We start from the raw sequence: 112280 nt of genomic DNA on the forward strand, positions 1-112280 counted from the left end.
GCCGGCGCGTGGCCTGTGTGTCCTCGCCGAGCCGCACGAGCCGCAGCAACAGCAGCCGCGCGGCCGTCCGCGCCGCCGGGTCGAGGCCGGACCAGGCGCGCTCGGCGGTCGCCGCCACCGCGCCCTGGATGCCGCCCGCAGCGCGGTAGCCGGCCAGCGTCAGCCGGACGCCCTTGCGCCGCTGCCAGGTCGCGAGCAGGGCGTGCGACAGCAGCGGCAGCGCGCCGGCGTCGTGCGCCCCGCGCGGGCCGTCGGCGCTCACCTCGCGCACGATCAGCTCGGCAAGGCCCGGCTCCAGCTCCAGGCCGACGGCCTTGGCGGGGCCGGTCACCGCCTCGCGCAGCTCCGCCGTGGTCAGCGGGCCGAGCACCATGTGCCGGTGCTGGAGCGCGTCGGACAGCTCGGGGTGGCCCAGGCACTGCTCGTAGAAGTCGGCGCGGATGCCCAGCACCACCAGCACCGGGGCGAGGGCGCCCGGCCCGGCCGGCGAGCACGCGGCGTGCAGCGCCTGGACGAACGTACGCCTGCCGCCCTCGTCGGCGCAGAGGGTGAAGGCCTCCTCGAACTGGTCCACGATCAGGACCGGCCGGGCGGCGCCGACGCCGTCCCGCTGCGCCCACGCGGTGACGGCGTCCCGCACGGCCCGCGCGAACTCCGGGTCGTCAGGCTCGGCGAGGACGGGCGCGAGCTCGGGTATACGGGCGGTCAGTTCCGCCAGTGGATCGGCGCCCGGCACGAACTGCAGCACCTCGGGCGGCGGGCCGTCCCGGTCGCTCAGGGCGCCCTCGCGCAGCGCGGTCACCAGACCGGCGTTCAGCAGCGAGGACTTTCCGGCTCCGGAGGCGCCCACGAGCATCACCAGGCCGCCGGTCTTCTCCGTCGCGCGCAACTGCGCGACCAGGGCGTCCGTGCTCCGCTCCCGGCCGAAGAACCAGCGGGCGTCCTCCTGCCGGTAGGAGGCCAGACCTCGGTACGGGCACAGTCCGGCCGCGGCCGGGCTCTCGGCTGGCGGGATCTCCTCCGCGACCTTGGGGTCGCCGACCGGGTCGGCCACGGCGCGCTCCCACAGCCGCTGCCAGTGCGCCATGTCGTACAGGCCCGTGGACACCGCGACGGGCCGCGCGCGCCGGGCCTGGGGGATGAGGATGTGCAGCACCGCGGCGAGCGCGGTGAACTGCGCGGGCACGTTCTTCGCCCGCCGCCAGTCGCTGATCCGCTGCGCGGACACCCGTACGGGCCGCCCCCGCTCGTCCACCCGCTGCAGCTGTACGACCGCTTCGGCCACGCGCGTGAGGGGAGGGTTGCCGGCCTCCCTGTACAGCAACGCGAGGCGCTCCGCGAAGGCCGTGCGTGCCCCTGAGTCGGAACTCAAGGCCTCCACCCCTTACTTCCCCCGCGTTGGAACATCCGGACCGGAAAACTCACTTTATACGGCTGACCTGCGGATTAAGGGGCCGGAAGGTGACCGGAATCTCCTCCGGCGGGGCCGGAACTGGCAGGATCCCGACCCAGTAGCGAACCCATCACGCTTCGTCCATGCAGGCCATCGGCTCAGCGCTCGGGGAGACAGCTCATGACGCCGAACGTTCTCGGTCAGCTTCGGTACGAGGCGCGGGACGGCGGCGACGGTCTCATCGCCTGAGCCGGCAAGGTCCGTGGGGAAGGATCCCATCGGGATCACTTCCACGCCGAACCACGGATCCGGCCCTCCTCCCTCCACGCCCGCCGCGGCACGGAGGGAGGCTGCCGCAGCGTTCGGCACCGGTCCCCACGAGGGGAGGGACCGGAGCCGAACGACGCGGCCTCCGCTTCCCGCCCTACACCCACCCCGCCTCGCGAGCGGCGGCGACCGCGTGCGCCTCCGCCTCGTCCGCGGCGGCGTTCAGCCTCGCGTCCCTGCCCGCCGCCGTGCCCGCGGCGGCGGCCGCCGCGGCCCGGGACGCGGCGAGGGCGGCGCGCAGCGCCTCCGGGGAGCCCGCGCCGTCGTCCCGCGCCCCGGCCAGCTGGGCGGCCAGGGCGGCCGTGGCGGCGGCGTTGCGGGCGCAGCGGGCGTCCGCGGCGGGGTCGGGGCTGCCGGTGCCGAGGGCGTCGACGGAGCGGGCGGACAGCCGCAGCGCGTTCGCCGCCCGGCCGACGGGACCGGTCGGCACGAGCTCGGCGGCGGACTCGTCGACCCCGGCATACCGGCAGGCGGCGACGGCACGTTCGTACGCACTACGCGCGCGTGTGCCGTGCATGTCCCGCAACGCGCGTGCCGAGGCGACCGCGCCCGCCTCTTCGACTCCGCTCATCCCCACCGCCTCCTCCGCGTCCCGGCCGGGGGCAGGGTGGCACGGCGGGCTCGAAGAGAACAGGGCTTGGCCGCGAGGCAGGGGATGCGGCCTGGTTATCTGACGGGTCGTCAGTTATCGTCCCCTTGCCGTGCCGGTTCCGAAGGGGTGATTCCTGTGGAGACGCGTCCCGAGAGTCCGCAGCCGCAAGGAGATCCGCGCTGGGTCGCGATGGTCTACCAGCCGTCCTCGGCCTCCTGGCGGGTGTGCGCCCAGTCGCCCCACCGCTCCCCGGTGCAGTACGCGCTCGGTGAGATGGCGCACACGGTACGCGCGCGTGGCGGCGATCCGGTGATCAGCCTGTGGGGCCCGAAGGACGGCGGATGGCACCGGTACGACACCGCGGCCGCGCCGCCCGTGCCCACCCCCAAGGCCGCCGCCGACGCCCCCGAGGCGCCCAGCACGCACACGCGGCGCATGGACGGCCGCCGCCGCCAGGTACTCCTGGCCGGCCTGACCAAGGCGGGCCTCTACGACCTCGCACCGGACGACCTCACGGCCGTGGAGGCGCTCGTCGACAGCCTGGACGAGACGACGGTCCGCAGGGTCGCCCACTGGCTGGCCTCGGCGAGCGGCGCGGATCAGGCCGGGTAGCGCCAGCCGAGCGCCGCCAGCGCCCGGGCGCGCTCCTCCACCACCGCCATGCGCGCCTCGCGCTCGGCCGTGGCCGTGTGCGCCGCCTGGCCGGTCACCTGGCCCTCCCACTTCCGGTAGAGCAGCCCCGTCTCGCGCGAGAACCAGCCCCGGCTCACGGCGTCGAGCGCCAGCAGCAGCCCGGTGTCCTCGGAGGCCGGCAGCGCCATCCAGCCGCCGAGCGCCAGCAGCAGATCCCGTCGTACGAAAAGGGTCGCGGGGTGCACCGGGGCGAGGAAACCGTTCGCCTTCCAGGCGTCGAGGACGGTCCCGCGCTCGATCGGGCCCTCGTCGGGATCGCCCGGGAAACCGGCGGTGGAGCCGTCCGGCAGGAGGTCAAGCACGCGCGAGGTGGCCCACCCGATGGCCGGATCGGCCTCGAGAACCGCCAGGTCACGCGCCAGCGCCCCCTCCGTCAGCTGATCGTCGGCGTCCAGCACCTTCACGTACGCGCCCCGCGTGTGCGCGAGCGCGATCGTGCGGGCGACACCGGGGCCGCCGGCCCGGCCCTGCCGGAAGGTCACCCGCGCGTCGTCGGGGACGTACGGACGTACGCGGTCCGTCGTCCCGTCCTCCTGGATCACCCACTGCCACTCCCACCCGGCGGGCAGCTCCTGCGCGCACAAGGACTTGTACGCGTCCCCCAGGAACCCGGCCGACGGGGCGTGCACGGCGGTGACGATGATGATGCGCCCGGTCATGGCGCCAGGCTACGACCGTGCCCGAACGCGGAAACCCCCGGCCCGTCGGGGCCGGGGGTCCTGCGCGCAGACGATCGGGTACGCAAGTTCGCCGTTACGTCGGTTGCGTCGGGGTGCGGTGCGGAGGGGCTCAGCGCTGCAGGGGGACGGCCGGTTCGGTCAGGTCGGTGTCGGTGGCCGTGTTCGCGGCGGTGTTCGTCGCCGTGTCCGTGGTGGCTTCCGAGTCGCCGGCGGGGCGGTTGCGGCAGCTGGGGGACTTGCCGTGGGCCTCGGCGCGGATGCGCTGCTTCATCGTGGGGGGCAGATCGCGGACGCAGGACCAGTACCAGGATCCGGTCGGTGTGGGCATCGTCAGGTGTCGTGCGATGCCGCTCGTGCTGTTGCTGCTCGCCTCGGTCTGCGTTACGGCCGCGGCGGCGGTCGTCGTGACGAGTCCGAGCGCCGTGCACAGCGCGAGGAAGGCGGTGACGATGGCGGTCCACAGCTTCATGACCTGGTTCTGGGCCATGGCCCCTCACTTTCGGGTTGGGCGATTTGCGTACTTTCCTCATGATGTGTATGGGGGCGGCGAAGTGTGGGACCGACGCCCATGGCGCGTCGATCTTCAGATGAACACCACCCGGATGGGTGCAAGATGCCGAGAAAGCCGCCAAAGGGATAATTTGGAGTAACTGCTTCCGCTTCGACTGCGTTGTCCGGGGCGGGAGTTGGGGCTCCACACAGGTCACCGATCGATATCGGTCGGTGTGTATAGTCGGGCGCCAGAGGTCCCCTACGTCAAGGAAAGACGAGGTCGCGCGGTGAAGAAGCTTCTCCTGGTCGCACTGGCCGCCATCGGCGGGCTCCTCGTGTACCGCCAGATCCAGGCGGATCGCGCCGAGCAGGATCTGTGGACGGAGGCGACCGACTCCGTGCCCACGGGTTCGTGAGTACCGACATCCGATTCTGAAGAGACCCCGGCCGTCCGCACGGTCGGGGTTTTGCGTTTCTCCGGCCGCTCGCGGTTGCGCGACAGCTGCCGAGGCGGTAGCGGACCCGTGCGTTTCGGACGCCCGCCTGCGATGCGCGGATGAGCCGGGGCCCCACGGGGCAGGATGGGCCACGGTCCGGGCGACGACGAGGGGTGGCGCGTGATGGGGCGGCGTACGGCGTGGGGGCGCGGGGCGGCCGTCGTGGCGCTGCTGTGCGCGTCGGCGGGGCCGGCGTCCTGGCCGGCCGCGGCGGCACCGGAGGCCGGCCCGGCGGGCTCCTCGTACGCCTTCGCCGAGGACGCCGTCTCCGTCGACGGAGCGACCGGCACCGCCGACGCCCAGCCGCTCGACGCCGGCAAGGACTACCGCAGCTCCCTCCCCAGGGCCGCGAAGCTGTACTACCGCCTGGACCTGGACGACACCTCCAACGCCTATGTCTCCGTCACCGCCGTCCCCCGCGCGGGCGGCGGCAAGCTCTCCGTGAGCGACGGCATCAGGGTGTCCGTGCAGAACGCCGACAGCCACCCCTGCTCCTACGAGAGCGCCAACTTCGGCTCCTCCGGCAGCCCGCGCCCCCTCACGGCCTGGGGCGCCCGTACGACCTCCCCGCCGACGCCCCTGTGCACGGGCAGCGGCCCGTACTACGTGCTCGTCGAGCGCGTCGGTACGGCGGACTCCGCGGTCGGCACCTGGGATCTGGAGCTCACCACCGCGACCGAGCCGGCGTTGACGCGGACCGGCGCGACGAGTGCTCCCAGCGCCTGGGACTCCGCCTCGCCGGAGCCGCTCGCGGGCGAGGCGCGGAGCCGTTCCGGGGGCGCGGGGTTCTCCAAGGCGGCAGCCATCGACCAGGGCGTCTGGCGCACCGGCATCTCGCCCGGCCAGACGCTGTACTACAGGGTCCCCGTGGACTGGGGCCGCCGGCTCTCGGCCACCGCGGACCTGGGCGGGTCCGGGGGTGGGGGTGCCGGTTACGCCGTCGACGCCCTGAACATGACCCTCTACAACCCCGTCCGCGCCGAGGTCGCCGACGCCGACACGGGTTACGACGGCACCCAGGTGTCGGCCTCCCTGGCCCCGCTGCCCGCCGTCGCCTACGCCAACCGCTACGCCCGCAACAACACCAAGGTCAACGGCATGCGGTTCGCCGGCTCGTACTACCTGGCCGTGCACCTTTCCGCCGGGGTGGCGGACGACTTCGGCGACGGGCCGTTCGACCTGACGCTGCGCGTGCGGGTGTCGGGCACGGCACAGGACGGCCCCGGGTACGCGGGTCAGCCCGTCCCGGGGGACCTCTTCACCATCACGGCGGCGGATCGGCAGGCGGCCGCGCAGGGCGAGACCGGGAGCGACGACACCACGATGGAGGCCCTCGCGCTGGGCGGCCTTGGCACGGGCACGGTGGTGCTGGTCGGGCTGGGGGTCTGGACGGTGGTGGGGCGGCGGGGGGCCGGGGCCGTGTGAGGCCGAGCCGCGCAGGGGGTGGGTCGGGCTTCAGATGCGGGTCAGAGCCCAGAAGCCCACGGCGTAGCAGGCCAGGGCCAGCAGCAGGAGGGGGACCGCGACCTTGGCCGGTGGGCCGCCGGGGCGGCGGCGGGCTCGGTGGGCCGTGCGGTGGTCGCGGGGTGCGAGGTCCGGCGCGAATTCCTGGGCGTGAGGTGGAACCCGCGGGTCCTGGGCGGTGTACGAAGCAGTAGAGGCGTCGTCGCGATGGTCGCGATGGTGCTGCGGTGATTGGGTCCAGGGCCGGGGGGAGGACAGGACGTGCGTGGGGTCGTGGGGGGAGGCGTAGGCGGGCTGGGGATGTGGATGTGCCTGCGCGTGGTGTTGTGGCTGCGGTGGTTGGGGAGCGGTGGTTCGAGGGGAGGAGGGGGTGGCTTCCGGCGGTGGCAGGTGGAAGCTGCCGGTGTCCGACATGCTCGGCGGCTGCGAGGAGGGCGTGGGCTGTGGCCGGGGGGAGGTGGCTTGGCGGGGATCGGTCGGCGGTACGGGGTTCACGGACGATCCGGTGTCTGTTCGCGCCCCGGAGACCCCCGAGGCCCCGGTGCCCGCGGCCGCTCCTGCGGCTGCCGCCGCACTCGAATCGTTGCCCGCGCCGGAACTTGTCCCCGCGCCCACTTCCGCGCCGCTGCCGGTGCCCGAATCCGCGCCCGACGCTGTCCCGAAACCCGGTCCGGAACCCGACCCTGTCCCTGTCCCCGTCCCCGGCCCGGAGCCCGGCCCCGAACCCGACCCAGTCTCTGTCCCCGTGCCCGTCCCGGAACCCACTCCACCCCGCACCTCCACCCCCGGCGCCCGCTTCAGCGGTCCCGTTACGGCGAAGCCCGGTGGCAGTGGGCCGAGTTGGTCGAAGATCTCGATCAGTTCGTCGTCGGCGCTCGGCTCCGGCAGGAGCTCCGCCGCCGCGGCGAGCGCCTTGCGCGCCCCCGTGGCCGTGCGGAACCGCGCCACCGGGTCCGGCTGGAGCAGCGTCGCCACGACCTGCCACAGCGGCTCGGGTATCCCCGTGGGCGCACTCGGCGTCCCGTGCGCCGCGAAGTACTGGATCAGCGCCTTGGCATCGGGCTTGGCGCCCTCCAGCAGATACAGCGCGACCAGACCGACGGCGAACAGGTCCGCCGGGAAGTCCGGCTCCGCGCCCATCATCTGCTCCGGCGCGAGATAACCGGGCGTCCCCACCACGAGGTTGGTCTCGGTCAGCCGTGGTTCGCCCAGCCGCATGGCGATCCCGAAGTCCGACAGCCGCAGCCGCGGCCGGCCCGTACCGGTGGCCTCCAGCAGCAGGTTGGCCGGCTTGATGTCCCGGTGGACGACGCCCTCCCCGTGCACCGCGGCCAGCCCCGACAGCAGCTGGTCGAGCAGCGTGCAGACGAAAGCCGGTGGCAGGGGGCCGTAGTCGCCGACCAGATGGACCAGAGAGCCGCCGGCGACCAGGTCCATCGTGAACAGGACCTGGTCGTCGTCGGCCGCCCAGCTGGCGGGCGCGAGCACATGGGGGTGGTCGATCCGCAGCGCCTGCTCACGGACGAACCGCAGCAGTGAGTGGGCGTCCCGCTGCTGGAGCACCTTGGCGGCCACGTACCGGCGGCGCCGGTGGTCCCAGGCGCGCCAGACCGCGCCGACCCCGCCGCGTCCGATCGGGTCGACCAGTTCGTACCGGCCGGCGAAGACCTCACCCATGGCAGTGCGTCGCTCCTCCCCCTTCGGCTACCCCCCTTGCTTCCCCCGCGATGAGCGATACGACTCCCCTCGTTCCCCCGCACACGGACCGGGGCCCGGCCGCCGAACCCCCTTCGGCGAACCGGGCCGCGGCTTCAGTTCTGGTGGGACTGGTAGTGCGCCACCGCGTCGGAGGTGCGGCCGGCGCCGTACACCCGGAGGAACTCTGCCAGTTCCGGATGGGTCGGGGCGAGGGTGTCCGCGGCGTCGATGATGTCGCCCGCGGCGGCCACCGAACGCAGCAGCGACTGGATCTCGCGGACGACCCGCTTGACCGTCGGCGCGCCCGAACTGCTCGTCGTGGTCGTGGTGTTGCTGAGCACGGATCCCCCCTGGGACTTCTTGATCTCCTCCATCCGGTCGGTGGCCTCGGCCGCGCTGACGCTGCCGTCCGCGACCTGCCCCGCCAGGTCCTGCAGCAGCTGCACCCGTTGGACCACCGCCGGGTTGCCGATCTTCGCCCGCTGACCGCTCATCAGCTGCGACAGCATCGGAGCGGACAGGCCCAGTACCCCCGCGAGACGAGCCTGGTTGAGGCCAAGATCGTCGATGAGCTTACGGAAGAGCGCCCCCAGCGGCTCCCCGTACCAGTTCCGCTGCAGTTCCCGCGCTCTTGCGGTCGCTTCCTGCTGTGCGGCGTCCATTGCGTCTCCCCATCGCTTCCCCAAGTACTGTGGTTCGCGACAGCGAACCACGCCGAGCATCTTACGGAGAGTGGTCGCCTGCGGGGACCCCCAATCTTTTTGCGAGATCCCGGGGGTGACCCGGTACTCTGGTCTGCGACGCCCGCCGGGGTCTGTTTGATCCGTGCGGACGCTTCATGCGAGGGGCCTTAGCTCAGTTGGTAGAGCGCTGTCTTTGCATGGCAGATGTCAGGGGTTCGACTCCCCTAGGCTCCACAACGGAACCCCTCCGACCTGAGAGAACACGGTCGGAGGGGTCTTTTTTGTGACGTGCGTCACGAGAGCGGGCGCCGGATCGTTGCACTTGTTTGCGCAAAGTCGGGGGAGCGGTCCTCTCGCTCAGGGTTGCCGTGCAGGTCGCGCGGGGCGAATACGGTCATCGTCCGTTGCAAACGTCATCATGTGGAGATCGTGTAAACATCACCGATGTTCCACGTGAAACATCGCTGTGGGGCGGGAGACCCTCAAGTCTCCCGCCCCACAGCGCAGTTCGGGACCGCCCGGACTCAGGTCAACGACGCTCTTCGCCCTCGCCCTTGGCGGCCTCCTCGGCCTCCTTGGCCTGGACCTCCGGGTCGAGCACCGACTGACCACTGCCGTCCACCGACGACAGCCGGTTCGGCTCCGGAACCTCCGTCGCGGCAGGCGGCTCGACGAGCCAGTCCGGGTTCGCCTGCTTGTCCCACCACTTCCAGGCGGCGAAGGCGCCGCCCGCGAGCGCGCCGAGCACCAGCAGCACCTTGGCCGCCCGGCCCGCCCGCGCCCGCCGCTCGTGCTTACGGGTCAGCTTCTGGATCTCCTTCGGCGAGACCTGGCCGCGCAGCGCCGCAAGTGCGGCGACGCCACGCGCGGCGGCCTCGTCCTTCATGGGGCCGGCCGCGGCCACCGCCTGCTCGATCCTCGGCCGGGAGTAGTCGGCTGCCTGCCGGGCCGCCTTACGCGTGCGGACGGCGGCCTCGTGGGCGGCCTGGTCGACCTTGGGCGGCACATGGGTACGGGCCTGCTCCAGCCGCGGTACGACATAAGCGTCGTACTGGACGCGGGCCTGACCGGCGGCCTGCGACACCTTCGGCGCGAGCCGTACGCGTGCCTCGTGTGCGTAGTGCGCGGTCCTGTCCTTGGCCGTCTCGGCGTAGGGCGCCACCACGTCCGCGGCGTGCAGCACGCTGTCCTTCGCCGAACCGGTCGCGGCGCGCACGCTGTCGATGCGGGTCACGGGTTCCTCCTCCTCGGTGGCGTACGGTATTTCGACTTTCCACCCTTTTACGGATCATGCCTGCCAACAGATCCCCAGGCATGTGAGGGCGGGCATCCGGGTCATGAGGATGAATACGGGGCAACGAGAGCTTGTCGTCGACAATGCCACGGATCGCCGCCCGGCGCTCCGGTACCCGGGGGTACAAGGCCGGATTTCCGCGAACCGTGCGAGGATCGGGGGGTCACAGGAAGACAACGGAAGGCAGATCGTGGCTGAGCAGCTTTACGCCACCCTGAAGACCAACAATGGCGACATCGAAGTCCGGCTTCTGCCGAACCACGCGCCCAAGACGGTCCGGAACTTTGTCGAGCTCGCCAACGGCGAGCGTGAGTGGATCAACCCGGCCACGGGCCAGAAGTCCACGGACAGGCTCTACGACGGCACGGTCTTCCACCGGGTGATCAGCGGCTTCATGATTCAGGGCGGCGACCCGCTGGGCAACGGCACCGGCGGCCCCGGCTACCAGTTCGAGGACGAGTTCCACCCGGACCTCTCCTTCAACAAGCCCTACCTGCTGGCCATGGCCAACGCCGGTCCGGGCACCAACGGCTCGCAGTTCTTCCTCACCGTCGCCCCGACGACGTGGCTGAACCGCAAGCACACCATCTTCGGCGAGGTCACCGACGCGGCCAGCCAGAAGGTCATCGACGCCATCGCCACCACCCAGACCAACCCGCGCACCGACCGCCCGGTGAACGACGTGGTCATCGAGTCGGTCGTCGTCGAGACCCGCGAGAGCTGAGCACAGCGGAGACCCGGCCCGCAGGGACCGAGTGCCCGCACAGCAGGAACCAAACGCCCCGCTCATCCGTAAAGATGGGCGGGGCGGTGCTTTTCGGCGCGGCACCCGTACGACGACCAAGGGGATGTCATGGACCACGCGGCAGGCAGCTCGCAGGACGCCCAGAGCCTGCCCGGCTGCTACCGCCACCCGGACCGCGAGACCGGCATCCGCTGCACCCGCTGCGAGCGCCCGATCTGCCCCGAGTGCATGGTCAACGCCTCCGTCGGCTTCCAGTGCCCCGAATGCGCCCGCGGCGACTCCGGCACGGGCCACACCCCGGCCGCCTCCCGCCCCCGCACCGTGGCAGGCGGCACAGTCACGACCGACCCCCGCCTGGTCACCAAGATCCTCATCGGCATCAACATCGCCGTCTTCATCGCGGTCCATGTGCGGCCGTCGCTCCTGAACGACCTGGTCCTTCTCGGCGAGTGGCCCCCGGCCCCCTACAAGGCCACCGAGGGAGTCGCCGCAGGCGAGTGGTACCGCATGGTGACCTCGATGTTCACCCACCAGGAGATCTGGCACATCGGCTTCAACATGCTGAGTCTGTGGTGGCTGGGCGGACCCCTCGAAGCGGCGCTCGGCCGTGCCCGCTACCTCGCGGTCTACTTCACCTCGGGGCTGGCGGGCAGCGCCCTGGTCTACCTGCTGGCCTCACCGACCACGAGCACGCTCGGTGCCTCCGGAGCCATCTTCGGCCTCTTCGGCGCCACGGCCGTCCTCATGCGGCGGCTCAACTACGACCTGCGGCCGATCATCGCCCTGCTCGTGATCAACCTGATCTTCACCTTCAGCTGGAGCGGCATCTCCTGGCAGGCCCACATCGGCGGCCTCGTCGCCGGCGTTGTCACCGGCTACGGAATGGTCCACGCCCCCCGCGAGCGCCGCGCCCTCGTCCAGTACGGCACCTGCGCTCTCGTCCTGGTCGTCGTCGTGGTGCTGAGCCTGGTCAGGACGGCTCAGCTCACCTGACGTACCCGGTTGTCCACAGCGGGTGGCGAATCTTGTGCATGGTGTGCGGGAACAGCTGTGCCCCCTGTCACCGACCAGCGTTTCTGCAGGTCAGGCAGGGGGCGAACAGGCTTGCGAAGATGGGTGTGACAGTCGTACCGGCGTCAACCGGCTAGGGGTTATCCACAGATCGTCGTCTTTTCCCCAGGGGTTCTGTGGATTTTTCTCCGGGCTGTGGATAACTCAGCGGATAGCCGTGGGCAGAGCTGAGTTCACCCGCCCGTAGCCGTTCCTTCGACCGCTACTTCCACTGCGTGGAGACACCGAATCCGGCGGCGATGAAGCCGAAACCGACCACGATGTTCCAGTTGTCCAGTGCGTCGATGGGCAGCGAACCGTCGGTCACGTAGAAGACGACGATCCAGGCCAGCCCGATGAGGAACATGGCCAGCATCACGGGTGCGACCCAGGCGCGGCTGTTCAGCTTGATGCTGGTCGCCTGCTTCGCCGGCGGCGGCGTGTAGTCGGCCTTCTTGCGGATACGTGACTTCGGCACGAGGGTCTCTCCTGTCGATGCGCTGCGTGGCCGCGCAGGGAACTGTGGCTGGCTCCGGGGCAGCGTACAAGGGGACTCTTAGCGCTCCCCCGGGCGTCCGTTAGCGTAGTGCTTCCGCGGTGCCGAAGGAGATAAGGGTACGTTGAGCAATTCTGCCGACTCCCCCCAGGCCGGATCCAGTCCTGCCGGGGGACGCCGTTTCCGGCCCGTGCGGATCCTCACGGTGGCCGTCTTCGCCCTCGCGGGGCTCATTTTCTTCACCAGTTTCAATACGGCCAAGGGCACCAATATCCGCACGGACACGTCCTTGCTGAAGCTTTCCGACCTCATCCAGGAGCGCAGCCACAAGAACAAGGAGCTGGACGACTCCAGCGCCTCGCTGCGCCGGGACATCGAGTCGCTGGCCGAGCGGGACGACGGCTCCACCAAGGCACAGGACGAGAAACTCACCGCACTGGAGAAGAAGGCCGGCACCCAGCAGGTGAAGGGCACGGCGATCACCGTCACCCTCAACGACGCCCCGCCGAACGCCACCGCCAAGCTCCCCGGCTACCCCGAGCCGCAGCCCGACTACCTGGTCATCCACCAGCAGGACCTGCAGGCCGTGGTCAACGCCCTGTGGCAGGGCGGCGCCAGGGGCATCAAGGTCATGGACCAGCGGCTGATCTCCACCAGCGCCGTGCGCTGCGTGGGCAACACGCTGATCCTCCAGGGCCGGGTCTACTCACCGCCGTACAAGATCACGGCCGTCGGGGACCCCGACAAGCTGAACCGGGCGCTGTCGGACTCGAAGGCCATCCAGAACTACATGGTCTACGTGAATGTCTACGGGCTGGGCTGGAAAGTCACCCAGGACGGGACGGTGACTCTGCCCGGCTACTCGGGCACAGTGGATCTGCACTACGCCCAGCCCGTGCAATGAACGTGGATCGACCTGAGCCGTCCGGGAGCCGCCGGTGCGCGTCGTCGTCAGGACCGTCAGCGAGCTGTGCATCACGGTCGGCGCTCTGATCTGCCTCTTCGTCGTGTACGTGCTCTTCTGGACCGGGGTGCGGGCGGACGGGGCGATGAACCACCAGATCGACGTACTGCACGACCAGTGGTCGAAGCAGACCGCGCAGCCCAAGTCGACGGCCGGGAGTACGGCCGCGAGCAGTGCCGCCCCGAAGTCGTCGGCGCCGTACGCGCAGGGCAAGCCGTTCGCGATCATGTACATCCCCCGGCTTGGTTTCACGTGGAACAAGCCCGTCCTTGAGAACACCGCCGTGAACACCCTGAAGAAGGGGCTCGGGCACTACGCGAACACCGCGCGGCTCGGGCAGGTCGGCAACTTCGCGGTCGCGGGGCACCGGCGGACGTACGGCGATCCCTTCGTGGACTTCCCGAAGCTGCGGCCCGGGGACGCGGTCGTGCTGACCGACGGGACGACGTGGTTCACGTATCGGATCGACAAAGGCCCCTACAAAACCGTGCCCACGGACATTGAGGTGATCGACCCTGTGCCACGTAAGTCGGGGTATACACGGCCGGGCCGGTATCTCACGCTGACCACGTGCGATCCGGAGTGGGGGCACAGCCACAGGTTGATCGTGTGGGCTCACCTGGACTCCACACAGCCTGTGGACGAAGGCAAACCGGCGGCGCTGCGCCGTTAGTCTGGTGCGGGTACGGCGTGAGTCTGGTGCCGTGGTGGAACGGAAGGGACGGCATGTACGGCTGGATCTGGCGGCATCTGCCGGGGAACGCGTGGATCAAGGCGCTGCTCTCGCTCGCGCTTGTCCTGATCGTGGTCTACGTCCTCTTCCAGTACGTCTTCCCGTGGGCCGAACCGCTGCTGCCCTTCAACGATGTGACGGTGGACAACCAGTGAGCGCGCGCATTCTCGTCGTGGACAACTACGACAGCTTCGTCTTCAACCTGGTCCAGTACCTGTACCAGCTGGGCGCCGAGTGCGAGGTGCTGCGCAACGACGAGGTGTCCACCTCCCATGCGCAGGACGGCTTCGACGGCGTACTGCTGTCGCCGGGCCCGGGCACGCCCGAGGAGGCCGGCGTCTGCATCGAGATGGTCCGCCACTGCGCGGCGACCGGCGTCCCCGTCTTCGGCGTCTGCCTCGGCATGCAGTCGATGCAGGTGGCGTACGGCGGTGTGGTGGACCGTGCGCCGGAGCTGCTGCACGGCAAGACCTCGCTGGTCGAGCACGAGGGCAAGGGCGTGTTCGCCGGCCTGCCCTCGCCCTTCACCGCGACCCGCTACCACTCGCTGGCCGCCGAGCCGGAGACGGTCCCGGCCGAGCTGGAGGTGACGGCGCGCACGCACGACGGCATCATCATGGGCCTGCGCCACCGTGAACTCCCGGTCGAGGGCGTGCAGTTCCACCCCGAGTCGGTGCTGACCGAGCACGGCCACCGGATGCTGGCCAACTGGCTGGTGGAGTGCGGCTACGAGGGCGCGGTGGCGAGGTCGGCGGGGCTCGCCCCGGTGGTGGGCAGGGCCACGGCGTGACCGCACTGCGCCCCGAGCGCGAGTCCGACGCCTCGTACGGGCAGGAGTCGTACGGGGCGTACGAGGCGTCGTCCGGTGCGTACGACCAGGACTGGGCGGTCGGGCAGCAGGCGTATCAGCAGCCGCAGCATCAGGTTCAGCCGCAACATCAGGCCCAGCCACAGCCGCAGCATCAGGAGCCGCCGCAGTATCTGCCGCCCATCGACGAGGAGACGGTGGCGCTGCGGATACCGGATCCGCCGCCCGGCGAGTCCATACGGCCCTCTGGCGCCTCAGCAGTCACATCCGCCACGGGAACCCCCACGGGTGGTCGAGCGGCCCGCAGAAAGGCCGCCAAGGCCCGTCATGGGCGTCATGGAGCCGCGCGGCAGGAGACGGAGGACGCCCCGGCGACCTCCGGCGCGCCGCTCTCCCGCGTCGAGGCGCGCCGGCAGGCCCGTGCGCGCAAGCCCAGCGCGGGCGTTCTGGTGAGCCGGGCCATCGGTGAGGTGTTCATCACCACCGGCGTGCTGATGCTGCTGTTCGTCTCCTACCAGCTGTGGTGGACGAACGTCCGGGCGCACGCGCAGGCGGACAAAGAAGCCAACAGCCTCCAGCAGGACTGGGCGAGCGGGAAGCGCGCACCGGGCGAGTTCGAGCCCGGGCAGGGTTTCGCGATCCTCCACATCCCCAAGCTGGACGTGGTCGTGCCGATCGCCGAGGGCGTCAGCAACAAGAAGGTGCTCGACAAGGGCATGGTCGGCCACTACAGCGAGGGCAAGCTCAAGACGGCGATGCCGTCCGCGAAGACCGGCAACTTCGCGCTCGCGGGACACCGCAACACGCACGGCGAGCCGTTCCGGTACATCAACCGGCTCAAGCCGGGCGACGAGGTCGTCGTGGAGACGCAGGACGACTACTACGTCTACAAGATGACGTCGATGCTGCCGGTGACCTCGCCCAGCAACACGAGCGTGATCGACCCGATCCCGAAGGGTTCCGGTTTCACCACGGCCGGCCGGTACATCACCCTCACCACCTGCACGCCCGAGTACACGAGCAAGTACCGGCTGATCGTCTGGGGCAAGATGGTCGAGGAACGGCCGCGCAGCAAGGGCAAGCCGGATGCGCTCGTCAACTAAGGGCAGATGAAGAACGTGGCAGCCACCGCCGACGACACGCAGCACGAAGAGCACACCGGGGAAGACGGGGAACCCGTGCCGTCCGATGCCCGGCGCCGCCCCGGCCGGATCGCGATGGCGGTCAGTTTCTTCGGCGAGCTCCTCATCACGGCGGGTCTGGTCCTCGGCCTGTTCGTCGTCTACTCCCTGTGGTGGACGAACGTCGTCGCGGACCGCAAGGCGGACAAGCAGGCCGACAAGGTCCGTGACGGCTGGGCCCAGCAGGACACCGGCCCCGGCGCGCTCGACACCAAGAACGGCATCGGCTTCCTGCACGTCCCCGCCATGAAGAACGGCGAGGTGCTGGTGGAGAAGGGCACGTCGACCAAGGTCCTCAACGACGGCGTGGCCGGCTACTACACCGACCCCGCCAAGGCGACGCTCCCGATGACCGGCAAGAAGGGCAACTTCACCCTCGCCGCCCACCGGGACGGCCACGGCGCGAAGTTCCACAACATCGACAAGCTCAAGAAGGGCGACCCGATCGTCTTCGAGACGAAGGACAAGTGGTACGTCTACAAGGTCTACGCCGTCCTGGACGAGACCTCGAAGTACAACGTCAAGGTCCTCGCCCAGATCCCGAAGGAGTCGGGGAAGACGAAGGCGGGCCACTACATCACCCTGACGACGTGCACGCCGGTGTACACCAGCCGCTACCGGTACGTGGTCTGGGGCGAGCTGGTCAGGGTCGACAAGGTGGACAGCAAGCGCACACCGCCGAAGGAACTGCGCTGACAGAGCCGTGAAGCAGAGCGATGGGCCCCTGCCGGGAGGTTTCCCGGCAGGGGCCCATTCGTTTCATACGTCGTCGGCGGCTAACCGGTCGTGCCGCCGAAGAAGTTGGTGCCGCCGTTGTTGTTGCCGTTGCCGTTCTGGATGGTCGTCAGGTTGACCGTGCTGCCCTGGTTGACCGTGCTGCCCTGGCTCGGGTCCGAGGCGAGGACGATGGCGTTGTCGTCCTGGGAGCCGGTGATGTTGCCGACCTGCAGACCCGCCTGCTGAAGCGCCTGCTTGGCGTTCTTGAGGGTCTGGCCCTGGATGTTCGGGACCTGGACCGTGGTGTCCTGCTTCTTGCCCACGTTGAGCTGGACCGACGAGTTCTTCTTGACCGAGGTGCCGATCGTCGGCGTGGTCGAGATGACCTTGCCGTCCTGGTTGTCGTCGGTGGTGGGCGTGTCCACGCACGTGCCGTTCAGACCGACATCCTTGAGCGCGGACTTGGCGTCGTCGCAGCTCTGGCCGCTGACGTCGGGTACCGCGACGGTCTCCGGAGCCTTGGCGACGGTCAGGGTGATCGTGGAACCCTTCTCGACTTCCTTGCCGAGCTTCGGGTTCTGGTCCAGGACCGTGTTCGCGTCCTCGGTGGTGGACTCTTCCGTCTTCGTCTTGACGACGAACTTGTAGTCGTCGCCCTCCAGGATCTGCGTCGCCTCGTCGAGGGTCTTGCCGGTGACGTTCGGCACGGCGACCTTCGGAGCGCCGGTCGAGACGACGAGGTTGACCGACTCGCCCTTCTTGAGCGTGCCCGACTTCGGGTCCTGGGAGCAGACGTTGCCCTTGCTCTGGTCCTCGCAGGGCTGCTTCTTGACCGTGCCGACCTTGAGGTCGATGTTCTTCAGCTGGTTCGTGGCGTCGCTCTGGGACTGGCCGACGAGGTTCGGCACCTGCACCGTGTCGTTGCCCGCGTTGTTCCCGCTGAACGCCCACTTGCCGATCAGGATCGCGCCCACCAGCACCAGGACACCGGCCACGATCAGCAGGATCGTCGAGGTGTTCGACTTCTTCTGGCGCCGCCGGTCGGGGCGGTCGTCGTAGCCGTAGCCGCCGTCGTCCGGGTTCATCGGCGGGAGCATCGACGTGGCGCCGGCGTCCGTGGAGCGCAGGGCCGTCGTCGGCTGGTCGTCGGGGTAGCCGCCGTAACCGACCGAACCCATCGCCGCCGTGGCCGCGACGGGCTGGCCGTCGAGGCAGGCCTCGATGTCCATGCGCATCTCGTCGGCGGACTGGTAGCGGTAGTTGGGGTCCTTGGTGAGGGCCTTCAGGACGATTGCGTCCATCTCGGGCGTGATCTCACCGTCGAAGACGCTCGGCGGCTGCGGCTCCTCCCGGACGTGCTGGTAGGCGACCGCGACCGGGGAGTCGCCGACGAACGGGGGCCGTACCGTCAGCAGCTCGTAGAGCAGGCAGCCCGTCGAGTACAGGTCGGAGCGGGCGTCGACCTGCTCGCCCTTGGCCTGCTCCGGCGAGAGGTACTGGGCCGTGCCGATGACCGCCGCCGTCTGCGTCATGGTCATGCCGGAGTCGCCCATGGCGCGGGCGATGCCGAAGTCCATCACCTTGACCTGGCCGTTGCGCGTCAGCATGACGTTCGCGGGCTTGATGTCGCGGTGGACGATGCCGCTGCGGTGGGCGTACTCCAGGCCCTGGAGGATGCCGATGGTCATCTCCATCGCGCGCTCGGGCAGGAGCTTGCGGCCGGAGTGGAGCAGCTCACGGAGCGTGGAGCCGTCGACGTACTCCATGACGATGTACGGGATCGAGACCCCGTCGATGTAGTCCTCGCCCGTGTCGTAGACCGCGACGATCGCGGGATGGTTGAGCGAGGCGGCCGACTGGGCCTCCCGGCGGAACCGGGCCTGGAAGGACGGGTCGCGCGCGAGGTCGGCGCGCAGCGTCTTCACCGCCACGGTGCGACCGAGCCGCGTGTCCATGGCGAGGTAGACCTCCGCCATGCCACCACGGCCGAGCACCTGGCCCAGCTCGTACCGGCCGCCGAGGCGACGCGGCTCTTCCATAGCTTCCTACCAGCCCTCTCAGTCGGTCCCGACCGGCACGGGTGTGCGGTCGGCGGCTGCCGTCCGGGCCTACCGTACCCGGCTAGCTTTGTGTGACCTGGCCAAGTGCGTCACCCGATACAGGACCGGTATCGCAACGTGCACCGATGTGAAGGCGACGTGAGCGGGGTCACTTCTTGGAGTTGATGACCGCCTCCATCACGCTCTTCGCGATCGGGGCGGCGAGACCGCCACCGGAGATGTCGTCACGGTTGGCGTTGTCGTCCTCGATCACCGTGGCGACGGCGACCGGCGAGCTGCCGTCGGGGAGCTTGGCGTAGGAGATGAACCAGGCGTACGGGTTCTCGCTGTTCTCCACGCCGTGCTGGGCGGTACCGGTCTTGCCGCCCACCGTGACGCCGCTGATCTGGGCCTTCGTACCCGTGCCCTCCTTGACGACCGTCTCCATCATCGACTGCAGGATCTGCGCGTTCTTCGCGGAGAGGGGCTGGCTCAGCTCCTCGGGCTCGGTCTGCGAGATGGTGTCGAGGTTCGACGACTGGAGCTTGTCGACCATGTACGGCTTCATCAGCTTGCCGTTGTTGGCGACCGCGGAGGCGACCATGGCCATCTGCAGCGGGGTCGCGGCGGTGTTGAACTGGCCGATCGAGGACAGCGCGGTCTGCGAGGAGTTCATGTTGTCCGAGAAGACCGAGGCGCTGGAGCGGACCGGCGTGAACTGCTCGGAGTCGAAGCCGAACTTCTTCGCCTCGGCGAGCATCTTGTCGTTGCCGAGGTCGGAGCCGATCTTGCCGAAGACGGTGTTGCAGGAGTACCGCAGCGCGATCCGCAGCGTCGCGTTCTTGCAGGGGATGTTGCCCTCGTTCTTCAGCTCGGTCGTGGTGCCCTTCATGATGTAGGGCAGCGGCGAGTCCGTGGCCTCGTCGGCGGAGGTGTACAGCCCGTTCTCCAGCGCGGCCGCGGCGGTGACCACCTTGAAGGTGGAGCCCGGCGGGTAGGTCTCGCGCAGCGCCCGGTTGAGCATCGGGTCGGAGGGGTTGTTCTTCTTCTGGAGCGCGGTCCAGTTCTTGGAGTCCGTCGACGTCGAGTTGCCGGCGAAGGTCGAGGGGTCGTACGACGGGTACGAGGCCAGCGCCAGGATCTTGCCGGTGGACGGGTCGATCGCGGCGACCGCGCCCTTGCCGCCCTGCTTCTTCAGACCGTCGTAGGCGGCCTTCTGCGCGGCCGCGTTGAGCGTGGTGACGACGTTGCCGCCCTGCTTCTGCTTGCCCGTGATCATGTCGAGGGTGTTGCGGAAGAAGAGCCGGTCGTCGGTGCCGGTGAGGATGCCGTCCTCGATGGACTCCAGCTGGTTGGCGCCGAAGGCCTGCGAGGCGTATCCGGTGACCGGCGCCCACATGGGGCCGTCCTTGTACGTCCGCTTGTACTCGAGGTCGTTGAGACCGCTCTTGCTCGTCTTGGTCGAGCCGGTGATCGGGTCGCCGTCGACGATGATGTCGCCGCGCGGGGTGGAGTAGCGCGCGATGGTGACACGGCGGTTCTTGGGGTCGTCCTTGAGGCTGTCGGCCTTGACGTACTGGAGCCAGTTGTCGCGCAGCAGCAGCGTGAGGACCAGCAGACCGCAGAAGATCGCGATCCGGCGCAGGGGCTTGTTCATGACGGGCGGACCACCTGGGTCATCTCGACGTCGGGGTTGGTGGCGGGGGCGGGCGCCGGGCGTCGGGCGGTGTCGCTGATTCTGATCAGGATCCCGATCAGGGCCCAGTTGGCGAGCACGGAGGAACCTCCGTACGCCACGAACGGCATCGTCATACCGGTCAGCGGGATGAGGCCCATGACACCGCCCGCCACGACGAAGACCTGGAGGGCGAACGCACCGGACAGGCCGACGGCGAGGAGCTTGCCGAACGGGTCGCGGGCGGCGAGGGCGGTGCGTACGCCGCGCTCCACGATCAGGCCGTAGATCAGCAGGACCGCCATGATGCCGGCCAGGCCCAGCTCCTCGCCGAAGGTGGCGAGGATGAAGTCGGAGTTGGCGGCGAACCGGATCAGGTCGGAGTGGCCCTGGCCGAGGCCGGTGCCGAGGGTGCCGCCGGAGCCGAAGGCCCACAGCGCCTGCATCGACTGCTCGGAGTGCCCGGCCACGCCCGCCTGGCTGAGCTTGTACTCCTTCATCGGGTCGAGCCAGGCCTGGACACGCTGCTGCACATGCGGTTCGAAGCTGGCCACGCCGACCGCGCCGGCCGCGGACATCAGCAGACCGAAGACGATCCAGCTGGTCCGCTCGGTGGCGACGTACAGCATGATGACGAACATTCCGAAGAACAGCAGCGAGGTACCCAGGTCGGTCTCGAAGACCAGGATGAGGATCGACATCAGCCAGACGACCAGGATCGGCCCGAGGTCGCGGCCGCGCGGCAGGTACAGGCCCATGAAGCGGCGGCTGGCGAGGGCCAGGGCGTCGCGCTTGACCATCAGGTAGCCGGCGAAGAAGACGGCGAGGGCGATCTTCGCGAACTCACCGGGCTGGAGCGAGCCGAGGCCCGGGACGCGGATCCAGATCTTGGCGCCGTAGATGTTGGCCCCGAGACCGGGCACCAGCGGCAGGATGAGCAGCACCAGCGCGCCGAACATGGAGATGTACGTGTAGCGCTGCAGGACGCGGTGGTCCTTGAGGAAGATCAGCACGACCACGAACAGGGCGATGCCCAGCGCGGTGTAGAGCAGCTGGCGTGGTGCGGCCGCGACATAGGTGGGCAGCGACTGCAGCAGCTTCGACTGGTCGAGGCGCCAGATCACGACGAGCCCGAGGCCGTTGAGGAGCGTGGCCAGGGGCAGCAGCAGCGGGTCGGCGTACGGGGCGAACTTCCGTACGGCGAGATGGCCGACGCCCGCGAGCAGGCCGAGGCCGAGTCCGTAGCTCAGCAGGCCGGCCGGCACCTTGTCGTCGATGGCCAGTCCCACGTTGGCGTACGCGAAGACCGGGATGACCACGGCGAACAGCAGGAGCGCCAGCTCGGTGTTGCGGCGGCTCGGGGCGCCGATGGCGCCGATCGTGGACGTGTGGTGCGTCGGTGTGTTGGTAGTACTGCTCATCGTGTGACGGGGCCTCTCACGGCTTGCCTACTGCTTACCGCACATCGAGACGACCTTCTGCTCTTCCTCCGAGAGGCTGGGGCCGGGGCTGGGAGTGGCGGTGGTCGCGGACGGGTTCGGGGTCGGGGACGTGGCCGGCTTCGACGGCGTCGAGGACGGTGTCGGTGACGACGTGGCCTTTGACGTGAGGGAGGTGCTGGTGGTTCCCGTGGTGCCGCCGGCCTGGCCCTGACCGGTCTTGGAGTTGCTCTCGCTCTCCGCCGCCTGCCGCTCGGCCTGCTTCTTGCACGCGGACGCCTGCACGGCCAGCTCGTCGATCTTCGTCTGGGCGTCCTTGAGGCCGCCCTCGGCGATCGTGTTCTTGACCTGCTTCTGCTGGTACGGCGGCAGGTACTTGAGTTCGATCTCGGGGTGGTCCTTCTCCACCTTCGAGAGCGAGACCCAGGCCAGGTCCTGGCTGATGCCGCGGTACAGGGCGACGTGCGCGTCGTTGGTGCCGACGTAGTACTGCGTCTGCGTCCAGCGGTAGCCGCCGTACAGCCCGCCGCCGATGACGGCGAGCGCGAGGGCGCCGTAGAGGGATCTCTTCAGCCACTTGCGGCCCTTGCGGGGCTTGACGAAGTCGTCGTCGCTGTAGTCGGCGAAGCCGCCCGCCGGGATGTATCCCGTGGTGTCGCCGGAGCCGGGCGGGCCGAACTCGCCGCCCCCGCCCTGTCCCGGCACCTGCCGGCCGAGGTGGGAGGCGCGGCCCGCGGGCGTCTGCATGATGCCGGGGTCGTGGTGCAGGTGGTTCTGGTTCTCGGCGACCGCGCCGACCACGACCGGGGTGTCGGAGAGCTGCCCGGCGAGGGTGTCCCCGGTGTCCAGGTCCAGGACGTCGGCGATGATGACCGTGATGTTGTCGGGGCCGCCGCCGCGCAGCGCGAGCTGGATCAGCTCCTGCACGGTCTCCTGCGGGCCCTGGTAGCTGGCGAGGGTGTCCTCGAGGGTCTGGTGCGAGACCACGCCGGACAGGCCGTCGGAGCAGATCAGGTAGCGGTCGCCGGCGCGGACCTCGCGGATGGAGAGGTCGGGCTCGACGTGCTCGCCGCTGCCCAACGCCCGCATGAGCAGGGAGCGTTGGGGGTGGGTGGTGGCCTCTTCCTCGGTGATGCGGCCCTCGTCGACCAGCCGCTGCACCCAGGTGTGGTCCTGCGTGATCTGGGTGAGGACGCCGTCGCGCAGCAGGTACGCGCGCGAGTCGCCGACGTGGACGAGGCCGAGGCGCTGGCCGGTCCACAGCAGGGCGGTGAGCGTGGTGCCCATGCCCTCCAGCTGCGGGTCCTCCTCGACCATCGAGCGCAGCTGGTCGTTGGCGCGCTGCACCGCGGTGCCGAGGGAGGTGAGGATGTCGGAGCCGGGCACGTCCTCGTCGAGCGCGACGATCGTGGAGATCGCCTCGGAGGAGGCGACCTCGCCGGCCGCGGCGCCGCCCATGCCGTCGGCGATCGCGAGCAGGCGCGGGCCGGCGTATCCGGAGTCCTCGTTGCCCTCCCGGATCATGCCTTTGTGCGATCCGGCGGCGAAGCGCAGTGACAGACTCATGCGCACCTCGCCCGTCGGCTCCGGGTACATCCGCACGGTGCCCACCCTCCGGTCGGGAGCGCGCCGGGGCCCGTGGTGGGGGCCGCCGCTGCGTGCTCGCTCCGCTCGCGCCTTTTCATTGATGTAGCACTACTTCCGCAACTCGATGACTGTCTTGCCGATGCGGATCGGCGCGCCCAGTGGAATCGGCGTGGGGGTCGTGAGCCGGCTCCGGTCGAGGTACGTGCCGTTGGTGGAGCCCAGGTCCTCGACGATCCACTGTCCGTCGCGGTCCGGGTAGATCCTGGCATGGCGGCTGGAGGCGTAGTCGTCGTCCAGCACGATCGTGCTGTCGTGCGCCCGGCCCAGGGTGATCGTCTGGCCCTGGAGCGCGACGGTGGTGCCGGTGAGTGTGCCCTCGCTCACGACCAGCTTCGAGGGGGCGTTACGACGCTGGCGGCCGCCGGCCTGCTGGCGCTGGGGCGGGGGTGCCGCCTGCTGCCGGGCGGGCTGCTGCTGCCGCCCGGCCTCTCGCCTGGACCCGCGCTGGGTGACGCGCGTACCGAACAGGTCGCTGCGGATGACCTGCACGGCCACGATCACGAACAGCCACAGTACGGCCAGGAAACCCAGCCGCATGACCGTGAGGGTCAGCTCTGACATTGCCCCCGCTTCACCCTTCGGCTTGCCGGTAAATGATGGTGGTGCTGCCCACGACGATCCGCGAGCCGTCGCGGAGCGTAGCGCGGGTGGTGTGCTGCCCGTCCACCACGATGCCGTTGGTGGACCCGAGATCCTGGATCGTCGAGGGCGTTCCGGTCCGGATCTCACAGTGCCGGCGCGAGACGCCGGGGTCGTCGATCCGCACGTCGGCTTCGGTGCTGCGGCCCAGCACCAGCGTTGCGCGGGAGATCTGATGGCGGGTGCCGTTGATCTCGATCCAGTGGCGGGTGCGCGAGCCGGGCTGCGGAGCGCCGACCGGGCCGCCGCCGGGCCGCTGGCCGCCGTAGGGCGCGGCACCGGGACGGCCGCCGGGCGGCGGTGCGGCCGGCATCGGCGGGGCGCCCGCGGGGGCGGCGGCCGGCGGGTAGCCGTAACCGCCGGGGCGGCCCGCAGGAGCGGGCGGCGCTGCCGGGGCCGCGCCGCCGGGAGCCTGCTGGTTGCTGGAGGAGGCGAGCGTACGGCTGCGCACCCGGTACAGGCCGGTGTCGAGGTCGTCCGCCTTCTCCAGGTGGACCTTGATGGGGCCCATGAAGGTGTAGCGCTGCTGCTTGGCGTAGTCGCGCACCATGCCGGCGAGCTCGTCCCCGAGCTGGCCGGAGTAGGGGCTGAGCCGCTCGAAGTCCGGCGTGCTCAGCTCCACGATGAAGTCGTTGGGTACGACCGTCCGGTCGCGGTTCCAGATCGTCGCGTTGTTGTCGCACTCGCGCTGCAGGGCGCCGGCGATCTCCACGGGCTGGACCTCGGACTTGAACACCTTGGCGAAGGTGCCGTTGACCAGACCTTCGAGACGCTGCTCGAACTTCTTCAGGACTCCCATGGGGCACCTCCTCCGTCGTTGCCACTGTGTCGTGCCTGGTACTGCTTACTGATCGTATCCACGCGCCGTTGAATCGGCTGGTTCCCCCTGTCGGCCCCGTCGACGGGTGTCGACGCCTGTCGAAGTTCGCTTCGGAAGTTCCCTCCCAAGCTCCCCTTCGAACTCGTCCCTCGAACTCCTTCTGCCCAGGATCGTAGAGGCGGCCGCAGACCAGTGTCCCGCACCTGACTGTGGACCCTGCCCGGCTCCTGGGGAGACGGGCCGTACCGGTACGAGGTTGATACGTGAACAGGCACGTGTTGATACGGAGCGGACAGCGTCGTCGATCAGCGGGCGGCCGACCGGTTCGCGTGACCCCGCAGGTGAGCGGCTGCCCCGGGACAAGGGATGTGAACCCACCCCGGCCAGCGTGCTAATGTTCTGCGTGTCGGAAGGCGCCAGCCCCAAGGGGAAGAGGCCGGAAGACACACCCAATGCGCGGGTGGCGGAATAGGCAGACGCGCTGGATTCAGGTTCCAGTGCCCGCAAGGGCGTGGGGGTTCAACTCCCCCCTCGCGCACCAGCCGGAAGCCCCCAGGTCTCGGACCTGGGGGCTTCCGCGTTGTCCGGCCCCGGTGTGAGACGTATTACCTGGTGAGGACAATCACACGGCCCCGGCGGGGTGGCCCACGAGCTCCTACGGGCGGTGTTTTCCACAGGCGCGGAGTTGTCCACAGGGTCTGACGCGTTCCGGCCACCGGCTGTACGGTCTCCCCGAGTTGATGTTCGTGCGCGGGGGAGGCGGTCGGTGTGACCGAGACCGGATCGGGAGCGGCTGAGTCCGGAGTGCGGCGGCTGCCGCGGGTACCGGGATTCGCCCGGTGGCCCGTCGAGGGCTCGCCCAAGGAGGAGGGCAAGGCCCTGCGGAAGGTGGTCCCGCGCAGTGCGCACGCGGCCCTCGACCTGGACGCCTCCCGGCCCGAGGTGGTCGCCGCGGTCGAGGAGTCCAACCTCGGCCGGATCGCCGAGCTCACCCCTATAAGGGCGGGCCGCATGGCGGCCACCCCCTTCGCCTTCCTGCGCGGCACGGCGGGCCTGATGGCGTACGACCTCGCGCGTACGCCCATGACCAGGATCCGTGCGCAGATCTGCGGAGACGCCCATGCCGCCAACTTCGGCCTGTACGGCGACGCCCGCGGCGACCTGGTCATCGATCTGAACGACTTCGACGAGACGGTGCACGGCCCCTGGGAGTGGGACCTCAAGCGCCTTGCCGCCTCCCTCGTCCTGGCGGGCCGGGAGGCCGGCGCCGACGAGGATCACTGCCGCAAGGCCGCCTACGACGCGACCGGCGCCTACCGCCGCACGATGCGACTGCTGGCGAAGCTGCCGGTGCTGGACGCGTGGAACGCGATCGCGGACGAGGAGCTCGTCTCCCACACCGACGCCCATGACCTGCTCGGCACCCTGGAGCGGGTCTCGGAGAAGGCACGGGCCAACACCAGCGGACGGTTCGCGGCGAAGTCCACCGAGCTCACCGAGGACGGCGGGCGCCGCTTCGTGGACGCGGCGCCGGTGCTGCGGCGGGTGGCGGACGAGGAGGCCGCGGCGGTGGCGGCGGCCCTGGAGAGTTACGTGCAGACGCTCTCCGAGGACCGCCTCCCACTCCTCGCCCGGCACGCGGTGCACGACGTGGCGTTCCGGATCGTGGGCACGGGCAGCGTGGGCACGCGCTCGTACGTCGTCCTGCTGCTGGACCACCGCGGCGAACCACTGGTCCTCCAGGTGAAGGAGGCCCGGCCCTCGGTGCTGGTGCCGCACCTGGTCACCGCCGGCTTCGAGGCGCCGGACGTCGAGCACGAGGGGCGGCGGGTGGTCCTCGGGCAGAAGCGGATGCAGGTTGTCAGCGACATCCTGCTGGGCTGGACGACGGTGGACGGACGGCCCTTCCAGGTCCGCCAGTTCCGCAACCGCAAGGGCAGCGTCGACCCGGCCGCCCTCGCCACCGACCAGATCGACGACTACGGCCGTATGACCGGCGCCCTCCTGGCCCGCGCCCACTCCCACAGCGCCGACCCCCGCCTGATCGCCGGCTACTGCGGCAAGAACGAGGAACTGGACGAGGCCGTCGCCGACTTCGCCGTCGCCTACGCCGACCGCACGGAGGCGGACCACGGGGAGTTCGTGGCGGCGGTGCGGGCGGGGAAGGTTGCGGCGGAGATGGGGGTTTGAGGGGGCAGGACAGAGGGGTGAGGAGGGCTGGGCGACCGGGGGATTTGGGTACGTCGGTACCAGCGGGGCGGCGGTGGCCGGGGCGGGGCCGCGGACGCTGTGACCCTGTGTCGGAGGAGCCGGTCCCGGGGTGGCCTACGCTGGTCGGGTGACGAGCCCGGAAGCTGAGCAGGGTGCCGGTGCGGCCGGTGAGATGCAGGTGACGCCCGAGGAGGGTGCGGTGCGGCCGGAGGGTGGTGCCGCGGCGCCGGACGATGCCGCCGCACGCTCGGACGACGGTGCGCCGGAGGCGGACGACACCGCGCCGCGGCCCGAGGAGCGGCTGGAGCGGGCCGTGCGGGCGGCCGAGCAGGCGCTGATCGAGTACGAGATCGCCGTGGAGACCTTCCGTATCGAGGTCGAGAACTTCTCCCGGCTCCACCACCAGAAGCTCGGCCCGGTGTACGCCCGCCTCGACGAGCTGGACGCGCAGATAGCCGAGGCCAGGGCCGCCCGCACCGGCGACCCCGAGGACCTGCGCAAGGCCGACGAGGCCCGGGCCCGGGTCATGCCGATGCCCGGCGTGGAGGAGCTGTTCCACGGCTGGATGGACGGGGACGGGCTCTTCCCGGAGGCCGCCGCGATGCTCACCGAGCAGCCCGTGCGGCCCCCGCAGCGCGTGCGCCCCAGCGACGAGGCCCGCAAGCTCTACCGCGAACTCGCCCGCAAGGCCCACCCCGACCTGGCCCCCGACGACACCGAGCGGGCCCGCCGCGAGGAGTTCATCACCCGGGTCAACGCGGCCTACGCGCGCGGCGACGAGCCACTGCTGCGCGAACTCGCCGAGGAATGGGCCAAGGGCCCGGTGCCGGCCGAGCGCGGCCCGAGCCGCAGCGAGGAGCTGTACGCCCGCCTCGAATGGCTCGCCCAGCGCAAGGAACTGCTCACGCTCGTGGCCAAGGAACTGGAGGAGGGCGCGATCGGGTCGATGCTGCGGCTGGCGCCCGACGACCCGGACCGGCTGCTGGACGAGATCGCGGAGCAGTTGCTGGGGGATGTGGAGCGGCGGGAGCGGGAGCTCGCGGAGTTGTTGAGATAGATGTAGGAGACAGTAATATGTCACATGGCACTGGTGTTGAGTGGTCACTGTTGCCCGGATGTGAAACCCCGCCGGTGCCCGGCCACCCCCACCGACCCGTCCGATAGCGTCGTGGCATGAATTTCGGAGCTGGTGTGCCCACGGTCGAGGTATCGGACCTCAAGGACGGCGACTTCCTGGTGGACGTCCGCGAGGACGACGAGTGGCAGGCGGGTCACGCCGAAGGGGCGCTGCACATCCCCATCAGCGAGTTCGTCGCCCGCTACGGCGAACTGACCGAGGCCGCCCCGCAGGACGGCCGCGTCAACGTGATCTGCCGCTCGGGCGGCCGCTCGGCCCAGGTCACGATGTACCTGGTCCAGCAGGGCATCGACGCCGTGAACGTCGACGGCGGCATGCAGGTGTGGGCGGCCGTGGGCCGGCCGGTCGTGACGGACGCGGGCGAGCCCGGGTTCGTTCTGTAGGACCGCTGCGAGGCAGCCGCGGTGCGGTCAGCCCAGCGGGTGGGCCGCCAGCAGGTCGCCCAGGGCCTCCTCGTGCGCCGCCGCCGGGCCGAGCGACAGCTCCAGGTGCTTGGCCCAGGCGTGGTACCGGTGCAGCGGATACTCGACGTCCGCCCCGAACCCGCCGTGCAGATGCTGCGCCGTCTGCACCACCCGCCGTACGCCCTCCGACGCCCAGATCTTGGCGACGGCCACGTCGCCGGAGGCCGGCAGCGCGCCGGGTGCCCCCGAGGCGATCCGCCAGGCGGCCTGCCACAGCGTGGCCTCCATCGCCCGCAGGTCGATGAAACGGTCGGCGGCCTGCACGGCCACCGCCTGGAACGTGGCGATCGGATGCCCGAACTGCTCCCGCTTGCCCGCGTATTCGCTGGTCATCGCGAGCACCTGCTCACCGAGCCCGAGCGTGAGCGCGCACGTCCCGGTGGCCAGCAGCTCGCGCAGCCATTCCCACGCGCCCTCGGCCTCGACGACGTCCCGGGCAGCGATCCGCGCGGACTCCAGGCGCAGTTCGCCGAGCCGTTCACCGGTCGTGGCGATCTGCTCGCCGAGCACGACCCCGTCGTGGACGCGGGGGACCACGGCGAGGACGGTCCGGTCCGCGGCCGTGCGCGCGGGGACGAGGACGAAGTCGGCGTTGTGCGCCCAGGGGACCGCCGTCTGCACGCCGTCCAGGATCCAGTCAGCCCCGTCCTGCCGTGCGGACACGGCGAGTTCGGCCGGATCGTGGCCGGTGCGGCCGTTCGCGGCGACGGTCAGCACGACCTCGCCCCGGCCCGTCCGGGCGAGCAGCTCCGACTTCAACTCCGCCCCGCCGTAAGCCTGTACGGCCGCGGCGGCCGCGCAGGTCTCGAGGAGCGGCACCCGCGCCAGACCCTTCGCGGACTCCCGCAGCACCAGACACAGGGTCACGGCGTCGAGGCCCGCCCCGCCGTACTCCGCGTCCAGCAGCAGGCTCAGCAGGTCGGCCTCGGCAAGCCTCGCCCACAGCGCGCGGTCGAAGTCCTCGGCGACGGCGCCCGGGACGAGCGAGGGCGAGGGCACGGCGTCCGGCGCGACCCCGGCGAACACCCCACGCGCCGCCTCGGCCGCCGCCTGCTGCTCCTCGGTGAAGGTGAAGTCCACGGTCCTGTCCCTCCGGAGGGTTCGCTGATCTGACGGACCGTCAAGATAGAACAGGTTCTAGAAGAAGGGAACGGGCCGCCGACGACCGGACGGAATACCGGTGTTCGGACGGACGGCACCGGAGTCGTCCACGGGGGCACCGACGCTCACCTGTCGAAGTCCAGCTCCACCTTCTCCGTCACCGGATGCGACTGGCACGCCAGCACATAGCCCGCTTCCGTCTCCTCGCGCTCCAGGGCGAAGTTGCGGTCCATGCGGACCTCGCCGGTGACCAGGAAGGCCCGGCAGGTGCCGCACACGCCGCCCTTGCAGGCGTACGGGGCGTCGGGGCGGTTGCGCAGGACCGTGTCCAGGAGGGACTCGCCGTCCTGGACTGGCCAGGTGCCGCCGCGGCCGTCGAGCCGGGCGGTGACCGTGCTGTGCGCGGGCGCGGTCACGGCGGGCGCGGGCGGTGCCGCGTCCACGTGGAAGATCTCCTCGTGGATACGGGCCCGGGGGACACCGAGCGCACGCAGCGTCCGCTCCGCCCCCTGCACCAGCCCGAACGGCCCGCACAGGAACCACCCCGCCACCTGCTCGACCGGCAGCACTGCCGGAAGCAGTCCGGTCAGCCGCTCCCGGTCCAGCCGCCCGGACGGCAGCCCCGCCTGCTGCTCCTCCCGGGACAACACCGTGACCAGCTGCAAGCGGTCCGGATACCGGTCCTTGAGGTCGGCGACCTCCTCCAGGAACATCGTCGAGGCGGCCGTACGGTCGCTGCGTATCAGGCAGAACCGGGCCTTCGGCGCCCGCGCCAGCAGCGTCGAGACGATCGACAGCACCGGGGTGATGCCGCTGCCGCCCACGATCGCGGCGTACATGCCGGGCGCCGGGTCGAGCGTGAAGCGGCCGGCCGGGGTCATCACCTCCAGCTCGTCACCGACGTTGATCTCCTTGAGCGCGTACGTGGAGAAGGCCCCGCCCTCGACCAGCCGCACCCCGACCCGCAGGGTGCGCGGTCCGTCCTCGTCGGGCGCCGGGGAGCAGATCGAGTACGTACGCCGGATCTCCGCTCCGTCGACCAGGCGCCGCAGGGCGAGGTGCTGGCCCGGGGCGTGCCGGTACTCCGCGCGCAGCTCGGGCGGCACGGTGAGGGTGAGGGCCACCGAGTCGTCGGTGAGCCGGTCGACCGCGGCCACCGGGAGCGCGTGGAAGCGGGCCATCACAACTCCTTGAAGTGGTCGAACGGTTCACGGCAGGCAAGGCAGCGGCGCAGCGCCTTGCACGCGGTGGAGGAGAAACGGCTGAGCAACTCGGTGTCCGCGCTCCCGCAGTGCGGGCACAGGACGGGGTCGGGGCCGGGGTCGCCGGTGGTCGTCTCCAGGGTCCGGGTCCGGCCCAGGGTGAGGGCGACCGGGCCGGACGGCTCCCGTACGCGGGGGGGTGCGATGCCGAACTCCCGCAGCTTTCGGCGGCCTTCGGGTGTGATGTCGTCCGTGGACCAGGCGGGCCGGAGCACCGTGCGGACGGTGACCTCGCGCATGCCGTGTGCGTGCAGCGCGCGCTCTATGTCCAGCGACATCGCTTCGATGGCGGGGCAGCCGGTGTACGTCGGGGTCAGCTCGACCTCGACGGTGTCCGTGCCGCGCACGTGCACCGCGCGGACGACGCCGAGCTCCTGGAGGGTGAGCACGGGCAGCTCGGGGTCGGGCACCGAACCGGCGATGTCGAGGAGTTCGGCCTCCAGCGGGGTTGCCGTCGTCACCATGTCGCCCCCGGGTGACTGCGGTGCAGGTGCTGCATCTCGGCGAGCATCCGCCCGAAGGACTCGGTGTGCAGGCCCTGCCGGCCCGCGCCGGCCGTCCAGCCACCGGCCCGCGGTCCTTCGGGGAGGGGCAGTGTCGCCCGGCGGAGTACGTCCTCGACGGACTCCAGCCAGGCGGCCTCCATCCCGGCCGGGTCGACGTCCAGCCCGTCCACCGGCCGGAACATCTCGCCGGTGAACCGCCACAGGGCGTCGGCCGCCCGCCGCATCCGCTCGTGGCTCTCGTCCGTGCCGTCGCCGAGCCGCAGCGTCCACTGCTCGGCGTGGTCGCGGTGGTAGGCGACCTCCTTGACGGCCTTCGCGGCGAGAGGGGCGAACGGGCCGTCGCCCGCGGCGAGTTCGGCGTACAGGAGGTGCTGGTAGGTGGAGAAGTACAGCTGGCGGGCGATGGTGTGGGCGAAGTCGCCGTTCGGCTGCTCCACCAGCTGGAGGTTGCGGAAGGCGCGCTCCTCGCGCAGATAGGCCAGCTCGTCCTCGTCGCCGGCCATGGACAGCAGCACCCGGGCCTGGCCGAGCAGGTCCAGCGCGATGTTGGCGAGGGCGACCTCCTCCTCCAGCACGGGCGCGTGGCCCGCCCACTCCCCGAGGCGGTGGGAGAGCACCAGGGCGTCGTCGCCGAGGGCGAGGGCGGCGGTCGTGGGCACGGTCGTCTGCGCTGCCGTCACAGGTGCTTCACCCCCTCCGGGATGTCGTAGAAGGTGGGGTGCCGGTACGGCTTGTCGGCGGCCGGCTCGAAGAAGGGGTCCTTCTCGTCGGGTGAGGACGCGGTGATCGCCGTGGAGGGCACGACCCAGATCGAGACGCCCTCGCCGCGCCGGGTGTACAGGTCGCGGGCGTTGCGCAGGGCGAACTCCGCGTCCGGCGCGTGCAGGCTGCCGGCGTGGGTGTGGGAGAGGCCGCGGCGCGAGCGCACGAAGACCTCCCACAAGGGCCAGTCGGTGTTCGTCATGCCTGCCGCGCTCCCGTCCGGTCGCTGTGCTTGGCCGCGTGGGCCGCGGCCGCCTCCCGCACCCAGGCGCCCTCCTCGTGGGCGCGCCTGCGCTGGGTGATCCGCTGTTCGTTGCACGGGCCGTTGCCCTTGAGGACTTCCTTGAACTCGGTCCAGTCGATCGGGCCGAAGTCGTAGTGCCCCCGCTCCTCGTTCCACTTCAGGTCCGGGTCGGGCAGGGTCAGGCCCAGGGACTCGGCCTGCGGGACGCAGATGTCGACGAAGCGCTGGCGCAGCTCGTCGTTCGAATGCCGCTTGATCTTCCACGTCATCGACTGCGCGGAGTGCGCCGACTCGTCGTCGGGCGGGCCGAACATCATCAGGGACGGCCACCACCAGCGGTTCACCGCGTCCTGCGCCATCTCGTGCTGCTCGGGCGTGCCGTTGCTCAGCGCCAGCAGCAGTTCGTACCCCTGGCGCTGGTGGAAGGACTCCTCCTTGCAGATGCGGACCATCGCGCGTGCGTACGGGCCGTAGGAGCAGCGGCACAGGGGGACCTGGTTGGTGATCGCGGCGCCGTCCACCAGCCAGCCGATCGCGCCTACGTCCGCCCAGGTCAGCGTCGGGTAGTTGAAGATCGAGGAGTACTTCTGGCGGCCGGAGTGGAGCTTGTCGAGCAGCTCCTCGCGGCTGGTGCCGAGGGTCTCGGCCGCGCTGTAGAGGTAGAGCCCGTGGCCGGCCTCGTCCTGGACCTTGGCCATCAGGATCGCCTTGCGGCGCAGCGAGGGCGCGCGCGTGATCCAGTTGGCCTCAGGCTGCATGCCGATGATCTCGGAGTGGGCGTGCTGCGCCATCTGGCGGACCAGCGTCGCGCGGTAGGCGTCGGGCATCCAGTCCCGCGGCTCGATGCGCTCGTCGGCGGCCACGGCGGTGTCGAAGGCCTGCTCGTACGCGGCGGTGGCGGCGCGCCGTTCCTCGGTGCCGTGCGTCTGGTGCGCGGCTGCTGTCGCCATGCGGTCCCCCTCGACCTGGGCTCTGTCCGGAGCTGGCTCCCGACCGATCGTTCGGTTCGTGCGATTTCCATGGTGGGGCGGGCGCCGTAAGGTGTCAACCGCTGTGGATAACCTGCGGGCATTGCCTGTGGACAACGGGGATGGCGGGGCGGGGACTGTGCGGTGCGGGCGGGCCTGAGTACCGTTCGCGTTCGAGTGACGGATCGGGATCGGGGAACGGGGCGGAATGGACGCGTACGACACAGGCACGGAGGCCCGGGGCGGGCCGGACGGACCGGGCGGCGCGCCCGAGCCGGTCCCCGCGCCCGAGCCGCCTGCGCCGGAACCGGAGGTCCGGGAAGCGCCGCCTCGGGACCCGGCGGCGCGGGAACCGGACGCGTCGGGACCGGTCGCGTCGGGACCGGGAGCGCCGGGAGCGGACGCCCGTACAGGCGTCGCCGCCCTTTCGCCGCGCTACCAGATCGGTGCCGCGCTGGCCCTCGCCGTCGTCGCGGTCACCGTCTGTGTGCACATCGGCATGGTGTTCCTGAGCATCGCGCCCTCGAACACGGTCACCAAGAAGCACGGCAAGGCGGTCGACGACTGGGTCTACCCGGAGTTCGAGCAGAACTGGAAGCTGTTCGCGCCGAACCCGTTGCAGCAGAACATCGCGGTCCAGGTCCGCGCCGAGGTGAAGGAGGCGGACGGCGGCGTGCGCACCACCGGCTGGTACGACCTGTCCGCCGAGGACGGCCGGGCCATCGACGCCAATCCGGTGCCCAGCCACACCCAGCAGAACGAACTGCGCCGGGCCTGGGACTTCTTCCTCGCCACGCACGACGGCAACAACCGGGCGACCGGAATGCGCGGCACCCTGTCGGAGTCGTATCTGCGGCGCATCGTGGTCATGCGGCTGGGCCGGGACGACGCGGCCGGAAACGGCGGCGCGATCACGCAGGTCCAGGTCCGTTCCCGTACCACCAATGTCGCCCCGCCGAAGTGGAGCGCCGAGAAGATCTCGGACAAGCCGATGTACCGCGTACTGCCCTGGTGGCCGGTCTCGGCCGCCGACCACACCGGGGGTGCCGAGTGAACCGATTCGCCCTGTCGGTCTCGGCCGGCATCGCCCGCGTCACCGAGGCGGCGCTCGGCCCGTACCAGAGTGCCGTGATCCGTATCGGCTTCAGCCTGACCTGGCTGCTGTTCCTGCTGCGCGAGTTCCCGCACCGCCAGGAGCTGTACGGCCCCGACGGGCCGTGGAGCTGGGACCTGGCGCAGCAGCTGATCTCCTCCAACAAGGCGTTCACCGCCCTGATGTGGTCGGACACCCAGGCGTGGTTCGAGCTCGTGTACCTGCTCGCCGTGCTGGCTACCGTCCTGCTGCTGCTCGGCTGGCGTACGCGCACCATGTCCGTGCTCTTCATGGTGGGCGTGCTGTCGCTGCAGAACCGCAGCGTCTTCATGGGGGACGGCGGCGACAACGTCCTGCACCTGATGTCGATCTACCTGGTGTTCACGCGCTGCGGCCAGGTGTGGTCGCTGGACGCGCGGCGGGCGCGGCTGGCGGACGAGGCACGCGCGCGTGGCGAGCGGGTCGTGGACCGGGTCGGGCCCGCGCTGTGGGCGGTGCTCGGGTTCGCGCTGGTCGCGGTGACGGCCGGGGGCCGCTTCGACGGAGTCGACCCGACCGTGCCGGTCGTGCTGTGGCTGGTGTGGGTGGGGCAGGCCGTGTGGTGGGTCGTCGGGCGCCGGGCGAAGACCGCGGAGCCGCGGATCCTGCTCGACGTCGTCGCCAACGTCGCGCACAACGGGGCACTGCTGGTGGTCATGGCCGAGGCCTGCATGATCTACGCGACGGCCGGCTGGTACAAGATCCAGGGCACCCGCTGGCAAGACGGCACCGCCGTCTACTACCCGCTCCACCTGGACTACTTCTCGCCCTGGCCGGCCCTCGCCGACCTGCTCTCCGCCAGCGGCACGATGGTGATGCTCGTGACCTACGGGACCGTCATCGTGCAGGTCGCCTTCCCGTTCACGCTGTTCAACCGGCGGGTCAAGAACGTGCTCCTCGCGGTCATGATGACCGAGCACGCGGTGATCGCCGTGGTCCTCGGGCTGCCGTTCTTCTCGCTGGCGATGATCGCGGCGGACTCGGTCTTCCTGCCGACGCCGTTCCTGCGCCGACTCGGCGACTGGGCGCTACGCGCGCGTGGCCGCGTCCTCACCCGCACGAGCCGTACCGAGCTGCCCGAACAGCGGGCGCCGGAGAACCCCGAGCCGGCGCCCGCGAACTCCGCGGCCTGAGGTGCAGGGCACGCGCACGTAGGCTGCACGCCATGACCGACCCCGTGAGCGCCTGGCGCCGGCTCGCCGACTCCGCCGTCCTGCTCGACGGCTTCCACGCCCTCAAGCACGCCGTGCGCTTCGGCGCCGAGGTGCCGGTCGCGGTCGCCGTCGACAGGGAGGCCGCGCTCGCCCTCGCGGACGAGCTGGCGCCGGACGTACGGGACCGGCTCGCCGAGCTTCTGACGGAGGTGCCGGAGCCGGCATACCGGAGCCTGGTGGCGCGCCCGCATCCCACCGCGGTGGCCGCCCTGGCCGTACGACCGTCCCGCGCGGCCAATGTGCGGAGGCTGGCGTACCTTCCGCGCACCGCCCCCGTGGTGGTCCTCGACAACCCGCGCAACCTCGGCAACGCGGGCGCGGTGATCCGCCTGGCCGCCGGTTTCGGGGCGACCGGCGTGGTCACCACCGGCACGGTCGACCCCTGGCATCCCACGGTCGTGCGCGGCGGAGCGGGCCTGCACTTCGCGACCGCCGTCGAACGGCTGGACGTCGGGGAGCTGCCCCCGGGGCCGCTGTTCGCCCTCGACCCGGAGGGCGACGACATCCGGGGCACGAAGCTCCCGGACGACGCCGTCCTCGCCTTCGGGTCGGAGCGCAGCGGCCTGTCCGGCGAACTACGCGCGCGTGCCGACCACTTGCTGCGGCTGCCGATGCGCCCCCAGGTCTCCAGTTACAACCTCGCCACCAGCGTGGCGATGACGCTGTACCACTGGAGCGCGACGGCCGACTTCTAGCGACCCCCTCAGCTTCCCGAAGCGACCCCCTCGGCTTCCCGAAGCGGCCCCCTGGGCCTCCCGTGGCGGCCCCTAGGCTTCCCGGCGCACCTCCACCACCCGGAAGCGGTTCGCGACGAACGCTCCGTCGGTGAGCGCGGCGTTCGCCGCAGGGTTGCCGCCCGACCCGTGGAAGTCGGAGAACGCGGCCGTCTGGTTGACGTACACCCCGCCCGTGAGGTTCAGCGACAGCTGGGCCGCCTCCTCCAGGCAGACCTCCTGGACCGCCTGCTCGACCTCCTCGTCGCTGGTGTACGCGCCGACCGTCATGGCGCCCTTCTCGCGGATCGTGCGGCGCAGCAGCTCCACCGCGTCGGCCGAGGAGTCGACCGCGACGGCGAAGGAGACCGGGCCGAAGCACTCGCTCATGTAGGCGGCCTCGTCGTCGGGCTTGGCGCCGTCCAGCTTCACGATCACCGGCGTGCGCACGACCGCGTCCGGGAACTCCGGGTTGGCGATCTCCCGTGAGGCGAGGGCGACTTCGCCGAGGCCGGCCGCGGCCTCCAGGCGCGCCTTGACGTCCGGGTTGACGATCGCGCCCAGCAGCGCGTTCGCGCGCGCGTCGTCGCCGAGCAGGCCGTCGACGGAGCGGGCGAGGTCGGCGACCACCTCGTCGAAGGTCTTGGGGCCCTCGTCGGTGCGGATGCCGTCCCGGGGGATCAGCAGGTTCTGGGGGGTCGTGCACATCTGGCCGCTGTACAGGGACAGCGAGAAGGCCAGGTTGGACAGCATGCCCTTGTAGTTCGACGTCGAGTCCACGAGGACCGTGTTGACGCCGGCCTTCTCGGTGTAGACCTGCGCCTGGCGGGCGTTGGCCTCCAGCCAGTCGCCGAAGGAGGTCGAGCCCGTGTAGTCGATGATCCGGATCTCCGGGCGGGTGGCCAGGGTCTTCGCGATGCCCTCGCCGGGGCGCTCGGCGGCCAGCGCCACCAGGTTCGGGTCGAAGCCCGCCTCGGTGAGCACCTGGCGCGCGACCCGCACGGTGAGCGCGAGCGGCAGCACCGCGCGCGGGTGGGGCTTGACCAGCACGGCGTTGCCCGTGGCCAGGGAGGCGAACAGGCCCGGATAGCCGTTCCACGTCGGGAAGGTGTTGCAGCCGATGACCAGCGCGATCCCGCGCGGGACCGGCGTGAACTGCTTGGTCAGCGCGAGCGGGTCGCGCTTGCCCTGCGGCTTGGTCCACTCCGCGGTGTCGGGGGTGCGGACCTGCTCCACGTACGCGTACGCCACCGCCTCCAGGCCGCGGTCCTGCGCGTGCGGGCCGCCCGCCTGGAACGCCATCATGAACGCCTGGCCGGAGGTGTGCATGACCGCGTGCGCGAACTCGTGCGTCCGGTCGCTGATCCGCTTGAGGATCTCCAGACAGACCACCGCGCGCGCCTCCGCGCCCGCGTCCCGCCACGCCTTCTGGCCCGCCTTCATGGCGGGCAGCAGCACGTCCACGTCCGCGTGCGGGTACTCGACGCCCAGCTCGATGCCGTACGGCGACACCTCGCCGCCCACCCAGTCGTCCGTGCCGGGCTGGCCGAGGTCGAGGCGGGTGCCCAGGAGGGCGTCGAAGGCGGACTTGCCCGCCGCCATGTCCAGGCTGCCGTTCTCGCCGTACGCCTTGGGGTGTTCGGGGTGCGGGGACCAGTACGCGCGTGTGCGGATCGCTTCCAGCGCCTGGTCGAGGGTGGGCCGGTGCTTGGCGATCAGCTCGTGCGCGGTCAGTTCGGCGGCCATGCGGGACCAACTCCTCGTCTTTCGAACTCTCCGTCGAGTTCTTGACCTGGGCAGAAACATGGGCAGGAACAGCCAGTCAGAGTTAGAGTAACCGAACGATCGGTCGGGACAAGGGGGTCCGCCGCATCTGTGGAAAACCCCGTGCGGGAGGATCGCGCACATGACAGCACTCGACCTCAGCAGCCCCGTGGCCGTCGTCGGCACCGGCACCATGGGCCAGGGCATCGCCCAGGTCGCGCTGGTCGCCGGCCATCGCGTACGGCTGTACGACGCCGTCCCGGGGCGCGCCCTGGAAGCGGCCGAAGCGATCGGCGCCCGGCTCGACCGGCTCGTCGAGAAGGACCGGCTCACGGCCGCCGAACGGGACACGGCCTGCGAGCGTCTGCTGCCCGCCGCGGACCTCGCCGACCTCGCGGACTGCTCCCTGGTTGTGGAGGCCGTCCTGGAGCGTCTGGACGCCAAGCAGGAGCTGCTGCGCGCCCTCGAGGACATCGTCGACGAGGACTGTCTGCTCGCCACCAACACCTCGTCCCTGTCGGTCACCGCGATCGGCGGCGCCCTGCGCAGCCCGGGACGCTTCGTCGGCCTGCACTTCTTCAACCCGGCCCCGCTGCTGCCGCTGGTCGAGGTCGTCTCCGGGTTCGCCACCGACGTCACGTCGGCCACGCGCGCGTACGAGCTGGCGCGCGCCTGGGGCAAGACCCCGGTCGCCTGCGCCGACACCCCCGGCTTCATCGTCAACCGCATCGCCCGGCCCTTCTACGCCGAGGCCTTCGCCGTCTACGAGGCCCAGGGCGCCGACCCGGCCACCATCGACGCGGTGCTGCGCGAGTCCGGCGGCTTCCGGATGGGCGCCTTCGAACTCACCGACCTCATCGGCCAGGACGTCAACGAGTCGGTCACGCACTCGGTGTGGCAGAGCTTCTTCCAGGACGTGCGCTTCACGCCCTCGCTCGCCCAGCGGCGCCTGGTCGAGTCCGGCCGGCTCGGCCGCAAGAGCGGGCACGGCTGGTACGACTACGCGCACGACGCCGAGCGCCCCGAGCCGCACACCGCGGAGGAGCAGCAGCGGCCCGCGTACGTGGTCGTCGAGGGCGACCTCGGCCCGGCCGGCGAACTGGTCGCGATGATCCGCGAGGCGGGCATCCAGGTGCGCGAGGAGGACGAGGACCACGGCACCCGCCTGGTGCTGCCGGGCGGCGGCCAGCTGGCGCTCGCCGACGGGCAGACCTCCGTGGAGTTCCGGGACGTCGTCTACTTCGACCTCGCCCTCGACTACCGCCGCGCCACCCGCATCGCCCTGTCCGCCTCCCAGGACACCTCCCCGCAGACCCTCGCCGAGGCCACGGGCCTCTTCCAGGCGCTCGGCAAGGACGTCAGCGTCATCGGTGACGTCCCCGGCATGATCGTCGCCCGTACCGTCGCCCGGATCGTCGACCTCGCGCACGACGCCGTCGCCAAGGGCGTGGCCACCGAGGAGGACATCGACACGGCGATGCGCCTGGGCGTCAACTACCCGCTCGGCCCCTTCGAATGGAGCCGCAAGCTCGGCCGCAACTGGGCCTACGCCCTCCTCGACGACCTCCACCTGCGCGATCCCTCCGGCCGCTACGCGCCGTCCCTGGCGCTGTACCGGCACGCGTACGCCACCGACAAGCGGGAGGGCAGCACCTCATGACGACCGCCAAGCGCGACACGTACACCCCGGAGACGCTGCTGTCCGTCGCCGTCCAGGTCTTCAACGAGCGCGGCTACGACGGCACCTCCATGGAGCACCTCTCCAAGGCGGCCGGCATCTCCAAGTCGTCGATCTACCACCACGTGGCCGGCAAGGAGGAGCTGCTGCGCCGGGCCGTCAGCCGGGCGCTGGACGGCCTCTTCGGCATCCTCGACGAGGAGCACGCGCGCGTGGGGCGCGCCTCGGGCCGCCTGGAGTACGTCGTCCGGCGCATGGTCGAGGTGCTGATCGCCGAACTGCCGTACGTGACGCTGCTGCTGCGGGTGCGCGGCAACACGGACACCGAGCGGTGGGCCCTGGAGCGGCGCCGCGACTTCGACCACCGGGTCGCCGAGCTGCTGAAGGCGGCGGCCGCCGACGGGGACGTGCGCGGGGACGTGGAGGGGCGGCTCGCGACCCGGCTCGTCTTCGGAATGATCAACTCCATCGTGGAGTGGTACCGGCCGGACGGACGCGGCATGAGCGAGCGCGAAGTCGCCGACGCGGTCGCGCAGTTGGTGTTCTCGGGGCTGCGCGGCCAGGCCTGAGCCTCAGCCCTGCGGCTCCAGGTCCTCCTCCTCGAAGACCAGCAGCGTGCGCGTGCTGAGCACTTCCGGCATGGCCTGCAGCCGGGTCAGCACCAGCTCGCGCAACGCCTTGTTGTCGGGTGTGTGCACCAGCAGCAGCACGTCGAAATCACCGCCCACCAGGGCGATGTGGGACGCGCCGGGCAGCTGTCTCAGCTGCTCGCGCACCGTCCGCCAGGAGTTCTGGACGATCTTCAGCGTGATGTACGCCGAGGTGCCCTGGCCTGCGCGTTCGTGGTTGACGCGGGCGCCGAAGCCACGGATGACGCCGTCCTCGATGAGGCGGTTGATACGCGCGTAGGCGTTGGCGCGCGAGACATGGACCCGTTCGGCGACCGACCTTATGGAGGCGCGGCCGTCCGCCTGGAGCATCTGCAGGATGTCCAGATCGATCGCGTCGAGGGGACGGGCGGGCGGCAGGGGGCCGATGCTCTCCGGCCCCTCGGCCATTTGTTCAGGTGCCATGTCCCCCCGCCTCCCTACCATGGACGTACTGCGTTCATTTGAGGCTGTGGAGAACCGTTTGTCCACAGCCTGAAGGTGCCTGTAGCCAAAATGTGCCGACGACCGAACAATCGGTAGGTGAGGCGCATCACACCCGTGGCGCGCCTGAAGCCGCTCCCACGAGGAGGTGCCGTCATGACGGTCATGGAGCAGCGGGGCGCGTACCGGCCATCGCCGCCGCCCGCCTGGCAGCCCCGCACCGACCCCGCGCCGCTGCTGCCCGACGCGGAGCCCTACCGCGTCCTCGGCACCGAGGCCGCCGCGAAGGCCGACCCGGCCCTGCTGCGCCGCCTGTACGCCGAGCTGGTGCGCGGCCGTCGGTACAACGCGCAGGCGACCGCGCTCACCAAGCAGGGCCGCCTCGCCGTGTACCCCTCCAGCACCGGCCAGGAGGCCTGCGAGGTGGCCGCCGCGCTCGCCCTGGAGGAGCGCGACTGGCTCTTCCCCAGCTACCGCGACACCCTCGCCGCCGTCGCCCGCGGCCTCGACCCCGTCCAGGCACTCACCCTCCTGCGCGGCGACTGGCACACCGGCTACGACCCGCACGAGCACCGCGTCGCCCCCTTGTGCACCCCGCTCGCCACCCAGCTCCCGCACGCCGTCGGCCTCGCGCACGCCGCCCGCCTCAAGGGCGACGACGTGGTCGCGCTCGCCATGGTCGGCGACGGCGGCTCCAGCGAGGGCGACTTCCACGAGGCACTGAACTTCGCCGCCGTGTGGCAGGCCCCGGTCGTCTTCCTGGTCCAGAACAACGGCTTCGCCATCTCCGTCCCGCTCGCCAAGCAGACCGCCGCGCCCTCCCTGGCCCACAAGGCCGTCGGGTACGGCATGCCCGGGCGGCTGGTCGACGGCAACGACGCGGCCGCCGTGCACGAGGTCCTCAGGGCCGCGATACGGCACGCGCGCGAGGGCGGCGGCCCCACCCTGATCGAGGCGATCACGTACCGCGTCGACGCGCACACCAACGCCGACGACGCGACCCGCTACCGCGGCGACGCCGAGGTCGAAGCCTGGCGCGCACACGACCCGATCGCGCTCCTGGAGCACGAGCTGACCGAGCGTCACCTCATCGACGATGACGGCATCCGGCACGCCAGCGAGGCCGCCGAGGCGATGGCCGCCGACCTGCGCGAGCGCATGAACCAGGACCCGGTGCTCGACCCCATGGACCTGTTCGCGCACGTCTACGCCGAGCCCACCCCGCAACTGCGCGAGCAGCAGGCCCTGCTCGCGGCCGAGCTCGCCGCGGAGCAGGAAGGCGGCCACCGATGACCACCGTCGCCCTCAAGCCGGCCACCATGGCGCAGGCCCTCACCCGCGCGCTCCGCGACGCCATGGCCGCCGACCCCACCGTGCACGTCATGGGCGAGGACGTCGGCACCCTCGGCGGTGTCTTCCGCGTCACCGACGGACTCGCCAAGGAGTTCGGCGACGACCGCTGCACCGACACCCCGCTCGCCGAGGCCGGCATCCTCGGCACCGCGGTCGGCATGGCGATGTACGGGCTGCGGCCGGTCGTGGAGATGCAGTTCGACGCGTTCGCGTACCCGGCCTTCGAGCAACTGATCAGCCATGTGTCGAGGATGCGCAACCGCACCCGCGGCGCCATGCCCCTCCCGATCACCGTCCGGGTCCCGTACGGCGGCGGCATCGGCGGCGTCGAGCACCACAGCGACTCCTCCGAGGCGTACTACATGGCGACTCCGGGGCTCCATGTCGTCACGCCCGCCACCGTCGCCGACGCCTACGGCCTGCTGCGCGCCGCCATCGCCTCCGACGACCCGGTGGTCTTCCTCGAACCCAAGCGCCTGTACTGGTCGAAGGACTCCTGGAACCCGGACGAGCCCTCGCCCGTTGAACCGATAGGCCGCGCGGTGGTGCGGCGCTCGGGCCGGAGCGCCACGCTCATCACGTACGGTCCGTCGGTACCCGTCTGCCTCGAAGCCGCCGAGGCCGCGCGGGCCGAGGGCTGGGACCTCGAAGTCGTCGACCTGCGCTCGCTGGTGCCGTTCGACGACGACACGGTCGCTGCTTCGGTACGGCGGACCGGGCGCGCGGTCGTCGTGCACGAGTCGGGCGGGTACGGCGGACCGGGCGGGGAGATCGCGGCCCGCGTCACCGAGCGCTGCTTCCACCACCTGGAGGCGCCGGTGCTGCGTGTGGCCGGGTTCGACATCCCGTATCCGCCGCCGATGCTGGAGCGTCACCACCTGCCCGGCGTGGACCGGATCCTGGACGCCGTCGGGCGTCTTCAGTGGGAGGCCGAGAGCTGATGGCACAGGTGCTGGAGTTCAAGCTCCCCGACCTCGGGGAGGGGCTCACCGAGGCGGAGATCGTGCGCTGGCTGGTCCAGGTCGGCGACGTCGTCGCGATCGACCAGCCGGTCGTCGAGGTCGAGACGGCCAAGGCGATGGTCGAGGTGCCCTGCCCCTACGGCGGCGTGGTCACGGCCCGCTTCGGCGAGGAGGGCACGGAACTTCCCGTGGGGGCGCCGCTGCTGACGGTCGCGGTAGGCCCGCAGGCCTCCGACGGGGACGCCGAGGGCTCGGGGAACGTGCTGGTGGGCTACGGCACGGGGGCGCCTCCGGCGCGCAGGCGGAGGGTGCGGCCGACGGGGCCGGGCGGTGGCGCGGCGGGTCCGGGTGCCGGTGCGGTGACGCCTGGACGGCGGCCGGGGCCCGCGGACGACGGCTCCGACGGGCGGATCGCGCCTGCTGCCGGGCGGGGACCCCTGCGGCAGAACGGCACGGTCGCGGTGGCCCACGGCGCGACTGTGGGCGACCGCGCCACTGCTGTCGACGACCGCGCCATGGCTGTCGACGCGGCGACCGAGGTGCGCGGGCCGGACCGCGGGCCGGATCGCGGGGACGGTCCCGTGCCGGTGATCTCCCCCCTCGTACGCCGCCTTGCCCGTGAGAACGGCCTGGATCTGCGGGAGTTGAACGGCTCCGGGCCCGACGGGCTGATCCTGCGGGCCGACGTCGAGTACGCCCTTCGCGCCTCCGCGGCCCGCAAGAGCGCGACACCGCCGCAGGCGCCTGCTCCTGCGGTCGCCGAAGGGACCCGTATCCCCCTCAAGGGCATCCGCGGTGCCGTCGCCGACAAGCTCTCCCGGAGCCGGCACGAGATACCGGACGCGACCTGCTGGGTGGACGCGGACGCGACCGAGCTCATGCGGGCGCGGGCCGCGATGAACGCCACGGGTGGAGCGAAGATCTCGCTCCTCGCGCTGCTGGCCCGCATCTGCACGGCCGCCCTCGCACGCTTCCCCGAGCTCAACTCCACGGTCGACATGGCGGCCCGGGAGGTCGTGCAACTGGACCACGTGCACCTGGGCTTCGCCGCGCAGACCGAGCGGGGCCTGGTCGTCCCGGTCGTACGGGACGCGCACGCGCGGGACGCCGAGGCGCTGACCGCGGAGTTCGCCCGGCTGACCGAGGCCGCCCGGGCGGGCGGTCTCACGCCCGGGGAACTGACCGGCGGGACCTTCACGTTGAACAACTACGGAGTGTTCGGCGTCGACGGCTCCACGCCGATCATCAACCACCCCGAGGCGGCCATGCTCGGCGTCGGCCGCATCGTCCCCAAGCCATGGGTGCACGAGGGCGAGCTGGCGGTCCGCCAGGTCGTCCAGCTCTCGCTCACCTTCGACCACCGCGTCTGCGACGGCGGCACGGCGGGCGGCTTCCTGCGGTACGTGGCGGACTGCGTGGAACAGCCGGCGGTACTGCTGCGGACATTGTGAGCGCGCGACCCCGCGCAATGACGTGCGGCCCCGCGCTATGGTGCTCAGCCCCGCGCTATGGTGCTCCGCCCCGCGAAGAGGCGCGCGGCTCGCGGAATCGCCGGCGTGACGGCCGTGCACCCTGTGATTGCGCGGCCGCCCGCACGTTCCCTGTGATCGTGGCGGCCCGCATACTCATGGGGTGACCTCGTACGAGCCCTCGGACGAAGCCGGTGCCGGCCCGGTGTACGACGCCGTCGTGCTCGCCGGGGGCGGGGCCCGGCGGCTCGGCGGCGCCGACAAGCCCGGTGTGCGGGTCGGCGGTCGGGCCCTGCTCGACCGGGTGCTCGCCGCCTGCGCCGACGCCCGTACGACCGTGGTCGTCGCCGACGCTCGGCCGACCGCGCGGCCCGTGCGGTGGGCGCGCGAGGAACCACCCGGCGGGGGGCCCGTGGCCGCGCTCGGCGCCGGGCTGCGGCACACCACGGCCGAGCAGGTCGTCGTACTCTCCGCGGACCTTCCGTTCCTCGAAGCGGCGACCGTACGCCGGCTGCTGACCGCCCTGCGCACGAGCGACGCCGACGGCGCCCTGCTCACCGACGCCGACGATCGCGACCAGCCACTGGTCGCCGCGTACCGCACGGCCGCCCTGCACCGCGAACTCGCCGCGCTGGCCGCCGCGGAGACGGCCGACCGGCGCGACGCGTCCGCCGCCCCCACCCCCGCCGGCCTCGTCGGCCTCCCCCTCCGTCGGCTCACCGCCGGTCTCCACCTCACCCGCGTCCCCGATCCCGTCGCCGCCTTCGACTGCGACACCTGGGACGACATCGCCACCGCCAGGGCACGTATCAGGGAGCATGGGCACGTGTTGGATGAATGGATTTCCGCTGCCAAGGACGAACTGGGCATCGACCTCGACGTCGACACCGGCGTGCTGCTCGACCTCGCCCGGGACGCCGCCCACGGTGTCGCCAGGCCCGCGGCGCCGCTGACCACCTTCCTTGTCGGGTACGCCGCAGCCCAGGCCGGCGGAGGCCCCGAGGCCGTCGCCGAGGCCGCCCGCAAGGCCGCCGCCCTCGCCCTGCGCTGGGAGCAGGAGGCCGCCGCCGACGCCAAGCCCGATACGGACGCCGGATGACCGCCCACCCCACCCGCACCGGCGAGGACGCCGAGGACCTCGACGTCGAGGAGGTGCTCGCGCTGGTGAACGACCCGGGCCGCCAAGGTTCCGCCGACCGTGGCCCCGCCGACCAGACACCGGCCCCCCGGACGTCCGCCCCGGACAACGCCGCGGCCCACAAGCCCGACGCGCACCACCGCGCCACCCCCTGGCCCGAGGCCCGCGCCAGGGCCTCCCGCGCCGCCCGTAGCGCCGCCCGGTCCGCCCAGCGCGCCCTTGTCTCCGTGCCCCTCGACGGGGCCCTCGGCCTCACCCTCGGCGCGCCCCTCAACGCGCTCACCGACCTGCCCTCCTTCGACACCTCGGCGATGGACGGCTGGGCGGTCGCCGGGCCCGGCCCCTGGGACGTACGGGACGAAGGAGTGCTGGCGGGGCACGGGGAGCCGGGGCCGCTGACCGACGGCGAGGCCGCGCGGATCGCCACCGGCGCTCGTATCCCCCTGGACACCACCGCCGTGCTGCGCACCGAGCACGGCCGCACCGACGCCCAGGGCCGCCTGCACGCCACCCGTGAGATGCAGCACGGCCAGGACATCCGCCCCAGGGGCCAGGAGTGCCGCTCGGGCGACCAGCTCCTGCCCGTCGGCACCCTCGTGACCCCGGCCGTGCTCGGGCTCGCGGCCGCCGCCGGCTACGACACCCTCACCGCCGTCCCCCGGCCCCGGGTCGAAGTGCTCGTCCTGGGCGACGAGTTGCTCACCAAGGGCCGGCCGCACGACGGTCTGATCAGGGACGCGCTCGGCCCGATGCTGCCGCCCTGGCTGCGCGCGCTCGGCGCCGAGGTCACCGCCGTACGACGGCTCGGCGACGACGCCAAGGCGCTGCACAAGGCCGTCACCACCTCCGACGCCGATCTGATCGTCACCACCGGCGGCACCGCCTCCGGACCCGTCGACCACGTCCACCCCACACTGCACCGCATCGGCGCCGAACTCCTCGTCGACGGCGTCAAGGTGCGCCCCGGACACCCCATGCTGCTGGCCCGCACCAAGGAGAACCAGCACCTCGTCGGCCTCCCCGGCAACCCCCTCGCCGCCGTCTCCGGCCTCCTCACCCTCGCCGAGCCGTTGCTGCGCACCCTCGCCGCCCACCCCGCGCCCGAGCCGTACGCGCTGCCCGTACAGGACACGGCCCATGGGCACCCGTACGACACCCGGCTCATCCCCGTGGTGCTGCGCGGGGATGTCGCCGTGCCGCTGCACTACAACGGTCCGGCCATGCTGCGCGGTATCGCGGCGGCCGACGCGCTGGCCGTCGTACCACCGGGCGGTGCCCGGGCCGGTCAGGAGCTCGAACTCCTCGATCTGCCTTGGGCGTCCGCCGGAATCGGGGTGTGTTTCACGTGAAACAACCGGGCCATGACGCGATCGCCCGGCAGGCGGACGAGCACCTCGTGACCCATCGGGTGAAACTCCCGAAGAAGGTGGTGGAGCGGCCGATCCGCCAGGTCGGCAAGCGGCTGCTGATGGCGCTGCTGGTGCTGGTCGCCACCGCCCTGATCGTCTACGTCGATCACGACGGCTACAACGACAACTCCGACGGCGCCGTCGACCTGCTCGATGCCTTCTACTACGCGACCGTCACCCTCTCCACGACCGGTTACGGCGACATCACCCCGGTCAGCGACGCCGCCCGGCTCACCAACATCTTCGTCATCACGCCCCTGCGCGTGCTGTTCCTGATCATCCTGGTCGGCACCACGCTCGAGGTCCTCACCGAGCGCACCCGCGAGGAATGGCGCCTCAACCGCTGGAGGTCCACCTTGCGGGATCACACCGTCGTCGTCGGCTTCGGGACGAAGGGGCGGTCGGCGATCCAGACCGTGTGCGCGACCGGGCTGAACAAGGAGCAGGTCGTCGTGGTCGACCCCAGCTCCAAGGTGATCGACGCGGCGACGGCCGAGGGCTACGCCGGGGTCATGGGGGACGCCACCCGCAGCGAGGTGCTCAAGCGCGCCGAGGTGCAGCGGGCGAAGCAGATCATCATCGCCACCCAGCGCGACGACACCGCCGTCCTGGTGACGTTGACGGCCCGGCAGCTCAACCGCGGCGCCAAGATCGTGGCCGCGGTGCGCGAGGAGGAGAACGCGCCGTTGCTCCAGCAGTCCGGTGCCGACGCGGTCATCACCAGCGCCAGCGCGGCCGGCCGGCTGCTCGGCCTGTCCGTGCTCAGCCCCGCGGCCGGCATGGTGATGGAGGACCTGATCCAGCAGGGCAGCGGCCTCGACATCGTCGAGCGGCCGGTGACCAGGGCCGAGGCGGGCAAGGGGCCGCGCGAGACGGAGGACCTGGTGGTGAGCGTCGTACGCGGTCATCGGGTGCTCGGATACGACGATCCGGCCATCGGCAAGCTGCAGTTGACGGACCGACTGATCACGATCGTGCGGGTGTCGCCGGGCGTTCAGGTCGCTCCCCACGCCCGGCCCCTCCCGCGGGACTGAGCCCTACTTGCGGTTGTACAGCCGCATCGTGACCGGCCCGAAGACCAGCACGAACAGGCCCGCCCAGCCCAGCGACCAGCCGACCTCGGCGGCCGGCCAGTCGCCGGCCATCAACCCCCGTACCGCGGACGACAGATGGGTGATCGGGCTGTTGTTGACGAAGGCCTGGAGCCAGCCCGGCATGGTGCTCGGGTCGACGAAGACGTTGGACAGGAAGGTCAGCGGGAAGATCACCATCATGCTGACGCCCATCACCGACTTCTCGGTGCGCAGCAGCAGCCCGAACATCGTCCAGATCCACGAGAACGCGAACGAGAACGCGACGAGCAGCGCGATCCCGGCGAGCACGCCACCGACGCCGCCGTCCGGGCGGTAGCCGATGATCAGGCCGACGGTGAGCATCACGACCGACGCGATCGTGTAGCGCAGGGCGTCGCCGAGCAGATAGCCGACCATCGTCGAGGGCCGCCAGATCGGCAGAGTACGGAAGCGGTCGAAGACGCCCTTCTCGATGTCGGTGTTGACCGAGACGCCCGTGTACATGGTGATCATCACGACCGACATCACCAGGATGCCCGGCAGCAGGAACTGGATGTACTGCTTCGGAGAGCCGGCCAGGGCACCCCCGAAGAGGTACGTGTACATCAGCACCATCATGATCGGGAACGCGGTGACGTCGAAGAGCTGCTCCGGCACATGCTTGATCTTGAGCATGGCCCGCCGGCCGAAGGTCAGCGAGGCGGACAGCGCGCTCGGGCGCGGCGGACGCCGGCCGCCGACCAGCAGCGCGGCGAGCGACTCGGCGCTGACGGGGGCCAGGTCCTGGGTCTCCGTGCTGGTCGCGGTACTCATGCCGGCACCTCGTCCTTCTTCGGCGTGTGCGTGTCGTGTCCGGTGAGGGCGAGGAAAACCTCGTCCAGGCTGGGCTGCCCCAGCGAGAAGTTGTCCACGGTGATCCCGGCGCGGGCCAGTTCGCCGAGCGCCCGGGCGGCCTGCTCGGCGGCGTCGCCACTGGTCGCCGTACCGACCCTGGCCGTCACCGCCACCGGGTCGGGCTCCAGCTGGACCTGCGCGTCCAGGGTCCGACGCAGCACGTCCGCCGCCTCGGGCCGCTGCTCGGCGTTCCGCAGCCGCAGGTGTACGGAGCCGGCGCCGACGGACGCCTTCAGCTCGCCCTTCGTGCCCTCGGCGATCACCCGGCCGTGGTCGATGACGGCGATCCGGGAGGCCAGCTGGTCGGCCTCGTCCAGGTACTGCGTGGTCAGCAGGACGGTCGTGCCCTGGGCGACCACGGCACGCACGATGTCCCAGACCTGGTTGCGGCTGCGGGGGTCGAGGCCGGTGGTCGGCTCGTCGAGGAAGAGCAGGTCGGGAGTGCTCAGGATGGAGGCCGCGATGTCGATACGGCGCCGCATGCCGCCGGAGTAGTGCTTGACCTGCCTGCCGGCCGCGTCCGTGAGCCCGAAGGCCTCCAGGAGCTGCCCGGAGCGCACGCGCGCGGCCTTCTTGCCGTGTCCGAGGAGGCGGCCCAGCAGAACCAGGTTCTCGGTGCCGGTGAGGTCCTCGTCGACCGACGCGTACTGGCCGGTGAGGCTGACGCGGGCGCGGACCTCGTCGGCCTCCCGCACGACGTCAAGGCCGAAGACATGGGCCTCGCCGCCGTCCGGCCTGAGCAGCGTGGCGAGCATCTTCACGGTGGTGGTCTTGCCGGCGCCGTTCGGGCCGAGGACGCCGTACACCGTGCCCGCCGGAACGGCGAGGTCGACGCCGTCGACGGCCCGGGTCTCGCCGAACGTCTTCACCAGTCCCGCGGTCTCGATGGCCAGGCCGTTCGTGTGCCGGCTCATGGTGGGTCTCCTTCCGCGCACTTGGGTCACGCATGGGAAGACCTTTGCCGTCGCCCGAACTCATCGGTGATCGCACACTTTTTTCGGCGCGCCCCGCCGACATCCGCGCCCCCCGCCGACCTCCGCGCGCCCCGCCGCCGGTGGGGGCGCCCGTCATCAGGAGTAGCGTCCCCTTCATGCATGCGATCACGATTCCCGAACCTGGTGGGCCCGAGGCGCTGGTGTGGGACGAGGTCCCCGATCCCGTGCCCGGCGAGGGCGAGGTCCTGGTCGAGGTGGCGGCCAGCGCCGTCAACCGCGCCGACATCCTGCAACGGCAGGGCTTCTACGATCCGCCGCCCGGCGCGTCCCGCTATCCCGGCCTGGAGTGCTCGGGCCGGATCGCCGCGCTCGGCCCCGGCGTCTCGGGCTGGGCCGTCGGCGACGAGGTGTGCGCGCTGCTCTCCGGCGGCGGTTACGCCGAGAAGGTCGCCGTACCGGCGGGGCAACTGCTGCCCGTGCCCGAGGGCGTCGGCCTCAGGGCGGCCGCGGCGCTGCCCGAGGTGGTCTGCACGGTCTGGTCGAACGTCTTCATGATCGCCCACCTGCGTCCCGGGGAGACCCTGCTCGTGCACGGCGGCTCCAGCGGCATCGGCACGATGGCGATCCAGCTCGCGAAGGCCGTCGGGGCCAAGGTCGCGGTGACCGCGGGCACCAAGGAGAAGCTGGAGTACTGCGGCGAGCTCGGCGCCGAGATCCTCGTCAACTACCGGGAGCAGGACTTCGTCGAGGAGGTGAAGGCGGCCACCGACGGGGCGGGCGCCGACGTCATCCTCGACAACATGGGCGCCAAGTACCTGGACCGGAACATCCAGACCCTCGCCGTCAACGGCCGCCTCGCCGTGATCGGCATGCAGGGCGGGATCAAGGGCGAGCTGAACCTCGCCGCGCTCCTGAACAAGCGGGCCGCCGTCACGGCCGCCTCGCTGCGGGCGCGTCCGCTGGAGGAGAAGGCGGCCATCGTGGCGGCCGTACGCGAACACGTCTGGCCGCTGCTGTCCGGCGGCCACGTCCGTCCCGTCGTCGACCGCGAACTCCCGATGAGCGACGCGGCGGCCGCGCACCGGGTGGTGGAGGAGAGCAGCCACATCGGCAAGGTCCTGCTGATCACACCCTGACCTGCGGGGCCGACACAGCGGGAAGCCGGCTAACCCCGGCGCAACCGCAGCCCGATGAACGCGAGTCCCAGGCCGAGCCCGATCAGGACCAGCCCGCTGCCCAGCGGCAGGATCCGCAGCACGGGCTCGGCCGGCGACTCGGCCCGCGCGACGGCCTGCCGTACGGGCCGGGCAGGCGGCGCCGAGCCGACCTGCTCGGCCTGCGGCGACTCGTCGGCGTCCGGGCTGTCGACACCCTCGGCGGCCTCCTCCGGGGCGTCACCGCCGTCGTCGCCCGCCTCCTCGCCCACTCCCTCGTCCGTGGCGTCGTCCGCAGGCGTCGACACGTCCGCCCGCCCGGGCCGCTCCCGCCCCTCCCCGGCCGCACTCCCGGCCCGCGAAGGCTCCCCGGCAGACGCGGACCCGGAAGGCCCGGGGGCCGGACCACGCCCGACGGCGCCCGTCGATACGGGCACGTGCGTCGATACGCCCCCGTACGACGGAACGGCGGCGTGCGTCGATACGGGAGCGTCCGTCGAAACGGCCCGGTGCGTCGATACGCTGCCGGCCGTCGAAACGCCCCCGTACGTCGAAACGCCCCCGTACGTCGAAACGCCCCCGTACGTCGAAACGCCCCCGTACGTCGATACGGCCCCGTACGACGCACCCATCGCAACACTCGCCCCCACTCCCAACCCCACTCCCATCCCCACCCCCACCACCACTCCCGCCCCCCTCAAAGCCCGCAGCCATGAAGTCACGTCACCAGCGTCACCCCCTCCCGCACGTCCGGCATTCCGGGTTCCGCCAAATAAGGCGGTACGGCTGCACAATCCCGGTATGTCGATACGTCACGGCCTGCTGGCGCTCCTGGAACACGGCCCCCGCTACGGCTCACGACTGCGCACCGAGTTCGAGGCGCGTACCGGCGGGACCTGGCCGCTGAACATCGGGCAGGTCTACACGACCCTCGGCCGGCTGGAGCGGGACGGGATGGTCGCGCAGGACGGCGAGGACGAGGCGGGGCGGGCGCTGTACGCGCTGACGCAGGCCGGCCGCGACGAACTGCGCGCGTGGTTCGCGGCGCCCGTCGAGCGCGCGAGCCCGCCCCGCGACGAGCTGGCGATCAAGCTGGCGCTGGCCGTCGGCGCACCCGGCGTGGACGTGCGGGCGGTCGTGGAGGCGCAGCGCCGGCACGTGGCGGACGCGCTGCACGAGTACGTGCGGCAGCGGGCGCAGGCGTTGTCCAGGACGCCCGAGCACCCCGACGAGGTGGCGCGGCTGCTGGTCCTGGAGCAGCTGATCTGCCACGCGGAGGCGGAGATCCGCTGGCTGGACCACTGCGAGGCCCGCCTGCTGAGGCTGATCACCGTCACCCGGCCGCGACCCGAGGAGTGACAGCATCTTCCGCGCCGTAAACGGTGGATCACCTTCCACGGGGGGCACCACGGTGATGAGATGCACGCGTGCGAGAGAATGGCGGCATGGAGATGCCGAGGAACGAACGCTCAGCGGAGACCCCCCAGATCCTGGTCGTCGGCCAGGACGGCATGGCGATTGGCGGCGGTACGGACGAGGACTCCCGCGAGATCCCGGTGACCGAGCAGGTCGAGCAGCCGGCCAAGGTCATGCGGATCGGCAGCATGATCAAGCAGCTTCTGGAGGAAGTGCGCGCGGCTCCTCTGGACGAGGCCAGCCGGGCTCGGCTCAAGGAGATCCACCGCAGCTCGGTGAAGGAGCTGGAGGATGGTCTGGCGCCGGAGCTGGTCGAGGAGCTGGAGCGGCTGTCCCTGCCGTTCCAGGACGAGGGGACCCCGAGCGACGCCGAACTGCGTATCGCGCAGGCCCAGTTGGTGGGCTGGCTGGAGGGCCTCTTCCACGGCATCCAGACCACGCTGTTCGCCCAGCAGATGGCCGCGCGGGCCCAGTTGGAGCAGATGCGCCGCGCGCTCCCGCCCGGCGTGGGCGGCCACGAGATGGGCGAGGACGGCGGCCAGGCGGCCGGCCGCACCGGCGGACCGTACCTGTAACGACCAACGACGTGACCGACACGAAAGGCCCGGCAGCCGAGACCGCCGGGCCTTTCGTGTCACGCGATCAGCTCGCCGGGTTGCCCGTCGAGACCTCCAGGGTGATCTGCACGTTGTCCGGGTCCGCGTCGGAACCGGCCTCCGGCGACTGCTTGATCACCGCGCCCTCGCCGTACGTGTTCTCGTCGATGTCCTCGACCTTGACCGTCCATCCGGCGTCCGCCGCGCACTCCTTGACCGAGTCGATGTACTTGAACCGGAAGTCGGGCACCCGGATCTTGTTCTCGTCGGTGTACGACTCCTGCGGCTCGGTGCACTCCGTCGAGTCGATCGTCTTCGCTGTGTCCGGCCCGCGATAGCCCTCCGCGTGCGTCGCCGAGCTGCTCGCGTCGGTGCCGCCGCCGCTTCCGCCGCCGTTGTCGTCGCTGCTCGCGTTGCCGCTGTTGAACAGGATGGTGGCCAGCAGCCCGGTCACGGCGATGATCGCGACGACCACCATGATGACGACCACCGGCTTGTTGCCCTTGTCGCCGGCCCGCGCGGGCGGGGGCGTCGCGGGCTGCGGCGAGAGGTTGTACGGCGGCGGGGTCTGCGGCTGCTGCGCGAACGGAGGCGGCGTCCGGTAGCCGCCCTGCTGCGGATAGCCGTACGACGGAGAAGGCGTCGGCGAGGGCGCCGGTGTGCCGTACGGGTTCGGCGTCGGGGCCGGCTGGTACGGCTGCTGGACCGGGGCCGGCGGCGGCGTCGCGTGGTTGACCGGCGGGAACACCGCGGCGCCGACGCCCGCGCCGCTCGCGGTGGGCGCGCCGGGGACGATGCTCGGCGGGGCGCCCTGGAGGGACGCGGCCACCCGCAGGCACTCGTCGCGCATGGCCTCGGCGCTCGGGAAGCGCTCGTTCGGGTTCTTCTTCAGCGCGCGGGCGACCAGCGCGTCCACCGCCGGCGGCAGCGCCCGGTTGATCGAGGAGGGCGCCACCGGCTCCTCCTGCACGTGCGCGTACGCGATCGCCAGCGGCGAGTCCGCGTCGAACGGCAGCCGCCCGGTGACCAGTTGGAACAGCATGATGCCGACCGAGTACAGGTCGGAGCGGGCGTCCACGCCACGGCCCAGGGCCTGTTCGGGCGAGAGGTACTGCGGGGTGCCGACGACCATGCCGGTCTGCGTCATGGAGGTGACGCCGGACTGCATGGCACGCGCGATGCCGAAGTCCATCACCTTGACGACGCCGCGCTTGGTCACCATGACGTTGCCCGGCTTGATGTCGCGGTGGACCAGCCCCATCTCGTGGCTGATCTCCAGCGCCGCGAGCACGTCCGCGGTGACCTTCAGCGCCTTGTCCGCGGGCATCGCGCCGAACTGCCGTACGTCCTCGTCGAGCACCGAGCCCAGCGGGCGGCCCTCGACGTACTCCATGACGATGTACGGCGTCGTCATGGAGTCGACGCTGTCCTCGCCGGTGTCGAAGACCGAGACGATGTTGGTGTGCGTGAGCTTGGCCACGGCCTGGGCCTCGCGGCGGAAGCGCTCGCGGAAGGCCTGCTCGCGGCCGAGCTCGGTGTGCAGGGTCTTGATCGCGACCTGCCGGTCGAGCACGGAGTCGTAGGCGAGGTGCACCGAGGCCATGCCGCCCTGGCCGAGCAAGTCGCGCAGCTGGTAGCGGCCACCGGCCAGCGCCCTTCCCGCGTACCGGCCCTGCGCGCCGTCCTGGCTCATCTTCCGTGTCCCCCATGGGCCTTCAGGCGCCGTAGACCGTCATCGCCGGGCTGACAGGCGGTGATCGAATGTGTTATTCCCGGCCAAGTCTGCCCCAGGGCACTGACACGTCAAGCGCGATGCCCGTTCCGTGACCGTACGCGAAAGAAGCGTCGTGGGAGCGTTACAGAGGTTGTACTCGCGGTACACAGAATTTGCACGACGGGCGGGGATGACGGTTTGATGGCCGGTCCGTCTCGTGCCGGTTCCGGCTCCCTTCTCGGACCGGCGGCTTGCGTTGAGGCTGTAGCGTGGCCGACGGAGACCGTAACAACACCGCGCGCACCGCGGGCAGAAACGACGGCGAGGACTGATGGAGCAGCAGCAGCGCGCTCAGGGCCCGTCCGACCCCGAGGCGACTGGCGGCGGAATGTCAGATGCGCCGGAGATGTGGGGTAACGGCGGGCTGGTCGGCGACGGGCGATACCGGCTGACCCGCAGACTCGGCCGGGGCGGCATGGCAGAGGTGTTCGCCGCCGAGGACGTGCGCCTGGGGCGCACCGTCGCGGTCAAGCTGCTGCGCGCCGACCTCGCCGAGGACCCGGTCTCCAAGGCCCGCTTCACGCGCGAGGCGCAGTCCGTGGCCGGCCTCAACCACCACGCGATCGTCGCCGTGTACGACTCCGGCGAGGACTTCGTCGGCGGCCAGTCGGTGCCGTACATCGTCATGGAGATCGTCGAGGGGCGCACCATCCGCGACCTCCTCATCAACGCCGAGGCGCCGGGCCCCGAGCAGGCCCTGATCATCGTCTCGGGTGTCCTGGAGGCGCTCGCCTACTCGCACCAGCACGGAATCGTGCACCGCGACATCAAGCCGGCGAACGTGATCATCACCCACAACGGCGCCGTCAAGGTGATGGACTTCGGCATCGCGCGTGCCCTGCACGGCGCGTCCACGACGATGACCCAGACCGGCATGGTCATGGGCACGCCGCAGTACCTCTCGCCGGAGCAGGCGCTCGGCAAGGCCGTCGACCACCGCTCCGACCTGTACGCGACCGGCTGCCTCCTGTACGAACTCCTCGCGCTGCGGCCCCCGTTCGTCGGCGAGACGCCGCTGTCGGTGGTCTACCAGCACGTCCAGGACATCCCGGTCCCGCCGTCCCAGATCTCGAACGGCGAGGCCCCGCCGGAACTCGACGGCCTGGTCATGCGTTCACTGGCCAAGGAGCCCGACGACCGCTTCCAGACCGCCGAGGAGATGCGCGGGCTGGTCCAGTACGGCCTGCAGATGCTGTACGACCAGGGCGGGCACACCGGCACCTGGAACACCGGCCCGGTCGACGTGCACGACGGCCGGCACACCCCGGCGGCCGGTTTCGCCGGCACGGCGGTGCTGCCACACCCCGGTGACGGCTCCGGTACGACGCAGATCCCGGCGCCGATCCTGCCCGGCGGTTACGGCGGCGGGGACGACGGCGGCTTCGAGGGGCACGGCAACCGGGGCAGCGGCCGCGGCAAGCTGTGGATCCTGGCCGTCCTCGCGGTGATCGCGATCGCGGCGGGCGTCGCGCTGGCGCTGAACAACACCGGTGGCGGCAGCGGCGGTGGCGGCACCACGCAGTCGCCGACCACCTCGCAGACCAGCAAGGACGACACCTCCTCCGAGACGCCGAGCGAGGAGCCGACGGACACGTCCACCGACACGTCGACGGACGACACCTCCGGCACGACCTCCGGGTCGGGGGACTACACGCCGTCGTACACCCCGTCGTACACGCCGTCGGCGACCCCGAGCAGCGAGCCGACCGACGAGCCGACGGACGAGCCGACGACGAACGAGCCGACGAGCAGCAACCCGACCACCGGCGACCCCACGGGCGGCTCCACCGACCCCGCGGACGGCGGCGCCGACAACGGCGGCACGACCGGCGTCACCAGCGGCGCGCTCGGGGGCTGACGCCGGCCGGCAAGGCGACCTTCACGCGCGCGTAGGGCCGTGGAACCGCTCCACGCGCGCGTGCTGCTTTTCCGAGGCGTCCGCCTCAGTCCGCGAACGCCTCGCACACCGCGTCGTACTCGCGTGTCCACCACACCACGAGCGCCGAGGCCGCCGGGAACTGGCAGTCCGCGCGGGTGTCGCCGCGCTCGTAGTGCCAGCGCAGCATCCAGAAGTCGTTGAGGCGCTCCCACCACACGCGGTGCACGGCCGCCGCGAGCTGGGAGGGCGTGGCGCCGGCCGCACGCCGGTACGCGCGCGCGTACGCCCGTACCTTCGGCAGGTCGAGCGCCCCCACGGGCCGTACGAAGAAGATCGCGGCGGCGCGTACGGCCTCCTCCGCCCGCGGGCGCAGGCCGAGCCGGTCCCAGTCGACGATCGCGGCCGGGGCGTCGCCCTTGTAGAGCAGGTTGAACGGGTGGAAGTCCCCGTGCACCCAGCCCACCGAGCCCCCGCGCGCGGGCCGCCGCCCGGAGTGCTGCTCCAGCAGCGCGCGCCGCTCCAGAAGCCGGTGCCGGGCCAGCTCGTCGAAGGAGTCGGCGGGCCGGTGCCGCCGTACCCGGCCGAGCAGGTCGTCGATGAGGGTGAAGGTGTCCGCGGGGTCGGCGCTCTCGCCCGTATCGGATCCGCGCGCCCGCGCGTGCGCCGGCATCACGCGCTCCAGGCTTGCGTGTACGACGCCCAGGAGCGCCCCCAGCCGCTCGCACTGACCGGTGGTGAGCTGGCCGCCGTGCCGGTGCCGGCCCTCGATCCAGGGGTGCAGGGCGTAGGCGTGCCCGCCGACCACGGCGACCGTGCGCCCGTCCCGGCCCGGCAGCGGGGGCGCCACCGGGACGCCCAGGTCGGCCAGGCGCTGGGTGGCCCGGTGCTGGCGGGCGATGGCGGCCGGGTCGGCGGTCTCGGGGTCGAAGTGGTGCTTGAGGAAGTAGCGGCCCCGGGTGGTGCACAGGCGGTAGCCGCGGTTCAGCAGGCCCTGGTCGACGGGCTCGCACGCGACGGGGGAACCGGCGGTGTACTGGCGCAGCAAGGCGCCCAGCGGGGGCGCGTGAGGCACGTGGGGTGGTACATGGGAGCGCGGCACGCGCCAGATGCTAGGGCACGAGCCGGGCCCTTGAGCTGGGCTTTGTCGCAGACAGTCGTCGTCAGTCGCTTTCGGTCACGGGATGTGCTCGAAGTGGCGTTCCAGGCCACCATCGATGGAATGGACCGTGCCGAACTGCGGCTCGACGCTCAGATAGACGGGCTCGTACGGTTCGCCGTCCACCAGCCGCGGCATCGGTCCGAACCGCTCGGTCTCGGCGGCCGTCGGCTCGTGGGCGGCGCACTCCCCGACCACCTGCACCGACCACAGGCTCTCCCCGGGCCGCGCCGAGCTCAGGTTGTCCGCGCCGTACGCCACCACGCTCCCGGCGCACGCCCGGTGGTAGCCACAGCTCCGCGGCAGCCGCAGCAGCACCCGGCCGTCGGCCACGATGTGCCGGGCGAAGGCCAGGAAGGGCAGCGCGCGCATGCTGGTGGCGACGCGGCCGTAGTCGGTGCGGGCGAGCAGCTCGACGGCGAGACGTTCGTCGGAGGGCATGCAAACAATGTCGGACACGCCCGCCTCTCGGGGGAGAGGACTTTGGTCCTCAATGGCGCTGCTGTTCGGCCTGTGTGCGCGCCACGTACGCGGCCGCCTGGGAGCGCCGCTGCATACCGAGTTTGGAAAGCAGACTCGATACGTAGTTCTTGATCGTCTTCTCGGCCAGGTGCAGCCGCTCGCCGATCTGCCGGTTGGTGAGCCCCTCGCCGATGAGGTCGAGGATCCTGCGCTCCTGCTCGGTGAGGTGCGCGAGCCTGTCGTCCCCCTTGGCGTCCTTGCCGTCGCGCAGCCGCTCCAGCACGCGCGCGGTGGCCACCGGGTCCAGCAAGGACTTGCCGGCCGCGACGTCCCGTACGGCCGTCAGCAGTTCGTGGCCGCGGATCGCCTTGAGGGCGTATCCGGAGGCGCCCGCCATGATCGCGTCGAAGAGGGCCTCGTCGTCGGCGAAGGAGGTCAGCATCAGGCAGTTGACGGACTCGTCCGCGGCGCGGATCTCCCGGCACACCTCGACGCCGCTGCCGTCCGGGAGCCGTACGTCGAGCACCGCCACGTCGGGCCGGGTGGCCGGAATCCGTACCAGCGCGTCGGCCGCCGTACCGGCCTCGCCGACCACCTCGATGTCGTCCTCGACCGCGAGCAGCTCATGGACCCCGCGCCGGACCACCTCGTGGTCGTCGAGAAGAAATACCCGGATTTTTCCGTCTTCGCGCACATGGGCAGTCTCACACAGTGGTACCAGTCCCGCTTGAGGAGGGCTCTTCCGGTGAGCTGGGTCACCGGGATAACGTGCCGTTGTTCCGGCCCCCTGCAAGGCTGTGACCAGGAGATGTTCCCGACTTTCGCGATTTACTTGGAAATCAAAGCAAAATCGCAGGTCAGGAGGGGTTTCACAGAAATGTGGAGCACTGGGTAACGTGCCTTTTGCAGGGCGCTCGCCGGGGCACCTGTCACGCCTGTTCCCGACCGGGCCGCACCCACCCTGTGCGTCCGTAGGGCTGCAGGTGAGCCGCACTGGCACCCGGCGAACCCGGGATGCCGGACCGACGGAGGAGCACACGTGACCGTGGAGAGCACTGCCGCGCGCAAACCGCGACGCAGCGCCGGAACCAAGAGCACGGCCGGCAAGCGCACGACCGCAAAGAACGCGCCGGGCACCGACCCGGAGCTCGTACAGCTGCTGACGCCCGAGGGCGAACGCGTCAAGAACGCCGAGTACGACAAGTACGTCGCCGGCATCACCCCCGACGATCTCCGCGGCCTGTACCGCGACATGGTCCTCACCCGGCGCTTCGACGCCGAGGCCACCTCCCTGCAGCGCCAGGGCGAGCTGGGACTGTGGGCCTCGCTGCTCGGCCAGGAGGCCGCCCAGATCGGCTCCGGCCGCGCCACCCGCGAGGACGACTACGTCTTCCCGACCTACCGCGAGCACGGCGTCGCCTGGTGCCGCGGGGTCGACCCGACCAACCTGCTGGGCATGTTCCGCGGCGTGAACAACGGCGGCTGGGATCCCAACACCAACAACTTCCAGCTCTACACGATCGTCATCGGCTCCCAGACGCTGCACGCCACCGGCTACGCGATGGGCATCGCCAAGGACGGCGCGGACAGCGCGGTGATCGCCTACTTCGGCGACGGCGCGTCCAGCCAGGGCGACGTCGCCGAGTCGTTCACCTTCTCCGCGGTCTACAACGCCCCGGTCGTGTTCTTCTGCCAGAACAACCAGTGGGCCATCTCCGAGCCCACCGAGAAGCAGACCCGCGTCCCGCTCTACCAGCGCGCCCAGGGCTTCGGCTTCCCGGGCGTCCGCGTCGACGGCAACGACGTCCTCGCCTGCCTCGCGGTCACCAAGTGGGCGCTGGAGCGGGCCCGCAGCGGCGAGGGACCGACGCTCGTGGAGGCGTACACCTACCGGATGGGCGCCCACACCACCTCCGACGACCCCACCCGCTACCGGGGCGACGACGAGCGCCTGGCCTGGGAGGCGAAGGACCCGATCCTGCGCCTTCGCCGGTACCTGGAGGCCTCAAACCACGCGGACGAGGGATTTTTCGCGGAACTCGAGGCCGAGTCCGAGGCGTTGGGCAAACGAGTGCGCGAGGCGGTCCGTGCCATGCCGGACCCGGACCACTTCGCCATCTTCGAGAACGCGTACGCGGACGGGCATGCGCTCGTCGACGAGGAACGAGCCCAGTTCGCCGCCTACCAGGCGTCGTTCGCGGATGGAGAGGGGGCCTGACCATGGCTGCAGAGAAGATGGCTCTGGCCAAGGCGATCAACGAGTCGCTGCGCCGCGCCCTGGACTCCGACCCCAAGGTCCTCGTCATGGGCGAGGACGTCGGCAAGCTCGGCGGCGTCTTCCGCGTGACGGACGGCCTCCAGAAGGACTTCGGCGAGAGCCGGGTCATCGACACCCCCCTCGCCGAGTCCGGCATCGTCGGCACGGCGATCGGCCTCGCGCTGCGCGGCTACCGCCCGGTGGTGGAGATCCAGTTCGACGGCTTCGTCTTCCCGGCCTACGACCAGATCGTCACCCAGCTCGCCAAGATGCACGCGCGCTCCCTGGGCAAGGTCAAGCTCCCGGTCGTCGTCCGCATCCCCTACGGCGGCGGCATCGGCGCGGTCGAGCACCACTCCGAGTCCCCGGAGTCGCTGTTCGCGCACGTGGCGGGCCTGAAGGTGGTCTCCCCGTCCAACGCCTCGGACGCGTACTGGATGATGCAGCAGGCCATCCAGTCCGACGACCCGGTGATCTTCTTCGAGCCCAAGCGGCGCTACTGGGACAAGGGCGAGGTCAACACGGAAGCGATCCCCGGCCCGCTGCACAAGGCCCAGGTCGTCCGCGAGGGCACCGACCTGACCCTGGTGGCCTACGGCCCGATGGTCAAGCTCTGCCACGAGGTCGCCGACGCGGCGGCGGAGGAGGGCAAGAGCCTGGAGGTCCTGGACCTGCGCTCGGTCTCCCCGCTGGACTTCGACTCGATCCAGGCGTCGGTGCAGAAGACGCGCCGCCTGGTCGTGGTCCACGAGGCGCCGGTGTTCTTCGGCTCGGGCGCGGAGATCGCCGCCCGGATCACCGAGCGCTGCTTCTACCACCTGGAGGCCCCGGTGCTCAGGGTCGGCGGCTACCACGCCCCCTACCCGCCGGCCCGCCTGGAGGAGGAGTACCTGCCGGGCCTGGACCGGGTGCTCGACACCGTCGACCGCGCCCTGGCGTACTGAGGAGAGGGTTCGTGACGACGATGACGGAAGCGTCCGTACGCGAGTTCAAGATGCCGGACGTGGGCGAGGGGCTCACCGAGGCCGAGATCCTCAAGTGGTACGTCAAGCCCGGCGACACGGTCACCGACGGCCAGGTGGTCTGCGAGGTCGAGACGGCGAAGGCGGCCGTCGAACTGCCCATCCCGTACGACGGAGTGGTCCGCGACCTGCACTTCCCCGAGGGCACCACGGTCGACGTGGGCACGTCGATCATCGCGGTGGACGTGTCGGGCGGGACCGGTGCCGGGGCCGAGGCTCCCGCATCGGCCGAGGCTCCCACGTCGGCCGAGGCTCCCACGTCGGCCGAGGTCCCCGCGCCGGCGAAGGCTCCCGCGCCGGCCGAGGAGAAGAAGCCGGAGGGCTCGGGCCGCCAGCCCGTGCTCGTCGGCTACGGCGTGGCCGCGTCCTCCACCAAGCGGCGCCCGCGCAAGGGCCCCGAGGTCGCCGTCTCCCAGGCCTCGACGGCGATCCAGACGGAACTGAACGGACACGGCCCGGTGGCCGAGCCCGTCGCGGCGCCGAAGGAGCGCCCGCTCGCCAAGCCGCCCGTGCGCAAGCTGGCCAAGGACCTCGGCGTGGACCTCGCGACGGTGGTCCCGTCCGGCCCGGACGGCGTCATCACGCGCGAGGACGTGCACGCGGCGGTCGCCCCGCCGGCGGCCGAGCCGGTGACGGCACCGGCCGTGTCGGTGCCCCCGGCGCCCGTGCCGGCGTACGACACCGCCCGCGAGACCCGCATCCCGATCAAGGGCGTCCGCAAGGCCACGGCCCAGGCGATGGTCAACTCGGCCTTCACGGCGCCGCACGTCACGGAGTTCGTGACGGTGGACGTGACGCGCACGATGAAGCTGGTCGAGGAGCTCAAGGAGGACAAGGAGTTCGCGGGCCTGCGCGTGAACCCGCTGCTCCTGATCGCCAAGGCCCTCCTGGTCGCCATCCGCCGCAACCCGGACGTCAACGCGTCCTGGGACGAGGCGGCCCAGGAGATCGTGCTCAAGCACTACGTCAACCTCGGCATCGCGGCGGCGACCCCGCGCGGCCTGATCGTCCCGAACATCAAGGACGCGCACGCCAAGACGCTGCCGGAACTGGCGGGGGCGCTGGGCGAGTTGGTGTCCACGGCACGGGAGGGCAAGACGTCCCCGGCCGCGATGCAGGGCGGGACCGTCACCATCACCAACGTCGGCGTCTTCGGCGTCGACACCGGCACGCCGATCCTGAACCCCGGTGAGTCCGCGATCCTCGCGGTCGGGGCGATCAAGCTCCAGCCGTGGGTCCACAAGGGCAAGGTGAAGCCGCGCCAGGTCACGACGCTGGCGCTGAGCTTCGACCACCGCCTGGTGGACGGCGAGCTGGGCTCCAAGGTGCTGGCGGATGTGGCGGCGATCCTGGAACAGCCGAAACGGCTGATCAGCTGGGCATGACATTCCCGAACGGGATCGATTGAACAGCGAAGGGACGGCCGCAAGTTCAAGTTGCGGCCGCCCCTTCATTCATCAGAGCGACGGCGAGGGCTTCGTCGGCCTGGAAGGGCGCGGGCTACCCCACCGGCTTCTCCGCCAGGAGCGTTGCGATCCTTCGCTTCGAGGTCTTGCCGGGCTCCTGCACCACCCGCGTGGTCACGATCAGCCCGGCTGCCTCCATCAGTTCCACGAGCCGTTCCACCGGCTGCAGATGGGACTCGTACGACACCGGGTGTCCGCCGTAACCCTGCGTCGGCCGGAGCCGTTCGCCGTCTCCGACGTAACCCGCCAGCATCAGCGTGCCGCCTGCCTTGAGGGTGCGGTGGAACTCGGTGTAGATCAGCGGGAGTACCTCGGGTGGCGTGTGGTGGGTGGAGTAGTACGCGAGGATGCCGCCCAGGGAGTCGTCCGCGATGTCCAGTGCTGTCATCGAGCCGACGGAGAAGGACAGTTCGGGGTGGTTGTGCCGGGCCAGTTCCACCATGCGCGGTGACAGGTCGACGCCGGACACGGGGACGCCCAGCGCGGCGAGGTGCGCCGTCACGAAGCCCGGCCCGCATCCCAGGTCCGCGACCGGTCCGAGGTCCGTCTCCCGCACGATCTCCGCGAACACGCCCAGCATGCCTCGCGACAGCGGATCCAGCGCGGCAGGCCTCGGCACCTGCTCGACGTAGTCGGCGGCGACGGTGTCGTACGACTGCCGGACAGCGGAAAGATACGAGGGCTCCAAAGTCACCCGCCCGACTCTAGGCCCCCAACTCCAGCCGCAGCCGCAGATATTCGGCGTCGCAGGGGCCGGGGCGACTGTGGCCGTCCGGGCGCCAGCCGTGCCGGGCGTAGAAGGTCCGGGCCCGGGTGTTGCGCTCCCACGCCTCCAGTACGCCCGTACTCAGCGAACGCTCGCGCAGGAGCCGTACGAAACCCTCGTGCAGCCGGCTGCCGATGCCCGCTCCCCAACTGCCCGGCCGGACATGGATCTGGTACAGCTGGCCGGCCGTGGTCGGATCGAGGTCGGGGTCGGCGGGCGGGCCCATCGAGACGACACCCGCGACCTCTCCCTCACGCACCGCGCACAGCACCGTCCCGTCGGCGGACCCCAGGACCCGTGCCCACGCTTCCCGCCTGCGCGCGCGGGACCCGGCGGACGTGAGGTCCGGGTCCAACAGGCCGCCCGCCTGGTAGTACGCGGTGCGGGCGAGGGTGTGGATGTCCGTGATGGCGTCCAGGTCGGCAGGGGTGGCGGCGCGCAGGGTCGTTGTGGGCATGGCTACATGGTGAAGGGCCCGTCGCCGGTGGCGCGGGCCCTTTGCCTGTTGGCGGGGTGCGTGTGCCTTAGAGCACCGCGAAGCCGTAGTTCATCAGCTTCTTCGCGTCCGCCTCGCGCTGGGCGATCGACGTGGAGGCGAGGACCGTGCCGATGACGGTCTTGCCGTTGCGGGTGGCGGCGAAGACCAGGCAGTACTTGGCCTCGGGGCCGGAGCCGGTCTTGATGCCGATGGTGCCGCTGTAGCTGCTGAGCAGGCCGTTCGTGTTGACCCACGTCTTCATCGTGCGGGTGGAGCCCGTCTTGGTGATGGTCTTCGCCGTGTACTTCTTCGTCTTCACGACCGTACGGAACGTCGCGTTCTTCATCGCGCTGCTGGCGATCTTCGTCAGGTCGCGCGGCGTCGAGTAGTTGTTGCCGTTGCCGATGCCGTCGAACGAGTCGAAGTGCGTGTTCTTGAGGCCGAGAGCGGTCGCGGCCTTGTTCATCTTGCCGATGAACGACTTCACGCGCGCGGCCCGCGTCGAGCCGGTGCCGTACGTGTCGGCGAGCGCGTACGCGGCGTCGCAGCCCGACGGCAGCATCAGCCCGTACAGCAGCTGACGGACGGTGACCTTGTCGCCGACGATCAGCCCAGCAGACGAGGCTGTGTTCTTGACGATGTAGTCGCTGTACGCCTTCTGGATCGTGACCTTCTTGTCCAGGTTCAGGTTCGACTGCGCGAGCACGACCTTCGCGGTCATGATCTTCGTGGTGGAACCCGTGGAACGCTTGGTGTCCGCGGCCTTGGTGTACAGCGTCTTCGCGTTCGCGTTGTTCATCACGTAGCCGCCCTTGGCCACGATCGAGGGCGTGGTGACAGCCTGCGCGGGTGCCGCGGCGAAGGCACCGCCCGCGAGCACGGCGCCTGCGGTGACGGTGACCGCGGCGGCTCTGCGGAGACGGCTGCCCTTGATGCCGGAGATGGCGGTAATCAACTGAAATACCCCGATTACGTTGAATGCCCCTGTAGTGCGGCCGAGTTGAAGGGGAAAGAAGGTGGGCCGCAGGTGTAAGACACGTATCTAGCACGAATGGTTGTGTGGCTGCTGGGGCGGGCCTGTCTTCTGTGACGCCGTTGGTACAGAGAGGTCCGCATAATGGACGGAACCCCTCATGCGTACGTGTTGTATCTATGCTGTGGCCATGACCAGCCCGGGCACCCTGACCGCCAAGCAACCCCCCAAGCAGCCACCAGCGGCCGACCGTGTCTACGCCCACGTCAAGCAGGGCGTCCTGGAGCGCCGCTACGAGGGCGGGACCCTGCTCACCGAGGGCGAGCTCGCGGAGGCCGTCGGGGTCTCGCGGACGCCGGTGCGGGAAGCCCTGCTGCGGCTCGAGGTCGAGGGGCTGATCAGGCTCTACCCCAAGAAGGGCGCCCTCGTCCTTCCCGTGTCCGCCCAGGAGATCGCGGACGTCGTCGAGACCCGGCTGCTGGTCGAGGAGCACGCGGCGCGCAAGGCCGTACCCGCCCCCGCCGGTCTCGTCGAACGGCTCGAGGAACTGCTGGCCAAGCAGAAGCAGCAGGCCGCCGCCGGCGACCTCGCCGGCGCCGCCGTCACCGACCGCTGCTTCCACGCCGAGATCGTCCGCAGCGGCGGCAACGAGATCCTCTCCCGCCTCTACGACCAGCTCCGCGACCGCCAGCTGCGCATGGGCGTCGCGATCATGCACTCGCACCCCGACCGGATCGCCAAGACCCTCGTCGAGCACGAGGAGATCCTCCAGGCGCTCAGGTCAGGGGACGCGGAGGCGGCGGTCGGGATCGTGCACCGGCACGTCAGCTGGTTCTCGCACCTCGCGCGGGGTGAGGTCCGATGAGCTCGGCCACCTCGTCCTCCACCGCCACCCTCCCGGGCGATCCGCCCGGCGGCCGGCGCGCGATGGCCGTCTGGGGCATCGGCGTCTCCGTCTACTTCGTCGCCGTAATCTTCCGTACGTCCCTCGGTGTCGCCGGCCTCGACGCCGCCGACCGCTTCCATGTGAACGCCTCGGCGCTGTCCACCTTCTCGATCCTCCAGCTGCTGGTCTACGCCGGCATGCAGATACCCGTCGGCCTGCTGGTGGACCGGCTCGGCACCAAGAAGGTGCTGGCCATCGGCGCCGTGCTGTTCACCGCGGGCCAGCTCGGCTTCGCGTTCTCCCCCTCGTACGGCGTGGCCCTCGCCTCCCGCGCGCTGCTCGGCTGCGGCGACGCGATGACGTTCATCAGCGTGCTGCGGCTCGGCACCCGCTGGTTCCCGGCCCGCCGCGGCCCGCTGGTCGCCCAGCTCGCGGGCCTGGTCGGCATGACCGGCAACCTCGTCTCCACGCTGGTCATCGCCCGCCTGCTGCACGGCGTCGGCTGGACCGCCGCCTTCGCGGGCAGCGCCCTCGCCGGCGTCGTCGTACTCGTCCTGATGCTGCTCTTCCTCAAGGACCACCCCGAGGGCCATGAGCCGGAGCCCTTCCCGCACCAGGGCGGGGCCTACGTCCGCAGCCAGATCGCCGCCTCCTGGCGGGAGCCCGGGACCCGCCTGGGCCTGTGGGTGCACTTCACCACCCAGTTCCCGGCGATGGTCTTCCTGCTCCTGTGGGGCCTGCCCTTCCTGGTCCAGGCACAGGGCCTGTCCCGCGCCACGGCGGGCGAACTCCTCACCCTGGTCGTCCTGTCCAACATGGTCGTGGGGCTCGTCTACGGCCAGATCGTCGCCCGGCACCACGCGGCGCGGCTCCCGCTGGCGCTCGGCACCGTGGGCGCGACGGCGCTGATGTGGGCGGCCACGCTGGCCTACCCCGGCGAGCACGCGCCGATGTGGCTGCTGGTCGTGCTGTGCGCGGTGCTCGGCGCCTGCGGTCCCGCCTCGATGCTCGGCTTCGACTTCGCCCGCCCGGCCAACCCGCCGGAGCGGCAGGGCACGGCGTCCGGCATCACGAACATGGGCGGTTTCGTCGCCTCGATGACGACTCTGTTCCTGATCGGCGTACTCCTGGACGCGACCGGTGACGACTACACCGTCGCCTTCTCCGCGGTCTTCTTCCTCCAGGCGCTGGGCGTGAGCCAGATCCTGCGGCTGCGCGGGCGGGTGGCCCGGCGGGAGCGGGAACGGCTGGTGGCGAGCCGGGTGGAGACGGTGCATGTGCCGGCCTGACCACGCGGGCGGTTCACCGGCAGCCGGATTTCACAGCCGAGGTGTTGCTCTGTCATAGGCGTGTGACAGCGGTGTCGTGAAGCGAGGACGGGCGTGACCTGGGGTGCCTGCGGGCGCTCATAGTGATCGAACGAAGTACTCGCTTCCGAAGGGAAATCCGTGATGAACCGCCACCTGCGCAAGGCCGTCGTCGTCACCGCCGCGATCTCGGCCGGCGTGCTGATGACGGCCTGTCAGAGCAGCTCCTCGAACAGCGGCACTTCGAGCACCGGCCAGCACCAGTCGACGTCCAAGGCCTCTGGCAAGACGTCGTCCAAGACCTCCGGGACGGCCGGCAAGACGACGACCTCCCAGCGGACTTCGTCCGGTACGACCGCCCAGAACGCCTCGAACGCCTCGAAGTCCGGGCAGGGCGTCACCGGGTCCTTCACCGGCGGCACCGTCAGCTACCTGGCTCCCGGCAAGTACATCGTCTCCGTGCCCGGCAGGACCGACCAGATCTTCTTCGTCGCCGACGACACCCGGGTCAACGGCGCCGGCGCGATCTGCGGCAGCGGGCAGTGCACGCTCGACCAGCTGGAGACGGCCACCAGGAAGGCGGCCGTCTCGGCCGACGTGACCCTGAAGCAGGGCATCGCCACGCTCGTCAGCGAGCGTGCCTCCACCGGCTCCGGCGCGAAGGGCGTCAACGGCACCTGGTTCGGCCAGGTCTCCTACCTCGCGCCCGGCAAGTTCACGGTCTCCGGACCGAAGGGCGCCGAGCAGGCCTTCTTCATCGCCGACGACACCGTCATCAAGGGGTACGGCACCATCTGCGGCAGCTCCGCGTCCGCCGCCGTCTGCACGCTCGACCAGCTGGAGGCCGCGGCGAAGAAGGGCCTCGACGCCGAGGTCGTCCTCGCGAACGGCATCGCGACCTCGGTCACCGAGGACCACTGAGCCCACGCGCCGGGCCGAGGCGCTGGGCCCACGCGCCGGGCCCTACTGCGTGACCGTGAAGTTCCGCAGGATCGCCGCCGTCAGCTCCGGGTCGCCCTCCGCCTTCAGCCGGTCGGCGACCGCGTCCGGTGTCACCCGGCCGCAGGCCAGCCGCACGTAGGTCTCCCAGTCGAGGGTGAGGGTGGCGGCGGGGCCGAGCGCGGGGGCCGTCTCCAGGGTGCCGCGACCCTGGATGTCGACGCGGATCGTACGCAGGAACTCGATCGGGCCGTGCACGTCGAAGACGATCGCCGAACTGCGTGGCGCGTCCGCCTTCTCCGCGACGACGGCGGGCAGTTCACCGAGCAGCACGTCCCGCGCGATGTGCGCGCCGGGGGAGTCGAGGCTGCCGGGCCGGCCGAGGGCGGCGCGCAGATCCTGCTCGTGCACCCACACGTTGAACGCGTGGCTCCGCATCGACTCCTCCAGCGTGAGCTCGGTGCCGAGCGGACCGCGCACCTTGGTGCCCGGGTCCCGCGACTCGTTCCGCAGCTGGCGGTTGCGGCGGATGATCACGTACTCCAGCTCGGAGGTCATCTCCGGCGCCGTGTGGTGACGGCGGACGTCGACCTGCATCTCCATGTAGCGCTGGTGGTCGTTGGTGACGTGGAACAGGTCGCGCGGCAGCGTGTGGATGGGCCGCGGGTCGCCGAGCATCTCGCAGTCCAGGCCGATGACATGGGAGACCACGTCACGGACCGACCAGCCCGGGCACGGAGTCCGTCGGTTCCACTCACCCTCCACCAGCGGCCCCACCAGCTCGGATATCGCTTCGATGGAGTGGGTCCAGGCGTCGGCGTAGGGCTGGAGGGTGGGATGCAGACTCACGGAACGGGACCCCTCGGCGGTCGGTACACGGGCTGGTTGGCGGCGTTGCCAGTGGGAGGTGGCTGCTGTCGGCGGGTGTCTTGAGACGCTAAGTTACGCTGCTGTGAGGCACCCCGGCAGTGCTTTCGTGTGACGATCGTAGGCCCGTTTGACATCCTCCCCCTCCGGTGGGGAGGGGGATTCCAACCCGGGTGGGTTGAGGTTCACGGACGCTCGAACGGCTGATGACCGCTGTCGCCCCTCCGGCACCGGCTGATTGCCGGGGGTGGGATATCCCTCCCTGCCCTGCCGCGACGTTGTTTGCTGCGTTCTCGTCGGCGTTGCACGCGAACCCGCAGGACACGCAGACGAAGTCGGCTTGGCTCTTGCGCGACTTCTTCTCGATCCAGCCGCAGGCTGAGCAGCGCAGAGAGGTAAAGGGCGCAGGGACATCCTCGACCCGGCCCGGAGCCTTGTGCTCCGTGCGTCGGCGGAGCAGACCCCAACCCTGGGCAAGAATCGCCCGGTTCAGCCCGGCCTTCTGTTTGACCTTTGTGCCGGGCTGTTCGACCGTCCCCTTCGCGGAAGCGGTCATGTTCTTGATGTTCAGCTTCTCGAATCGGATCAGGTCACAGGTGCGGGCGAGCATCGTGCTGGTCTTCTCGCACCAGTCCTTGCGCCGGTCCGTCTCCCGCGCCTTGAGTCGCGCGACTGTCGCGTACGCGACGGTCTTCCGGTCACTGCCCTTGGGTGCGCGCGCTGCCCGACGCTGGTGCTTGCGAATCTGCGCCTGTTCCTTGACGGTGAGCTGCGGACAGTTCAGCTTCCGGCCGTCCGACAGGGCAGCAGTGATCTTCACGCCCCGGTCGATGCCGATGAGCTTGCCCGTGCCGGGCGCGTCGATCGAGCCGGGGATGACGGCGAATGCGATATGCCACCGGTTGTTCTTGTAGGTGACCCGGAAAGTCTTCGCCTGTGGTGGCTCTCGCCGGGTGAGCCGGAACCGGACCCAGCCGCATCCGGGCACCTTGACCTGAGCCCACCGTCGGTTGAGCTTCTGCACGACAACGGACCGCCCCATGACCTGCTTGCCCGTCTTGGCGTTCAGCTTCGGAGAGCCGTCCGGCTCGAACTCCGGTACCCGGTCGGTGCCTACGACCCGGAACCCTTCGTGTACGTATTTCCTGCGCCAGGTCGGCTCGCCGAACCCAGAGGTGAACTTGGCGTTCTTGGCCTGGGCGAAGTCCTTCAAAGCCTGTTGTTGCACGTCTGCGTTCCCGGCACCGAGCCATCCGTTGGCGCGGCGGGCCTCGGTGAGTTGGCGGCACTGCTCGGCGAAGCCAGGCGCGGACCTGCGTCCAGGTCTCCAGTGTGCGTGTTGTTCGACGGCGAGGTTCCACGTGTATCGGGCGTGCGCGCAGTGCAGCAACATTTGCTGCTCCTGCTCGCTCGTGGGGTACATGCGAAACCTACTCATGCACCCATTGTGGGTGCATTTTGGGTCGATGGTCAAGCGATCTGGGTCTAGTCTGGGTGCATGGTGAACTTCAATCTCAGGCTCCCCGACGACCTGCACGCGGCCATCAAGGCCGCTGCCGAGCGTGATGGGCGTTCCGCCCACGGGCAGATGCTGTGGTACTTGCGGCGCGCGGTCGAATCGGACGCCGCCCCTGCCCCGGTTCAGGGGAACGGACAGTCTTCCAGGTCTTGAAGGATCGGCGCTCTGTCCTGAAGATCAGTGAGTGACTCAAATGGCAGGACGGTGGTAGTGTGCGCGCCTCTTTGATCCAGATCGCCGTGGACGAGGGCGAATCGGTTGGCGAACGGAGGCGGCGGGTGGCCGCGCTCGTCCGGGAACAGGCCGGGTCCGACCTGGTGGTTCTGCCCGAGCTGTGGACGACCGGCGCCTTCGCCTACGAGGAGTTCGGCCCGGAGGCCGAGCCGATCGAGGGTCCGACGCATGAGGCGATGGCGAAGGCCGCGAGTGACGCGGGTGTGTGGCTGCACGCGGGCTCGATCCCCGAGCGTGACCCTGAGGGTCCCCTCTACAACACGTCTCTCGTCTTCTCCCCCTCCGGTGACCTGGTCGCCGCCTACCGCAAGATCCACCGCTTCGGCTTCGACAAGGGCGAGGCCGTGCTGATGGGCGCGGGGCGCGAGCTGGTGACGGTCCGTCTGCCCGAGACCACCCTCGGCCTCGGCACCTGCTACGACCTCCGTTTCCCCGAACTCTTCCGCGGTCTCGTCGACAACGGCGCCGAGACCCTGGTCCTGCCGGCGGGCTGGCCGGAGCGCCGCCGCTCGCACTGGACGCTGCTGGCCCAGGCGCGGGCGGTCGAGAACCAGGCGTTCGTGCTTGCGTGTGGAACGGCCGGGACGCATGCGGGAGTTCCGCAGGCGGGTCACTCGATCGTGGTGGATCCGTGGGGCGAGGTGCTGGCGGAGGCGGGCGCGGGCGAGGAAGTCCTCACCGTGGAGTTCGACCCGTCGAAGGTGGCGACGACGCGGGAGCAGTTCCCGGCCCTGAAGGACCGGGTGCTCTAGCACGGGCGGGGTGCTCTGGCGCTTCCGGGCTCAGTCCTCCTCCGGGCTCAGTCCTCCTCCCGCTCCTTCTCCGCCAGGTGGATCACGCACACCGCCACCGCGATCAGCAGTGCCGGGTCGGCGTCGTCGCGTACGACGTCGACCCCGTACGTCTCCCGGACGTGCAGCCAGCGGCGCGAGATCACGGCGAGCAGCTCACCGTCGTACTCGACGGCGAACTCCCGGTCGAGGATCTTGCCGCTGACGTCGAGCTCGGTGCCGTCGACCAGGGTGACCCGGTAGTGGTTGCGCAGCAGCGACAGGCGCTTGCGCCTGATGCGGGCCAGGACGTCGCCGTCCCGCTCGATCACCATCGTGTCGCGCAGGGCGAACATCTTCTGGTGGATGTCGATCAGGACGCGCCCTTGGGTGTCCTTGAGCTCGAAGGTGTCCCTGAGCCGCATCGCCTTGCCGTCGACGAGGAACACCTTGTCGCCGTGCTCGTCCTCGATCCAGTAGTCCTCACCGAAGCCGAGGAGCCGGTCGCGCACTTGGAATCTCATACCGTCACCCGTTCCCCGCCGACCGGTCCGAAACGCCGCCGGTAGGCCGACGGACTGAGCCCGGTCTCGCGCCGCACGCGCGCGCGTAGGTTGGCCGCGGTCCCCAGGCCGCTGCGTTCCGCCACCACGTCCAGCCGCCGCTCCCCGCGCTCGATGAGCCGGCAGGCCAGCGCCACCCGCTCCCCCGTCAGCCAGGCCAGCGGGGTGGTGCCGAGCTGGGCCTGGAAGCGGCGGTGCAGGGTGGCGGGGGAGACGGCCGCGCGGGCCGCCAGGTCGGCCACCGTCAGCGGCTCCCCCAGCCGCTCCTGCGCCCAGGCCAGCAGCGGCGCGAGCGACTCGTCCGGCACCCGCGGCAGCGGCCGTTCCACGAACTGCCGCTGCCCGCCGTCCCGGTGGGCGGCGAACACCAGGCGCCGGGACACCGCGTTGGCGACCTCGGCGCCGTGGTCCTGGCGTACGACGTGCAGCCCGAGGTCGAGGGCGGCGGCGCTGCCGGCGGCGGTCAGGACGGAACCCTCGTCGACGAACAGCACATCGGCCGCGAGCCGCACCCTGGGGTGCAGTCGGCGGAACTCCTCGGCCCACATCCAGTGCGTGGTGGCCCGCAGTCCGTCGAGCAGTCCGGCCTCGGCGAGCGCGAAGCTCCCGGTGCACAGGCTCATGACGCGCGCTCCACGCGCGTGCGTGCGTCGGATGGCGTCCAGGACGGCGGCTGCGCGCGGTACGACGTTGTCGGGTCGGCCGGGCACGACGAGGGTGTCCGCGTCGTCCACCGCGTCCAGTTCCGCCGCCCCGGTCAGCGTGAAGAAGCCGTGGTTCATCCGCACCTCGCGCGTGGGCGTGCACAGAGTCACCTCGTACAGCGGCGCCGGCAGTCCCAGCTCGGGCCGGGGCAGCCCGAACAGCTCGGTCGCCACGCCCACCTCAAAGGGGTTGGTGCCCTCGTCGACGATCACGGCGACCTTGTGCGGACGGCGTCGAGCGGGCTGAGAGGATCCTTGCGGCATGTGCGATTTCTAGCACTCGCCCGGCACCGGGACCAGCCCGCACGATGACCGCATGCCCACGGAACCCGTCTCCCTCGCCCAGGCCCTCGCGTCCTTCAAGGACCAGTGGAGCCCCCGCATCGTCACCACCGTCAACGACTACGACGTCCGTGTCGCCAAGGTCGAGGGCGAGCACGTCTGGCACGTCCACGACCACACCGACGAGTTCTTCCTGGTCCTGGAGGGCGAACTGCACATCGCCCTGCGCGAACCGGCGGGCGAGCGCACGGTGGTCCTGGCGAGGGGCTCGGTCTTCACGGTCCCGCGCGGCACGGAACACAAGCCGTACGCGCGCGTGCCCACCGAGATCCTCCTCCTCGAACCCACCGGAACCCTCACGGTCGGCGACCACCACGACGAGATCCCGTCCCACGTGGACGCGACGACGGGCCACGCCCTCACCTGACCGGAACGGGCGGGACGGCGGTCCGGGGGGCGGCCCCGGACCGATTGTCAGTGGCGGGTGGCACCCTTGATCCATGACCGCTTCGACTCCCCGCCGCGTCCGCGTCCGCGCCCCCGAGCTGGTCGGCAAGGGTGGCTGGCTGAACACGGGCGACAAGCAGTACACCCTCGCCGACCTGCGGGGACGCATAGTCGTGCTCGACTTCTGGACGTTCTGCTGCATCAACTGCCTGCACGTCCTCGACGAGCTGCGTGAGCTGGAGGAGAAGCACCCGGACACCGTCGTCGTGATCGGGGTGCACTCGCCGAAGTTCGTGCACGAGGCCGAGCACGCGGCGGTGGTCGACGCGGTCGAGCGGTACGGCGTGGAGCACCCGGTCCTCGACGACCCGGAGCTCGCGACCTGGAAGCAGTACGCGGTGCGCGCGTGGCCGACGCTCGTGGTGATCGACCCGGAGGGGTACGTCGTCGCGCAGCACGCCGGTGAGGGCCATGTGCACGCCATCGAGCGGCTGGTGACGGAGCTGGAGGCCGAGCACACGGCGAAGGGCACCCTGCGCCGCGGCGACGGCCCGTACGTGGCGCCGGAGCCGCAGCCGACCACCCTGCGCTTCCCGGGCAAGGCGCTCGTCTTGCCCGGCGGGACCTTCCTGGTCAGCGACACCACCCGGCACCAGCTGGTGGAGATGGCGGCGGACGGCGAGACCGTCGTACGCCGGATCGGGTCGGGGGCGCGCGGCTTCGCGGACGGTACGGCGGACACGGCCACCTTCAACGAGCCGCAGGGCCTCGCCCACCTCGACGCACGCTCGGTCGTCGTCGCCGACACCGTGAACCACGCCCTGCGCCGCCTCGACCTCGCGACCGGCGAGGTCACCACGCTGGCCGGCACCGGCAGGCAGTGGTGGCAGGGCTCGCCCACCTCGGGCCCGGCCCGCGAGGTCGACCTGTCCTCCCCGTGGGACGTGGCCCTCTTCGGCGGCAAGGTGTGGATCGCCATGGCGGGCGTGCACCAGCTGTGGGCGTACGACCCGGTCGACGGCACCGTCGGCGTCACCGCCGGCACCACCAACGAGGGGCTCGTCGACGGCCCCGGCGACGAGGCCTGGTTCGCCCAGCCCTCCGGACTCGCCGCCACCGCCGACCGGCTCTGGCTCGCCGACTCCGAGACGTCCGCCCTGCGCTGGGTGGACCTCGACGGCACGGTCCACACGGCGGTCGGGACCGGCCTGTTCGACTTCGGCCACCGCGACGGGCCCGCCGGACAGGCCCTGCTCCAGCATCCGCTGGGCGTCACCGCCCTGCCCGACGGCTCGGTGGCCGTCAGCGACACCTACAACCACGCCCTGCGCCGCTACGACCCGGCGACCGGCGAGGTCACCACGCTCGCCACGGACCTGCGCGAGCCGAGCGACGCCGTCCTGGCCGGCGAGGACATCGTGGTCGTGGAGTCGGCCCGGCACCGCCTGACCCGGCTGCGGCTGCCGGAGGAGGCCGTACGGGTCGAGTCCGTCGCCCACCGCACCCAGCGCGCCGCCACCGAAGTGGCCCCCGGAAAGCTCCGGTTGGACGTGATCTTCCAGGCGCCGACGGGCCAGAAGCTCGACACGCGCTACGGCCCTTCGACCCGTCTCCTGGTCTCCTCCACGCCGCCGGAGCTGCTGCTCGCGGGCGAGGGCGCGGACACGGACCTCTCCCGCACCCTGGAGCTCAACCCTGAGGTCGAGGAAGGGGTCCTGCACATTTCGGCGATGGCCGCGTCATGTGACGACGACCCCGCCATCGAGTACCCGGCCTGCCATGTCCACCAGCAGGACTGGGGCGTCCCCGTCCACGTCATCGCGGCGGGGACGGACCGCCTGCCCCTGCTCCTTGCCGGGATGGACGATCAGACGCCGTAACCGTCGCTGTAGCCGTCCCGCCGGTGATGGTGGGTCCCCGTCCCCTCCTCGTCGATGACCGGCGTGGTGGGCGGCACCACCACCCGGCGCCGGCGCGCGATGCTGCTGAAGGTGCTGACTCCGATCAGACCGACGATCATGAAGATGATCCCCACCAGGTCGAGGTTGACCCCCTTCATGTGCCAGTCGGTCGCGAACGTGAGAATGGCTCCCGCGGCGATGAGGATGATGCATCCACCGAGGCCCATGAGTGTCGCCTCCCTGTCCGGTCCGGTTCTTCCGGTCCTCCGGTCAACTGCGGGTACCCACGGGCCCGGTGTCGGAACCTACCCCTCCAGGAAGGCGACCAGCGAGTTCGCCAGCAGATACGGATCGTCCGCGCCGCACAGCTCACGCGCGCTGTGCATCGACAGGATCGCGACGCCGATGTCGACCGTCCGGATGCCGTGCCGGGCCGCGGTGATCGGGCCGATCGTGGTGCCGCAGGGCATGGAGTTGTTGGAGACGAAGGACTGGAAGGGCACACCGGCCCGCTCGCAGGCGGCGGCGAAGACCGCGCGGCCCGAACCGTCCGTCGCGTAGCGGTTGTTGACGTTGACCTTGAGGATGGGGCCGCCGTTGGCCCGCGGGTGGTGCGTCGGGTCGTGGCGCTCCGCGTAGTTGGGGTGCACGGCGTGGCCCGTGTCCGAGGACAGGCAGACGGTGCCGGCGAAGGCTCTCGCCCGGTCCTCGTACGAGCCTCCGCGCGCGAACACCGAGCGCTCCAGCACGCTTCCGAGCAGCGGTCCGTCCGCGCCCGTGTCCGACTGGGAGCCGTTCTCCTCGTGGTCGAAGGCGGCGAGTACGGGGATGTACGGCAGGCCGGCCCGGGCCACCGCGGTGAGCGCGGCCACGCCCGCGTGCACGGAGAGCAGGTTGTCCATGCGCGGCCCGGCGAGGAGTTCCTGGTCCCGGCCCAGGTAGGCGGGCGGTTCGACGGAGTGCGTCATGAGGTCCCAGCCGGTGACCTCGCCGGGCGGCAGCCCCTCGTTCGCCTCCAGGAAGGCGATCAGGTCGCCGTCCCGCACCTGGTTGCCCAGTCCCCAGATCGGCTGGAGGTGGCGCTGCTTGTCGAGCTTGAGGCCCTCCGCGGACACCGAACGGTCCAGGTGGATGGCGAGTTGGGGGACGCGCAGCAGCGGGCGGTCCACGTTGACCAGGCGGGTGGAGCCGTCCCGCAGGGTCAGCCGGCCGGCCAGCCCCAGGTCGCGGTCGAGCCAGGAGTTCAGCAGCGGTCCGCCGTAGATCTCCACGGCCACCTGGCGCCAGCCGTGCGCCCCGGTGTCGGGCAGCGGCTTGACCCGCAGGTTCGGGGAGTCGGTGTGCGCGCCGACGATCCGGAACGGCGTGTGGGGCGCCGCGCCCTCGGGGACGTACCAGGCGACGATCGCGCCGCCGCGCAGCACGTACTTGCCGCCGCTCCCCGCGGCGGAAGCCGCTGATGTCTCCGTGTCCCAGGCGTCCGTCTCCGCGACCTGCCGGAACCCGGCCTTCTCCAGCCGTTCGGCGGCGCTCGCCACCGCGTGGTACGGCGAGGGGCTCGCCGTCAGGAAGGACATGAGGTCGTCGGTGTGGCCGCGGTCGAAGCGGGGGGGTTCGCTCATGGGGTTCACCTTAACGACGTACGAGGGCCCACTCCGCGTACGGGGAGCGGGCCCTCGCAAGGGCGATGGGGAATTCTGGCTACCCAGAACGAGCCGTGCTAGAACGCGGCCTCGTCGAGCTCCATCAGGTCCAGGCCGACGCCCTCGGCGAGCTTGCGCGCACCGGTGACGCCCGGCAGGACGTTGGCCGCGAAGAACTTCGCCGCCGCGATCTTGCCGGTGTAGAACGCCTTGTCCTTCGCGGACGCCGTCTCCAGCTTCTCGGCGGCGACCGCGGCACCCTTGAGCAGCAGGTAGCCGACGACGACGTCGCCGGAGGCCATCAGCAGGCGGGTGGTGTTCAGGCCGACCTTGTAGATGTTCTTGACGTCCTGCTCGGTGGCCGCGAGGTCGGTCAGCATCAGACCGACGATGGCCTCCAGCTCGACGGCGGCCTTCGCGAGGTGCTCGCGCGCACCGGCGAGCTCCTCGCCGCCCGTGCCGAGCGCCAGGAACTTCTTGATGTCCTCGGCGAGGGAGTTGAGGGCCGCGCCCTGGTTGCGGACGATCTTCCGGAAGAAGAAGTCCTGGCCCTGGATCGCGGTGGTGCCCTCGTAGAGGGTGTCGATCTTGGCGTCGCGGATGTACTGCTCGATCGGGTACTCCTGCAGGAAGCCGGAGCCGCCGAAGGTCTGCAGCGACTGGGCGAGCTGCTCGTAGCCCTTCTCGGAGCCGTAGCCCTTCACGATCGGCAGGAGCAGGTCGTTGAGCGCGTGCTCGGCCTTGGCGTCCTCGCCGGCCGCCTCCTTGACCTGGATGGTGTCCTGGACGGCGGCCGTGTACAGCACCAGGGCGCGCATGCCCTCGGCGTACGCCTTCTGCGTCATCAGCGAGCGGCGCACGTCCGGGTGGTGGGTGATGGTGACCTTGGGCGCGGTCTTGTCCATGAAGTTCGCGAGGTCGGGGCCCTGGACGCGCTCCTTGGCGTACTCCAGCGCGTTCAGGTAGCCGGTCGACAGCGTGGAGATCGCCTTCGTGCCGACCATCATCCGGGCGAACTCGATGATCCGGAACATCTGCCGGATGCCGTCGTGCTTGTCGCCGATCAGCCAGCCCTTGGCGGGGTGCCGGTCGCCGAAGGTCATCTCGCAGGTGTTGGAGGCCTTCAGGCCCATCTTGTGCTCGACGTTGGTGGCGTAGACGCCGTTGCGCTCGCCCAGCTCGCCGGTCTCGAAGTCGAAGAGGTACTTCGGGACGAGGAAGAGCGACAGGCCCTTGGTGCCCGGACCGGCACCCTCGGGCCGCGCCAGCACGTAGTGGAGGATGTTCTCCTCCATGTCGTGCTCACCGGAGGTGATGAAGCGCTTCACGCCCTCGATGTGCCAGGAGCCGTCCTCCTGCTGCACGGCCTTGGTCCGCCCGGCGCCGACGTCCGAACCGGCGTCCGGCTCGGTCAGCACCATGGTGGAGCCCCAGGTGCGCTCCACGGCGATCTTCGCGATGTGCTTCTGGACCTCGTTGCCCTCCTCGAAGAGGATGCCGGCGAACGCGGGGCCCGAGGAGTACATCCAGACGGCCGGGTTGGCGCCCAGGATCAGCTCGGCGAAGGCCCAGATCAGGGAGCGGGGCGAGGTGGTGCCGCCGATCTCCTCGGGCAGGCCGAGGCGCCAGTACTCCGAGTCCATGAAGGCCTTGTAGCTCTTCTTGAAGGAGGCCGGGACCGGCGCGGTGTTCGTCTCGGGGTCGAAGACCGGCGGGTTGCGGTCGGCGTCCGCGAAGGATTCGGCCAGCTCGTTCTCCGAGAGGCGGGTCAGCTCCTCCAGGATGCTCTTGGCGGTCTCGGTGTCCATCTCCTCGAACGGACCGGCGCCGTACACCTTGTCCCGTCCTAGGACCTCGAACAGGTTGAACTCGATGTCCCGGAGATTCGACTTGTAGTGCCCCATGGCGACGGCTCCGTAAGAGATGATTCGTTCACGTACCAACAAGTAGCTACGATGATGCTACCCGTCGGTAATAAGAAGCAACCCCGATCCGGCCATCTGTGACCGACCCCTCGTGCGGGGTCAGTACTCTTTGTGGCATGTACGGCTACGACCAGAATGTTGGCGCCCAGCAGCAGTACGGCGTCCCGCCGCAGCAGCAGATGCCGGGCGGGTACGGCCAGCAGCCGCCGCTGTACCCCGAGCCGTCCCCGCCGTCCCTCGCGGACGCGGTGCGCGCCTTCACCACGGGCCAGATGTCGGCCGAGGACTTCCAGCAGGTCTTCGCCACCTCCAAGGTCTACTGCCCGCGCGGCGACAACCCCGGCTTCCTGGCCCTGCACAACACCCAGCAGCCGGTGATCCCCATGTTCACCTCGCTCAAGGAACTGCGCCGGTACGCGGGCAAGGAGTCCAAGTACTTCGTGATCACCGGCGCCGAGGTGATCGACCTCCTGCCCACCGGGTACGGCTTCGTCCTGGACATGGAGGGCGAGCACCGCATGGTCTTCGACGCGAAGGCCGTCGAGCAGATGGTCGAGTTCGCGATGCGCCGGATGTACGGCTGACCCGTCGGTCTTCTGCTCGGCCGGATCCCGGTTCAATGAGCCGGAACAACCTCTTCCGCTGAACCACCTCGCCTACTGTGCCCGCGTGACCTCCACCGACACGCCGCCGCCGGCCCTCGATGGCCGGCGGCGTTCCGCTGTCCGGGCTCGGTTCCGCAGGGAATGCCACACGCGTCGGTGCCGTTAGGGGTAGCAGAAAGTTCAATGCTCAACTAAACTGGCCGCACAAGGAGGTACCGACATGCCTGCAGTGACCGTCGAGAACCCGCTGACGCTGCCGAGCGTGACCGCGCCGGCCGATGCCGTGGCGCGTCCCGTGCTCGCCGTCACGACCGCACCGAGCGGTTTCGAGGGCGAGGGCTTCCCGGTGCGCCGTGCGTTCGCCGGGATCAACTACCGCCACCTCGACCCGTTCATCATGATGGACCAGATGGGCGAGGTGGAGTACGCGCCGGGCGAGCCCAAGGGCACCCCCTGGCACCCGCACCGCGGCTTCGAGACCGTCACCTACATCATCGACGGGATCTTCGACCACCAGGACTCCCAGGGCGGTGGCGGCACCATCACCAACGGCGACACCCAGTGGATGACGGCCGGCTCGGGCCTGCTCCACATCGAGGCGCCGCCGGAGTCCCTGGTCATGTCCGGCGGCCTCTTCCACGGCCTGCAGCTGTGGGTGAACCTCCCGGCCAAGGACAAGATGATGCCTCCGCGCTACCAGGACATCCGCGGCGGCAACGTCCAGCTCCTGACCACGCCCGACGGCGGCGCGCTGCTCCGTGTCATCGCCGGCGAGCTGGACGGCCACGCGGGCCCGGGCATCACGCACACCCCGATCACGATGATCCACGCGACGCTCGCGCCGGGCGCCGAGGTCACCCTGCCCTGGCGGGAGGACTTCAACGGTCTGGCGTACGTCCTGGCGGGCAGGGGCACGGTGGGCACGGACCGGCGGCCGGTCCACATGGGCCAGACGGCCGTCTTCGGCACGGGCTCGTCCCTGACGGTCCGCGCGGACGAGAAGCAGGACGGTAACACCCCGGACCTGGAGGTCGTCCTCCTCGGCGGGCAGCCGATCCGCGAGCCGATGGCCCACTACGGCCCGTTCGTCATGAACACCCGCGAGGAACTCCAGCAGGCGTTCGAGGACTTCCAGAAGGGCCGGCTGGGGACCATCCCCGCGGTGCACGGAATGACCGAGGGCGGCCTGTAAGGCCGAATCGACGGGCTGCAAGGCCGAATCGACGAGAAAGGGCCCGGAGCCGCACGTACGCGTGGCGGCTGCGGGCCCTTTCCGCGTTCCGGGCCCGTCCGTCTTCTGGAGGAGCCGGGGAAGCCGCCCCGGCCGGGCCGTGGTCCGCTGGACGCGTGCAGATCCTCCCCGAGCCCGTCCGCCGCTTCGCCGCCTGGTGTGCGGTGATCCTGCTGCTCGCCGGGGTCGTCTACGTCGGCGTCCGGCTCTGCTCGGAGTTCCGGACCGCCGTCGTCCCCGTACTCCTGGCCCTTCTCGGGACCGCGCTGCTGGGCCCGCTGCACCGCCGTCTCGTCGCCGCCAAGGTCAACCGGTCCGTCGCGGCCGGGCTCACCTGTGTCGCGGTCGTCGCCGTCGTCGGCGGGGCCGTGTACATCGTCGTCGCCGCGCTCATCGACACCGGAGACCAGATCGTCGCCTCGCTGAAGGACGCGGCGCAGGGGGTCGCCGACCGCTTCGGGGCCGCCGGCACCTCGCTCGACGATCTCGCCTCCAACGCGAAGGAGCTGCTGACCAGGTTCGGCGCCACCGCCGCCTCGAACGTCATCAGCGGGGTGAGCGTGGTCGGCGAGAGCATCGCCATGGCCGTACTCGCGCTGCTTCTCGTCTTCTTCTTCCTGCGCGACTCGCATCGCGCCGTCGACACCCTGCGCGCCGTCGCACCCCGCGGTACCGCCGACACCGTCGAGGCCATGGCCCGGCGGGCGTTCGAGGCGGTGGAGGGGTTCATGCGCGGGACCACGCTCATCGCGCTCATCGACGCCGTGTGCATCACCGTCGGGCTGCTGGTCCTGGATGTGCCGGGGGCCGTGGGACTGGGCGCGCTGGTCTTCGTCGGAGCCTTCGTCCCCTACCTCGGCGCCTTCGTCTCCGGTGCCGTCGCCGTGCTGGTCGCGCTCGCCGACCGGGGGTTCGTCATCGCCCTCTGGGCGCTCGGTGTCGTACTCGCCGTGCAGGTGCTCGAAGGGCATGTGCTGCAGCCGATGATCCAGAGCCGGACCGTGCAGATGCACCCGGCCGTGGTGCTGCTCGCGATCACCGCTGGCGCGTCCGTCGCCGGGATCCTCGGCATGCTGCTCGCCGTACCGCTCACCGCCGCCGTCTTCGGCGTCGTCCACGAGCTGCGGGCCGGTTACGACGGGGGCGAGCCGTCGGCAGGCGCGGCGCCCGAGTCCTCGTAGAGCTCGAACCAGATGGTCTTGCCCTCGCCGCGCGGATCGACGCCCCAGGACTCGGCGAGGAGTTCGATGAGGACCAGGCCGCGGCCGGAGGAGGCCAGTTCGCCGGGGCGGCGTTTGTGGGGGAGGTCGTCGCTGGTGTCGGTGACCTCGACGTGCATGCGGCGGGCGCCGGGATCGCCGCGCACCTCGGCCTGGAGCAGGGCGTCGGCGTCGGTGTGCACCAGGACGTTCGTCAGCATCTCCGACAGCAGCAGGACCGCCGAGTCGACCTGGTCCTGGCTCGCCCAGTCGTGGAGGAGCTCGCGCAGCTGCTGACGGGCCACGGCGATGCGCTCCGGCTCCGCCTGGGCCACGGAGAGCATCGTGCGGCGGACCGTCGGCCGCACCGCCGGCTCGTCGCCGCAGCCGCAGCCCTCCCCCGGCCTGCACAGCAGCAGCAGTGCTATGTCGTCCTCGCGCCGGTCGGCCAGCGGCCCGGTCGTGTGGTGCGAGGACGGGCCGTGCACGCCCTGGACCAGGGCGTCGGCGAGTTCCTCCAGGTCGCCCTTGTGGTCCTCCAGGATCGTCCGGATGCGCCGCCAGCCGCTCTCCAGGTCGTGGCCGCCGGTCTCGATCAGGCCGTCGGTGCAGATCAGCAGCGTCTCGCCGGGCTCCAGCGTGATACGGGTGGTGGGGTAGTCGGCGTCCGGGTCGATGCCGAGCGGGAGACCGCCCGCCGTCGGCCGCATCAGGACCGTGCCGTCCGCCATCCGGATCGCCGGGTCGGGATGCCCGGCGCGCGCGATGTCGAGGGTGCCGGTGGCGGGGTCGGCCTCCACGTACAGGCACGTCGCGAAGCGCGGGTCGGAGACGTCCTCGTCCAGGGTGCCGTCGGTCATGCCGTGCAGGAAGCGGGAGGCGCGGGAGAGGACCGCGTCGGGACGGTGACCCTCGGAGGCGTAGGCGCGCAGGGCGATCCGCAGCTGGCCCATGAGACCGGCGGCCCGCACGTCATGGCCTTGGACGTCACCGATGGCCAGGGCTATACGGCCGCTGGGGAGCGGGATCATGTCGTACCAGTCGCCGCCGACCTGGAGGCCGCCGCCGGTGGGGACGTAACGGGCGGCGACGCTCATGCCCGGGATCTGCGGGCCGAGCGTCGGCAGCATGGAGCGCTGGAGGCCGTCGGTCAGGGCGCGCTCGGTCTCGGCGGCGCCGGCCCGGGAGAGGGCCTGGGCGAGCATACGGGCGACCGTGGTCAGGACCGAGCGCTCGTCCGGGGTGAAGGCGACCGGATAGGCGAAGGACGCCATCCAGGCGCCCATCGTGCGGCCCGCGACCGTCAGCGGCAGGAACGCCCAGGACTCGCGGCCGAAGGGTTCGACCAGCTGCCACATGACCGGGTAACGGGCCTTGTAGGCGCCGGGGGAGGAGAGGTAGACGGCACGGCCGGTGCGTATGACCTCGGCGGCCGGATAGTCCATATCCAGGGGCATCGCGGAGAAGGGGTCGCCGTCCCCGGGCTGGTAGCCGTGCAGACCGGTGATCGTCACCCGGTCGCCCTCCACGCCGAACACCGCGAGCCCGTCCGGGGTGAACCCCGGCATCGACAGACCCGACGCGACCCGCAGCACCTCCTGCGTGGAGCGCGCCTCGGCCAGCGCCCGGCCCGCGTCCAGCAGGAACGCCTCCCGGGAGCGCCGCCAGTCCCCGGTGACGGCGCTGCGGCCGGCCGGGGTGCCCGGGGTCGGCTCGGTGACCTCCTGCAGGGTGCCGATCAGCCGGAAGGAGCGCTTTACACGGTCGTACGACGGCTTGGAGCGGGAGCGGACGACGCGGATCACCCGGCCGTGCTCGTCCATGATCCGGATCCGCACCTCGGCGAGGGTGCCCTCGGCGACGGCGAGGCCCACCACGCCGGTGATCTCGTTCCAGTCGACCGGGTGCAGCCGGGCCCTGGTCTGGGCCTCGGTGAGGGTGGTGCCGACGGAGGGCAGGCCGAGCAGCCGTGCGGCCTCGGCATCGACCGTGACCAGCTCGGTGGCGGTGTCCCAGTGCCACAGGCCGGTCGCGAGGGCCTCCAGGACGTCCCCCACGGGCGGCAGAGGCTCGCCAGTGCGCATTGCCCCACTTTATGAAGAGCTGATCGAAGAGTGCCACCGATCAGCCCCCTGAATTGGTGGGGAGGTGATCTTGGGGTCCCCGGTAGGCTTGGTCGGAGTTTCACGTGAAACACGCCCCCGATCCGCGAAGACTGGATGAACGACGATGCATCGGTACAGGTCCCACACCTGCGGCGAGCTCCGCTCCTCTGACGTCGGCACCGACGTCCGGCTGAGTGGCTGGCTGCACAATCGGCGCGACCTGGGCGGCATCCTCTTCATCGATCTGCGCGACCACTACGGCATCACGCAGCTCGTCGCCCGCCCCGGCACCGAGGCCTACGAGGCGCTGGACAAGGTCACCAAGGAGTCGACCGTCCGGGTCGACGGCCGGGTGGTCTCACGTGGAGCCGAGAACGTGAACCCGGACCTGCCCACCGGCGAGATCGAGGTCGAGGTGAGCGAGGTCGAGCTGCTCGGCGCCGCCGCCCCGCTGCCGTTCACGATCAACACCGAGGACGGGGTCAACGAGGAGCGGCGCCTTGAGTACCGCTTCCTGGACCTGCGCCGCGAGCGCATGCACAGGAACATCATGCTGCGCTCGGCGGTGATCGCCGCGATCCGCTCCAAGATGGTCGCCCTCGGCTTCAACGAGATGGCGACGCCGATCCTGTCCGCGACCTCCCCCGAGGGCGCCCGCGACTTCGTCGTGCCCTCCCGGCTGAACCCGGGCAAGTTCTACGCCCTCCCCCAGGCGCCGCAGCAGTTCAAGCAGCTGCTGATGATCTCCGGCTTCGACCGCTACTTCCAGATCGCGCCCTGCTTCCGTGACGAGGACGCGCGCGCGGACCGCTCGCCGGGCGAGTTCTACCAGCTCGACGTCGAGATGAGCTTCGTCGAGCAGGAGGACGTGTTCCGCCCGATCGAGCAGCTCATGACGGAGCTCTTCGAGGAGTTCGGCGGCGGCCGCCACGTCACCTCGCCCTTCCCCCGCATCCCCTTCCGCGAGGCGATGCTGAAGTACGGCTCCGACAAGCCGGACCTGCGGGCCCAGCTGGAGCTCGTCGACATCACCGACGTCTTCGAGGGCTCGGAGTTCAAGGCCTTCGCCGGCAAGCACGTGCGGGCGCTGCCGGTGCCGGCGGTGCAGGACCAGCCGCGCAAGTTCTTCGACCAGCTCGGGGACTTCGCGGTCTCGCAGGGCGCGAAGGGCCTGGCCTGGGTGCGGGTGGCCGAGGACGGTTCGCTGTCCGGCCCGATCGCCAAGTTCCTCACCGAGGAGAACGTCGCCGAGCTGACCAAGCGCCTGTCGCTGGCCGCCGGGCACGCGGTGTTCTTCGGCGCGGGCGAGTTCGACGAGGTCTCGAAGATCATGGGCGCGGTGCGGGTCGAGGCCGCCAAGCGTGCCGGGCACTTCGAGGAGGGCGTCTTCCGCTTCTGCTGGATCGTCGACTTCCCGATGTACGAGAAGGACGAGGAGACCGGCGCGATCGACTTCTCGCACAACCCCTTCTCCATGCCGCAGGGCGGTCTGGAGGCCCTGGAGACCCAGGACCCGCTGGACATTCTCGGCTGGCAGTACGACATCGTCTGCAACGGCGTCGAGCTGTCCTCCGGCGCGATCCGGAACCACGAGCCGGACATCATGCTCAAGGCCTTCGAGATCGCGGGCTACGACCGCGAGACCGTCGAGGACAAGTTCGCGGGCATGCTGCGCGCCTTCCGCTTCGGCGCCCCGCCGCACGGCGGCATCGCCCCCGGCGTCGACCGCATCGTCATGCTCCTCGCCGACGAGCCCAACATCCGCGAGACCATCGCCTTCCCGCTCAACGGCAACGCCCAGGACCTGATGATGGGCGCGCCGACGGAGCTGGAGGAGGCCCGGCTGAAGGAACTGCACCTGTCGGTGCGCAAGCCGCAGCCGAAGTAAGCGGCGGGCTGTCGGGAAGGGCTCGAAACCGGCGTCGGTTTCGAGCCCTTTCGCCTGCCGGCCGTCATTCACAGGTCTTTCCCATGTTCCGGCCGGGCCGTCCGCGCCTACGGTCGCTGGCCATGACAGACACTCAGACACCTGAAGAAAGACGGGAGTTGGCCCGCCGTACGGTTCTCGCGGCCGGTGGTGTGGTCGTGACCGCGGTGGGTGTGGGCGGGGCCTTCGTGGCCGGCGCTCAGGCCTCGGAGCAGGAGAACGCCTGCTACACGCTCACCTCCGAGCTGGTCGAGGGGCCGTACTACATCGACGCCGACAAGATCCGGCAGGACGTCACCGAGGACCAGGAGGGCATTCCGCTCCACCTCCGGCTCAAGGTGATCGACGCGGAGACGTGCCGGCCGGTGCGGAACGCGGCCGTGGACATCTGGCACTGCAACGCGACCGGCGTCTACTCCGGGTACGAGGAGATGGGCAGTGGCGGCGGAGGCGGCGGCCCGACCGGACCGCCCCCGTCGGGCACCCCCACCGGCACCCCGACGGGCAGCCCGCCCCCCGGCGGTGGCGGTGGTCACCAGGAGCCCACCGACGACGAGCGCTACCTGCGCGGCACCTGGCGCACGGACCGGCACGGGTACGTCGGCTTCCGTACCGTCTTCCCGGGCTGGTACCAGGGCCGCTGCGTCCACATCCATGTCAAGGTGCACGTGGACGGCACCTGGACGGACGCCGGTTACGAGGGCGGGCACACCTGCCACACCGGCCAGCTGTTCTTCGACGAGAAGTCGGTGCTGGCGTCCGCGGCCGTCGAGCCGTACGCGAGCAACACGACCACCCGCACCACCCTCGACGAGGACACGATCTACCCCGGCAACGGGCACGCGGGCGGTCTGCTCTACCTCGAGTACGACCACCGGCACATCGCCCGGGGCGTCCACGCGCACCTGACGCTCGGCGTCGCGCCGGACGAGACCAACGACGGCTGACCGTCCCTTCCCACCCATGGCCCAGCCCGCCGGGCCCGGCTTGGAAAGCTCACCGGAGGCGCACAGGAACGCCGAGGGAGGAGCACAGAAGCCTGTCGTCTCATAGGAGGTGACATCGCAGGTGCGGGCCCCTTCCGGGCCGGCGGGCAAGGAGGAAGCCATGGGATACGCGATCGCGCTCTCCGCGCTGCTGATCGTCGGCTCGGTCGGCGCGGTCCTCGCGCTGCGCCGGTCGCAGTCGGACCGCGGCACGCACCGGCTGGACGCCGAGGCCGAGGCCAACCGCTGGCTGGTCCGGCTCGGCGGCAGCCTGATCCCGCCGGGCGCCGCGGCATGGGCGACCGGCGGCGAGGCGGCCGGCGGCGCCCTGACCCGGGCCGCCGAGTGCCACCGCGCCGCCCGCACCCTGCTGGCCGAGGCGCGCACGGCGGCGGAGTACGACCGCGTCAGCGCGGTCGCCCAGGAGGGCCTCCGGCACGTCCACGCGGCCCGCGAGGCGCTGGGCCTGACGCCGGACCCGGATGCGGCCCCTGTCTCTGCCTCTGTCCCTGTCCCTGCTCCCACCCCCGATCGCCCAAAGGTGAGGCAGGCATTTCAAGAGCCTTTGGCGCGCGGGCCCCTGCCCTCGTACAAGTGAGCGGGCTTTACCAGTACTTGGTGTTGTCGGCGGCAACCCGTCCGCGGACGGCGGCAACTGACCGGTCGAAAGCTCCCTCCGTACACAAGGACTTCTCCGTGGCCTCTGCCTCCCACCGCCGGTCCCTCCGCAAGCGGCGCACCGCCGTCGTCTCCGCCGCCGCCGTGGCCGCCGCCGTCGGTGCCGGTGTGATCGTGATGAACGCGAACGCCGGGACGACGACCGTCGACCTGTACCACCAGACGCTCGCCGCCAAGGACGGCTGGGCCTCCTCCGGCACCGGCACGACCGGCGGCGCGAAGGCCGACTCCGCGCACACCTTCACCGTCTCGACCCGGGCCCAGCTGGTGAAGGCCCTCGGCTCGGTGTCGGACACCACCCCGCGGATCATCAAGGTCAAGGGCACGATCGACGCCAACACCGACGACTCCGGCAAGAAGCTGACCTGCGCGGACTACGCTGCGGGTACGGGCTACTCGCTCTCGTCGTACCTCAAGGCCTTCGACCCCGCCACCTACGGCCGCTCCAAGCTGCCCTCCGGCACCCAGGAGACGGCCCGCGCCGCCGCGCAGGCCAAGCAGGCGAAGAACGTCACCTTCAAGGTGCCCGCCAACACCACGATCGTCGGCGTCCCCGGCACCAAGGCCGGCATCACCGGCGGCATGCTGCAGATCCAGAAGGTCGACAACGTCATCGTCCGCAACCTGACCTTCTCGGACACCGAGGACTGCTTCCCGCAGTGGGACCCGACCGACGGCGACGAGGGCAACTGGAACTCCGAGTACGACTCGGTCACCCTGCGCGGCGCCACCCACGTCTGGGCGGACCACAACACGTTCACCGACGCCGGGCACTTCGACAGCACCAACCCGAAGTACTACGGCCGTGAGTACCAGGTCCACGACGGCGAACTGGACATCACCAAGAGCTCGGACCTGGTGACCGTCGAGCAGAACCAGTTCACCAGCCACGACAAGACGATGCTGATCGGCAGCAGCGACAGCGAGCCCGGCGGCAAGCTGCGCGTCACCCTGCACCACAACATCTGGAAGGGCATCGTCCAGCGCGCCCCGCTGACCCGCGTCGGCCAGGTGCACATCTACAACAACGTCTACGACGTAACGCCCCTGAACGGCTACACCCTGCAGTACAGCATCAACTCGCGCGCCAAGGCCCAGGTCGTGGCCCAGAACAACTACTGGACCGTGCCCAGCTCCATCAAGGTCTCCAAGCTGCTCAGCGGCGACGGCACCGGCTCGGTCGCGGGCAGCGGCAACCTCGTCAACGGCACCGCGACCGACCTGGTCGCCGCCTACAACGCCGCGAACTCCAAGAAGATCAAGACGACCGTGAACTGGACGCCGACCCTGACCGCGGGCCTGGAGTCGAGCGCCAAGAACCTGCCGACGACGCTCGCGAAGACGGCCGGCGCGGGCGTCCTGTCGTAAGGGCTATGTGTCGTACGAGCCGTTCCAGGGCGCGGTGAAGAAGAGGCGGTCCGGGTAGAGCTCGGCCCAGCTGCCCTCCTCGTCCTCGCCGGTCAGCAGGCCGAACAGCACACCGTCCACGGTGACCTGGAACGGTCGTACCGCGATGTCGGTGTACGACCGGCGGGGCAGGCTGCGCAGGAGTTTCGCCAGGTGCACCCGGGCGCGCTGGAGGACCGAGTCCTCGCCGTCCGGGTTGCGCAGCTGCTCGGCCCAGGTGCCGGCACACCAGATCTCGGAGTCGCGGTAGCGGCCCTCGGGGTCGAAGGTGTGCAGCACGGTGTAGAGACGTTTGTGCTCTTCCCAGCCCTGGTCGAGACGGAATCCCGCCGGGAAGGCATAGCTGATCGACGCCAGGAACTGACCGTCCGCGTACCGGCCGATGGACTCGGTCCGGTGCCTCGGCTCGTAGGCGATCGGAACGACTTCGGGTACTGCCATGGCCGAACAATACGGGGCCCGGAAAGCCGTTCGGCTTCCCGAGCCCCGTCTCTCACCGTTCCTACGCGTTAACGCCTGTCGAAACGCCTACTCGGACTCGCCGCCGAAGCGCTCCTTGTACGCGGCCAGGTCCTCGTCCGTGAGCTTCGCGAACAGGACCGGGGGGACCGTGAAGGGGGTGCCGGGCGGGATCGTGGTGAGGGAGCGGGCCTCGTCGGCGGAGGTCCAGGTGGCCGTGTCGTCCTTCAGGGCGAAGGACTCGCGCATGATCTTCGCCGTCGTCGGGATGAAGGGCTCCGAGACCACCGAGTAGAGGTGGATCAGGTTCATCGCCGTGCGCAGGGTGAGGGCCGCGGCGTCCTTGTCCGTCTTGATCTCCAGCCAGGGGGCCTTCTCCTCCAGGTAGGAGTTGCCGGCCGACCACAGGGCGCGCAGGGCGGCGGCGGCCTTGCGGAACTGGAGGGACTCCATGTGGGACTCGTACTCCGCGAGGAGCTCGGCGATCTGCTCGCCCAGCTTCGTCTCCGCCTCGCCGGGGGTGCCGCCCGTGGGCACGTCGTCGCCGAAGCGCTTGCGGGAGAAGGACAGGACGCGGTTGACGAAGTTGCCGAGGGTGTCGGCGAGGTCCTTGTTGACCGTGGCCGTGAAGTGCTCCCAGGTGAAGGAGGAGTCGTCCGACTCGGGGGCGTTGGCGATGAGGAAGTAGCGCCAGTAGTCGGCGGGGAGGATCTCCAGGGCCTGGTCGGTGAAGACGCCCCGCTTCTGGGAGGTGGAGAACTTTCCGCCGTAGTACGTCAGCCAGTTGAAGGCCTTGACGTAGTCGACCTTCTTCCACGGCTCGCGCACGCCGAGCTCGGTGGCCGGGAACATGACCGTGTGGAAGGGGACGTTGTCCTTGGCCATGAACTCGGTGTAGCGGACGGTGTCGTCCACCTCGTACCACCACGACTTCCAGTCGCGGTTCTCCGGGTCGAGGTCGGACCACTCCTTCGTCGCGCCGATGTACTCGATCGGGGCGTCGAACCAGACGTAGAAGACCTTGCCCTCCGCCGCCAGCTCCGGCCAGGTGTCGGCCGGGACCGGGACGCCCCAGTCCAGGTCGCGGGTGATCGCGCGGTCGTGCAGGCCCTCGTTCAGCCACTTGCGGGCGATCGAGGAGGCGAGCTGCGGCCAGTCGTCCTCGTGCCGGGCGACCCAGGCCTCGACCTCGTGCTGCAGCTTGGACTGGAGGAGGAAGAGGTGCTTGGTCTCGCGGACCTCCAGGTCGGTGGAGCCGGAGATCGCGCTGCGGGGGTTGATCAGGTCGGTCGGGTCGAGGACGCGGGTGCAGTTCTCGCACTGGTCGCCGCGGGCCTTGTCGTAGCCGCAGTGGGGGCAGGTGCCCTCGACGTAGCGGTCCGGGAGGAAGCGGCCGTCTGCGGGGCTGTACACCTGGCGGATCGCCCGCTCCTCGATGAAGCCGTTCTCGTTCAGGCGGCGGGCGAAGTGCTGGGTGATCTCGACGTTCTGCGGGGAGGAACTCCGGCCGAAGTAGTCGAAGGCGAGCGCGAAGCCGTCGTAGACCGCCTTCTGGGCGTCGTGGGCCTGTGCGCAGAACTCGTCCACGGGGAGGCCCTGCTCCTTGGCCGCCAGCTCCGCGGGGGTGCCGTGCTCGTCCGTCGCGCAGATGTAGAGGACGTCGTGGCCGCGCTGGCGGAGGTACCGGGAGTACACGTCCGCCGGGAGCATGGACCCCACCATGTTGCCCAGGTGCTTGATTCCGTTGATGTACGGAAGGGCGCTGGTGATGAGGTGTCGAGCCATCTTGGGGCTGCTCCCAGGTCGGGTCGTCTTGTTTTGCGAACCTTGAAATGGTAGCCGACATGGGTGGGCCGCCCGCTTCTCGTTTTACGAGGTGAGAAGCGGGCGGCACGGGGGCTGCGGGTCTTGGGGTTACGGGCGCCAGTCGATCAGTACGCCGTCGTAGAGCTCCGCGTCCGTGAGCTCCAGGGGGGTGGGGCCCGCGTGGAAGAAGGCCGTGTTGGGGGTCTTCAGTTTGCGGAGGTAGTCGAAGGCCTTGTTGTCGTGGTCGCCGAACGCGACGAAGGAGAAGAAGACCGAGGGGTGGGTCTTCGCGGCGTCCGTGAGGGACTGGGTGGCGGGGGTTTTCGCGTCCGGGGCGCCGTCGGTCTGGAAGACGACGAGGGCGGGGGTGGGCGGGGTGGCGTTCTTGTCGTGGTGCTTGTCGTAGTGGGCGAGGACGGCTTCCACGGCGGCGTGGTAGCTGGTGCGGCCCATGCGGCCGAGGGCTGCGTGGGTCTCGTCGATCGCGTTTTCGGGGGAGGTGGGGGTGAGGTCGGTGGTGCCGTCGAGTTCGGTGGAGAAGAAGACGACGTGGACGGTGGGGGTGTCGGGGGTGGGGGTGAGGTGCTTCGCGAGGGCGAGGGTCTGGTCGGCGAGGGCCTGGGCTGAGCCGTCCTTGTAGTACGGGCGCATGCTCGCGGAGCGGTCGAGGACGAGGTAGGTGGTGGCGCGGGTGCCGGTGAGGTTGGCCTTGGCCAGGGCGGTTGCGGCGGCGTCGCTGCCGGGCTCTGTGTCGGCCTCGGCCTCGGCTTCGCCTTCGGCCGAGTCGTTCCCACCCGCACCACCCGTGACGGTTTCGTGGTCGGGTGCGGGTGGCCCCTGTGGGGCGACCTCGCCATCGGCGGCCGCGGGCTCGTCGACGGCAGCGGCGACCGTCTCGGGCTCCGGTGCGGCGGCTGGCGCGGGCTCCGGCTCAGCGGCTTGCGAGGGCTCCGGCTCAGCGGCTGGTACGGGCTCCGGTTCGGTGGTCGGCGCGGGCTGCGGTTCGGCGGCCTCGGGCGCCGGTTCCACGACCTGCTCGGCCTCGGGCTCCTCAGGCTCAGCGACCTGCTCGGGGGTGGTGGTCTCCGCGACCGTCTCGGGCTCCGCTTCGGCGACGGGCTCCGACACCTCTGCCTCCGCGAGGGGCTCGTCGGCCACGACCTCGGGCTCCGTCCCGGTCACGGGCTTGGGCGCGGGGTCCTCCTCGGGCGCGGCCTCAGCGACCGGCTCCTCCACGGCGGCCTCGGGCTCCTCCGACTCAGTGGCCTGCTCGGGCTCGGGGGCCGTCTTCACGACCGCCTCGGGCTCGGCGACGGGCTCCGTCACCTCCGCGGTCTCGGGCTCCGCCTCGATCACGGCCTCGGCTTCCGTGACGGGCTGCTCGGCAACCGCCGTCGGCGTGGGCTCCGCCTCGATCGCGGCCTCGGGCTCCGCCACCTCCTCGGCAACCGCCGCCGACGTCTGCTCCTCCTCGACCTCCGGCTCGGCGACCGGCTCAACCTCCGTCTCTTCGGCCACCGGCTCGGGCTCCGGCGTCGGCTTCTCCTCGGTCACCGTCTGCGCCTCAGCAGCCGTCTCCGCGACCGGCGCCTCCGCGACCGGCGCCCCCACGGCCGTCGCCTCCGCGACCGGCGCCTCCGCGGCCGTCGGCTCCTCTGCGACCGGCGTCGGCTCCAGCGTCTCCGTCGGCTCCACCGGCGAAGCCGGCCTCGGTACCGTCACGTTGTCGAACGCCGCCGACACCAGTTCGTGCTCGTCGTCGGACTTAGGGTCCGGTACCTCCGCCGCCCGCGGCGTCTCGGGGGACGGCGTCGGAGACGGGACCGTCGGCGTCTGCGAAGGGGTTCGGTCCGCACCCTCTGCTTCGGCGGCACGCCCCTTGCGTGACCTGCCGAACGCATTCCGCAGGAGAGTGAGAATGCCCATGTGCGCAACCCTTCGCGTGAGTTGAAACCGTCAATCACTGGCCAGGACGGACACGTAAGGTTAGCGGCCCCGCATGGCGATCTTGGGCAGGGGCGGGGGACAGGGAACGCCCGGCTGTCAACACCCTCTTGGATCCCTCGGATTCGCCTTTCGTTCACGTAGGCGCAGTGTCACCGCACGTATGCACCCCTAACGTCACGCTCACACCAAGGGATCGCAAGGGGAGAGTAAAGTGCGCAAGCTGCTGCCCATCGTCGGGCACTCAGGTGGGCGGTCCGCCCTCACCTGCCGGTTCCGCTGCGGAGACGCCTGCTTCCACGAGGTGCCCAACACCAGCGACAACGAGTACGTCGGCGACGTCATCGCCGGCGCCATCGGGCGGCGGTCGATGATGCGTGCCGCCGCGGTCGTGACCGTCGCCGCCGCGGCCGGGACGGCGACGGTGGGCGCCGCCCGGCCCGCCGGTGCCGCCGCGACGCAACCGTCGTACACCAAACCCACACCCCCCAAGGGCGCCCGCGGGCTCCGGTACTCGTCCGTCGCGCCCAACACCCTTGACGCCGTGGTCACCCCGGACGGCTACGGGTACAACGTCGTCATCCGCTGGGGCGAGCCCATCCTCCGCGGTGCCCCCGCCTTCGACCCGGAGAACCAGACCGCCGCCGCCCAGGCCGGGCAGTTCGGGTACAACAACGACTTCCTCGCGCTGCTGCCGCTGCCGGGGGAGACGGGTCGGCAGCTCCTCGTCGCCAATCACGAGTACACCGACGAGATCCTGATGTTCCGCGGGTACGACGCCGCCAACCCCACCCGGCAGCAGGTCGAGGTCGCCTGGGCCGCGCACGGGTTGTCCGCCGTCGTCGTGGAGGGGGAGCGGAGGAGCGGGCGGCTCGTCGCCGTTCCGCGGCATCCGCTCAACCGGCGCGTCACCGCCACCAGTGAGTTCCGGCTGACGGGGCCGGCCGCCGGGTCCGATCTCCTCAAGACCTCCGCCGATCCGACCGGGACCAAGGTCCTCGGCACCCTCAACAACTGCTCCGGCGGCACCACCCCTTGGGGCACCACCCTCCACGGTGAGGAGAACTTCAACCAGTACTTCGCCAACTCCTCCCGAACCACCGACAAGCGGTACGGGATCGGGACCGGTGCCACCGAGCGGAAGTGGGAGCGGTTCGACAAGCGGTTCGATGTCGCCCAGGAGCCCAACGAGGTGCATCGGTTCGGGTACGTCGTCGAGTTCGATCCGTACGACCCGGACTCCGTGCCCCGCAAGCACACCGCCCTCGGGCGGTTCAAGCACGAGGCCGCCACCGTGCGGCTCACCGACGACGGGCGGCCCGTCGTCTACTCCGGTGACGACGAGCGGTTCGACTACTTCTACAAGTTCGTCGGCAGCAAGCGGATGAGGAAGGGCCACGGGCGGGCCGTGCGCGAGCACAACCTCTCGCTGCTGGATGAGGGGACGCTCTACGTCGCCAGGCTCACCGGCGACTCGCCCGCCATCGAGATCGACGGGAGCGGGAAGCTGCCGGGCGACGGGGAGTTCGACGGGAGCGGGGAGTGGATTCCGCTCGCCACCGCCAGCGCCGAGGGTGCCGTCTCGCACGTCGACGGGATGAGCGCCGACGAGGTGTTCGTGTTCACCCGGCTCGCCGGTGACAAGGTCGGCGCCACCAAGATGGACCGGCCCGAGGACATCCAGCCCTCCCCGCACACCGGCAAGGTGTACGTCGTCCTCACCAACAACACCAACCGCGGTGTCGGTACGAACGCCAAGGCCGACGAGGCCAACCCGCGCAACGCCAACAAGCACGGCCATGTGCTGGAGCTGACCGAGCGCCGGAACCGGGCCGAGAGCACGTCCTTCGCCTGGTCGCTCTTCCTCGTCGCCGGTGACCCGGACAACCCGGCCACCTACTTCGCCGGGTTCCCGAAGGACGACGTGAGTCCCATCTCCTGCCCGGACAACGTCGCCTTCGACCCGTACGGCAACCTCTGGATCTCGACCGACGGCAACCAACTCGGCTCGCACGACGGGCTGTTCGGGGTCGCCACCAAGGGTGAGCGAAGGGGGGAGCTGAAGCAGTTCCTCACCGTGCCCACCGGTGCCGAGACCTGTGGGCCGGTCATCCAGGAGCGGCGCGTGCTCGTCGCCGTGCAGCATCCCGGTGAGATCGACGGGGCCTCCGTGGAGAAGCCCGCCAGCACCTGGCCCGACGGACCCGGCAGGATCACGCGGCCCGCCGTGGTCGCCGTATGGAAGAAGGACGGCGGCGACATCGGCGTCTGAGCGACCCCTCACGGGAGGGCTGGGGCGCGGGCCGCGGTCGCGGTCGCGGTCTCGTGTTCCAGCCATTCCCGGTACGCCGCGGACTGGTGGGCCGTCTCCCGGTACGCCTCCTCCAGCGTCGGCAGCGCGCCGTCCAGGTCCGTCTCCGTGCGGGCCGCGAGCAGGAGGCGTACGCCCAGGGGGTCGCCGTGCAGGCGGCGTACCGCCGTGTCGGGGCGGGAGAGGGCCGTCGGCTGACAGACCGTGACCACCTCGCCGGTCGCGACCAGGGCGGCGGCCGTGTGGTAGTCGCCGTGCAGGACGTGCGGGCTGATGCCGGCCGCGCGGAACATGCGCTGGACCGCGTCCCACTCACCGTCCACGGTGGGGTCGATCATCCAGCGGTCGTCGGCCAGTTCGCGGACGTGGACCACGGGGTGCGCGGCGGCCGGATGGTCGGCGGGCAGGGACACGAACTGCGGCTCGCGGTCGATCAGGACGCGCAGGCGCAGGCCTTCGGGGATGCGCAGCGGGCAGCCCTCGACCTCGTGCACGAAGGCCACGTCGAGCTGGCCGTCGGCGACCATGCGGAGCAGGGCGTTCGGGGAGACGTTCATATGGAGCGTGGGGTCCTGGCCGCGGGCGCGCAGCCGGCGCAGCCAGCCCGCCAGGGCCTTGCTCGCGGTGGAGCCGACGCGCAGTTCGGTGTCGCCCGTCGCCGCGGCCCGTGCCTCGCTGACCAGGGAGCGCATTTCGGCCACCAGCGGGCGGGCGCGGCTGAGCACCAGGCGGCCCAGCGGGGTGGGGCGGCAGCCGGTGCGCGCGCGGACGAACAGCGCACCGCCCAGCTCCTGTTCGATCCGGCGCAGCTGGGTGCTCAACGACGGCTGGGCGACGCCCAGTTGGCGGGCGGCGCGGTGCAGACTGCCGGTGTCGGCTATGGCGCACAGCGCGCGGAGGTGCCTCACCTCTAGGTCCATGCCCTCGGAGGGTAAAGCGGAACCCAAGGTTTCACCAGACGCACAAATCCCGCCCGGCACACGCGAATTGGGCGCGGGGGCGGCGGTGATACGGCGGTGATACGGCCGTGCTATCGCCGGTTGCCATCATCACAGCCGCCCCACAGGCACCGACACTCGCATCGACGACTCACCCCCCACCAAGGAGTCCTCGATGCGCATGCCCAGCTCCACATCCCTGTCCAAGTCCACATCACTGTCCCGTGCGGTGGCCGCGGCCGGTCTGAGCCTCGCCGTCCTCGGCCTCGGCACGGCGGTTCCGGCCGCCGCTGCCTCCGCCCCCGTCCCCGCTCCCGCCCCCGCGCCGTACGCCGGTTACACCGGGTCGGCCGCCGAGGCCAAGGCCGACCAGGCGTTCTTCCAGGCGGTCCTGAAGTCCGTCGCCGAGAAGCGCGCCGCCCGTCCGAGCAGCGCGGCCGCCGTCACCGTCGTCTACGACGCCTCCCGCGCGCCGACGTTCAGCGCCCAGATAGCCCGCAGCGCGCAGATCTGGAACAGCGCGGTGTCGAACGTGAAGCTCCAGTCGGGCTCGAACGCCGACTTCAGCTACCGCGAGGGCAACGACTCGCGCGGCTCGTACGCCTCGACCGACGGTCACGGCAGCGGGTACGTCTTCCTGGACTACGCGCAGAACCAGCAGTACGACTCCACGCGCGTGACCGCGCACGAGACCGGGCACGTCCTCGGGCTGCCGGACCACTACTCGGGCCCGTGCAGCGAGCTGATGTCGGGCGGCGGTCCCGGCCCGTCCTGCACCAACTCCCAGCCCGACGCCAACGAACGGGCCCGCGTGGACCAGCTGTGGGCGGGCGGCTTCCAGGCAGCCCTCGACAAGGCCCTGAGCGACAAGGCTCTGAGCGACAAGTCCCTGCACAAGAGCGCGCGTTAGCCACCCGCGCCGGCCACCACCCCCCACCCCGGTGCGGGCCGCCCTCCTGTACGAGGCGGCCCGCACCGCGGCCGGGCGATCAGTGCTGGTGGAGTGTGATGGTCACCAGGAGCGCTCGGTGGTCGGTGTCGGCCAGTTCGAGGAAGTGTGCGCTGCTCGCCGAGAAGTCCTTCGATACGAGTACGTGGTCGATCTGGGCGCCGAAGGCCGGCGTGAGCCGGGCGGGCCAGCTCGGTGTCCGGTCGTGCCCCGCGAGCCGGGCGGCGTCGCGCACGCCGGTGTCGAGGATGCGGCGGAAGGCGGCGTGGTCCTGGGAGGCGTTGAAGTCCCCGGCGAGGATCAGTGACGTACGCGTGTCGGCCGCGACGTCCCGGAGCCGGCCCAGCTCCCTCTTCCACACGCCGACCTGACCGGGCAGCGGGGGCATCGGATGCGCGAGCTGAAGCCGCACGTCGTGCCCGCGCACGTCGGCGACCGCACCGGGCATACCCATGGTCCCCTCGACCCCGCCGGTGGCCCTGAGCGGGAACCGGCTGAGGACGACCGACCCCTCCGAGCCCCCCGCCACCACGGCCTGCCGGTACGGGTAATCGCTCGCGAAGTCCCGCCGCAGCGTGCTCTGACAGGTGTACTCGCACTCCTCCACGAACACGATGTCCGGCTTCCGCGCCCGCACGACGGGGACGAGGGACGCCGTCCCCCGCCCGAACTCGACGTTCGAGGTGAGCACCTTGAGTTCTGCCACCGCCGCGCCCCCGGGCTCGTCCGTCCTCCCGTACGGCTCGACGAACCACGCCAGCACCGCGAGCACGAGCAGCGACCACAGCATGCCGACCCGCCACCGGGCGAGCAGCGCGAGGGCGAGCGCCAGCCCCGCGGGCGCCACCAGCCAGGGCAGGAAGGCGAGGACCTGGGGGACGGGGGTGATTCCGTCGGTGTCGGCGGCACGGCACCCGGCGACGATGCTCGTGCAGGCCAGCAGCAGCCCGGCGACCCAGGCACCGAACCGCCGGGGACCCGTGGCCCCCGGCCCCCCGCTCCGGCCCTGAACGGGCCTCGCCCTCGCCCCCCGGACGGGCTGTGTCGTCACCGGCACGACATTACGGGCGTATCTCCACGCGCGCCACGGGTTCCGAGTGCGTACCGATCCGGGGGCCGCTCGCGGGGCCGGACCGGGGTCAGTCCAGCAGGCCGTCGTAGTCCGGGAGCTTGTACGTCGCGTCGGCGTAACCGCCGGACAGGTCCGTGGTGTTGTTGCCGATGTTGGCGACGATGTCGTAGCCGTTCGCCTCGATCGCCTTGCGCTGCGAGGTCTTGAAGTCGGCGACCGACTCGGTCAGCATCTGCGCGACCGTACGGGCGTAGAGGCCGTCGACCGTGTAACCGACCGACGTCAGGTTCGACTTGGTGATCGAGTTGAACAGGTTGCTGCGGGCGCTGATGAAGAACACGCTCAGGCCCTTGGCGTGCGCGTCCTGGGCCAGGGCGAGCACCGGCGGGGTCGCGGGGGTGGAGGTGCCGGCGCCCTCGAAGTAGGTCTCCAGCGAGGTGTTGTCGATGTCGAGGACGATCGCCTGCTTGGCGCCGGAGGTGTTGGCGGCGGCGCGGCCGTCGATGTAGGTCTGCGCGGGGCCGGTGACGGCGGCCACGTCGGACAGCCACTGGGCCTCGGTGACGTCGGCGGCCTGCGCGGGCAGGGCGGCGGCGAGGGACAGGGCCAGGCCGGCCAGGGCGATCACGGCGGTGCGGCGCGCGGTGGGACGGATCATCGGGGGGTGCTCCTCGGTCACGGTGGCCGCCGGCTCCGTACCGGCGGACATCGTCAGCCCACGCTGCTGGCCCCGGGAGTGGAACGGGTGACTCCTGATGGATCACCCGGTGACGTCACGGTCATGTTCAGGTCAGCAGCCTGTGAATCCGCCCTGAGCGGCTCCACCGCGGGGACGCGCCCGCGCAGCCGTACGTACCGGATCGACCCGACATATCGGCTCAGCCACGCGGCGACGGCCACCGTCAGGCCGAGGGCGACCAGCAGCCAGGAGGCCTGGCGCAGGGTCGTGGTCAGCGCGTCGTAGATGGCGCCCGCGGCCGGGCGGCGGGCCTGTTCGGGCAGGTCGTCGAGGGTGAGGCGGCGGCAGACGGCCACCGCGAGGCCCAGCAGGGCCCCGCCCAGCGCCGTGCCGAGGCCGGTCGCGGTGACCGCGCGGCGGCGGCAGGCGGCGACCGCGATGCCGGCGACCGCGAAGACCACGGCCGCCAGCGGGAGCCAGAAAGCGGCGACTTCCAGCACGTGGAACCCTTTCCGGAGCCGGTCCAGATCCTGGGCCGGGAGTACCGGGACCGCGGTGTGCTCGACCGGGATACGGGACGCCAACGGCACGTGGTCGACGGCGAGTTGGTGCTTGACCTGGGCGGTGACCGGCGCGAGGTCGACGGTCACCTCGCGCTCGCGCTCGTCGCGCAGGGCGTGCAGCACGGCGTCGTGCAGAGCCCGGTTGCCGGCGTCCCAGGCCAGCCGGAAGGCCTCGGTGCGGGTGAAGGAGCGCACCGCGTCGTGCACGAAGGGGCGCACGGTGCCGCGCACGGGACGCACGTCGGCCCGCCGGCCGACCTCGTCCATGATCCCGGCGCCGACGGTGTCCGCGACCGCGTTCCGCACGGCCGGGTCGGCGGCGAGCGGCGCCATGGCGGTGACGTACCGGCCGGTGTCGGCGAGCCCGTAGGCGGCCCAGGCCGCGAGCGCGCCGCACGGCGCGAGGAGGCAGGCGAGGGCGATCAGAGCGGCCGACAGGACGCTCCTGAGGCGTGTGGGCACCCTTCCAGGCAAGGGCCTGGGGCCGGGGTCCGCGAGTCGTTCGACTGCATATGGGTGCATACGACAAGCCGAACGGGGGCCGGTCCGAGGCCCCTCCCAGGGCCCTGCGGAGCTGGGGATTCCGCTCTCCGGTGGAGGGTTCACCCGAACGGGTGTCTCATGGTGCTGGGGAGAAGGAGGCCGATCATGCGCACCACTCCGGCCCTGCGGACCCTGGCCGTGACCCTGCTCGCCGGCGGCACGCTGTTCGCCGCGGCGGCGGGGACTGCGGCGGCCGCCACCTCGCCGACAATCGTCGACGGTCATGGTGGCGGCGGATCCGGGAGTCCGATCTGGGGCACCATCGTCTCCCGCACCGCACTCAACGTCCGGTCGGGACCCACCGTCAACTCACCCGTCGTGGACCGGCTCTCGCCGGGCAGTCAGGACCGTGTCCAGTGCATGGTCCAGGGACAGAGCGTCAACGGCAACCCGTACTGGTACTGGCTCGTCGGCGCCCAGGGCTGGGCGAGCGCCGCCTTCGTGGACACCGGCGGGCAGTGGGTGCCGACCTGCGCGGACCCGTGTCCGCAGTGGCGGGACGGCAACTGGTCCAACGCCAACTGGAACGACCCGAGCTGGGACGGCGCCTGGGCCGCCTCGGCGTCCGGCTCCTGGAGCGTCTCGGGCTCGTGGAGCTGGAGCGCGGCCGGATCTTCCGCAGGGGTGTGGAACTGGCTGCCGGGTTGGTGAGGGAAGGGAAACACAGGGAGGTGTACGGCCCCGGCGGAACCACGCCGGGGCCGTACACCTGTGTCCTCACACCTGTGTCCTCAGCGGACGCGGTGGCCCTCCGCGTCCTCGCGCGTGTAGTAGCGGTAGAAGAACACCAGGAAGACGCCCGCCGTGACGGCGATGCCCAGGGCCACCGAGCGGTAGACGGACTCGCCGGTCTGGCTGTACAGGAAGCCGACCGCGGCGCCCGCGAAGGCGGACTTCACCAGCGAGTGCAGTTCGCGCTTGAGCAGCGGCGCGAAGGTCGCGACCGCGATGCACAGCACGATGAACACGGCCGCGGTGACGAAGCCGAACAGGATGTTCCAGCCGGTGATCTCGCCGCCGCCGCGGCGGTTGGCGGCCGCCCAGAAGCCGTAGACGAGACCCAGGACGACGGGGATGCCGTACCGCCCGACGGCGTGGACCCGCTCGTCGAAGAGGTCCGGGGTACGGGTGGGCCGGGCCGCTCGGTTCGACCTGACCTTCGCCATCATCCCGCCGTGCGCGGGTGCCGTTTGAGCCATGAGAGCGCTCCTCTCTCTCCTCGCCCCCGCCTTCCAGAGCACACCTCGGAGAGGGCCGTGGCAAGTCGGCGGAGGGGACGATCCAGAGCGGGTTCCGCGGCTTCGACGCCCGGATGCGGGGCATGCGGGGGCGTGTTTCGCTGGGGCCGTGAGCGGGCGTGGGTTGCGGGCGGCCGGGGGGCGGCGCGGGATGCTCGACCGGTTGCCACGGGCCGGGCACGAGGACGCCCTGCGGCGGCACCAGCTGCTGCGCGTGCGGGGCCGCAGCGTCGCCTGGGTGGCGCCCTTCCTGCTGCTGCTGTGCATCACCTTCGTCGACTTCAACACCACCGGCGAGTTCCGGATCATCTCCTGGATCGTGCTGGTGCCCGGTATCGCCGCCGCGATCTGCGGGGTGTGGGGGACGGCGGTCTTCGCGGTGCTCGCGGTGGTGACGTACGTCGTCGCCGACCAGGCCTGGCCGCACCAGTACCAGACCGGTCTGCCCGACTTCATCCTCGTCGCCGTCGGCGGCATCCTGGCCGTGCTCGCCTGCTCGGTCCGCGTCCGCGGCGAGCGCCGCATGCTGCACATGCGGGACGTCGCCGAGACCACCCGCCGTACCGTGCTGCGCCCCCTGCCCGCGGACTGGGGCGGCCTCGAACACGCCGCCGTCTACCTCCCCTCCGACGTCGAGGCCCGGGTCGGCGGCGACTTCTACGACATCCAGCCCGGCCCGCACGGCACCCGCGTCCTCATCGGCGACGTCCAGGGCAAGGGCCTCGGCGCGGTGGAGGCGGCCGCCGCCCTGCTCGGCACCTTCCGCGAGGCCGCCTACCACGAGGCCGACCTCGCCACGGTCGCCGACCGCCTGGAGACGCGGATGCTGCGGCACCGCGGCCACACCACCGCGCTGGGCCGCGAGGACGGCGACCGCTTCGCCACCGCCGCGCTGATCGGCTTCCCCGAGGACGACGAGGGCGCCGTGGACGTCGTCCTGTTCGGCCACGACCCCCCACTCGTCGCGGGGCCCGCGGGGGTACGTCAACTGCCGCCCGGCGACGGCCTCCCGCTCGGCCTCGGCGAACTCGCCGGGGACGGCCCGCCGCCCGTGCGGCGCGTGCCGCTCGCGACCGGCGAGACGCTGCTGCTCACCACCGACGGCGTGACCGAGGCGCGGGACGGCGACGGGGAGTTCTATCCGCTCGCCGCGGACCTGGCCCGCGCGGTCGCGGCGGAGCCGCGGGTGACCGAACCCCGGCGCCTCGTCGCGTTCGTACGGGACCGCACGCTGCGGCACTGCGCCGGGCGGCTCGCCGACGACACGACCGTCTTCGCCGTACGCCGACGCGCTCCTGAGGCACGGCTTTGCAGCCGCAGCGGTTACGGTGCTGACGTAAGTGATCGACGGGGGCTGGGGAGGGAACGATGACCGGAACCGTGCTGCTGCTCGCCGCCGCCCCGGCGGGCAAGGGGTGCATGGTCGACGCGGCGTCCGTCCTTCCCGTCCTCGCGGCGGTGCCGCCGCCCGTGCTGGCCGGCACGGACACGGCCAACGTCGTCGAACTCGCCGACCCGCTCGAACCGCAGGCCGTACTGACTCGCCTGCGCGCGGCGGCGGTTGCGCCCGGGCCGCTCACGTTGTTCGTCACCGGGCAGTTGCAGCTGGACCGGCGGCAGCGGCTGCCGCATCTCGCGCTGGCGCGGACGACGGCGGCGACGGTCCGCTACACGGGGCTGCCGTGGCACTGGATCCGGGAGGAGCTGAGGCTGCGGCCGGCGGGGGCGACGACGCTCTTCGTCGACCTGCACGCGGACGCCGAGACCTGGGAGTGGCTGCGGACGAACCGGCTCGACTCCGGGTACAACAACGCGGTCTACGGGCGGATCGCGCCGGCGCCGGGGCGGCGGGCGGTGGCCGTGCCGGCGTACATGAAGGCGGTGGCGACGATTCTGCGGAGTGGTCATCGGCCGCATCCGGGGGATCTTCATCAGCAGGCGTTGGGGAGGGTGGGGGCGGACGGGTTCGCGGATCTGCTGTTGTCCGCGGGTGGGTTCGGGGCCGGTGTTCCTGGGGGCTCCGCCCCCAGACCCCTGGAAGATGACCCTCATGTAGCTATCACTGCCGCCGTCCAGTCAGGGCGCCACGCCGACGCCGACTCACTCGCCGCCCAGCACGAACAAACAGCCCTCCAGACCCACGGCGCCGGCTCCGAACAAGCCCTGCACTGGGCCGAAGTGCGGGCCGATCTCGCGATGTTCGCCGGGGATCCGGTGCGCAGTTGCCGGACCTGGCTCGGGGTCGCCGCGGCGCGGCTGGGCGCCGGGCAGGCCTCGGACGCGCCCGCCGTCGAGGCGGCCGTGGACCGGGCGCATCACCAGTGGGGGCAGATCCGGGACGCCGGGGCCGCCCGTGAGCTGGGTGCCGCGCTGGCCGACCTGCGCTCCCGGGTGCCGGGCCGCCGGCAGGGCGCCCTGGACCATGTACGCCGTCAGTTGCAGCAGTTGCAGACGCAGAACTGAGAAGGCCTTCCCTCCCCCGTCCGGTTCGGGGCCTCCCCTCTCGTCAACCCCGGTGTCATGATGGTGAGTTATGGCTGAGGGGGATGGAGTGGCCAACCGAGAGATACGGGTACGGCTGGACCGGACCGCGAGCGAGAGCGATGTCGGCGCTCTCCGGGAGTGGCTGGCGCGGGAGCAGCCGCTGTACGTGTGGGCCAGCCGCGGTGAGCTGGCGATCGAGAAGCGGGAACGTACCGACGTCGAGCCCGGCAGCCCCATGGGCTTCGGCGACGAGATCGTCGTCGCTCTGATCGGCGCCGGGGCCTCCGCCCTGTTCAAGGAGCTGCTTCAGGCGGTCCGGTACGCGGTGGAGGCCTGGCGGGACAACCGCCGTGACGTCGAGGACGGTGAACCGCCCGGCGTCGACGTCGACGGTGTGGACCCCGACGCAAGGTAGCCCCGTGAGCCCCTTCGACCCCCGTGGGAAGGCGAACCGGGCGCTGCTGGTCGGCGTGAGCGAGTACGACGTCAGGAAGCCCACGCCGCACGGGGTGCCCGGCGACCTGCCGGCCGTCCGGCACAACCTGGACCGGCTGAAGGAAGTGCTGCCGGGCGGGCGGGTGTTCGGCGCGCACGAGGTCACCGTGGTGCGCTCGCCGTACCAGCACGACTTCCAGCGCGCCCTGCGGACCGCCGCGGAAGAGGCCGAGGGGCTGCTGCTGGTGTACTTCGCCGGGCACGGCGCGGTGCCCAGCGCGGCCAACGAGCTGTTCCTGCAGATGCGGGGCGCCGAGGTCTACCGCGGCCGGCAGGACTCCGTCTTCCCGGGCGCCGAGATGTTCACGACCGTCCTGACCATGCTGCACGCGAGCCGCGCCGAGCGGATCGTCGTCGTACTCGACTGCTGCTACGCCGGCAACGCCGCCTTCATCTGGGAGCAGTTCCCCGACCGGCGCCGGGTGCTGCTGCTCATGAGCGTGCAGGCCAACAACCGGATCGACGCGGGGGACGACGGGACTCCGACGCCGTTCACGAAGGAACTGGCGGAACTGCTCGCCTCTGAAGGGGAGTTGACCTTCGGCGGGCTTTCGGAGCGGCTTCGCGACCGGATGCGGGCCGCCGGGCTGCGGACCGTGCGGGGCGAGGAGTGGGAGCCGCTCAGCAGGACGGAACCGCAGGAGGACGTACTGCTGTCGGCGCCGCCCAAGAGGGTCGTGGCCCCGCCCGACACCGGATCCCTCGACGGGCGTTCCGGTCCGCATCGTGAGGAGTCCGAGCGGCCTCCCGGGGGCAGGACCCGGGGCCGCAGCCCCCGCCTCCCGCGCCGCTTTCTCCGGGCCCTCGGTGCCTGGTTCGGCGGTCTTCGCGTCGTCTCCCGTATCGCCCTCGTGCTCCTCGCCCTCGCCACCCTCGGCCTCGGCTCCTACGGGCTGTCCGCCCTCCGTACCGACGGCTCCTCCTGCGCCCCGCCGCTGGAGCTGCGGGTCCTCACCGACCCCGATCTGGAGCCCACCGTCACGGCCGCCGCCGACGCGTACCTCACCTCCGGCGACAACACCGACGGCGACGGCTGCCGGCGTACCGGGATCACCGTCTACAGCGCGGGCGCCGCCGACGCGGTGAACGCGCTGCGGCGGCAGACCGAGGTGTGGAAGGAGCCGCACGACGAGGACACCAACCCGCAGCGGGACATCGGGCCGCAGCCGGACGTGTGGATCCCCGCCTCGCCCGCCGACGTCGCCCGGGTCACCGCCGGGCAGGACACCGACAACGTCGCCCGTCTGGAGGCCGCCGAGCAGCCCCTCGCGTACTCGCCGGTCGTGCTCGCCGTGCCCGACGACATCGCCGTCGAGCCGCTCGGCGAGCGGACCGGGCAGCCCCTGGCGGTACTGCTGAAGCAGTTGAAGGCGCGGGCGGAACAGTCCCAGGTACGGCGCCCCGACCCGGAGTTCGCGGACGCCGCGCTGCTCGCCACCCTGGGCCTGTACGGCACCGGCACCGATCCGGCGCGTGCCGAGCGGCAGGTGGCGCAGGCGGGGCCGCCCTCCCGTACCGCCGCCGACCTGCTGTGCGCGCTGCCCGACGACACCGGCGTGGACTCCCGGACCGCCGCCCTGGTCCCCGAGTTCCTGCTGAGGACCGGCGTCGGCTGCGACCGTACGACCCGCGCTCCCCGTACGGCCGAGTACCCGGACGACGTCCCCGGCGTCGAGGCCACCTTCGTCCGCGTCCGCTGGGACGACGCCGACCGGGACGGAGGGGAGCGGGACCGGGCGGCGGCACGGTTCCACGCCTGGCTCAGCGGGGACGGCGGGCGGGCCGTGTTCGCCCGGGACGGGTTCCGCAGCGCCTCCCACGGGCGGGAACTGCTCGACGCGCGGGACGTCGCCCACGGCGTGCTGCGCGATCCCTCGCCGCTGACCGAGGCCGCGGGCCGGCAGGCGATGGAGTCGGCGCTGAAGCGGTACCGGAGGGCCAACGGGCCCGGGCGGGTGCTGTATCTGCTCGACGACTCCGGTTCCATGAGCGGGCTCTGGGACGGGCCCAGCGGCGGGCCGGGGCTGCTGAAGCAGTCGCTCGGCGGGCTCGGCGGCGCCGACGAGTACGGGGTGTGGGGCGTTTCCGGCACCGGCGGGAAACGGCCGTACGAGGAACTGCTCGGCTTCGGGCCGCACTCGCGCAAGGAGGCCGAGCGTGCCGTCGACGCGGCGACGGTGCGCGACGCCGAGGCCGATCCGCACGCCGCGCTGCTCGCCGCGCTCGACGACATGCGCGGGCGCGGCCTCGACGACGACCGCCCCCAGCTCGTCGTGTACATCACCGACGACGAGGACGACACCCGGCTGACCGACGGCAATCTGGACGACGTGCTCGCGCGGGCCCGGTCCGCGAAGGTCCCGGTGACGATGGTGTCGCTGGTGAGCGGCGGCTGCGACCGGGGCAAGCCGGACGCCCGGATCTCCGACGCGAGCGGCGGCCGCTGTCTGGACGCGGACGACGACCTCGGCGCGGGCCTGACCGACGAGGTCGCGCGCACCGGGATGGGGGAGGACTGAGCGATGGGCGTACGGCGGCTCCTGGCGGGCCTCGGCTGCTTGCTGCTCGTGGCTGCCTGCACTGGTGGGGGCGGGTCGCGCAGTGGCCCGGCCGTCGAGGTGCCCGGTGAGATCGTGGTCGCCAGCGGGCGGGACGTCACCGGCAAGAACGGCATCCGCGAGCAGCTCATCGACGCCTGGAACCGGCAGCAGGACAAGGCGAACACCGGGTATCACGCGCGACTCGTCGAGCTGCCGGGGAGCGCCGACGAGCAGCGCAGCCAGCTGCTCGGGGCCCTGCAGTCCGGCAGCGCGTCGTACGACGTGGTCAACCTGGACGTGACGTGGGTGCCGGAGTTCGCCGCCGCCCGTCTCGTGCGGGCGCTGCCCGCTTCCATGATCGGCGGCGATGTCATCAAGTCCGTCGCCAGCACCGCCAGTTGGGGCGGCAAGGTGTACGCGGTGCCGTTCAACAGCGACGTCGGGCTGCTCTACTACCGGCGCGACTGGCTGGCGCGGGCAGGCGTCCAGCAGACCGACCTCAGCCGCTCCCCGCTCACCTGGTCGCAGCTCGACGCGCTGATGAGCGACGTGAACGACCTCGACCCCAAGGGCTACGAGAAGGCGTGGACCACGCAGCTGGCGGGTTACGAGGGGCGGACCGTCAACGCCGTCGAGGCGTTCGCGTCGGCGGTGGACGACTTCTCGCTCACCGGCTCCGACGGGCACTACGACGCCACCGTCGACGAACTCGCCCAGGGCGTCGCGGAGTTGCGGCGGCGCACCGAGGGGGCCTACCTGCTGCCGGACGCCGTGCACTCCGACGAGGCGGCCTCCATGGGCGACTTCGCGGCCGGCCGCACCGCCTTCCTGCGTCACTGGCCCTACGCCTACCGCACCCTCTTCCAGACCTTCGGCGAACAGCAGCTCGGCGTGGCCCCGCTGCCCGGGCGGGCGGTGCTCGGCGGCCAGAACCTCGCGGTGACCGAGTCCTCCCCGCGGGCCAGGAAGGCCGCCGAGCTGATCGCCTACCTCACCGGCAAGCAGAGCGAACGCTGTCTGCTGGACGCGGGGTTCGCGGCGACGCGGACGTCGGCGTACCGCGACGACGGCCTGCGCTGCACCACGGGCACCTCCTCGGCACCGTCCGCCTCCCCCACCGGCGAGCGCGCCGACAGCATGCCGCGGGACGCCGCGGGCCGCCCGAAGTACGCCCGCCCGATCCTGCTCCCCGCCCTCCGCGACGCCGTCCAGCGCCCCCGCACCCCGCTCTACGGCGCCTTCACCCAGACCTTCACCGCCCAGCTCGGCGCCCTGTTCGGCGACAGCCCACCGGAGGACGAGAAGCTGGCAGCCGACTTGGACACCGCCCTGCGGAAGGCGCTGCCGGACTAGGACAGGTCCTGGGCGCCCTGGGTGAGGCAGGCGAGCGCCCCCGACACCAGGGTGCGCACGCCGGGTGCCACCGTCGACAGGTCCGGGGCGAAGTGCGGGCTGTGGTTGCTCGGGACCGCCAGGAACCTCTCCATCAGGTCGGCGCCGGGCGCCGCGTCCCAGGTCTCGGCGGAGGTGGAGGTCACGAACCAGTAGGAGTACGGCAGTTCGCCGACCGCGAGCCGGGAGAAGTCCTCGCTGCCCATCGCCGGGCCCGGGTCGAAGACGGTCGCCGCGCCGAAGACCTCCCGGTGCACGGCGGCGATCCGCTCGTCGGTCTCCCGGTCGTTCACCGTCACCGGGAACGCGTCCCCGAGGGTCACCTCCGGCTCGCGCGGACAGCCCGCGGCCCGGCACTCGCCCTCGGCGATCCGGCGGATCGCGGCGACCATCCGCTCCCGTACCGCCTCCGACTGGGTGCGCAGGTTCAGGGAGATGCGGGCGGTGGCCGGGATGATGTTGGGGGCCGTGCCCGCCTCGATCCGGCCGACGGTCAGCACGGCCGACTCGCGGGGCGCGATCTCCCGGCTGACGACGGTCTGCAGGCGGGTGACGATGTACGCGGCCGTCACCACCGGGTCGACGGTGGTCTCCGGGCGGGAGCCGTGCCCGCCCCGGCCGTGCACCACGATCTCGACGTCCGTGGTGGCCGACATGATCAGACCCGGCACGTGCGCGTACAGGCCGACCGGGCCGGGCGCCACGTGCTGGCCGAGCAGGACGTCGGGGCGCGGGAAGCGCTCGTACAGCCCGTCCGCGACCATCGCCGCGGCGCCGCGCCCGGTCTCCTCGGCGGGCTGCCCCACCACGAGCAGGGTGCCGGACCAGGCGTCCCGCCCGGCGGCCAGCGCCTCGGCGGCGCCCGCCAGCCAGGTCACGTGCATGTCGTGCCCGCAGGCGTGCATCACACCGGGCACCTCGGAGGCGTACGGCAGCCCGGTCTCCTCGGCGACGGGCAGCGCGTCCATGTCGGCGCGCAGCAGCACGGTCGGGCCGTCGCCGCCCCGCAGGACGCCGACGACGCCGGTGCCGCCGACGCCCTCGACGGTCTCGTACCCGGCCTTGGTGAGCCGCTCGGCGAGCTTGCCGGCTGTGCGGTGCTCGCGCAGGGACAGCTCGGGGTGGCGGTGCAGGTCCCGGTAGAAGTCCTCCAGGCCGGGGACCGGGAGGTCGGCGGTGAGGTCCAGCGCGGTGCGGGCGGCGGCAGAGGTCATCCCGGCAGCGTACGCAGGGCGGCCGCCGGTTGCGCGTAAAGGAGCGGCCGCCGACGCGAGGGGGGAGTCGGCGTCGGCGGCCGCGGCTCGTACGTCAGAAGGCGGGGACCGCCGCCGGGCGGGCCTTGTTGACGTTGCTGATGAAGTTCTTGCCGATCTGGAAGTTGGCGTTGCCCCAGTCGCCGTTCAGCTTGCCCTGGAGCGTGCTGTTCAGGCTGGAGAAGTTGACCAGCGCGGGGGTGTCCCAGCCGCCGTTGCCCCAGGCCACCGGCTTCTCACCCCACTTGGCGAAGCGGAAGGCGTGGGTGCTCGCGCCGTCCTTGTGGTAGACGATCTCGACGTGGTTGCCGTTCATCGGCACCTCGTTGATCGGATGGGTGCTGTAGCCACCGTGCCGGGAGGCGGCCAGGTAGCGCGGCTTCTCCTCGCCCTGCTTCTGGAAGACGACGACGGACTCCCAGTCGTGCCGGTGCCCGCACTCGGAGATGCCGGTCGGGTCGCACTGGTCCTTCTCGAAGTACAGCGTGTACGCGTACGCGCACCAGCCGTTCTTGCACAGGGACTGCGCGTAGGTGTTCGCCTTGCCCAGGTGGCCGGAGCGGCACTTGCCGGTGAGCGAGCCGGAGGGGTTGAGGCCGCCGTTGACGTTGCCGTTCGCGTCGACGGCAGCCGCGGGGAAGCAGCTGTCCGAGTCGTAGTCGAAGTACGGCTGGTACTTCGCCTGAAAGGTGCTGCCGCTGTAGGGCAGCGGGTTGAGGACGCCGGCGTCGGCGCTGCCCGCCAGGCCGACGGTCAGTGCGGTGGCGCCGAGGGCCGCGAGCGAGACCTTGCCGACGCGGGACTTCGTTCGCTGGAACATGCGGGTGCTCCCCGTTGCGTGGGATCCGGTGTGACGGCAACGAGGCTGGCGACCGGGGAATTGATCGGCAGCCCCCTTTCATCAGGGCGATCAACTCCCCGGCCGGGGCGCTCAGGCGTACGGGTCGAAGGTGATCCCGCTCGGCAGGGCCTTGTTGAGGTGGTCGTCGAACTTGGAGTCCTGGAGCGGGAAGTTCGCGTCGCCCCAGTCCGAGGCGTTGAGGATGTCCCGCAGATTGGACGCCATGTTCTCCCAGGTGAGCAGGTTCTCCTGATGCCAGGCGGCGTCGTCGTTCTCCGGGGTCTCGCCCCACTTGGCGAACCGGAAGTCGTGGGTGCTCAGGCCGTCCTTGTGGTAGACGACCTGCACGCGCTGGCTGACCATCGGCACATCGGCGACCGCCTCGGTCTCGAAGTCGCCGTGCTGGGAGGCGGACAGGTACGACGGGACGGAGTCGCCCTCCTTCACCCAGACGACGATGCACTCCCAGTCGTGGCGGTGCCCGATGCCCGGGGAGGCCTCGTCCTTCTCGAAGTAGCTGGCGTAGATGGTGCCGCACCAGCCGTTGTTGCACTTGGTGCGCGAATAGGTGTTGGCATGGTCGAGGTGCCCGTCGCGGCAGTCGCCGGTGACCGAGCCGGTCGGCTTCAGGCCGCCGTTGAGGGTGCCGCTCGGGTCGATGGCGGCGGCCGGGTAGCAGCTGTCCGTGTCGTAGTCGTACAGCGGCTCGAAGTTCTTCTCGTACGTGGTCGCGCTTTCCGGCAGGTTCTGCAGCACGCCCGCGGAGGCGGTGAACGGCAGGGCGACGACGAGTGCGGCGGCGCTGCCCGTGACGGCGGCGGCGCGGGCGAGGCGGAGGGTCCTGGTTCGGGACATCGGGGGCTCCAGTCGAAGATCCACTCGACCCGGACATGACATCCGGGGCCGACCGGAGACTGGCAACCCGAGAGCTCGACGGAAAGGCTTTTCTACGAACGCGGGGCGGCTTTTTACCCAATTGATCAGCTGGGGTTCACAGGAATG

At 71.1% G+C, this 112280-nt stretch carries 105 protein-coding genes and 2 tRNA genes (1 of these 107 cut by a window edge); 56 read left to right on the plus strand and 51 right to left on the minus strand.

Going from position 1 to position 112280, the window contains the following annotated elements:
- Together MQP27_RS26965 and MQP27_RS51045 are read right to left on the minus strand one after the other, a co-directional pair.
- A protein-coding gene (locus tag MQP27_RS26965) for an nSTAND1 domain-containing NTPase (protein ID WP_242768440.1) crosses the window boundary here: on the minus strand, positions 1 to 1381 show its 5' end (the start). Its footprint begins 2600 nt before the window's first position; the window shows 1381 of its 3981 coding nt (coding positions 1-1381); its start codon is at positions 1379 to 1381; the stop codon falls past the left edge of the window.
- A 436-nt stretch (positions 1382 to 1817) separates the two neighbouring features.
- Complete coding sequence (locus tag MQP27_RS51045; protein WP_278196572.1) at positions 1818 to 2291, minus strand: hypothetical protein; 474 nt, start codon at positions 2289 to 2291, stop codon at positions 1818 to 1820.
- Between the two features lie 156 nt (positions 2292 to 2447).
- Here MQP27_RS51045 and MQP27_RS26975 point away from each other — a divergent pair, with 156 nt between their 5' ends.
- Complete coding sequence (locus MQP27_RS26975) at positions 2448 to 2924, plus strand: hypothetical protein (RefSeq protein ID WP_242768442.1); 477 nt, start codon at positions 2448 to 2450, stop codon at positions 2922 to 2924.
- On the opposite strand, the gene MQP27_RS26980 is transcribed toward MQP27_RS26975, so the two are convergent.
- Both MQP27_RS26980 and MQP27_RS26985 read right to left on the minus strand, forming a co-directional pair.
- The gene (locus MQP27_RS26980; protein WP_242768450.1) at positions 2912 to 3664 is read right to left on the minus strand and encodes a glycosyltransferase family 2 protein; all 753 of its coding nucleotides are present in this window, start codon (positions 3662 to 3664) and stop codon (positions 2912 to 2914) included. The genes MQP27_RS26975 and MQP27_RS26980 overlap by 13 nt on opposite strands.
- Positions 3665 to 3794: 130 nt before the next feature.
- Positions 3795 to 4172 carry a DUF6344 domain-containing protein gene (locus MQP27_RS26985; protein WP_242768452.1) on the minus strand — a complete coding sequence of 126 codons (378 nt, stop codon included), beginning with the start codon at positions 4170 to 4172 and terminating at the stop codon, positions 3795 to 3797.
- 292 nt (positions 4173 to 4464) lie between these two features.
- On the opposite strand from MQP27_RS26985, the gene MQP27_RS26990 reads away from it, so the two are divergent.
- Together MQP27_RS26990 and MQP27_RS26995 are read left to right on the plus strand one after the other, a co-directional pair.
- Positions 4465 to 4593, plus strand: a complete 129-nt coding sequence (locus MQP27_RS26990) for a DLW-39 family protein (RefSeq protein ID WP_003999697.1) — start codon at positions 4465 to 4467, stop codon at positions 4591 to 4593.
- Between the two features lie 165 nt (positions 4594 to 4758).
- Entirely contained in the window at positions 4759 to 6099 is a 1341-nt protein-coding gene (locus MQP27_RS26995; RefSeq protein ID WP_242768454.1) for a hypothetical protein, read from the plus strand.
- A 30-nt stretch (positions 6100 to 6129) separates the two neighbouring features.
- Here MQP27_RS26995 and MQP27_RS27000 read toward each other — a convergent pair whose 3' ends face one another.
- Both MQP27_RS27000 and MQP27_RS27005 read right to left on the minus strand, forming a co-directional pair.
- A complete protein-coding gene (locus MQP27_RS27000) occupies positions 6130 to 7815 on the minus strand; it encodes a protein kinase domain-containing protein (RefSeq protein ID WP_242768456.1) in 1686 nt (561 codons plus the stop codon).
- Positions 7816 to 7949: 134 nt separating this feature from the next.
- The gene (locus MQP27_RS27005; protein ID WP_242768458.1) at positions 7950 to 8498 is read right to left on the minus strand and encodes a helix-turn-helix domain-containing protein; all 549 of its coding nucleotides are present in this window, start codon (positions 8496 to 8498) and stop codon (positions 7950 to 7952) included.
- Between the two features lie 182 nt (positions 8499 to 8680).
- Here MQP27_RS27005 and MQP27_RS27010 point away from each other — a divergent pair.
- Positions 8681 to 8753, plus strand: a tRNA-Ala gene (locus tag MQP27_RS27010).
- Between the two features lie 295 nt (positions 8754 to 9048).
- Here the strand turns inward: MQP27_RS27010 and MQP27_RS27015 are convergent.
- On the minus strand, positions 9049 to 9753 hold the full coding sequence (locus MQP27_RS27015; RefSeq protein ID WP_242768460.1) for a DUF5324 family protein: 705 nt from the start codon (positions 9751 to 9753) through the stop codon (positions 9049 to 9051).
- A gap of 250 nt (positions 9754 to 10003) precedes the next feature.
- Here MQP27_RS27015 and MQP27_RS27020 point away from each other — a divergent pair, with 250 nt between their 5' ends.
- Both MQP27_RS27020 and MQP27_RS27025 read left to right on the plus strand, forming a co-directional pair.
- Positions 10004 to 10537, plus strand: a complete 534-nt coding sequence (locus tag MQP27_RS27020; RefSeq protein WP_242768462.1) for a peptidylprolyl isomerase — start codon at positions 10004 to 10006, stop codon at positions 10535 to 10537.
- Between the two features lie 129 nt (positions 10538 to 10666).
- Positions 10667 to 11551, plus strand: a complete 885-nt coding sequence (locus tag MQP27_RS27025; protein ID WP_242768464.1) for a rhomboid family intramembrane serine protease — start codon at positions 10667 to 10669, stop codon at positions 11549 to 11551.
- A gap of 280 nt (positions 11552 to 11831) precedes the next feature.
- Here MQP27_RS27025 and crgA read toward each other — a convergent pair whose 3' ends face one another.
- Complete coding sequence (crgA, locus tag MQP27_RS27030) at positions 11832 to 12086, minus strand: cell division protein CrgA (protein ID WP_030939008.1); 255 nt, start codon at positions 12084 to 12086, stop codon at positions 11832 to 11834.
- Between the two features lie 142 nt (positions 12087 to 12228).
- Between crgA and MQP27_RS27035 the strand changes: the two genes are divergently transcribed.
- The 6 genes from MQP27_RS27035 to MQP27_RS27060 are packed head-to-tail and all read left to right on the plus strand — an operon-like array spanning position 12229 to position 16486.
- Positions 12229 to 13008: a DUF881 domain-containing protein gene (locus MQP27_RS27035; protein ID WP_242768466.1), complete on the plus strand. Its 780-nt coding sequence runs from the start codon at positions 12229 to 12231 to the stop codon at positions 13006 to 13008.
- A 34-nt stretch (positions 13009 to 13042) separates the two neighbouring features.
- Positions 13043 to 13741, plus strand: coding sequence for a class E sortase (locus tag MQP27_RS27040; RefSeq protein WP_242768468.1), 699 nt, complete (start codon positions 13043 to 13045; stop codon positions 13739 to 13741).
- A gap of 17 nt (positions 13742 to 13758) precedes the next feature.
- Positions 13759 to 13956 (plus strand): hypothetical protein, encoded by a 198-nt coding sequence (locus MQP27_RS27045; protein ID WP_242768470.1) that lies wholly within the window; start codon positions 13759 to 13761, stop codon positions 13954 to 13956.
- A complete protein-coding gene (locus tag MQP27_RS27050; RefSeq protein ID WP_242768472.1) occupies positions 13953 to 14591 on the plus strand; it encodes an aminodeoxychorismate/anthranilate synthase component II in 639 nt (212 codons plus the stop codon). Before MQP27_RS27045 ends, MQP27_RS27050 begins: the two co-directional genes overlap by 4 nt.
- Positions 14588 to 15712, plus strand: a complete 1125-nt coding sequence (locus MQP27_RS27055; RefSeq protein WP_242768480.1) for a class E sortase — start codon at positions 14588 to 14590, stop codon at positions 15710 to 15712. Before MQP27_RS27050 ends, MQP27_RS27055 begins: the two co-directional genes overlap by 4 nt.
- A gap of 6 nt (positions 15713 to 15718) precedes the next feature.
- On the plus strand, positions 15719 to 16486 hold the full coding sequence (locus MQP27_RS27060) for a class E sortase (protein WP_278196573.1): 768 nt from the start codon (positions 15719 to 15721) through the stop codon (positions 16484 to 16486).
- An 80-nt stretch (positions 16487 to 16566) separates the two neighbouring features.
- Here MQP27_RS27060 and pknB read toward each other — a convergent pair whose 3' ends face one another.
- The 6 genes from pknB to MQP27_RS27090 all read right to left on the minus strand — a co-directional run bounded on the left by pknB (position 16567) and on the right by MQP27_RS27090 (position 24745).
- Positions 16567 to 18546, minus strand: coding sequence for a Stk1 family PASTA domain-containing Ser/Thr kinase (gene pknB / locus MQP27_RS27065; RefSeq protein ID WP_242768482.1), 1980 nt, complete (start codon positions 18544 to 18546; stop codon positions 16567 to 16569).
- Positions 18547 to 18715: 169 nt separating this feature from the next.
- Positions 18716 to 20203 carry a peptidoglycan D,D-transpeptidase FtsI family protein gene (locus MQP27_RS27070; RefSeq protein WP_242768484.1) on the minus strand — a complete coding sequence of 496 codons (1488 nt, stop codon included), beginning with the start codon at positions 20201 to 20203 and terminating at the stop codon, positions 18716 to 18718.
- Complete coding sequence (locus MQP27_RS27075; protein ID WP_242768486.1) at positions 20200 to 21642, minus strand: FtsW/RodA/SpoVE family cell cycle protein; 1443 nt, start codon at positions 21640 to 21642, stop codon at positions 20200 to 20202. Before MQP27_RS27075 ends, MQP27_RS27070 begins: the two co-directional genes overlap by 4 nt.
- Before the next feature lie 27 nt (positions 21643 to 21669).
- On the minus strand, positions 21670 to 23256 hold the full coding sequence (locus MQP27_RS27080) for a Stp1/IreP family PP2C-type Ser/Thr phosphatase (protein WP_242768771.1): 1587 nt from the start codon (positions 23254 to 23256) through the stop codon (positions 21670 to 21672).
- 99 nt (positions 23257 to 23355) lie between these two features.
- Complete coding sequence (locus tag MQP27_RS27085) at positions 23356 to 23868, minus strand: FHA domain-containing protein FhaB/FipA (RefSeq protein ID WP_242768489.1); 513 nt, start codon at positions 23866 to 23868, stop codon at positions 23356 to 23358.
- A 10-nt stretch (positions 23869 to 23878) separates the two neighbouring features.
- Positions 23879 to 24745, minus strand: a complete 867-nt coding sequence (locus tag MQP27_RS27090) for an FHA domain-containing protein (RefSeq protein ID WP_242768495.1) — start codon at positions 24743 to 24745, stop codon at positions 23879 to 23881.
- A gap of 475 nt (positions 24746 to 25220) precedes the next feature.
- Here MQP27_RS27090 and MQP27_RS27095 point away from each other — a divergent pair.
- The 4 genes from MQP27_RS27095 (at position 25221) to MQP27_RS27110 (ending at position 28498) form a co-directional block, all read left to right on the plus strand.
- Positions 25221 to 25307, plus strand: a tRNA-Leu gene (locus tag MQP27_RS27095).
- Positions 25308 to 25534: 227 nt separating this feature from the next.
- Entirely contained in the window at positions 25535 to 26956 is a 1422-nt protein-coding gene (locus MQP27_RS27100) for a DUF2252 domain-containing protein (RefSeq protein ID WP_242768496.1), read from the plus strand.
- Positions 26957 to 27104: 148 nt separating this feature from the next.
- On the plus strand, positions 27105 to 28034 hold the full coding sequence (locus MQP27_RS27105; protein WP_242768498.1) for a J domain-containing protein: 930 nt from the start codon (positions 27105 to 27107) through the stop codon (positions 28032 to 28034).
- A 134-nt stretch (positions 28035 to 28168) separates the two neighbouring features.
- Positions 28169 to 28498: a rhodanese-like domain-containing protein gene (locus MQP27_RS27110; protein ID WP_242768772.1), complete on the plus strand. Its 330-nt coding sequence runs from the start codon at positions 28169 to 28171 to the stop codon at positions 28496 to 28498.
- Positions 28499 to 28525: 27 nt separating this feature from the next.
- On the opposite strand, the gene MQP27_RS27115 is transcribed toward MQP27_RS27110, so the two are convergent.
- The 6 genes from MQP27_RS27115 to paaA form a co-directional block, all read right to left on the minus strand.
- Positions 28526 to 29659: an acyl-CoA dehydrogenase family protein gene (locus tag MQP27_RS27115; RefSeq protein WP_242768499.1), complete on the minus strand. Its 1134-nt coding sequence runs from the start codon at positions 29657 to 29659 to the stop codon at positions 28526 to 28528.
- 146 nt (positions 29660 to 29805) lie between these two features.
- On the minus strand, positions 29806 to 30861 hold the full coding sequence (locus MQP27_RS27120; protein WP_242768501.1) for a 2Fe-2S iron-sulfur cluster-binding protein: 1056 nt from the start codon (positions 30859 to 30861) through the stop codon (positions 29806 to 29808).
- Complete coding sequence (paaD, locus tag MQP27_RS27125; protein ID WP_372511334.1) at positions 30861 to 31403, minus strand: 1,2-phenylacetyl-CoA epoxidase subunit PaaD; 543 nt, start codon at positions 31401 to 31403, stop codon at positions 30861 to 30863. The genes MQP27_RS27120 and paaD overlap by 1 nt, the downstream gene beginning before the upstream one ends.
- Positions 31400 to 32128, minus strand: a complete 729-nt coding sequence (gene paaC / locus MQP27_RS27130; RefSeq protein WP_242768505.1) for a 1,2-phenylacetyl-CoA epoxidase subunit PaaC — start codon at positions 32126 to 32128, stop codon at positions 31400 to 31402. The genes paaD and paaC overlap by 4 nt, the downstream gene beginning before the upstream one ends.
- A complete protein-coding gene (gene paaB / locus MQP27_RS27135; RefSeq protein ID WP_242768506.1) occupies positions 32125 to 32412 on the minus strand; it encodes a 1,2-phenylacetyl-CoA epoxidase subunit PaaB in 288 nt (95 codons plus the stop codon). The genes paaC and paaB overlap by 4 nt, the downstream gene beginning before the upstream one ends.
- Positions 32409 to 33404 carry a 1,2-phenylacetyl-CoA epoxidase subunit PaaA gene (paaA, locus tag MQP27_RS27140; RefSeq protein WP_242768507.1) on the minus strand — a complete coding sequence of 332 codons (996 nt, stop codon included), beginning with the start codon at positions 33402 to 33404 and terminating at the stop codon, positions 32409 to 32411. Before paaA ends, paaB begins: the two co-directional genes overlap by 4 nt.
- A 226-nt stretch (positions 33405 to 33630) precedes the next feature.
- Here paaA and MQP27_RS27145 point away from each other — a divergent pair, with 226 nt between their 5' ends.
- The 3 genes from MQP27_RS27145 to MQP27_RS27155 are packed head-to-tail and all read left to right on the plus strand — an operon-like array spanning position 33631 to position 36463.
- Positions 33631 to 34476, plus strand: a complete 846-nt coding sequence (locus tag MQP27_RS27145; protein ID WP_242768508.1) for a DUF5819 family protein — start codon at positions 33631 to 33633, stop codon at positions 34474 to 34476.
- Positions 34473 to 35687 (plus strand): HTTM domain-containing protein, encoded by a 1215-nt coding sequence (locus MQP27_RS27150; protein ID WP_242768509.1) that lies wholly within the window; start codon positions 34473 to 34475, stop codon positions 35685 to 35687. The genes MQP27_RS27145 and MQP27_RS27150 overlap by 4 nt, the downstream gene beginning before the upstream one ends.
- A 32-nt stretch (positions 35688 to 35719) precedes the next feature.
- The gene (locus MQP27_RS27155; RefSeq protein ID WP_242768510.1) at positions 35720 to 36463 is read left to right on the plus strand and encodes a TrmH family RNA methyltransferase; all 744 of its coding nucleotides are present in this window, start codon (positions 35720 to 35722) and stop codon (positions 36461 to 36463) included.
- A gap of 72 nt (positions 36464 to 36535) precedes the next feature.
- Here the strand turns inward: MQP27_RS27155 and paaN are convergent, their stop codons facing one another.
- A complete protein-coding gene (gene paaN / locus MQP27_RS27160; RefSeq protein WP_242768511.1) occupies positions 36536 to 38227 on the minus strand; it encodes a phenylacetic acid degradation protein PaaN in 1692 nt (563 codons plus the stop codon).
- Positions 38228 to 38387: 160 nt separating this feature from the next.
- Here paaN and MQP27_RS27165 point away from each other — a divergent pair, with 160 nt between their 5' ends.
- Both MQP27_RS27165 and MQP27_RS27170 read left to right on the plus strand, forming a co-directional pair.
- Entirely contained in the window at positions 38388 to 39905 is a 1518-nt protein-coding gene (locus MQP27_RS27165; RefSeq protein ID WP_242768512.1) for a 3-hydroxyacyl-CoA dehydrogenase, read from the plus strand.
- A complete protein-coding gene (locus MQP27_RS27170) occupies positions 39902 to 40492 on the plus strand; it encodes a TetR/AcrR family transcriptional regulator (RefSeq protein WP_242768513.1) in 591 nt (196 codons plus the stop codon). Before MQP27_RS27165 ends, MQP27_RS27170 begins: the two co-directional genes overlap by 4 nt.
- A 3-nt stretch (positions 40493 to 40495) precedes the next feature.
- On the opposite strand, the gene MQP27_RS27175 is transcribed toward MQP27_RS27170, so the two are convergent.
- Positions 40496 to 40996 carry an Lrp/AsnC family transcriptional regulator gene (locus MQP27_RS27175; RefSeq protein ID WP_372511321.1) on the minus strand — a complete coding sequence of 167 codons (501 nt, stop codon included), beginning with the start codon at positions 40994 to 40996 and terminating at the stop codon, positions 40496 to 40498.
- 174 nt (positions 40997 to 41170) lie between these two features.
- Between MQP27_RS27175 and pdhA (MQP27_RS27180) the strand changes: the two genes are divergently transcribed.
- The 6 genes from pdhA (MQP27_RS27180) to MQP27_RS27205 all read left to right on the plus strand — a co-directional run bounded on the left by pdhA (MQP27_RS27180) (position 41171) and on the right by MQP27_RS27205 (position 48379).
- Positions 41171 to 42307, plus strand: coding sequence for a pyruvate dehydrogenase (acetyl-transferring) E1 component subunit alpha (pdhA, locus tag MQP27_RS27180; RefSeq protein WP_242768515.1), 1137 nt, complete (start codon positions 41171 to 41173; stop codon positions 42305 to 42307).
- Complete coding sequence (locus MQP27_RS27185) at positions 42304 to 43308, plus strand: alpha-ketoacid dehydrogenase subunit beta (RefSeq protein ID WP_242768516.1); 1005 nt, start codon at positions 42304 to 42306, stop codon at positions 43306 to 43308. Before pdhA (MQP27_RS27180) ends, MQP27_RS27185 begins: the two co-directional genes overlap by 4 nt.
- The gene (locus MQP27_RS27190; protein ID WP_242768517.1) at positions 43308 to 44780 is read left to right on the plus strand and encodes a dihydrolipoamide acetyltransferase family protein; all 1473 of its coding nucleotides are present in this window, start codon (positions 43308 to 43310) and stop codon (positions 44778 to 44780) included. The genes MQP27_RS27185 and MQP27_RS27190 overlap by 1 nt, the downstream gene beginning before the upstream one ends.
- Before the next feature lie 181 nt (positions 44781 to 44961).
- Entirely contained in the window at positions 44962 to 45897 is a 936-nt protein-coding gene (locus MQP27_RS27195) for an NTP transferase domain-containing protein (RefSeq protein WP_242768518.1), read from the plus strand.
- Entirely contained in the window at positions 45894 to 47285 is a 1392-nt protein-coding gene (locus MQP27_RS27200) for a molybdopterin molybdotransferase MoeA (protein WP_242768520.1), read from the plus strand. The genes MQP27_RS27195 and MQP27_RS27200 overlap by 4 nt, the downstream gene beginning before the upstream one ends.
- On the plus strand, positions 47282 to 48379 hold the full coding sequence (locus MQP27_RS27205; protein WP_242768522.1) for a potassium channel family protein: 1098 nt from the start codon (positions 47282 to 47284) through the stop codon (positions 48377 to 48379). Before MQP27_RS27200 ends, MQP27_RS27205 begins: the two co-directional genes overlap by 4 nt.
- Positions 48380 to 48382: 3 nt before the next feature.
- On the opposite strand, the gene MQP27_RS27210 is transcribed toward MQP27_RS27205, so the two are convergent.
- Together MQP27_RS27210 and MQP27_RS27215 are read right to left on the minus strand one after the other, a co-directional pair.
- Entirely contained in the window at positions 48383 to 49231 is an 849-nt protein-coding gene (locus MQP27_RS27210; RefSeq protein ID WP_242768523.1) for an ABC transporter permease, read from the minus strand.
- A complete protein-coding gene (locus tag MQP27_RS27215; RefSeq protein WP_242768525.1) occupies positions 49228 to 50226 on the minus strand; it encodes an ATP-binding cassette domain-containing protein in 999 nt (332 codons plus the stop codon). Before MQP27_RS27215 ends, MQP27_RS27210 begins: the two co-directional genes overlap by 4 nt.
- A 176-nt stretch (positions 50227 to 50402) precedes the next feature.
- Between MQP27_RS27215 and MQP27_RS27220 the strand changes: the two genes are divergently transcribed.
- Positions 50403 to 51383, plus strand: a complete 981-nt coding sequence (locus MQP27_RS27220) for an NAD(P)H-quinone oxidoreductase (RefSeq protein WP_242768526.1) — start codon at positions 50403 to 50405, stop codon at positions 51381 to 51383.
- 29 nt (positions 51384 to 51412) lie between these two features.
- Here MQP27_RS27220 and MQP27_RS27225 read toward each other — a convergent pair whose 3' ends face one another.
- On the minus strand, positions 51413 to 51709 hold the full coding sequence (locus MQP27_RS27225; protein ID WP_242768527.1) for a hypothetical protein: 297 nt from the start codon (positions 51707 to 51709) through the stop codon (positions 51413 to 51415).
- Positions 51710 to 52202: 493 nt separating this feature from the next.
- Between MQP27_RS27225 and MQP27_RS27230 the strand changes: the two genes are divergently transcribed.
- Together MQP27_RS27230 and MQP27_RS27235 are read left to right on the plus strand one after the other, a co-directional pair.
- Entirely contained in the window at positions 52203 to 52760 is a 558-nt protein-coding gene (locus MQP27_RS27230; RefSeq protein ID WP_242768529.1) for a PadR family transcriptional regulator, read from the plus strand.
- Between the two features lie 86 nt (positions 52761 to 52846).
- The gene (locus MQP27_RS27235; RefSeq protein WP_242768531.1) at positions 52847 to 53392 is read left to right on the plus strand and encodes a bacterial proteasome activator family protein; all 546 of its coding nucleotides are present in this window, start codon (positions 52847 to 52849) and stop codon (positions 53390 to 53392) included.
- 67 nt (positions 53393 to 53459) lie between these two features.
- On the opposite strand, the gene MQP27_RS27240 is transcribed toward MQP27_RS27235, so the two are convergent.
- Entirely contained in the window at positions 53460 to 55106 is a 1647-nt protein-coding gene (locus MQP27_RS27240) for a protein kinase domain-containing protein (protein WP_242768532.1), read from the minus strand.
- 352 nt (positions 55107 to 55458) lie between these two features.
- On the opposite strand from MQP27_RS27240, the gene MQP27_RS27245 reads away from it, so the two are divergent.
- Entirely contained in the window at positions 55459 to 57045 is a 1587-nt protein-coding gene (locus MQP27_RS27245) for a protein kinase domain-containing protein (RefSeq protein WP_242768533.1), read from the plus strand.
- Between the two features lie 85 nt (positions 57046 to 57130).
- Here MQP27_RS27245 and MQP27_RS27250 read toward each other — a convergent pair whose 3' ends face one another.
- The 3 genes from MQP27_RS27250 to MQP27_RS27260 form a co-directional block, all read right to left on the minus strand.
- A complete protein-coding gene (locus tag MQP27_RS27250) occupies positions 57131 to 58138 on the minus strand; it encodes a phosphotransferase (protein ID WP_242768774.1) in 1008 nt (335 codons plus the stop codon).
- Positions 58139 to 58240: 102 nt separating this feature from the next.
- Positions 58241 to 58663, minus strand: coding sequence for a pyridoxamine 5'-phosphate oxidase family protein (locus tag MQP27_RS27255; protein ID WP_242768534.1), 423 nt, complete (start codon positions 58661 to 58663; stop codon positions 58241 to 58243).
- 49 nt (positions 58664 to 58712) lie between these two features.
- Complete coding sequence (locus MQP27_RS27260) at positions 58713 to 59378, minus strand: response regulator (protein ID WP_242768536.1); 666 nt, start codon at positions 59376 to 59378, stop codon at positions 58713 to 58715.
- A 345-nt stretch (positions 59379 to 59723) separates the two neighbouring features.
- Here MQP27_RS27260 and pdhA (MQP27_RS27265) point away from each other — a divergent pair, with 345 nt between their 5' ends.
- Genes pdhA (MQP27_RS27265) through MQP27_RS27275 form a run of 3 tightly spaced genes read left to right on the plus strand, consistent with a single transcriptional unit; the run spans position 59724 to position 63348 of the window.
- The gene (gene pdhA / locus MQP27_RS27265; RefSeq protein ID WP_242768537.1) at positions 59724 to 60902 is read left to right on the plus strand and encodes a pyruvate dehydrogenase (acetyl-transferring) E1 component subunit alpha; all 1179 of its coding nucleotides are present in this window, start codon (positions 59724 to 59726) and stop codon (positions 60900 to 60902) included.
- 2 nt (positions 60903 to 60904) lie between these two features.
- Positions 60905 to 61885 (plus strand): alpha-ketoacid dehydrogenase subunit beta, encoded by a 981-nt coding sequence (locus tag MQP27_RS27270; protein ID WP_242768538.1) that lies wholly within the window; start codon positions 60905 to 60907, stop codon positions 61883 to 61885.
- Between the two features lie 11 nt (positions 61886 to 61896).
- Positions 61897 to 63348: a dihydrolipoamide acetyltransferase family protein gene (locus MQP27_RS27275; protein ID WP_242768539.1), complete on the plus strand. Its 1452-nt coding sequence runs from the start codon at positions 61897 to 61899 to the stop codon at positions 63346 to 63348.
- A 115-nt stretch (positions 63349 to 63463) separates the two neighbouring features.
- Here the strand turns inward: MQP27_RS27275 and MQP27_RS27280 are convergent, their stop codons facing one another.
- The 3 genes from MQP27_RS27280 to MQP27_RS27290 form a co-directional block, all read right to left on the minus strand.
- A complete protein-coding gene (locus MQP27_RS27280) occupies positions 63464 to 64123 on the minus strand; it encodes a class I SAM-dependent methyltransferase (protein WP_242768540.1) in 660 nt (219 codons plus the stop codon).
- 10 nt (positions 64124 to 64133) lie between these two features.
- Positions 64134 to 64652, minus strand: a complete 519-nt coding sequence (locus MQP27_RS27285; RefSeq protein ID WP_242768541.1) for a GNAT family N-acetyltransferase — start codon at positions 64650 to 64652, stop codon at positions 64134 to 64136.
- A 67-nt stretch (positions 64653 to 64719) separates the two neighbouring features.
- A complete protein-coding gene (locus MQP27_RS27290; RefSeq protein ID WP_242768542.1) occupies positions 64720 to 65628 on the minus strand; it encodes a D-alanyl-D-alanine carboxypeptidase family protein in 909 nt (302 codons plus the stop codon).
- 208 nt (positions 65629 to 65836) lie between these two features.
- Here MQP27_RS27290 and MQP27_RS27295 point away from each other — a divergent pair, with 208 nt between their 5' ends.
- From MQP27_RS27295 to MQP27_RS27305, 3 genes are all read left to right on the plus strand, one after another.
- On the plus strand, positions 65837 to 66511 hold the full coding sequence (locus MQP27_RS27295; RefSeq protein ID WP_242768543.1) for a GntR family transcriptional regulator: 675 nt from the start codon (positions 65837 to 65839) through the stop codon (positions 66509 to 66511).
- Positions 66508 to 67821: an MFS transporter gene (locus MQP27_RS27300; RefSeq protein WP_242768545.1), complete on the plus strand. Its 1314-nt coding sequence runs from the start codon at positions 66508 to 66510 to the stop codon at positions 67819 to 67821. Before MQP27_RS27295 ends, MQP27_RS27300 begins: the two co-directional genes overlap by 4 nt.
- Before the next feature lie 162 nt (positions 67822 to 67983).
- The gene (locus tag MQP27_RS27305; protein WP_242768546.1) at positions 67984 to 68760 is read left to right on the plus strand and encodes a hypothetical protein; all 777 of its coding nucleotides are present in this window, start codon (positions 67984 to 67986) and stop codon (positions 68758 to 68760) included.
- A gap of 42 nt (positions 68761 to 68802) precedes the next feature.
- Here MQP27_RS27305 and MQP27_RS27310 read toward each other — a convergent pair whose 3' ends face one another.
- Entirely contained in the window at positions 68803 to 69627 is an 825-nt protein-coding gene (locus MQP27_RS27310) for a maleylpyruvate isomerase family mycothiol-dependent enzyme (RefSeq protein ID WP_242768547.1), read from the minus strand.
- An 88-nt stretch (positions 69628 to 69715) separates the two neighbouring features.
- The gene (locus tag MQP27_RS27315; protein ID WP_242768548.1) at positions 69716 to 71068 is read right to left on the minus strand and encodes an RNA-guided endonuclease InsQ/TnpB family protein; all 1353 of its coding nucleotides are present in this window, start codon (positions 71066 to 71068) and stop codon (positions 69716 to 69718) included.
- A 75-nt stretch (positions 71069 to 71143) separates the two neighbouring features.
- Here MQP27_RS27315 and MQP27_RS27320 point away from each other — a divergent pair, with 75 nt between their 5' ends.
- Together MQP27_RS27320 and MQP27_RS27325 are read left to right on the plus strand one after the other, a co-directional pair.
- Entirely contained in the window at positions 71144 to 71317 is a 174-nt protein-coding gene (locus MQP27_RS27320) for a toxin-antitoxin system HicB family antitoxin (RefSeq protein ID WP_242768554.1), read from the plus strand.
- 59 nt (positions 71318 to 71376) lie between these two features.
- Entirely contained in the window at positions 71377 to 72150 is a 774-nt protein-coding gene (locus MQP27_RS27325) for a carbon-nitrogen family hydrolase (protein ID WP_242768557.1), read from the plus strand.
- 47 nt (positions 72151 to 72197) lie between these two features.
- Here MQP27_RS27325 and MQP27_RS27330 read toward each other — a convergent pair whose 3' ends face one another.
- Positions 72198 to 72692: an LURP-one-related/scramblase family protein gene (locus MQP27_RS27330; protein ID WP_242768558.1), complete on the minus strand. Its 495-nt coding sequence runs from the start codon at positions 72690 to 72692 to the stop codon at positions 72198 to 72200.
- Positions 72689 to 73699 (minus strand): GlxA family transcriptional regulator, encoded by a 1011-nt coding sequence (locus MQP27_RS27335; RefSeq protein WP_242768559.1) that lies wholly within the window; start codon positions 73697 to 73699, stop codon positions 72689 to 72691. The genes MQP27_RS27330 and MQP27_RS27335 overlap by 4 nt, the downstream gene beginning before the upstream one ends.
- 52 nt (positions 73700 to 73751) lie before the next feature.
- Here MQP27_RS27335 and MQP27_RS27340 point away from each other — a divergent pair, with 52 nt between their 5' ends.
- Positions 73752 to 74144: a cupin domain-containing protein gene (locus tag MQP27_RS27340; RefSeq protein WP_242768560.1), complete on the plus strand. Its 393-nt coding sequence runs from the start codon at positions 73752 to 73754 to the stop codon at positions 74142 to 74144.
- Positions 74145 to 74217: 73 nt separating this feature from the next.
- The gene (locus tag MQP27_RS27345; protein WP_242768561.1) at positions 74218 to 76044 is read left to right on the plus strand and encodes a thioredoxin-like domain-containing protein; all 1827 of its coding nucleotides are present in this window, start codon (positions 74218 to 74220) and stop codon (positions 76042 to 76044) included.
- Here MQP27_RS27345 and MQP27_RS27350 read toward each other — a convergent pair.
- The 3 genes from MQP27_RS27350 to MQP27_RS27360 form a co-directional block, all read right to left on the minus strand.
- On the minus strand, positions 76032 to 76292 hold the full coding sequence (locus MQP27_RS27350; RefSeq protein ID WP_242768563.1) for a DUF6458 family protein: 261 nt from the start codon (positions 76290 to 76292) through the stop codon (positions 76032 to 76034). The two genes, MQP27_RS27345 and MQP27_RS27350, sit on opposite strands and share 13 nt — an antisense overlap.
- A 78-nt stretch (positions 76293 to 76370) precedes the next feature.
- Positions 76371 to 77687, minus strand: a complete 1317-nt coding sequence (locus tag MQP27_RS27355) for a M18 family aminopeptidase (RefSeq protein ID WP_242768564.1) — start codon at positions 77685 to 77687, stop codon at positions 76371 to 76373.
- Positions 77688 to 77785: 98 nt separating this feature from the next.
- Entirely contained in the window at positions 77786 to 79612 is a 1827-nt protein-coding gene (locus MQP27_RS27360) for an acyl-CoA dehydrogenase (RefSeq protein WP_242768565.1), read from the minus strand.
- Between the two features lie 137 nt (positions 79613 to 79749).
- Between MQP27_RS27360 and MQP27_RS27365 the strand changes: the two genes are divergently transcribed.
- From MQP27_RS27365 to MQP27_RS27375, 3 genes are all read left to right on the plus strand, one after another.
- On the plus strand, positions 79750 to 80217 hold the full coding sequence (locus MQP27_RS27365) for an SseB family protein (protein WP_058924228.1): 468 nt from the start codon (positions 79750 to 79752) through the stop codon (positions 80215 to 80217).
- A 241-nt stretch (positions 80218 to 80458) separates the two neighbouring features.
- Positions 80459 to 81430 carry a pirin family protein gene (locus MQP27_RS27370; protein ID WP_242768566.1) on the plus strand — a complete coding sequence of 324 codons (972 nt, stop codon included), beginning with the start codon at positions 80459 to 80461 and terminating at the stop codon, positions 81428 to 81430.
- 155 nt (positions 81431 to 81585) lie between these two features.
- Positions 81586 to 82650, plus strand: a complete 1065-nt coding sequence (locus MQP27_RS27375; protein ID WP_242768567.1) for an AI-2E family transporter — start codon at positions 81586 to 81588, stop codon at positions 82648 to 82650.
- On the opposite strand, the gene MQP27_RS27380 is transcribed toward MQP27_RS27375, so the two are convergent.
- On the minus strand, positions 82602 to 84752 hold the full coding sequence (locus tag MQP27_RS27380; protein ID WP_242768569.1) for an ATP-binding SpoIIE family protein phosphatase: 2151 nt from the start codon (positions 84750 to 84752) through the stop codon (positions 82602 to 82604). The two genes, MQP27_RS27375 and MQP27_RS27380, sit on opposite strands and share 49 nt — an antisense overlap.
- Before the next feature lie 145 nt (positions 84753 to 84897).
- Between MQP27_RS27380 and aspS the strand changes: the two genes are divergently transcribed.
- The 4 genes from aspS (at position 84898) to MQP27_RS27400 (ending at position 89732) form a co-directional block, all read left to right on the plus strand.
- Positions 84898 to 86661 carry an aspartate--tRNA ligase gene (gene aspS, locus MQP27_RS27385; protein ID WP_242768573.1) on the plus strand — a complete coding sequence of 588 codons (1764 nt, stop codon included), beginning with the start codon at positions 84898 to 84900 and terminating at the stop codon, positions 86659 to 86661.
- A 122-nt stretch (positions 86662 to 86783) separates the two neighbouring features.
- Positions 86784 to 87647 carry an intradiol ring-cleavage dioxygenase gene (locus MQP27_RS27390; protein ID WP_242768574.1) on the plus strand — a complete coding sequence of 288 codons (864 nt, stop codon included), beginning with the start codon at positions 86784 to 86786 and terminating at the stop codon, positions 87645 to 87647.
- A 160-nt stretch (positions 87648 to 87807) separates the two neighbouring features.
- Positions 87808 to 88284 (plus strand): hypothetical protein, encoded by a 477-nt coding sequence (locus MQP27_RS27395; protein WP_242768575.1) that lies wholly within the window; start codon positions 87808 to 87810, stop codon positions 88282 to 88284.
- Between the two features lie 98 nt (positions 88285 to 88382).
- Positions 88383 to 89732 (plus strand): pectate lyase family protein, encoded by a 1350-nt coding sequence (locus MQP27_RS27400; RefSeq protein ID WP_242768576.1) that lies wholly within the window; start codon positions 88383 to 88385, stop codon positions 89730 to 89732.
- A 3-nt stretch (positions 89733 to 89735) separates the two neighbouring features.
- Here the strand turns inward: MQP27_RS27400 and MQP27_RS27405 are convergent, their stop codons facing one another.
- The 3 genes from MQP27_RS27405 to MQP27_RS27415 form a co-directional block, all read right to left on the minus strand.
- Complete coding sequence (locus MQP27_RS27405; RefSeq protein ID WP_242768577.1) at positions 89736 to 90212, minus strand: hypothetical protein; 477 nt, start codon at positions 90210 to 90212, stop codon at positions 89736 to 89738.
- Positions 90213 to 90299: 87 nt separating this feature from the next.
- Positions 90300 to 92015 (minus strand): methionine--tRNA ligase, encoded by a 1716-nt coding sequence (gene metG, locus MQP27_RS27410; protein ID WP_242768578.1) that lies wholly within the window; start codon positions 92013 to 92015, stop codon positions 90300 to 90302.
- Positions 92016 to 92144: 129 nt separating this feature from the next.
- Positions 92145 to 93962: a VWA domain-containing protein gene (locus MQP27_RS27415; RefSeq protein WP_242768579.1), complete on the minus strand. Its 1818-nt coding sequence runs from the start codon at positions 93960 to 93962 to the stop codon at positions 92145 to 92147.
- Positions 93963 to 94194: 232 nt separating this feature from the next.
- On the opposite strand from MQP27_RS27415, the gene MQP27_RS27420 reads away from it, so the two are divergent.
- Complete coding sequence (locus MQP27_RS27420) at positions 94195 to 96252, plus strand: PhoX family protein (RefSeq protein ID WP_242768580.1); 2058 nt, start codon at positions 94195 to 94197, stop codon at positions 96250 to 96252.
- Between the two features lie 8 nt (positions 96253 to 96260).
- Here MQP27_RS27420 and MQP27_RS27425 read toward each other — a convergent pair whose 3' ends face one another.
- Positions 96261 to 97211: a LysR family transcriptional regulator gene (locus MQP27_RS27425; RefSeq protein ID WP_242768581.1), complete on the minus strand. Its 951-nt coding sequence runs from the start codon at positions 97209 to 97211 to the stop codon at positions 96261 to 96263.
- A gap of 193 nt (positions 97212 to 97404) precedes the next feature.
- Here MQP27_RS27425 and snpA point away from each other — a divergent pair, with 193 nt between their 5' ends.
- The gene (gene snpA / locus MQP27_RS27430) at positions 97405 to 98139 is read left to right on the plus strand and encodes a snapalysin (protein ID WP_372511323.1); all 735 of its coding nucleotides are present in this window, start codon (positions 97405 to 97407) and stop codon (positions 98137 to 98139) included.
- 79 nt (positions 98140 to 98218) lie between these two features.
- Here snpA and MQP27_RS27435 read toward each other — a convergent pair whose 3' ends face one another.
- The 3 genes from MQP27_RS27435 to MQP27_RS27445 all read right to left on the minus strand — a co-directional run bounded on the left by MQP27_RS27435 (position 98219) and on the right by MQP27_RS27445 (position 100954).
- A complete protein-coding gene (locus MQP27_RS27435; protein WP_242768775.1) occupies positions 98219 to 99124 on the minus strand; it encodes an endonuclease/exonuclease/phosphatase family protein in 906 nt (301 codons plus the stop codon).
- Between the two features lie 193 nt (positions 99125 to 99317).
- Positions 99318 to 99908, minus strand: a complete 591-nt coding sequence (locus MQP27_RS27440; RefSeq protein WP_242768583.1) for an HAD family acid phosphatase — start codon at positions 99906 to 99908, stop codon at positions 99318 to 99320.
- Between the two features lie 53 nt (positions 99909 to 99961).
- On the minus strand, positions 99962 to 100954 hold the full coding sequence (locus tag MQP27_RS27445) for a hypothetical protein (protein WP_242768584.1): 993 nt from the start codon (positions 100952 to 100954) through the stop codon (positions 99962 to 99964).
- A 186-nt stretch (positions 100955 to 101140) separates the two neighbouring features.
- Here MQP27_RS27445 and MQP27_RS27450 point away from each other — a divergent pair, with 186 nt between their 5' ends.
- Complete coding sequence (locus MQP27_RS27450; protein ID WP_242768585.1) at positions 101141 to 101686, plus strand: SH3 domain-containing protein; 546 nt, start codon at positions 101141 to 101143, stop codon at positions 101684 to 101686.
- An 80-nt stretch (positions 101687 to 101766) separates the two neighbouring features.
- Here MQP27_RS27450 and MQP27_RS27455 read toward each other — a convergent pair whose 3' ends face one another.
- On the minus strand, positions 101767 to 102234 hold the full coding sequence (locus tag MQP27_RS27455; RefSeq protein ID WP_372511324.1) for a hypothetical protein: 468 nt from the start codon (positions 102232 to 102234) through the stop codon (positions 101767 to 101769).
- Positions 102235 to 102424: 190 nt separating this feature from the next.
- Here MQP27_RS27455 and MQP27_RS27460 point away from each other — a divergent pair, with 190 nt between their 5' ends.
- The 5 genes from MQP27_RS27460 to MQP27_RS27480 all read left to right on the plus strand — a co-directional run bounded on the left by MQP27_RS27460 (position 102425) and on the right by MQP27_RS27480 (position 109145).
- Positions 102425 to 103645 carry a PP2C family protein-serine/threonine phosphatase gene (locus MQP27_RS27460; protein ID WP_242768777.1) on the plus strand — a complete coding sequence of 407 codons (1221 nt, stop codon included), beginning with the start codon at positions 102425 to 102427 and terminating at the stop codon, positions 103643 to 103645.
- A complete protein-coding gene (locus MQP27_RS27465; protein ID WP_242768586.1) occupies positions 103642 to 104736 on the plus strand; it encodes a hypothetical protein in 1095 nt (364 codons plus the stop codon). The genes MQP27_RS27460 and MQP27_RS27465 overlap by 4 nt, the downstream gene beginning before the upstream one ends.
- A gap of 88 nt (positions 104737 to 104824) precedes the next feature.
- Entirely contained in the window at positions 104825 to 105172 is a 348-nt protein-coding gene (locus MQP27_RS27470) for a hypothetical protein (RefSeq protein WP_242768587.1), read from the plus strand.
- Positions 105173 to 105176: 4 nt separating this feature from the next.
- A complete protein-coding gene (locus MQP27_RS27475; RefSeq protein ID WP_242768588.1) occupies positions 105177 to 107771 on the plus strand; it encodes a substrate-binding domain-containing protein in 2595 nt (864 codons plus the stop codon).
- Between the two features lie 3 nt (positions 107772 to 107774).
- On the plus strand, positions 107775 to 109145 hold the full coding sequence (locus MQP27_RS27480; RefSeq protein ID WP_242768589.1) for an extracellular solute-binding protein: 1371 nt from the start codon (positions 107775 to 107777) through the stop codon (positions 109143 to 109145).
- Here MQP27_RS27480 and MQP27_RS27485 read toward each other — a convergent pair.
- The 3 genes from MQP27_RS27485 to MQP27_RS27495 form a co-directional block, all read right to left on the minus strand.
- Complete coding sequence (locus MQP27_RS27485; RefSeq protein ID WP_242768590.1) at positions 109142 to 110398, minus strand: amidohydrolase; 1257 nt, start codon at positions 110396 to 110398, stop codon at positions 109142 to 109144. The genes MQP27_RS27480 and MQP27_RS27485 overlap by 4 nt on opposite strands.
- Positions 110399 to 110492: 94 nt before the next feature.
- Positions 110493 to 111257, minus strand: a complete 765-nt coding sequence (locus MQP27_RS27490; RefSeq protein WP_242768591.1) for an NPP1 family protein — start codon at positions 111255 to 111257, stop codon at positions 110493 to 110495.
- Positions 111258 to 111368: 111 nt separating this feature from the next.
- On the minus strand, positions 111369 to 112133 hold the full coding sequence (locus MQP27_RS27495; protein ID WP_242768592.1) for an NPP1 family protein: 765 nt from the start codon (positions 112131 to 112133) through the stop codon (positions 111369 to 111371).
- Positions 112134 to 112280: the final 147 nt, after the last annotated feature.

Origin of the sequence: Streptomyces cylindrosporus (assembly GCF_022698165.1) — a bacterium.
Classification (GTDB): domain Bacteria; phylum Actinomycetota; class Actinomycetes; order Streptomycetales; family Streptomycetaceae; genus Streptomyces; species Streptomyces cylindrosporus.

What these genes read in the sequence shown, in the direction of transcription:
- MQP27_RS51045 (WP_278196572.1), bottom strand. Translation starts at nt 2,291, where the DNA reads ATGAGCGGAGTCGAAGAGGCGGGCGCGGTCGCCTCGGCACGCGCGTTG.
- MQP27_RS26980 (WP_242768450.1), bottom strand. Translation starts at nt 3,664, where the DNA reads ATGACCGGGCGCATCATCATCGTCACCGCCGTGCACGCCCCGTCGGCC.
- MQP27_RS26985 (WP_242768452.1), bottom strand. Translation starts at nt 4,172, where the DNA reads ATGGCCCAGAACCAGGTCATGAAGCTGTGGACCGCCATCGTCACCGCC.
- MQP27_RS26995 (WP_242768454.1), top strand. Translation starts at nt 4,759, where the DNA reads ATGGGCCACGGTCCGGGCGACGACGAGGGGTGGCGCGTGATGGGGCGG.
- MQP27_RS27000 (WP_242768456.1), bottom strand. Translation starts at nt 7,815, where the DNA reads ATGGGTGAGGTCTTCGCCGGCCGGTACGAACTGGTCGACCCGATCGGA.
- MQP27_RS27005 (WP_242768458.1), bottom strand. Translation starts at nt 8,498, where the DNA reads ATGGACGCCGCACAGCAGGAAGCGACCGCAAGAGCGCGGGAACTGCAG.
- MQP27_RS27025 (WP_242768464.1), top strand. Translation starts at nt 10,667, where the DNA reads ATGGACCACGCGGCAGGCAGCTCGCAGGACGCCCAGAGCCTGCCCGGC.
- MQP27_RS27060 (WP_278196573.1), top strand. Translation starts at nt 15,719, where the DNA reads ATGAAGAACGTGGCAGCCACCGCCGACGACACGCAGCACGAAGAGCAC.
- pknB (WP_242768482.1), bottom strand. Translation starts at nt 18,546, where the DNA reads ATGGAAGAGCCGCGTCGCCTCGGCGGCCGGTACGAGCTGGGCCAGGTG.
- MQP27_RS27070 (WP_242768484.1), bottom strand. Translation starts at nt 20,203, where the DNA reads ATGAACAAGCCCCTGCGCCGGATCGCGATCTTCTGCGGTCTGCTGGTC.
- MQP27_RS27075 (WP_242768486.1), bottom strand. Translation starts at nt 21,642, where the DNA reads ATGAGCAGTACTACCAACACACCGACGCACCACACGTCCACGATCGGC.
- MQP27_RS27080 (WP_242768771.1), bottom strand. Translation starts at nt 23,256, where the DNA reads ATGTACCCGGAGCCGACGGGCGAGGTGCGCATGAGTCTGTCACTGCGC.
- MQP27_RS27085 (WP_242768489.1), bottom strand. Translation starts at nt 23,868, where the DNA reads ATGTCAGAGCTGACCCTCACGGTCATGCGGCTGGGTTTCCTGGCCGTA.
- MQP27_RS27090 (WP_242768495.1), bottom strand. Translation starts at nt 24,745, where the DNA reads ATGGGAGTCCTGAAGAAGTTCGAGCAGCGTCTCGAAGGTCTGGTCAAC.
- MQP27_RS27120 (WP_242768501.1), bottom strand. Translation starts at nt 30,861, where the DNA reads ATGGCCCGCTTCCACGCGCTCCCGGTGGCCGCGGTCGACCGGCTCACC.
- paaB (WP_242768506.1), bottom strand. Translation starts at nt 32,412, where the DNA reads ATGACGAACACCGACTGGCCCTTGTGGGAGGTCTTCGTGCGCTCGCGC.
- paaA (WP_242768507.1), bottom strand. Translation starts at nt 33,404, where the DNA reads ATGGCGACAGCAGCCGCGCACCAGACGCACGGCACCGAGGAACGGCGC.
- MQP27_RS27145 (WP_242768508.1), top strand. Translation starts at nt 33,631, where the DNA reads ATGGACGCGTACGACACAGGCACGGAGGCCCGGGGCGGGCCGGACGGA.
- MQP27_RS27155 (WP_242768510.1), top strand. Translation starts at nt 35,720, where the DNA reads ATGACCGACCCCGTGAGCGCCTGGCGCCGGCTCGCCGACTCCGCCGTC.
- paaN (WP_242768511.1), bottom strand. Translation starts at nt 38,227, where the DNA reads ATGGCCGCCGAACTGACCGCGCACGAGCTGATCGCCAAGCACCGGCCC.
- MQP27_RS27165 (WP_242768512.1), top strand. Translation starts at nt 38,388, where the DNA reads ATGACAGCACTCGACCTCAGCAGCCCCGTGGCCGTCGTCGGCACCGGC.
- MQP27_RS27170 (WP_242768513.1), top strand. Translation starts at nt 39,902, where the DNA reads ATGACGACCGCCAAGCGCGACACGTACACCCCGGAGACGCTGCTGTCC.
- MQP27_RS27175 (WP_372511321.1), bottom strand. Translation starts at nt 40,996, where the DNA reads ATGGCACCTGAACAAATGGCCGAGGGGCCGGAGAGCATCGGCCCCCTG.
- pdhA (WP_242768515.1), top strand. Translation starts at nt 41,171, where the DNA reads ATGACGGTCATGGAGCAGCGGGGCGCGTACCGGCCATCGCCGCCGCCC.
- MQP27_RS27185 (WP_242768516.1), top strand. Translation starts at nt 42,304, where the DNA reads ATGACCACCGTCGCCCTCAAGCCGGCCACCATGGCGCAGGCCCTCACC.
- MQP27_RS27190 (WP_242768517.1), top strand. Translation starts at nt 43,308, where the DNA reads ATGGCACAGGTGCTGGAGTTCAAGCTCCCCGACCTCGGGGAGGGGCTC.
- MQP27_RS27200 (WP_242768520.1), top strand. Translation starts at nt 45,894, where the DNA reads ATGACCGCCCACCCCACCCGCACCGGCGAGGACGCCGAGGACCTCGAC.
- MQP27_RS27210 (WP_242768523.1), bottom strand. Translation starts at nt 49,231, where the DNA reads ATGAGTACCGCGACCAGCACGGAGACCCAGGACCTGGCCCCCGTCAGC.
- MQP27_RS27215 (WP_242768525.1), bottom strand. Translation starts at nt 50,226, where the DNA reads ATGAGCCGGCACACGAACGGCCTGGCCATCGAGACCGCGGGACTGGTG.
- MQP27_RS27220 (WP_242768526.1), top strand. Translation starts at nt 50,403, where the DNA reads ATGCATGCGATCACGATTCCCGAACCTGGTGGGCCCGAGGCGCTGGTG.
- MQP27_RS27230 (WP_242768529.1), top strand. Translation starts at nt 52,203, where the DNA reads ATGTCGATACGTCACGGCCTGCTGGCGCTCCTGGAACACGGCCCCCGC.
- MQP27_RS27235 (WP_242768531.1), top strand. Translation starts at nt 52,847, where the DNA reads ATGGAGATGCCGAGGAACGAACGCTCAGCGGAGACCCCCCAGATCCTG.
- MQP27_RS27240 (WP_242768532.1), bottom strand. Translation starts at nt 55,106, where the DNA reads ATGAGCCAGGACGGCGCGCAGGGCCGGTACGCGGGAAGGGCGCTGGCC.
- MQP27_RS27245 (WP_242768533.1), top strand. Translation starts at nt 55,459, where the DNA reads ATGGAGCAGCAGCAGCGCGCTCAGGGCCCGTCCGACCCCGAGGCGACT.
- MQP27_RS27255 (WP_242768534.1), bottom strand. Translation starts at nt 58,663, where the DNA reads ATGCCCTCCGACGAACGTCTCGCCGTCGAGCTGCTCGCCCGCACCGAC.
- MQP27_RS27270 (WP_242768538.1), top strand. Translation starts at nt 60,905, where the DNA reads ATGGCTGCAGAGAAGATGGCTCTGGCCAAGGCGATCAACGAGTCGCTG.
- MQP27_RS27285 (WP_242768541.1), bottom strand. Translation starts at nt 64,652, where the DNA reads ATGCCCACAACGACCCTGCGCGCCGCCACCCCTGCCGACCTGGACGCC.
- MQP27_RS27295 (WP_242768543.1), top strand. Translation starts at nt 65,837, where the DNA reads ATGACCAGCCCGGGCACCCTGACCGCCAAGCAACCCCCCAAGCAGCCA.
- MQP27_RS27300 (WP_242768545.1), top strand. Translation starts at nt 66,508, where the DNA reads ATGAGCTCGGCCACCTCGTCCTCCACCGCCACCCTCCCGGGCGATCCG.
- MQP27_RS27305 (WP_242768546.1), top strand. Translation starts at nt 67,984, where the DNA reads ATGAACCGCCACCTGCGCAAGGCCGTCGTCGTCACCGCCGCGATCTCG.
- MQP27_RS27315 (WP_242768548.1), bottom strand. Translation starts at nt 71,068, where the DNA reads ATGTACCCCACGAGCGAGCAGGAGCAGCAAATGTTGCTGCACTGCGCG.
- MQP27_RS27320 (WP_242768554.1), top strand. Translation starts at nt 71,144, where the DNA reads ATGGTGAACTTCAATCTCAGGCTCCCCGACGACCTGCACGCGGCCATC.
- MQP27_RS27330 (WP_242768558.1), bottom strand. Translation starts at nt 72,692, where the DNA reads ATGAGATTCCAAGTGCGCGACCGGCTCCTCGGCTTCGGTGAGGACTAC.
- MQP27_RS27335 (WP_242768559.1), bottom strand. Translation starts at nt 73,699, where the DNA reads ATGCCGCAAGGATCCTCTCAGCCCGCTCGACGCCGTCCGCACAAGGTC.
- MQP27_RS27340 (WP_242768560.1), top strand. Translation starts at nt 73,752, where the DNA reads ATGCCCACGGAACCCGTCTCCCTCGCCCAGGCCCTCGCGTCCTTCAAG.
- MQP27_RS27345 (WP_242768561.1), top strand. Translation starts at nt 74,218, where the DNA reads ATGACCGCTTCGACTCCCCGCCGCGTCCGCGTCCGCGCCCCCGAGCTG.
- MQP27_RS27350 (WP_242768563.1), bottom strand. Translation starts at nt 76,292, where the DNA reads ATGGGCCTCGGTGGATGCATCATCCTCATCGCCGCGGGAGCCATTCTC.
- MQP27_RS27355 (WP_242768564.1), bottom strand. Translation starts at nt 77,687, where the DNA reads ATGAGCGAACCCCCCCGCTTCGACCGCGGCCACACCGACGACCTCATG.
- MQP27_RS27360 (WP_242768565.1), bottom strand. Translation starts at nt 79,612, where the DNA reads ATGGGGCACTACAAGTCGAATCTCCGGGACATCGAGTTCAACCTGTTC.
- MQP27_RS27365 (WP_058924228.1), top strand. Translation starts at nt 79,750, where the DNA reads ATGTACGGCTACGACCAGAATGTTGGCGCCCAGCAGCAGTACGGCGTC.
- MQP27_RS27370 (WP_242768566.1), top strand. Translation starts at nt 80,459, where the DNA reads ATGCCTGCAGTGACCGTCGAGAACCCGCTGACGCTGCCGAGCGTGACC.
- MQP27_RS27380 (WP_242768569.1), bottom strand. Translation starts at nt 84,752, where the DNA reads ATGCGCACTGGCGAGCCTCTGCCGCCCGTGGGGGACGTCCTGGAGGCC.
- aspS (WP_242768573.1), top strand. Translation starts at nt 84,898, where the DNA reads ATGCATCGGTACAGGTCCCACACCTGCGGCGAGCTCCGCTCCTCTGAC.
- MQP27_RS27390 (WP_242768574.1), top strand. Translation starts at nt 86,784, where the DNA reads ATGACAGACACTCAGACACCTGAAGAAAGACGGGAGTTGGCCCGCCGT.
- MQP27_RS27395 (WP_242768575.1), top strand. Translation starts at nt 87,808, where the DNA reads ATGGGATACGCGATCGCGCTCTCCGCGCTGCTGATCGTCGGCTCGGTC.
- MQP27_RS27405 (WP_242768577.1), bottom strand. Translation starts at nt 90,212, where the DNA reads ATGGCAGTACCCGAAGTCGTTCCGATCGCCTACGAGCCGAGGCACCGG.
- metG (WP_242768578.1), bottom strand. Translation starts at nt 92,015, where the DNA reads ATGGCTCGACACCTCATCACCAGCGCCCTTCCGTACATCAACGGAATC.
- MQP27_RS27415 (WP_242768579.1), bottom strand. Translation starts at nt 93,962, where the DNA reads ATGGGCATTCTCACTCTCCTGCGGAATGCGTTCGGCAGGTCACGCAAG.
- MQP27_RS27425 (WP_242768581.1), bottom strand. Translation starts at nt 97,211, where the DNA reads ATGGACCTAGAGGTGAGGCACCTCCGCGCGCTGTGCGCCATAGCCGAC.
- snpA (WP_372511323.1), top strand. Translation starts at nt 97,405, where the DNA reads ATGCGCATGCCCAGCTCCACATCCCTGTCCAAGTCCACATCACTGTCC.
- MQP27_RS27440 (WP_242768583.1), bottom strand. Translation starts at nt 99,908, where the DNA reads ATGATCCGTCCCACCGCGCGCCGCACCGCCGTGATCGCCCTGGCCGGC.
- MQP27_RS27450 (WP_242768585.1), top strand. Translation starts at nt 101,141, where the DNA reads ATGCGCACCACTCCGGCCCTGCGGACCCTGGCCGTGACCCTGCTCGCC.
- MQP27_RS27455 (WP_372511324.1), bottom strand. Translation starts at nt 102,234, where the DNA reads ATGGCTCAAACGGCACCCGCGCACGGCGGGATGATGGCGAAGGTCAGG.
- MQP27_RS27460 (WP_242768777.1), top strand. Translation starts at nt 102,425, where the DNA reads ATGCTCGACCGGTTGCCACGGGCCGGGCACGAGGACGCCCTGCGGCGG.
- MQP27_RS27465 (WP_242768586.1), top strand. Translation starts at nt 103,642, where the DNA reads ATGACCGGAACCGTGCTGCTGCTCGCCGCCGCCCCGGCGGGCAAGGGG.
- MQP27_RS27480 (WP_242768589.1), top strand. Translation starts at nt 107,775, where the DNA reads ATGGGCGTACGGCGGCTCCTGGCGGGCCTCGGCTGCTTGCTGCTCGTG.
- MQP27_RS27485 (WP_242768590.1), bottom strand. Translation starts at nt 110,398, where the DNA reads ATGACCTCTGCCGCCGCCCGCACCGCGCTGGACCTCACCGCCGACCTC.
- MQP27_RS27490 (WP_242768591.1), bottom strand. Translation starts at nt 111,257, where the DNA reads ATGTTCCAGCGAACGAAGTCCCGCGTCGGCAAGGTCTCGCTCGCGGCC.
- MQP27_RS27495 (WP_242768592.1), bottom strand. Translation starts at nt 112,133, where the DNA reads ATGTCCCGAACCAGGACCCTCCGCCTCGCCCGCGCCGCCGCCGTCACG.